Source organism: Devosia sp. LC5, assembly GCF_000735585.1.
In the GTDB taxonomy this organism is placed as follows: domain Bacteria; phylum Pseudomonadota; class Alphaproteobacteria; order Rhizobiales; family Devosiaceae; genus Devosia.
In genome coordinates, this window is record NZ_JNNO01000009.1 from 1 (window position 1) to 101644 (window position 101644).

Below are 101644 nucleotides of genomic sequence, written 5' to 3' on the forward strand. Positions count from 1 at the left end.
TGGTCGGGGTCGACCCCCCCGACACCACTTCCCCCCCGCCCCCCACATATCCCCCCGCCCCCCGCAGCATGGCGCCCCTTCCGCCCCCATGGTAACGGGCAAGCCCGCGATCCTCATAGGCTATGAGCATACCCAAAAACCGCCGATCGACCTGCGCATTGGTGACCGGCAGCCGCCAGCGCCCATCCGCCGTGGTGAAGGGCCGCAGCAATTGCCCATCCCGATCCACCACCGCCACCGATACCGGAAGCGCCGCCAGATCGGGTACAGGCGGCAGCGTCACAGCAATCTCCCCAATCACCGATCGGACATAGATGGCCCCGCCTGCCAAAATCCCGCCGGCGACAAGGCAAGCAACGAGCGCCACCCGCCGCCAGCGCGGAGCTTTGCGTGCAGCAATGGCGCCCGCCTCATTCATGGTCCCGCTTGGGTGACCTCGATGCGGCCCGCAGCCGTATTGGCCCGGAACTCAGGCCGATACATATCCTCGACCGTCGCCCCGGGCAGGGTGAAGCTCCCCGGCGAAACGGCGCGAGCCATATAGGCGGTCCTGAATGTCCCGACATCCGAGAAATAGCGGAAGGCCGCGACGAACTGGTCGGTGCGCGATTCCACATGGGTTGGCGCATCCACCGTAAGCCAGGCAAAATCGGACACGCCCCCGCCCGCCGACAGGTCCGGGTTTTCGATCTCGAACCCCGCCGGCAACGGATCGGCAATCACATATTGCCCCGAGCCCAGCCGCTCCGGCTTGACCGTCAGCAAGACCACCAGCCGCTCATTCTGGGCAATCGGCGCATCCTGCGGATCAATGCTCGTGCCATCGGGCAGGAAATATTCCCGCGTGATGGCAAAGCCATTGCTCGAAACCGGCGGCGGCGTCTGCGGAATGGCCGTTACCGTCACCTTGGCTTCAGTATCGGTCTCACCGTTATTGGTGATCTCGACCGCAGCGGCCTCCAGCTCTTCCTGATCGAAGCGCCGATAGACCGGACCGGTCAGCGCCTCCCCGTCAATGGAGATAGAACCATCGGCACTGTCTCGGCCCACCGCCGCGGCAGCCAGCAGCGTCCAGCTGTCTTCCTGGGTCGAGGTATAGCGCGCCCGGTCACGCAGCTTGGCCAATTGGCTGGTCAAGAGCGCAATATCCACCCCTTCCGGCTTGAACTCGGCGGCCAGCGTCAGCACACCCGCCGTATCACGCAGCAGGCTCCCATAATCGGAGCGGTAGCGATTGGGCTGCTCGGCCTTGCGCAAGTCCTCGACAGCGGCCAGGAACGCGGTTTCCGAGCGAGTGCTATCGCCATAAAGAGCCAAAGCCGCGCCGAGCTGGGCCTTGGCCAGCGGCGAAGCGAAGGCATCGAGCCGGGCTTCCAGATAATAGCGCAGATCGCCAATGGCGGCACGGCCGGCGCGGGCCAGATCATGCAGCGCATAGGCAATGGCTTCCCCGCCATTGTCGAAGTCGGTGGCGTAGGACACCTGGTTGGAGAGGTTATCCAGCGCCATGGTCATGGCATCCTCGGGCACCGCATAGCCTTCCGCCTTGGCCCGGATCAGGAAGTCGGTGACATAGGCATCCAGCCACAGATCGCCGCCATCGAACGGACCCCACAGGCCGAAGCCGCCGGTGGAGGTCTGCTTGGCAAGCGTCGAGGCAATGGCCTTGGTCACCGTCTCGTTGAGCTTGTCGTCGCTGCCCACCCCGATCATGCTTGCCACTTCATTCAGATATAGCAGCGGCAGCGCACGGCTCGACGTCTGCTCGGCGCACCCATAGGGGTAGCGATCGAGCGAGAGCAGCAGGCTTGGCACATCGAGCCGTGCCAGCGGGCCGATGGCGAGCGTCAGCGCGCCGGTATTGGCCATATAGCTATCGAAATAGCTGTCCTCGATGCTCACGGTCTGCCCCGCCGGCAGTGGGATCAACCGGCTGGTGGTCACCGGCCCACTGGTGGCGCGGACGCCCAGAGTCAACTCCTTCTTTTGGGTCGAGCCATCAGGCGCGGTAATGGTCAGCACGACCGGCCAATCGCCAATCCCCGTGCCCGTCAGCCCGAGATCGAGCGAAGTCCGCGCGCCCTGGGCCAGTTCGACATTACTATTTTCGGCATCGGTCGAAATGCCCTGCCCGGTGCTCAGCGCAATACCATAGCTGCCGGCGGCACCGCTGACATTGTTGACCTCGACCAGCAGGCGCGATTCATCCCCCACGCGCAGGAAGCGCGGCGGGCTCAGCGTCACCACGACCGGATCGCGCACGATGACATCGGCCGAGGCATGGCCGACAGAAGTATCGGTCCAGGCCATGGCCATCAGCCGCACCGTGCCGGAAAAGTCCGGCATCTCGAAGGTGACGGTTGCATTGCCCTGCTCATCGACCTCGACAATGCCCGAATGCAGCGCCACCAGCACCGAAGTGGGCGGCGGCGTGCCCAGTCGCGAGGCCCCGCCATCGCCGCCCGAACGCATCGCGCCGGGCAGGCCCTGGGTCGGGTCGATCAGCAGACCATAAAGATCACGGATTTCCATGCCCAGCTGCCGCTGGCCGAAATACCAGTCATCGGGCGCCGGCACCTTGAAATTGGTGAGGTTGAGAATGCCCAGATCGACCGCGGCAACGGCCACATAGGCCTGCTGCCCGGCCGCCACATTGCCCAGCTTGACCGTCGCGGTGAAGCTCTGGCGCGGCAGGCTCTCCTTGGGCGCGTCGATGCTGGTGGCGAGCTTGAGATCGCCCGGCTCGACATCGGCAAAGGCCAGCCCCAGCGCTCGCGATGGCATGCGCTTCTCATTGGCATCGGACGGACGATACAGCACCGCCGTCACATAAGCGCCCGGTCCCCATTGTTCGGTCACCTGCAGCGGCACGGTCGTGCCACCCTCGGGCACTTCGACCGCAACCATATCGATGATGCGGTTATCCACCACCATGACCAAAGCCGTGCCGGCAAATTGCGGATCTAGCTTGAGATTGGCGGTTTCGCCGGGCCGGTAGGCGGGCTTATCCAGCGCGACCTGCAAGGTATCCGGCGTGTCGCTGCCGGCATCGGCGTAATAATAGCCGGCATAGAATTCGTAGCTCGACGAGGTCGGATTGGGTCCGGCGCTTTCGATCTCGAGCCGATAGCGGCCCCAATCGACATTGGCGCCGATCCGGGCCGGGCCACCCGCGACGGTGTCAACAGTCCCATTGGCCGCTTCGCGCGTCCTGGTAATGGCTTCCCATTTCCAGGTGCTGCCATCGCGATACCATTGGTAATTGGTTTCGATGCGCGACAGCGTCCAGCTCAGGCCCGTTTTGGCAATCGCTTCGTCCTCGGGCGACACGGCGACGATATCGAACTCGGCCTTGGATCCTTCATCAAGGCCCGTGGCGTCGGTAAAGGCCGGCTTGATGCCGATCCGATCGACATCGGCCAGCACCGGGCGGGTCAGCGAACGCTCGACCGTGCGGCCATTGGTATCGACCAGCCGCAGGATGATCTGGGCTTCCAGCGGCCGCGTCGTCGATTGCGGCTCCGGCAGCACGACGGCAGCAACAGCCTTGCCGGATTCGTCAGTCGTGCCGACCACGCCAAGCGGTTCGCGGCTGGTTTCAATCGTGTCGTCTTCGCGGCCAAACGTATAGCCCGGGAATTGCTCCAGCGTCGTACGCGGCCGCAGCACGGCATCGGCCTCGACGGCAAGGCCCGGCGCCGTGGCACCATAGAGATATTTCGCGGTGACATCGATTGCCGTCTCGACGCCGGTTTCGACCGGCGCATCTGGCGCAGTGATATCGAAAGCCAGCCGCTCGGGCTCGAAATCCTCGACCAGGAATGCCACGCTGGTCAGCGCTGCCGCCTTGGGGTCGGCATAAAGCCGCACCGTCCAGGAGCCGCGCATCGCGTCCCCCACCATGGGCAGCGCGGTGAAATAACCGCCCGCCCCGCCATCGCGCAACACGTCGCGGCTGGCGACGACGCCATCGGGGCGCTCAACTTCGATCGTCAGCGGCATATCCTTGACCGCCTGCGCCCGCGCATCGCGCAACAGCGCCGTGAGATAAACCGTCTCGCCCGGCCGATAGACGCCGCGTTCGGTGGTGGCAAACAGATCCAGCGGGCCCGGCGAGGGCCGGCCTTCGACACCACGATCGGTCAGATCGAAAGCCGGTTTGGACAGATCAAGGAAGGCATAATCGCCATCCTTGGTTTCAGCGACCAGCAATTGCGGCGCCTTGCCGCCCGTGCCACGCGCCAGGCCCGGCGCAAACACCGCGCGGCCATCCGCATCGGTGACGCCTTCGCCCAATATCTCGTTGTTGACCGCAACCAGCCGCACATCAACGCCCGCCATCGGCTTGGCATCGCCCAGCCCGCGCACGAAGGCATGCACGCCATCATCGCCGGCAATCGTGGTCAGCCCCAGATTGGACACGATGAACCATTGGGTGGCAAGACTATCCCAATAATCGGCTTCGCTGTCGGCCACCTTGGCGGTCACCACATAGGCGCCGGGCGGAATGTCCTTGAGCACATCGGCAACCGGAATGGCGGTAGTGGTCAGCGCATTGGCCGCCCCCTTGGCCAGATCGACCTTTCCGTCCCAGATCTTTTCGCCATATTGATCGGCGACATTTTCGGCCGAATAGCCGGTCAGCGAGCCCTGGAAAATCCCGTCGCGCACCGCGGCGGCGATGGACCGGTCCCCGATGCGATAGATCATCACGTCGGCGGTTTCGGCATTGACCGAAGTGATCGGCAGCCCGCCGCCCAGGCCAGCCGGCATCACATAGGCATTATTGGCAAAGGCCACGAAGGGCGCGCGATCGGGCACATAGACGTCGAGCTTGACATCCTTGCGCAGCGTTTCGCCATCGGCCGACGGCAGGCCCGCACGCAGCTGAATGGCATAGCGGGCGCCATGCTGCACGCCATCGATGCAGATCTGGCTCTGCTCGGTTTCAATGGCCGCCTGCGGCGCATTGGGCACCACGATATAGCCGGAAAGATCGGTGCTGCCCGAGGGCAGCGGATCGGAAAACACCACGCAGATGCGCGGCGAAGCGGATTCGGCATCCACTTCATGGCTGGTCACGCGGAAACCATGCTGGGCGATGACATCGTCGAGATAAGTCTGCAATTGCTTGCTCGGCGCCAGCGCCAGGCTCGCACGATAGGTGGCAATCACCTCGCGCCACATTTGGCGATATTCCATGCCCTGCGCCAGGGCGGCCAGCGAATGGGCGCGGTCGTCGCGCTCGGTCGAGCGGAGGAAGGCATTCATCGAAGCCGATATGCCCACCGTCGCCATGTCATAGCTATTGTCGCCCTCGGCCTGTCCGGCCACCGCTTCCGCCCGGGCCAGCGCCACATCGGCCAATTGCTGCCACACATCGCGGTCATTGGCATTGATCGCCAGCGCCTGGCGGAAAGCCACCATGGCTCCGGCCGGATTCTCGTCGGCAACGCCCTGTTCGGCGATCGCAATCAATTCGGCATAGCTGGTCTTGGGCGGCGGGGCGTCGGTATTGGGCAGGGATTCTGCAAAGCCCTTGGCCTGGTAGATCAGATCCTGCGGCGGAAACGGCAATTCGGCCTGGCGGGCGGCCTCGGTGGCGGCGGGCGTGGGCGCCCGGCTGACACGGCCCGAAGTCGCCCCGGTAAATTCGGCGATCTCGCTGCTGTCGCCCTTGAGGAAACACCAATTGGACTGCGCATTGAAGGTGAAGGCGCGGCAGATATTGTCATCCACGCAGGCGCTGCGGCAAGCCTCGAGGTTGGTATCCCGAAGGATCGAATAATCGAACCCCGGCAGGTCGGTGTTTTCCAGCAGCGTCACCTTGACGTCCGCCGCCTGCGCATGGACGAGGCTGAGCCCCATCAGCACAGCCGCACCCAACCAGCGCAATGCCCTCAGCTTGCCCATACCCCAGCCCTCTCCCAACGCCCACTCGCGGCGCCACCATAGAAGGCGCCGCCATGCCGGTAAAGCTGGTCACGCTGGGGGAACGCAGATAGCGTTACCGCAACAAAGCGATAGGCCCTAACCGGCTCAGGCCGAGGAGGAAATCTCGCAATTGCGGCTCATATACGGCATCGGCCGCCGCCGGGATATCAAACCATTCCCGCTCGCGCTGCCCTGCCTCGGGCCAGTCATCGAGCAGCTTCTTGACCTTGAGGCTGAACACCGTCACCCGGCATGGCAGGGTTTCGCCGGTCTTGAGGATTTTGTTATAGGCAAAGACCCCGATCGGCTTGTTGCGCATCTTGCCCTGCACGCCCGCTTCCTCGAAGGCCTCGATCTCCGCCGATTCCATGGCCGATTTGCCCCGCACCAGCCAGCCCTTGGGCAGCAGCCAGTGGCGGCTGGTGCGTGAGGTGACCAGCAGGATTTCGGGCGCACCGCTGCGGCCGATCCGCCAGGGCAATGTGGCAAACTGCGCCGCAAAATCCAACGCCGTCTCGCCTGCCGTCATCTCTCGCCCCTTGGGCTTTTCCATGAGCTGCGCTTTGACCGCCATCACCCATGCCCCTCATGGCCCGGCGCAACGCTGCCCTGATGCACCAGCCGGCTTTCGCTCAATTCGCCCATCTGTTCGAGGATCGGCACCGCAACCGAGGCCAGATGCGCATTGACGCGCTTGAGATCGCGCAGGATATCGAGATGCAGCGTGCTGGTTTCGAGTGTCTCGCTGCGCAGCGCCCGCACCCGCTGCAGGTGCCGCTCGCTCGACGCTGCCTCGAGCCGCCGGATCTCGACCTTGCCCGCCATCAGCGCCCGGGCCAGTTCAGGATCGCGCCCGAAAAACACTGATTGCGACAGCCGCAGGTTCTCCATGGTCTTGGCGTACATTTCCTGGATTTCCGCCAGTCCTTCAGCCGAAAATTTGACCTTGCGTTGCGCCTTCTTGGTCGCCTGCTCGCACAGGCCCCGATCGATAATGTCCCCGATATGCTCGAGATTGATGGCATAGGAGACGATCTCGGCCGCCCGCCTGTCGTCGTCGGGGTCAAGCTCGCCCCGGCCCAGCTTGGCGAGATAGAGCTTGATCGCCTCCTGCAGCGCATCGACATCGTCGTCGAACCCGCCCAGCTTGTCGCGCAGCGCCGGATCGTTCTGCATCAAGCCATTAAGGCTGATTTCGAGCATCTTGCCCACCAGATCGCCGACGCGCAGCGTTTCCCGCGCCGCGACGGCGAGCGCAATGGCAGGCGTATCGAGCGCCCCGTCATCGAGATAAGTCGGCCCCTGCTTGCCAGCCGCCCGCGCCGGCACGAGCTTGGTGGCGAGACGCGCAATCGGATCGAGCAGCGGCAGGAACACCACCAACAGCACCAGGCTAAACCCGATATGGGTGGCAATCGCCAGCATCTGTGCACTGGGCAAAAGCGGCAGCGCAAACGCCGCCACCGGCCCGGCAAAAGCCGTCAATACCAGCGCACCAAGTCCCCGCACTACGAGATTGCTCAGCGTCAGCCGCCGCGCTTCGGCGCCTTCGCGTGACACGGCCAGCCATGGCGGAATGGCCCCACCCAGATTGGCCCCCGCCACCAGGATCACCGCCAGGGTAGGCGTCACCAGCCCCGATTGCGCCAGCAGAGCCACAAACAGCACCACGGCAAGGCTGGACGAGGCGACAAAGGCCAGCCCCGTGGCCAGCAGCAGCGCAATCACCGGCGCGTCGCCCAGCCCGGACAGGACCGCGATGACCATTTCGGATTCGCGTAGCGGCTCGGTTACCTGCCCCAGCAATTGCAGCGCCAGCAGCATCAACCCCAGCCCCAGCGCCGCCCGGCCGACGCCCTTGCCGCGCGCATAATGGCTGACCGAATAGGTCACGACCCCGACCAGGATCATGGCCGAACCGATCCAGTGCACATCCATGGACAAAATGACCGCGGCGATCGCCGTGCCGACATTGGCGCCCAGCATCACCGCCTGCGCCATGCGCTGCTCGATAATGCCGCGGCTGGCAAAGGATGCCGTAATCACCGCCGTCGCCGTGCTTGATTGCAGTGCCAGCGTGGCCAGCAGGCCCGACAGCGCCGCCTTGAACCGATTACCCGTGCCCTTGCCGATCCACTGGCGCAACGAGGCGCCAAAGGCATTCATGATGCCGGTCTTGATCAGCCGCAGCCCCCAGATCAACAGGGCACCGGCCCCAAGCAGATCGATCAGGTGAATTGTTGACGACATTGCATCCTGTTGAACACCAAGATTTGCACACGGTTGCAACAGACTACGCCCTTTCGATGATGCGTCAACGTTGATCTTGGCGTTAACCCCCGGAGACGCCGAATCCATCGCGTTGGACAAGTTTTGCCGCGCGCGCTAGTAACGCGCTGACAAGCTGTCTATGCACGGGCGTGCACGTCGCGGGAGGACAAATGGATATCAAGACAAAAGGTTTCGTCAGCGCCGAAACGGTGGCACGGCTGGCGGGCGTGTCGCGCTCGGCTGTGTCGCGCACTTTCACCGATGGCGCCAGCGTTTCCGAGGCCACCCGCAAGAAGGTGCTCGAGGCCGCCGCTGTGCTTGGCTACCACGTCAACCACCTCGCCCGCGGTCTGTCCCACGACCGCAGCAACATTATCGGCATTATCGTCTCCGAAATCCCCACGCCCTATCAGGCGCGCATGCTCGACGAAATGACCCGCCAATTGCAGGCCATCGGCAAGGTCGGCATGGTGATCAACACCACCGGCGACGCAGAAAGCGTCGCCAATGCCCTGCGCCAGACCCTCAATTTCCGCGCCGACGGCGTCATCGTGCTCTCCGGCACGCCCGATGCTTCCCTGATCGCCAGCTGCGTCGCCAATGGCCAGCGCGTCATCCTGATCAATCGCAGCGACCACATTGAAGGCCCCGCCAATCTCGCGGTGGAAAATGCTGAAACCGCGCGGGAAGCCTATCACCTGCTGCGCCGGGCGGGCTGCCAGCGGCTCGCCGTGGTCTCCTCCACCGCCGGCACGCCGAGCCTTTCGGCCCGCGACAGCGCCTTCGCCGCCGCCGCCGCAGAGGATGGCCTGAGCGTTCCCATCATCCGCGCCGGCGCCACCGGCTATGCCGCCGGCGCCGAAGCTGCCCGCCAGCTCTATAGCCGCAGCGGCGGACCCGATGGCGTGTTCGGCGTCACCGACCTGCTGGCCCTGGGCTTCATGGATGCGGCGCGCCATTCCTTCGGCCTGCGCGTACCGCAGGATGTCAGCATTGTCGGCTTCGACGATATCGAGCAGGCCGGCTGGGAATCCTACGCCCTCACCACCTTCCGCCAGCCGGTGGAAGAAATGGTGCAACTCATCGTGCAATTGCTCACCCAGGCCGGCCCCGACGAATGGGCGCACGTCGTGCCGCCGATCAAGCCGGTGCCGATCTGGCGTAAATCGGTGCTGCCGCGGCCGAACGCTGGTTAGGTTCTGCAGTAGCCTTTCAAGAGACCTCATGGTGAGCTTGTCGAACCACGAGGTCGCGCGAGTGGAGGCTCGGGTACCACGATCGGCACCCTCCCCTCTGCCGTGAAGACTATCGCAGATGCCGGTTTCACCTCGCCCCTCAGGGGAGAGGTTGGCGGCGAAGCCGGCGGGTGAGGGGTGCGATGCTTCCACATCCACTATGGCCGCAGCATCGCACCCCTCACCCTAACCCTCTCCCCTGAGGGGCGAGGGGACGCCAAAGCCCCTGGGCTGGTGGAGATGCGATACACCTGCGGGTGGGTAGACCCCTACCGCAGCGCCCTGCCCTCGGCGTCAAACAAATGCACCCCGTCCGCCGGCAGCCCGATATGCACCCGCTCATGCAATTGCAGATCCGGCGCACCATCCAGCTTGACCGTCATCAACTCGCCTGAGGCCAGTTCCACATAGGCCAGGGCATATTCCCCGAACTGTTCGATCACCGATAACGTGCCGCTGAAATGCGCCGTTTCCGGGCTCGCCAGTTGCAGATGCTCGGGCCGCACCCCCAGCGTCACCGCCTTGGCCAATTGCGGATGCGCCAGCGGCAGCGCCTTGCCATCCACCAGGCGTAATTGCCCGCCTTCCACCACCACCGGCAAAAAATTCATGCGCTGGCTGGCGATGAACCCGGCCACAAAGGTATTGACCGGATTGCGATAAAGCTCCAGCGGCGAGCCAACCTGCTCGATCTTGCCCGCATTGAGTACCACGATCCGATCGGCCAGCGTCATGGCCTCGACCTGGTCATGCGTCACATAGATCATCGTAGCGTCGAGCGTGTCATGCAGCTTGGCGATCTCGACCCGGGTCTGGGCGCGCAGCGAGGCGTCGAGATTGCTCAGCGGCTCGTCGAACAAGAACACCTTGGGATTGCGCACAATGGCACGGCCAATGGCGACACGCTGGCGTTGCCCGCCTGACAGCGCCTTGGGCATGCGCTCCAGATAATCCTCGATCTGCAATATCCGCGCCGCTTCGCGCACCCGCTGATCCACTTCCGCCTTGGGTGTCTTGGCGAGCTTCAGCCCAAAAGCCATGTTGTCGTAGACGCTCATATGCGGGTAGAGCGCATAGGATTGGAACACCATGGAAATGCCCCGCTGAGGCGATGGCACGTCATTGACCACCCGGCCGCCGATCGAAATCTCGCCGCCCGAAATCGGCTCGAGCCCGGCAATCATCCGCAGCAGCGTGGATTTCCCGCAGCCAGAGGGGCCGACAAACACCACGAACTCACCCGATTTGATGTCAAGATCGACCCCATGCACCACTTCGAGCGAGCCATAGGATTTGCGGATGCCGCGCAGGGTAACATCAGCCATGATTTTCCTCCCTATTCGATAGCGGCCACCCCGGCACGAGGCCGGGATGGCCAATAGAATTCAGGCCGTTTCGATCAGCAGCGTTGCGATCTCGAAGGGCCGCAGCGACAGCGTCACGCCATTATCGGTCAGCTCCAGCGCGTCGCCCGCGCCTTCTTCCATCAGATTGACCACCCGCACCGACTTGACCGGAATGCCGAAACTGATCGTCGCCTCGGCCCGGATATTGGCGTGCTCGAACACACGCAGCACGATGGCATCGGACTTTTCGGCCTTCTTGACCGTTTCCAGCGTCACATTGGACTGATCGACACTGGCAAACGAGAAGCTGCCGGCGTCCTCACTCGCATCGGCCACCGGATGGAGCGAACCGATCACCGCCACCGGATTGTTGAAGCGCTCGGCAGCGCGATGCACATCGGCGAGATCGGCCACGCCATCATGCACGAACAAAGCATAGCGCAGGCGATGCTCGCCCAGATCGGCCTCAGGATGCGGGAAGGTCGAGCCGCGCACCAGGGTCAGCCGCACCGATTGCTCCAGGCAATCATAGGCATATTTGCAATCATTGAGCAGGGCGACACCGAAATCGGCCTCGCTCAGATCCACCCAGCGATGCATCGAAGCCTCGAACCGCGCCTTGTCCCAGCTGGTATTGCGATGGGTGGGGCGCCGCACATGGCCGAACTGGATTTCCGAGCGGATTTCGGACGTATTGAGATCGAACGGGAACTGCGCCTTGAGAACCGTCTGGCGCTCCTGCCAGACGATGAAAGTGTCGAACTCCACCTGCCGCGCGCCAGCGGCCAGCGACACCACCTGCACCACGCTCGAGGCCTGATATTTGCGCTCGATGCGAATGGCAGCGCGATGCGGCCCGGTTTCCACCACCGAAATCTTGGCCTTGGCATCAGCCAGCGGCCAGAACTGCTCCTCGAAATAACGGTCGATATCCCAGGCGTCCCATTCCATCGGCTTGTCTTCATAGGCAATGAGCCGATTGGCCGTCTCGCCCGCCGCAATGGTTTCGCGATTGCGCGTCTTGTCGAACACCGAAGTGATTTCGCCCGAGGCGTCGAAGCTCACCTTGAGCAATTCATTCTCAAGATGACCCGTCGACACCGATAGCGGCGAGCTATTGGCCGTCGCTCCGGTGACGATCTGCGCCCCCGTCCAGCCCAGCGGGGCCAGATCGGAAACCGGCGCCACATAGGCCACTTCACCGCCGGCGCCGGTGACCTTCTGCAGGCTGTGCTGATTGCCGGCAATGCTGAGGGATGCCCCCTCGAGGCCCGCATCCGCGCCGATACTGACCAGCCCCGAACGGGTCTGCCCGGTGAAGTTGAACAGCTTGAGCCCACCGCCGCCCGCCTTGCTCAGCGCCGCCGCAGCACTGTGCCATGGCCCATTGGCCGAACCCAGCGTCGAGAAAATCTTGCCATATTCATTGTCGCTATCGACATAGACCTCGGGGATCGAGGTGCCCGGCAGGATGTCGTGGAACTGGTTGATCAGCACCAATTCCCAGAACTCGGCCAGCGTCTCCTTGGGATAAGGCGCGCCAGTGGTCGCCAGCGCCAGCGCTCCGAGCAGTTCAAGCTCGCGCAGCAAGCGTTCCGCCTTGCGGTTATTGGCCTTGTTCTTGGCCACCGAGGTGAGCGTACCGCGGTGATATTGCAGGTAAAGCTCGCCATTCCAGGTCGGAAACTTGTTGCCCGGAGCGTCCATCTTGGCGCCAAGCCGATCGAGGAAGGGCACGATACCTTCGAGCTTGACGCGCGGCGCGCCGGGAATGCCGCGTTCCAGCCGAATGCCGCGCTCGATCATGCCGCGGGTCGGTCCGCCCCCGCCATCGCCATAGCCATAGGACATCACCACTTCATCATGGACCGCCTTGGGCTCATAGCGCTTCCAGGCGCCCATGGTCTCGGATACCGACAGGTCACCATTATAGGTGGTATAAACCGCCTCGCTCTCATAGCGCTGTGCGGTGATCAGCTGGGCCTTGGTGATCGTGCCATCAATGCCGCGCCAGTGGAAGCTGTCATAGGGATGGCGGTCGGTATCGTTCCAGCTCAGCTTGGAGGTAACGAAATATTTCAGCCCCGACTTGTCCATGATCTGCGGCAGATTGGCCGAATAGCCGAACGTATCGGGCAGCCACACCGTCTTGGGATCGACACCGAATTCAGCCAGATGGAACTGCCGCCCACGCATGATCTGACGGACCAGACTCTCCCCCGAAACGATATTGACGTCCGGCTCGACCCACATCGCCCCTTCGATCTCGAACTGGCCGGTCTTGACCCGCTGCTGCAGGCGATCCCACAGCTCGGGATAGTCCTTCTTCAGGAAATCGAACAGCACCGACTGGTTATACATGAAGACGAATTCGGGATATTCCTCCATCAGGTTGAGCACCGTGGCAAAGGAGCGCCCCGTCTTGTCGCGGGTGTGCATCACGCGCCACAGCCAGCCCACATCGAGATGGGTGGAACCGACAGCGGTGATCTGCGGCTGGACCTCGGTATCGACCAATGCATAGATTTCGGCGGCAATCTTTTCGGCATCACCCAGCGAGGCCTCGAACTCGGCCGTATAGCCGTCCCGGCGATCGAGCGCGCGCAATGAGCGGTCGATAATGTTCAGGATTGCCTGGCGGCGCGGATCGTTCTGATACAGCCGCGTCGCCACATCCAGCGGCGTCTGCAGGTCCCAATAGAGCTTCTCGGCCCGCTCGCTGCGCGTATAGAAATCGACGGTAAAGCCAACCAGCGGCCGCTCGAAAAAGGTGAAGGCATTGACCAGCAGCACATGTTTTTGACCCGGCTTGGCATTTCGCTCGATGACCAGTTCGGTGTGGTTGCCATCCAGCGCCTGGGCGATTCTGCCGTCGAGATAGGCCAGGCATTGCGGATCGGTTGAGCCCGGCCGGTCCTGCCACTGGCTGGTGAATTTGAGCACGAACGTCTTGCCGGCCGCCGCTTCGGGCACAGTCACTTCAGCGGCAAACCAGGTATGGCCCTGCTTCTTGGCCCAGACGGAATGCGAGCCGAATTTCTCCCAAGCACGCCAATCCGCCTTGAGCGCGGCTTCGCTCGTCACATCGTCGCGCAGCACATGCCACTGGAAAGGCGCATCAAGGATCGGCGTCAGAATCTTCTTTTCGAGATCGGCGCAGAGCCGGATGAGCTTGCCTTCCATCTTGAGATCATCGTCCAGCAAACCCAGCTTGGACGAAAGGGGATTGGAATAGGTCATCCTTTAACTCCGACACCGGCGAACCCTGTATTCATGTTCCGCCGCAATAGAAAATAGACGCCGACCGCCGGCGCTGCGTAGATGATGGAATAGGCCGCCAGGAACCCGTATTGTACCGAGCCCTGCTGGCCAAAGGCCGCGTAAAGGCCCACCGACATGGGAAAGCCGGCCTCGACGCGCGAAAAGATCAGCGGCAACAGGAATTCATTCCAAGCGCCCGTGAAGCTGAAGAACCACACCACTGCAATGCCCGCGCGTGACATGGGCAAGACAATCCGCGTCACGATCTGGAACAGCGAGGCGCCTTCCACATAAGCGGCCTCTTCCAGCTCGATCGGCACGGTATCGAAGAAATTCTTGAGCAGCAGCAGCGTGAATGGCAGGTTCAGAATGGTGAGCGCAATGATGACGCCAAACTGGTTGAGCAGCCCGCCGCGCTGCGCCGCGAAATAGAGCGGCACCAGGACACCTGCCGACGGCAGCATCCGCAGCAGCACCAGCGTCCACAGGAAAGCATTGCGCCCCGGGATTTTGAGCCGCGACAGCGGATAGGCGGCCGCAATACCCACCACGACGCTCAGCGTCGCCGTACCCGCCGCGATCAGCATGGAATTGAGGAATTGCCGCCCGGCATTGCCGCTGATCGCCTGGGCGAAATTGTCCAATCCCACCGACTGGGGAATGGCCAGCCGCCCCGTCGCCGCCGGATCGAAGGCATTGAGGAATAGCCAGGAAAACGGGCTGACCCAGATCAGGGCCATGAAGGCGAGGGCAATCGCGGTGAGCCGCGAATGAGCGGGATTGGCTTCCATTTATTTCGGCTCCCGCAGCATGCGCAGATAGACCAGCGACAACAGGCCCACAATGACCAGCATGGCCACCGAAATGGCGCTGCCAAAGCCCAGATTACCGCGCGAAAAACTCTGATTGTAGAGGAACACGGCCAGCGTCTGCGTCTGCGTGCCCGGCCCACCCCCGGTCATGGCGAAAATCAGCGGGAAATAGGTGAAGGTCCAGATGGTGATGAACAGCATATTGGTGGCGATATGCGGCCTTATGATCGGCAGCATGACCAGCCAGATACGCTGGAACGCGGTAGCCCCGTCCACCTTGGCCGCTTCCACCACCTCGCGTGACACCGAATCCAGCGCCGCCGAAAACAGCAGATACGACCAGGCCGTGCCCTTCCAGATATTGGCGATGGTCACCACCGGCAGGGCATAATCATTGATGAAATTGACCGGCGGAAAGCCCAGCGGCACGATGATCAGCGAATTGATCAGCCCGGTCTGCGACGTCGTCGCCGACCACAAAAAGGCCGCCACGATATCGGGCAAAAGCCAGCCCAGCATGATGCAGACCTCGACCACGGTCTTGATCGTGGACTGGGTGCCTCGCAGCAGCGCCGCCAGCAAAAAGCCCAGCACCGATTGGCCCACAATGGCCGAGAAAAACACGAAGATGACTGTGGTCCACAGCGATTCCAAAAAACCGCGCCGCGTGAACAGCCGCTCGAAATTCTGCAGCCCCACCCAGCTCCACTCCACCGATTTGCGGCCCACCAGGGCCAGGTCGGTAAAGCTGAAGGCAAAGGCCCAGGCAGTAAAATACAGCAGCACCCCGATCAGCAGCAGGGCCGGCAACATGCCCAGCCCCAGCACAAGCAGATTGCTGGTGAGCCAGGGATTGGCCTGGTTTTTCATCAAACTCATTCGCCCGCCTAACGTGCTGCGTGCATAAAAAAACTCGATCTGGTTTCACCTCGCCCCTCAGGGGAGAGGTCGACGGCGAAGCCGGCGGGTGAGGGGTGCGATGCTGAAGCACATGTGATGCCCGCAGCATTGCACCCCTCACCCTGGCCCTCTCCCCTGAGGGGCGAGGGGACGATGGAACCTCAACGCCGGTTCATCTGCGATAGTCCCGGGGTGCCGCTCCGTGGATATTGCGACATTGCAGTCGCACCCCGTCACGGCGGCCCCCATTCTGGAGACCGCCGCACCGGGGAGGTTTCGCTTTATTCGTAGGTGATGACCTTGTCCGCGCCGAATTCGTCGACCAGGGCGTCATGATATTCCTGCACCACGTCTTCCACGCTCGCGCCGTCCAGAATGCTCGAAGTTGCCTGCTGCACCAGCGCCGAAACGGTCTGGTAGCCGGGCACGGTATCGCGGCCGGTGGTGTCGGCAGCCAGCGCCGTCGCCTTGGCCAGATAGGTATCGGCCATATATTCCGGCGATTCCGAGATATCGGTGCGCACGGCCATGCGGTGGTTGGCCAGGGTCCAGGCCTTGAAATTGGCCTCGTCGAAGATCGAAGTTACCAGCTTGAAGGCCAGGTCCTTGTCGGCCGCATTGGCATTGACGCCAATGGTCCAGCCACCCGAAATATTGGTGGTCGCCTTGGTGCCCGGTTCACCCGAACCCGGCCAGGGCGTCCAGCCCACCAGCGCGTCGCGCTCTTCGCGGCTGGGCAGGTTGACGCCATTGCAATCCCACAGGCATGCATCCTCCCAGGAGCCGCTGGCCAGAATGCCGACCTTGCCGTCGCGCAGCGCCTGCCGCACCGCCACCCCGATATCGGTGGCATAATTCAGATCAGCCGGGGTCAGCTGCCTTTCGGTATAGACCTCGTGATAGAGTTCGAGCGTGCGGCGGATTGCCGGGCTGTCACCGATCCACTGGCCGGTTTCGCGATTGAGCAGGCGGTTGCGGTCGCCCTCGGGCACGTCGGCGCCCAGCAGCGCCATATAGAAGCCCTGCATGGTTGCTGCTTCGGCCTGCTTGGTGCCGGCCGGCAGCTGGAAGGCATATTCCACACCCGCATCCTTGAGCTTTTGCGCGGCGTCCAGAATATCGGCCCAGCTCTTGGGCTCCCACGGCATGGGGATGCCGGCCTTCTCGAAATTGGGCTTGGAATACCAGAGCATACGCACATCGGTATCGGTGGGCAGGGCATAGACCTTGCCGTCATAGGAGGCGACCTCGAGCAGACCCTTCATATAATATTGGTATTGGTCCCACCCGGCGGCCTGCTCATCGAGCGGCTGCAGATATCCGGCCGAAGCCAGCTCGGACACCATGAAACTGTCCATCTGGATCACGTCGGCGGCCGTGCCGGCGCTCAGGTCGAGCGCGATGCGCTGGTCATAGCCCTGGCCGGGCAGCTTGATGGCATTGACCGTCTCGCCGGTTTCGGCCTCGAAATTCTTGATACCGGGCTCGACCAGGGACGAGAGCCATTCGGCATACATGAATGTCACCTCGGCATGGGCCGGCATCGCGGTCGTCGCGGCAAGCGCGATGGCAGCCACCGTCGTCAGCAGATTCTTTTTGAGCATCAACTCCTCCTCGAGTGCTCGCGCCGCGACATTGCGCGGCTGGCGGCGCCAGACCCTCCCCCAGCGCGGCTCAAGGTAAACATAAGAATTGCAACGTTGCAAACGTAAATTGCTTCATGCTCTTATCCATTTGCGGGAGAAGATTTTTCCTCATGTATGACAGGAATATAGGTGCGCAAATCCGCCTGATAGCCTGTTGAATAGTCGATGCATCGTTGCAACCACATCGGCATTTGGAATATCGGGCGGGCGGTGTAAAAGAAGGCGGGGACAATGAAACCATGAGCCAGAAGCACAAGCCGGGTTCGCGGCCGGGCAATGCCCATCAGCGCGTCACGCTGAAGACGCTCGCCGAGTTGACCGGCCTCAGCCTGTCGACTGTTTCCCTGTCGCTGCGTGGCGGCACCACGCTCAAGGAAGAAACCCGCCAGCGTGTGATGGATGCCGCGCAATCTTTGGGCTATGTGCCCGATCGCGCCGGCGTGCGCCTGCGCACCGGCAAGACCAATGTGGTCGCCCTCGTGCTCGACGGCGCCGAGGATTCCATCGATTTTTCCCGCCAGATGATCCAGGGCATCGGCCACGCCATCAAGAATACGCGCTACCACCTGACGGTGATCCCCGAATTCGAGCGCCAGCAATCCACCGATACGATCCGCTATATTCTGGATAACCGCACCGCCGATGGCGTGCTCATCACCCATACCGGCCCGCGCGACCGCCGGGTACAGATGCTGATGGATGCCGATTTCCCCTTTGTCAGCCACGGCCGCACCGAGTTTTACAGCCCCCACCCCTATCACGATTTCCATTCGGAGACCTTTGCCGCCATGGCCGTGCAGCGCCTGGCCGCCAAGGGCTGCACCAGCGCTTTGCTGGTGATAGGCGATGACAGCACCACCAATTACCACAATATCGTCACCACCTTTCATCGTGCCACCGCACAGGCCGGCATGGTCGGCCGCATCATGGATGGCTCGGTGGCGCGCGGCCGCCCCGCCGAAATGCGCCGCCTCGGCCAGGAGCTCGCCGCCGCCCCCGACCGCCCCCATGGCATTGTCAGCGACAGCGAAATGCGCACCATCGCCCTGATCGGGGGCTTGCAGGACGGCGGCCTGCAATTGGGCCGCGATTTCCAGCTGGTCTACAAACAGACCTCCGACATCCTGCCCACCCTTTTCCCCACGCTCGACAGCATCCAGGAAGACGTCTTCGGCGCCGGCGTCGAACTGACCCGCCTATTGCTCAAGCGCATCGACGGCGACACCGCAGAAAATCTGCAAACCCTGGCCGAACCCATGCCGCAATGGCGCAGCTGAGGAGGCACGACCTCGTGGTTCGACAGGCTCACCATGAGGTCTACTTGGAGAGGAGCCTTTAGTAGACCTCATCCTGAGCTTGTCGAAGGACGAGGTCGTGGCACCGCACACCCCGCCGCGCCGCAAAACAATCACGCCGCGCAAATGGGTCGAACCCAAGCTCTCCTCCCCACCGCTCTCCCTCGGGCCTGACCCGAGGGCCATTCTCCGCTTGCACTGAACGGCTGAGGGAAAGGGCAGTATTTGCTTGAAAATCCGGAACCTAAGCCCCCTTCACGCCGCCGCAAAGCAAACGGCAAACACCCCTTCACGTCGTCACTTTACATATAATAGTACTTTATATATCGTCCCCTCATCGCTGAAGGTGAATACGCCTCGGCGGCCACATTGGGAGGACATCGTGAACATCATTAAAACGCTCGCCGTCGCGGCGGGCCTCGCTACGGCTTTGACGTCTGTCGCTATCGCGCAGGATAGCCTGAACGGCCTGGTCGTCGGCTTCAGCCAGATCGGTTCGGAATCGGGCTGGCGCGCGGCCGAAACCTCGGTCACCAAGCAGCAGGCCGAAGAGCGCGGCATCGATCTCAAATTCGCCGATGCGCAGCAGAAGCAGGAAAACCAGATCAAGGCCATTCGCGGCTTCATCGCCCAGGGCGTAGACGCCATCCTGGTTGCTCCCGTCGTCGCCACCGGCTGGGAAGATGTGCTGACCGAGGCCAAGGAAGCCGAAATCCCGGTTATCCTGCTCGATCGCGGCGTCGATGCCCCCGAAGACCTCTACCTCACCTCGGTCGCCTCCGATCAGGTCAAGGAAGGCCGCGTTGCCGGCGAATGGCTGGTTGCCGAAGTGGGCGATGCAGACTGCAAGATCGTCGAGCTCCAGGGCACTGTCGGCTCCACCCCCGCCATCAACCGCAAGCAGGGCTTTGAAGAAGCCATTGCCGGCCATGCTAACCTGGTCATCGCCCGCAGCCAGACCGGCGATTTCACCCGCGCCAAGGGCAAGGAAGTGATGGAAGGCTTCATCAAGGCCGAAAATGGCGGCGCCGATATCTGCGCGGTCTATGCCCATAACGATGACATGGCCGTCGGCGCCATCCAGGCCATCAAGGATGCCGGCCTCAAGCCCGGCACCGATATCAAGGTGGTCTCCATCGACGCCGTGCCGGACATCTTCGCCGCCATGGTTGCCGGGGAAGCCAATGCCACGGTCGAGCTGACCCCCAATATGGCCGGCCCCGCCTTCGACGCCCTCGCCGCCTACCTCAAGGACGGCACGGCGCCCGAGAAGTTCATCATCACCGAATCCAAGCTCTATACCCCCGCCGACAATCCGCAGGGCGAATATGACACCCGCAAGGGTCTGGGCTACTAATCTAGGCCCCACCCGGTTCATACCGGGTGGACCAATTGCGCGAAGCCCAAGAAGACCTCATGGTGAGCTTGTCGAACCACGAGGTCGGGCGAGTGGAGGCCTCCGTGCCACACCCTCGTCCTTCGACAGGCTCAGGATGAGGTCTACTTTGACCTAGGGCGATCGGGGGAACGACCCATGCAGGACAGCGACTACGTGCTAGAAGCACGCGGCGTGACCAAGATTTTTGGCAATCACACCGCGCTCGACGCCATCGATTTCGGCCTGCGGCCCGGCGAGGTCCATGCCCTGTTGGGTGAAAACGGGGCCGGCAAATCCACCCTGATCAAGGTTCTGACCGGCGCCTACCAGCCCGATGCCGGCGGCGTCTTCGTCGATGGCGCCCTGGTCACCCTCGACAATCCCCTCCATGCCCAAACCCACGGCATCGGCACGGTCTATCAGGAAGTAAACCTGCTGCCCAACCGCTCGGTAGCCGAAAACCTCTATCTGGGCCATCAACCGACCCGCTTCGGCCTCGTTGACCACCGGAAAATGGAAAAGGCCGCCAAGACCCTGCTCGAACGCTATGGCCTGGCGATCGATCCCAGCAGCGATCTGGGCAGCCATTCGGTCGCCGTGCAGCAGATCGTCGCCATTGCCCGCGCCGTCGAGCTCTCCGGCAAGGTATTGATCCTGGACGAGCCCACGGCCAGCCTTGACCGCAACGAAGTCGAGCGCCTGTTCGAGGTCATTGCCGACCTGAAAAAGAGCGGCCTTGCCATCATCTTCATCACCCATTTCCTCGACCAGGTCTTTGCCATTTCCGACCGCGTCACCGTGCTGCGCAATGGCCGCCTGGTCGATACCCGCCAGCTCGACAGCGTCAGCCGCACCGATGTGGTCCGCCTCATGCTGGGCAAGGACATCGCCTTTTCCGGCGCCACCGATCTCGAGCCCGAGCGCCCCACCACCGATGTGCTGCTCGATTTCAAATCCTATGGCCGCAAGCGCAGCGTGCATCCCTTCGATCTGACCATCCACAAGGGCGAGGTCATCGGCGTTGCCGGCCTGCTCGGCTCCGGCCGCACCGAAATGGCGCGCCTGATGTTCGGCGCCGATCCGGCCGATCAGGGCACAATCACCGTCGCCGGCAAGCCCACCGCCATTCGCAACACCACCGACGCCATCAGCCGCGGCTTCGGCTTCTGCCCCGAGGACCGCAAGGCCGAGGGCATTTTCGGCGATCTGTCGGTGCGCGAAAACATCATCATCGCGCTGCAGGGCAAGCTGGGCTGGTTCCGCGCGCTCAACCGCGACGAGCAGCTCGAAATCGCCGGAAAATTCGGCGAGGCCATGGATATCCGCGCCGCTTCGCTCGACATGCCCGTCAAGCTGCTTTCGGGCGGCAATCAGCAAAAGGTCATCCTGTCGCGCTGGCTCGCTACCGACCCCGCCTTCCTCATCCTCGACGAACCCACCCGCGGCATTGATGTGGGCGCCCATGCCGAAATCGTGCGCACCATCAATCGGCTGCGCGACGATGGCATGGCCATGGTCGTCATCTCCTCCGAGCTGGATGAAGTGGTGGCCTATAGTTCGCGCATCGTCGTCATGCGCGACCGCGAAATGGTGGCCGAATTGCGCGGCAAGAACATCAACCCCGGAGTCATCGTGCAGGCCATCGCCAATTCCGCCGACGAGGCCCAGCCATGAAGCGCCTCCATCTCGAACGCCTCGCCAATCCGCAATTGCTGGCGCTGGCCGGCGTATTGCTCATCAATTGGCTGCTGTTTCCCAATTTCTTCCGCATCACCTGGCAGGATGGGCGCCTGTTCGGCAGCCTGATCGACGTGCTCAATCGCGGCGCGCCGGTGGCGATCCTGGCCATCGGCATGACCGGGGTCATCGCCACCAAGGGCGTTGACCTCTCAGTTGGCGCCATCATGGCGGTCTGCGGCGCCGTCGCCGCCACCATGGTGGTCGCCGGCTATCCCACCCCCGTCGCGGTGATCGCCGCCCTTGCCGTCGGCATTGCCTGCGGCCTGTGGAACGGCTTCCTCGTCGCCATCCTCGATATCCAGCCCATCGTGGCAACGCTCGTGCTCATGGTGGCCGGGCGCGGCATTGCCCAATTGATCACCGAAGGCTCCATCGTCACCTTCAACGACCCGGCCCTGATCTTTATCGGCACCGGCTCCTTCCTCGGCTTCCCCATGGCCGCCGTCATCGCGCTGGCGCTGTTGATCCTGGTGACGCTTCTGGTGCGCAAGACGGCCATTGGCCTCTTCATCCAGGCCATCGGCGTCAATCGCGCCGCCGCGTCCCTCGCCGGCATTCGCAGCCGCATGCTGCTGGTCCTGGTCTATGCCTTGAGCGGCTTCTGCGCCGCCATTGCCGGCATTGTCGTGGCTGCCGACATTCGCGGCGCCGATGCCAATAATTCCGGCCTCTGGCTCGAGCTCGACGCCATCCTCGCCGTGGTTATCGGCGGCACCTCCCTGCTGGGCGGGCGCTTCTCGGTACCCATGGCGGTGGTCGGCGCCATCATCATCCAGGCCATGAATACCGGCATCCTGATGTCGGGCTTCCCGCCCGAATTCAACCTCATCGTCAAGGCCGGCATGATCATCCTGATCCTGCTGATCCAGTCGCCCTTTGCTACGCGCCTCTTCGTCCGGCAGCGTCTCGTTCCCGCCAAGGCAGGCCCCAAATGAAACGCAGCCTGCGCCCCCTTGCGGCCACCGCAATCATCTTCATCATCGCCTATGCCGCCAGCGTCGTGCAATTTCCCGGCCTGCTCTCCACCCGCGTGCTGGGCAATTTCCTCACCGACAATGCCTTTCTCGGCATTGCCGCGGTCGGCATGACCTTCGTCATCATCTCGGGCGGCATCGATCTGTCGGTCGGCGCAGTCATCGGTTTCACCGGCGTGCTGGTTGCCGTGCTGATTTCCTGGCTGGGCATCCATCCACTCCTCGCCTTCGTCATCGCGCTGGGGGTCGCGGCCCTGTTCGGCGCCGCCATGGGTCTCACCATCCATTATCTGCAAGTGCCCAGTTTCATCGTGACGCTGGCCGGCATGTTCCTCGCCCGCGGCGGCGCCTCGGTCATCACCCAGGATTCGGTGCCCATCAATCACGAATTCTATTCGACGTTGACCGGTCTCATCATCCGCCTGCCCGGCGGCGGTCGCCTCAGTTTCATTGGCCTGCTGATGGTCGCCGTCTTCCTTGCCGGGGCGTTGCTGGCCCACCGCACCCGTTTCGGCTCCTATGTCTATGCCTTGGGCGGCAATGCAGTGTCGGCCTCGCTGATGGGCGTGCCGGTGGCGCGCACTACTGTACAGATCTATATGCTCTCCAGCGTCCTTGCGGCCTTGGCGGGAATCGTCTTTTCCCTTTACACATCTGCTGGCTATCCGCTGGCGGCCGTGGGCGTCGAACTCGACGCCATCTCGGCCGTGGTGATCGGGGGAACCCTGCTCACCGGCGGCTATGGCTTTGTGCTGGGCACCTTTGTCGGCGTCATGCTGCTGGGCCTGGTGCAGACCTACATCATCTTCGATGGCACGCTGTCGAGCTGGTGGACCAAGATTGTTATTGGCGTGCTGCTATTCTTGTTCATCGTCCTGCAGCGGATCATATTTGCCGCCTCCGCACCCGGAGAAAAGTCACCCGAGAAAGTGTAGCATGATCGAGCCAGGCAGCCTTATTCGCTCGCTTTCGGGGCGATCCGCTGCACGGAATTTCCACACCTTCGTCATCAACGAAATCGGCCACGGCATCGTCACGGGCAAGTTCCCGGTCGGTTCGATCCTGGCCAGCGATGCGGTGATGATGGAAACCTATGGCGTCTCGCGCACCGTGTTGCGCGAGGCGCTCAAGACGCTCGAGGCCAAGGGCCTGGTCGAGGCGCGTCCCAAGGTCGGCACCAGGGTCTCCCCCGCCAGCCGCTGGAGCTTTTTCGATCCCCAGGTACTGTTCTGGCATTTCGAAGCCAGGCCCGAGCAGCGCTTTTACGAAAGCCTTTTCGACGTGCGAGAAGCGCTCGAAAGCCGCGCCGCCGAACTCGCGAGCCACCGCCGCACGGCCGATGAAATCCGCATCCTCAAATATTGGGCCCATCAGATGGATATCGCCGAAGATGGCGTTGAACCCCACCTGCTGGCCGCCCTCGAGATCCACCGCGCCATCGCCGAAAGCTCCGGCAATGCCCTGCTCCGCTCGGTCACCGGCGTGGTCGAACTGACCATGGTCCTGGCAGCCAAATTCGCCCCGTCCGACGGCCTCCGCCAGCGCCACACCGACTCCATCGCCCAGCACGAAGCCCTCGTAAGCGCCATGGAACGCGGCGACAGCAACGCCGCCGTGCAACTGATGCAATCCATCATCACCCGCGACAAGCAGCAGACCATGGCGGTGTTCGGCTGAGCGGGCCCCTGCGTGACCCCGACTCTCCCCCACCCACCGTGTCATTCCGGCGCAGGCCGGAATCCATGCTGAAGGCCATCCCAACGCTGGATGGCGTGGGAGCTGCCCAAATCCATCCCACCCACAATTCTCCCTCGGGCTCGACCCGAGGGCCACTCGCCCCAACCACCAGCCCCTCGGGTCAACCCAAAGGGAAAACGATTGTGGTTATACGACGCATCAATTCTCGCTCACCCGCTCCCCGCTCGCCGCATCGAACACGTAAACATGGTGCGGCGCCGCACGCACCGTCAGCGCGCCATCGAGCGCAATGTCATCCTCCCCGCTGATTACCACGGTCACCGGCCTGCCATGCACATCCAGCGTCACAAAGGTCTGCCCGCCAGTCGGCTCGACGAAGCTGATCTGCCCGGTAATCGCCGTTCCCTCGCCGCCTACCAGCAAATGCTCGGGCCGCACGCCGACCACCACAGCCTGCCCCTCGGCCAGTTTCTGCCCGGCGGCAAACGCGAAATCGGTGCCCTCCGCGCTCCGCGCCAGCCCGTCCTGCATCACCGCATCGACAAAATTCATCGCCGGCGAACCGATGAACCCGGCGACGAACAGATTGGCCGGCCGCCTGTACAGCTCCATCGGTGAACCCGATTGCTGGATCACGCCCCGGTTCAGCACCACGACCCGATCGGCCAGCGTCATTGCCTCCACCTGGTCATGCGTCACATAGATCGAGGTCACCCCCACCTTCTTGTGCAGCGCCTTGATCTCACCGCGCATCTGCACCCGCAATTTGGCGTCGAGGTTCGACAGCGGCTCATCGAACAGGAACACCGACGGGTCCCGCACAACGGCCCGGCCCATGGCCACGCGTTGCCTTTGCCCGCCCGAAAGCTGGCTCGGCTTGCGCTCCAGCAAGGGCTCCAGCTCCAGCATGCGCGCCGCCTGGATCACCCGCCGCTCGATTTCCGCCTTGGGCTTACCCGCCAGTTCCAGGTTAAAGCTCAGATTGCGATAGACGCTCATATGCGGATAAAGCGCATAGCTCTGGAACACCATGGCGATATTGCGCTCGCGCGGCGTCAGGTCATTGACCACCCTGTCCCCGATCAGGATATCGCCCCCCGTAATCTCCTCCAGCCCCGCCACCATGCGCAAAATGGTGGATTTCCCGCAGCCCGAGGGCCCCACCAGCGCGACGAATTCGCCGTCGGCCACCGTGAGATTGATGTCCTCGATCACCGAGACCGCACCATAGCTTTTTTCGAGGTTCCTTAGTTCCAGTCCGGCCATTCATGCCTCCTCTACAGCGCCGATTGCTCGTCGCCCCTTATTTGACTGCGCCAGCGGTGAGGCCGGCAATGATGTGTTTTTGTGCCGCGAAGAACACGATGACGGTGGGCAGAATGGTGAGCGTGATGAACGCCAGGATCAGCTGCCAATCGGTGCTGAATTCCCCGCGATAGACCATGATGCCCAAGGGCCAGGGATATTTGCTCTCCGAATTGAGCATGATCAGCGGCAGGATATAGCTGTTCCAGCTGCCCACGAACGAGATGATCCCCACCGTGGCGATGATCGGCCGGCTCAGCGGCAGCGAGATATGCCAGAAAAACCGCAGATAACCCGCCCCATCCACAAACGCCGCGTCGAACAGCTCGGGCGGCAGGTTCTTGAAGTAATTGCGGAACAGCAGGATGCTCATGCCCAGCCCGAACGCCACCTGCGGCAGCACCACGCCCCAATAGGTGTCGAGCAGGCCCAGGTCGCGAATGCGGATGAACAGCGGCAGGATGGCCGTCGCCGCCGGAAACATCAGCCCGATCAGGAAATAATTGAGCAGGAAGTCCGAGCCGAAGAATTTGACATGGGCGAAGGTGAAGGCCGCCATGGAGGCAAACAACAGCGTCAGGAACACGGTCAGCCCCGCAATCAGCAGGGAATTGCCCATCTGCATCCAATAGCGCTGGCTGGTGAGGATATTACCGTAATTGCTCCACTGCCATTCGGCCGGCAGCCCGAACGGATTGCCGCGCAATTCGCCCAGCGTCTTGAACCCGCCCAAAGCCGTGGTCAGCAGGGGAATGATGACAATGCCGGCAATGATCAGCATGGACACATAGAGATAGGTCTGCGTTCCGGCGCTCAATCGCCGGCCGCTGCTGGCGGTTGTTGCCGCGTCGATAGGTGCTGCTTCAGTCATTTCGCATGAATATCCGCTTGTAGCCGAAGGCGAGGGTGACGCAGATGATGAACAGCACGACGCCGACGGCCGAGCCGAAGCCCACCTGCATGCGCATCACGCCAAAGGAATAAAGGAAGGTCACCAGCGTCTGGGTGGCGTTCGATGGTCCCCCGCCGGTCAGCGGCATGATCATGTCGAACAGCTGCAGCGACCCCACCACGGCAAAGAATACCGAAAGCCGCACCGTCGAACCGAGCAGCGGCAGCGTGACCCGATAGAATTTCTGCCAGCCGGTGGCCCCATCGATATCGGCCGCTTCCAGCACGCTCTTGTCGATAGCCTGCAGCCCCGCAATGAACAGCATCATGTGGAAGCCGAAATATTTCCACACGATGACGCCGAGCACGGCATAAAACGCCACTTGCTTGTCGGCCAGCCAGAACGGCGGCGCGGCCCCGAAGAAGTTCCAGATGCCGGCAACGAGGCCAAATTCCCCGTCATAGACGAAGCGCCAGATCATGCCCGCGGCCACATCGGCCAGCACATAGGGCAGGAAGAACAGCAGCCGGAACGCCAGCGCGCCCTTGATATTGCGCGACACCATGGTCGCCAGCCACAGCGCCAGCGGGATCTGCACGCAGATCGAGATGACGATGATCAGTCCATTATTGATCAGCGCGGTGCGGAACGCCCCATTGCGGAAGATCAGCTCGTAATTCTTGGTGCCGATCCACTGGCTGGGCAGGCCATAGCCGTTCCAATTGTAGAACGAATACCAGGCCGCCTCCCCCATCGGCAGGATGACGAACACGGTGAACAGCAGCAGCGCCGGCGGCAGGAACAGCACCAGCACCGGCCATTTGCCGCGCATCTGGCCACGCCGCCGCCGCGCCACTCTGGGCACCCTGGCCGCCGCCCGGCCATCTGCTGATAGGGAAGTCGCTTGGCTCATCCGAAATCGAGGCTCCTGGTCCGCCGGAAAGAAAACCGCCGCCCGGTCACACGGGGCGGCGGCGGCGCTTACATCTCGAGCGAGAAGGCGTCTTCGATCTGCTGCAGCGCGTCTTCCGGCGACATCTGGCCCGAGACCAGTTCCACCGACATGTCATTGACCACGCGGCCGACATTGGGACCCAGATCCTGATCGAGATAGTTCTGGTGCCAGGTGGCCTTGGCCATCTGCGCCGCACTATCGGCCAGCGAGGGGTCCTTCACCCCCTCATCGCCGCCCAGCGTGGTGGGCAGGATGTTGTTGAACTCCGCCAGCTTGGCGGCATTGTCCTTGCTGGTGAAATATTTGAGGAAGTCCTCGGTTTCAGGCGGCGCATTGGCTGTCACCACCCAGCCATTGAGGCCGCCGAAATCATCGGTGATCACCCCGGCCCCGCCTTCGACCAGCGGAAAGGCAAAGCGCCCGATAGCGTCCTGGGCCAGCCCCTTGCCGTCCGTCGCCGCATTGGCCTGGTTCTGCGGCGTCGCCGTATTCTCAAAGCTCAGGATGATGGCGGCGCGCCCATCGGCGAACACCGCCTGGGTATCGGGCCAGGTTGCCCCCAGATACCCCTCCTGGAAGGGCTCGAGCGCACCCAGATCGACCAGGTGCTGGCTCGCCCTGACGAACGCTTCCCCGGTAAAGCCCTCACCAGCCTTGGCTGCGGCAAAGCCATCCTTGCCCGCCTCGCGCATGGCCAGATAGCTCCAGTAGAAATGGATCGGCCACTTGTCGCCACCGCCCCCGGCAATGGGGGTAATCCCGGCTTCCTTGAGCTTGCTCACCGCCGCCAGGAAATCGTCCCAGGTGGCAATGGCGCTGGCATCGACGCCCGCCTGCTCGAACATCGCCTTGTTGTAGAAGAACGACACCAGGCCCGACTGGATCGGGGCGGCCCACACCTTGCCATCGATGCTCAGCCCATCCACCGCCGCCGGGGAAATCGAATTGCGCCAGGCGCCGCCATCGGCATCCATGGCCGCCGTGACGTCGCGGATCGCGCCGGTTTCCGACTGCGCCTTCAACACGCCCCCGCCCCAGGTATAGAACATGGACGGCGCGTCATTGGATTGCAGCAGCGTCGGCAGCTTGGCCTTGAACGCCTCGTTTTCGAGGAATTGGAATTCGATTTTGACATCGGGATGCTCGGCCTCATAGGCCGCCGCAATGTCCTGCCAGGTCTTGAGCCGGTTCTCATTGGCCTCCAGATGCAGCCATTTGATGGTGCTCTGCGCATAAGCGCCAGTGACACTGCCGAACAGCGTCACAGCGCTGACGGCAAGCAGAAGCGTATCCCGCCAGGGGCGGGCAAAGCCGTGATTCATGATGATCCTCCCACATCCGGACATATTTGTCCTTGATGCGTATTAAATAGCGCCCGCCTGTTTCCATCTGTCAAGAGGGTGTGCAAAATGCGCGGCGAAAGCGCCATATTTCAGCGCTTTACGCTTGCTTTGGCCGCCGAGCCATGCCTAGAAAGACAAAACTTAATTCGCGTCACGTAGAAATGAACGCGTGAGGAGCCTTCCCTTCCGTGAAGACCGCCGACCCCGAATTGATGCGGGCGATCAATCGCTTTCACGTGCTCGATACCATCAGGCGGTTCGGCGCGATTTCGCGCGTCGAGATCGGCGAACGCATCCAGCTTTCGGCCACCACCGTCTCGGCCATCACCGCTTCGCTCCTCGATGACGGGCTGATTTCCACCCGCCACGAGGGCGATCTGCGCAGCGGCAGCAGCCGCGGCCGGCCCCGCGTCATGCTGACCCTCAATCCCGAGGCCGCCCGCGTCGTCGGTGCGAAGATCGCGACCAATCGCCTGGTCTTCACCGTCACCAATTTCCAGGGCGATGTGCTGGCCAATCTGACGCTCCCGGTGCGCGTCGATCGCCTGCCGGTCGATGTCATTGCCGATCTGGTCGAAGATGGCGTGCGCCGCTGCGTGCTCGATGCCGGATTGGCGCTCGACCAGATCAAGACCGTCGCGCTGTCCCTGCCCGGCATTGTCGAACACGGCACCGGCCGCGTCCGCGCCTCCAGCATTTTCCGCGACACCAATGTGCCGCTCAAGGAAGCCATCGTGCGGCGCCTCGGCATCGACACCATTGTCGAAAGCGACGCCAATGCCATCACCATGGCCGAACACTGGTTCGGCCGCTGCCGCGATTGCGACGATTTCGTTGTTGTCGCCATCGAGGAAAGCCTGGGCCTGGGCGTCATGCATGGCGGCCAGCTGTTCCGCGGCGCCCGCGAACTCAGCCTCACTTTGGGCGACATGATCATGGGCTCCGACCCCGATCACGCCCTCAAGCTCTCCGAAGTCGCCAGCGAACGCGCCATCCTCAATGGTGAACATAACGATCCGCAAATCCGCGATGCCATCCGGCTGGGCCAGGGCATGAGCCGCGTGCGCGGGCTGATCGAGGCCGGCGACAATCGCCTCAAACACGCTGCCGGCCGTGCTGGCGCGGCGCTGGGCATCGCCATTGCCAATCTGGTCGCCCTATTCGCCCCGCCCCGGGTGATCCTGGTCGGCTCGACGCTGGCGCTGGGCGATCATCTGCTCGATCCGCTGCGCACCAGCTTTGCCCGCGCCACCCCGGAAAGCCTCGCCAATGTCGCCCAGATCGTCATCGACGAGGTCGGGGACGAACTCTGGGCGCGCGGCGCCGCCGCCGTGGCCCTGGGCGAACTCTATGGCTCGCCCTGGGGCACGACAGGCCCGGCGCGCCGCAGCTACACCGAATTTTCAAGTGCCGGAACGAGGGAGTGACAAATGGATAAGGTCGGTATTGGCATTATCGGGCTGGGCAATATTTCCGCCGCCTATCTCAAGGCGAGCAAGGATTTCCCGGTGCTCGACATCCGCGCCGTAGCGGATATGAACCCTGCCGCCGCCAAGGCACGCGCCGATGAATTCGGCCTCAACGCCGTCGATCTTGACGCGATCTTCACCGATCCGAGCATCGACATCATTCTCAACCTCACTATCCCCAAGGCCCATGTCGAGGTCGGCCTGCGCGCCATCGAAGCGGGCAAGCACGTCTATTCGGAAAAGCCGCTCGGCATCGTCTTTGCCGAAGGCAAGAAGCTGGTCGAGGCCGCCAAGGCCAAGAACCTGCGCGTCGGCTCGGCCCCCGACACCTTCCTCGGCGGCAGCCACCAGACCTCGCGCCGCCTCGTCGACGAAGGCGCCCTGGGCCAGCTCGTCGGCGGCACCGCCTATTTCATGTGCCCCGGCCATGAACGCTGGCACCCCAACCCCGCCTTCTATTACGAAGCCGGCGGCGGCCCCATGCTCGATATGGGCCCCTATTACATCACCGATCTGGTCAACCTGCTCGGCCCGGTCGCCAAAGTCTCCGGCTTCGGCGCCAAGCTGCGTGACACCCGCACCATTACCTCCAAGGAGCGTAACGGGGAGATCATCCCCGTCCATGTCGCGACCCATGTCTCGGGCACGCTGGTCTTCCACAATGGCGCCGTGGTGCAGGTGACGATGAGCTTTGACGTGGCCGGCCACAAGCATGTGCCGCTCGAAATCTACGGCACCGAAGCCACCCTGCTCGTGCCCGATCCCAACCATTTCGGCGGCCAGATCCAGATGCTGCAAAAGGGCGGCGAATGGAGCGATATCGCCACCGACATGCCCTATGCCGAGGGCAATTACCGCTCGATCGGCCTGGCCGACATGGCCCATGCCATCATCGACGGGCGCCCCCATCGCTGCAATGGCGACCTGGCTCTGCATGTGCTCGAAGTCATGGAGGCCTTCGAGACCTCCTCGCAGACCGGCCGTGTCATCGACATCACCACGCCAGCCGAGCGGCCAGCCCAATTGGCCACTTCGCTCGTCAACGGCAAACTGGCCTGATCGAATTCAAGGAGGAATGGAATGCGTGAAGCACTGATCGTTTGGGGTGGCTGGAGCGGGCATGAGCCCGAACAATGCGCCGCCATCATTCGCACCATGCTCGAGGAAGACGGCTTCAAGGTCTATGTCGAGAACACCACCGAAGCCTTCGCCGATCCCTCCATCCGCGATCTCAGCCTGATCGTGCCGATCTTCACCATGAGCAAGATCGAAAAGGAGGAACTCTCCAACCTCACTGCCGCCGTCGAAGGCGGGGTGGGTCTGGCCGGCTATCACGGCGGCATGGGCGACGCCTTCCGCGATGCGGTCGATTACCAATTCATGGTCGGCGGCCAATGGGTGGCCCATCCCGGCAATATCATCGACTACCGCGTCGACATCACCCGCCCCGATGATCCGGTGATGGCGGGGATCGAGAGCTTCCCCTACCATTCCGAGCAATATTACATGCATGTCGACCCCTCCAATGAGGTGCTGGCAACCACCACCTTTACCGGCGAACACGCCGCCTGGATCGATGGGGTCACCATGCCGGTCGTCTGGAAGCGCAAGCACGGCCAGGGCCGCGTCTTCTACTCCTCGCTCGGCCACGTCGCGAGCGAGTTCAGCGTCCCCCAGATGAACACCATCCTCCGCCGCGGCATGAACTGGGCGGCGCGCTAACCGCCGATTGTCATCTCGACATCAATGGCGTCACCAACGGTGACGCCGGTCTGTTTGCGCACGGCGAGCTTGAGCGGCAGCAAATAGGTTCCGTCTTTCGGAAACAGCGAAGTGGTGAACACCACCCCGTCAATCGCGGCCTCGACTGGGATGACGCCCCAGCCATAGCTGGCCTGCTTCTTGATCCGCTCGATCGCCCCCACATGCTGGCTCGGCACCGGCGCATAAAAGAATGGCGCCGGTCCGCGCCATTCGATGATCGTGGTGTGGAATGTCACCTGCAGCACGGGCCCTCACCCAGTTGTCCTACCCCTTGACCCCGGCCGACAGCATAATCGCCTGCGTCACCCGCCGCTGGAAGATCAGATACACAATCGCCACCGGCAGCCCCGCCGCCACGGCCGAAGCCATCTGCTTGCCATAGACGATGCCATAGGCGTCCTTGACCTGGGTAATGCCCACCGGCACCGTCATCGTCGCCTCCCCGGTCGCCGCCAGGAACGGCCACAAAAACGCATTCCACGCCCCGATAAAGGTGATGATGGCCAAAGCCGCCGTCACCCCCCAATTCATCGGCAGATAGATGCGGAACAATATCTTGAAATGGCCGGCGCTGTCCATCTGCGCCGCCTCGCGGAACTCCTTGGGCACCGAGTCGAAGAACTGCTTGTAGACGATGATCACCACCGGCACGATCAGCTGCGGCAGGATGATGCCCGCCCAGCTATTGAGCAGCTTGAACTGCGCCATCAGCACGAAATGGTTCACGATCAGCGCCTGCATCGGCACCATGAAACAGGCCAGGATCAACACATAGATCACCCGCCGCCCCGGGAAATCCAGCTGGCTCAGCGCATAGGCGCAGCCGGCCGAACTGACGATCACCAGGGCCGTGATGATCAGCGAGGTCACCATGGAATTGACGTACCAGATGGCGATATTGGTGTTGTTCCAGATATGGATATAGCTGTCGAAACTGAACCGGCCGGGCCATAGGCTATTGCTGCCCGAAATCACCTCGCCATCCGGCTTTACCGAGGTGATGATGGCCCAGTAGATCGGGAAAAACGCCGCCAGCGCCGCAGCGAAGGTGATGATCGTCAGGATCAGCCCGCCGATATCGATGGCGCGGTCCCGGCCACCGCGCTCACTGGCCTCGGCCACCCGGGGAAGAGCTTCGGCACTCATTTCTGGCCTCGCGCGCGCAGCAATTGATATTGCAGGACGGAGAGGATGATGATCATCCCGAACAGCAGCATGGCCGCACTCGCCGCCTCCCCGCCCTTGTTCTGCTGGAAGGCCAGCTTATAGATATATTGCACCAGCACGATCGTGGCGTCCTGCCGCCCGCCGATCGAAAACAGATAGACCTGGTCGAAAATCTTGAGCTGGGCGATCAATTGGATGGTCAGCACCAAGGCCGTCACCGGCCAGATCAGCGGCCAGGTGATGCGGCTAAATTGCCGCCACCGCCCGGCGCTATCGAGCGAGGCCGCCTCGTAGATCTCCGGCGAAATATTGCGCAGGCCCGCAATGAACAGCAGCACGTTGAAGCCCAGCGTCCACCAGATGGTGACGAAAGCCACGCTCGGCATGAACAGCGGAATGGTGCGGGTCAGCGAGATCGGCTGGCCGCCATTGAACAGCCGCACCACATATTGCACCAGCCCATATTGCACATCGATGATCCAGTTCCAGGTCAGGAACACCACCGAAACGGGCAATATATAGGGCAGGAAGAAACAGGCGAGCACGAAGCCCTGTTGCCACCCCTTGAGCCTATTGACCGCCAATGCGATGGCGAGGCTCACCAGCGTATTGGGGATCACCGTCAGCAGCACGAAATAGGCGGTATTCCAGAACGCGGCATGAAACAGCCTGTGGCCGAGAATCTTGACGTAATTGTCCCACCCCACCCAGTCCCCCGGCCCGATCAGCGGCGCCTTGGTAAAACTGAGCAGCGCCATCTGAATGGTCGGCCACACGAACAACGCGCCATAGATCAGCACGAACGGGCCAATCAGAATAAGCGCGGTGAGATATTCCTGGCGTTTATCCCTGAGCATATGACTTGCCTCCTTGCCCGCCACAATCACCGAGCGGCACCTCCCCTTTGCGGGGGAGGGCTACCGCATATGCCGGGCCTCACCTCGCCCCTCAGGGGAGAGGTCGACGGCGAGGCCGGCGGGTGAGGGGTGCGATGCTTCCACATAAGCGATGTACCCGGCATCGCACCCTTCACCCTGACCCTCTCCCCTAAGGGGCGAGGGGACGATAGAGCCGTAAGTCTGCAGCTCCGCCCTACAACTGCCCGTTCAGATCATCCCGCATCTGCGCGGCGGCATCGGCCGGTTCGAGCTCGCCCGTCGTGGCCGGATTGATATAATTGGTCCAGGCATCGCCCAGCGGCGCTGCAGGCCCGGCCAGGATCGTACGCGGATCGAACACCGCCGTATCGGCAAAGCCGGCATAGTCCGATTGCGGCTTCAGCGCCTTGAATTCGGCGCTCTCTCGCACCGCATTATAGGCCGGGATATGGCCCGCACCGGCCCAGTCGAGCGAATGCTGGTCCATCCAGGCGATGACCTTCATCACGGCTTCCCGCTTGGCCGGATCGGCTTCCTTGCCGGCATTGGCCGGAATGACGAAAGCGTGTGAATCGGACCACGCGGCCTTGTTCTCGAACAGCGTCGGCAGTTCCACCGCACCCCATTCGAACAATTCCCCCTTGGCATGCAGGTCGACAAAGGTGGGCACTTCCCAATTGCCCATGATGAAGAAGGGCGCCTGGCCCGAGGTAAAGAGCGCCAGCGCCGCCGGGCTTTCCACCTGCACCGGCGTATAGCCCTTGTCCACCCAGCCCTTGACCACTTCGATCGCATTGGTCAGCTTGGCCAGGTCCTCGTCGGTCGGAAAGAACCCGCCGGCGGCCTCGTCGAACATGGTGCCGCCCTGCTGGCCGAACAGGCTGTAGATGGTGCGGTAGCGATCGCCCGTTGGCGTCGAAATGCCATACATGCCCTCGCCGGTAAACTTGGCGAGCACGGCATCGAAATTCTCCAGCCCGTCGAGCCCGGTCGGCAGCCCGTTTTCGTCGAGCATGCCGGCTTCCCCCAGCATGTCCTTGTTATAATAGAGAATAAGGCCATGCTGGTCGAATGGCACCGCATAGCGCGTGCCATCGACCTTGCCGGCCTCCGAAGCCGCGGCGGTGAAATCGGCATCGGCAATGCCGGCGCCCGCCAGGTCCTCGTCGGTGATTTCGCTCAGCGTGCCGCTATCGACCGCCAGCGGAATGCGGCTGAGGTGATAGGTGGCGATATCGGGCCCCTCCCCGATCGCCGCCGATGTCTGCAGCTTGGTGTAAAAGGGCGTGCCCCATTCCAGCGTCGTCCCCTGGATCTGGATTTCCCCCTGATGCTCCTCGTTGAAGCCGTCGATCAGCGCCTTCATCCGCACGCCGTCGCCGCCGGCGAGAAAATCCCACCAGACCACGTTCTGCTGCGCCTGCGCCCCGGCCGCCATGGCCATGAAAGCGCTCGAAACCAGCGCCAATCGTCTCAATGATTTCAGCATGATTCACTCCTCCCGAAATGGATGCCCAATGTCTCCTCCTGTCGGCAGCCCGGCGCATTGAGCGCTCGCCCGGCCCCCGTTATGCGAAATCAGCCGGCGTGATAGGCTCTTCCATCCGCGCCAAAAATATGGGTCGCCGCCCCGTCCGGTCGCAGCGACACGTCCATGCCCGGCTCCAGCAGGCTGTTGCCGGCATCCTCGGCCACCACCAGCGAACCATCGCCCAGCCGCACATGCACCAGCGTCCGGTCGCCCAGCCGCTCGACGATATCGATCTTGCCTGTGAGGCTCCCCGACCCATCCGCCGCCACCCGCAAGGCATCCGGCCGCACGCCCAGAGTCAGCCCTTCCGGCCCCGGCAGCGCGCCAAACGCAATGCCCGTGTCGATCACCGAACCACCCGCGGTTACCGCCGCCCTGCCGCCCTTGTCGGCAATGGCGGTCACGGCCAGAAAGTTCATCGACGGCGAGCCGACAAACGCCGCCACAAACCGCGATGCGGGCCGCGAATAGACCTCCATCGGCGTGCCGATCTGCTCGATCCTGCGATTGTTCATCACCACGATCCGGCTCGCCAGCGTCATGGCTTCGGTCTGGTCATGGGTGACGAAAATCATCGTCGCCTTGATGCGATTATGCAGTTGCGCCAGCTCCACCCGCGTCCGCACGCGTAAGCCCGCATCGAGGTTTGACAGCGGCTCATCGAGTAAAAATGCCTCTGGCTCCCGCACAATGGCCCGCCCGATCGCCACGCGCTGCCGCTGCCCACCCGAAAGCTGCGCCGGCCGCCGTTCCAGCAGCGGCACGATTTCGAGCATTCGCGCCGCATCCTCCACCCGGCGGGTGATTTCCGCCTTGTCGGTGCCGATATTCTGCAGCCCGAAGCTCATATTGGCCCGCACCGTCATGTGCGGATAGAGCGCGTAATTCTGGAACACCATGGCCACGCCGCGCTGGTTGGGTGGCAATTGGTCGACCCGGCGGTCCCCGATATGGATCTCGCCTTCATTGACCGCCTCAAGCCCGGCAATCATGCGCAGCAGCGTCGATTTCCCGCAGCCCGATGGCCCCAGAAACACGATGAACTCGCCCGATTTGATGTGCATCGACACCTTCTCGAGCACACTCACCGCGCCATAGGACTTGCTGACCTCGTTCAGCACGATATCGGCCATGTCATTCCTCCTCCTTGTGGCTGGCGCGGCATATTCACCGTCTTCCAACCTGTGCCGGTTTCCCGGCTCGTTCATTCCCCTCCCCCTTGAGGGGAGGGGTTAGGGGTGGGGGTGCTGCGACCTCCAAACGCTCGGCGCTGCCGGAAACCCCAGCACCCCCACCCTCGATCGCTCCCCTCAAGGGAGAGGGAGGCCCGACTGCCGGGCTCTTTCTTCCCCTCGCCCCTTGTGGGAGAGGGACAGGATTTTTGCGTTCAGCAAAAATCCAGGGTGAGGGGTTCTCTCCTCCGCAGCGGCGCTAGTGCCCCCTCATCCGCCCCTAACGGGGCACCTTCTCCCACAAGGGGAGAAGGCAAAGTTCTCACCCAAAAACCCCGCGATCCACCTGCAATTCCCTCGCCGTCTGCACCACGGCGTCGAACAAGGCCGCCGCCACCGGATCGGCCCCCGGCGCTTCCCGCATCAGCCGGAACGTGGTCGCGACCACTCCACCCCGGCCCACGCGCTTTTCGCCAATGATCGCCGCGGGCTTATGCACCCAGCCCACCACCATGCCGGCATGCACATTCGAGCCATATTCCCAGGGCCGGAATCCGGTCAGCAGGTGATGCGGCACCACATCGGAAAAGCTCAGATCAAAAATCGGTCCGCCCGGAATATCGGCAAACGGCCCATCGCGCCGCACCCAGGAGAAACCCGCAATCCAGTCCCCGCGCCAGATCGTGCCATCCCGCTCGACAAGGCTGATCCCCGGCAGATGCTGATCGAGACTCGGCCGGAACTTGCGCCCATCGGCCACGATGCTGCGATGTGGCCGCTCGCCATCGGGCATGTCGGTGCGCAAATTATTGTTGGTCCTGACCGACCCATCGGCCAGGATCACATAGCGCGCGCCCGCCTTGATGGCTTCGACGTCCTCGCCATCCACCGCATGGCACAGCACGATATCGGCCTCGCCAGCCGGCACCACGCGATAGCCCAGCCCCCTGGCATAATCCGCCAGCTTCGCGTCAGCCGCCGCAACGCTGGGCAATTCGCTCGTCCCGCGCGCCGCATAAAGGGCGATATCGCAGGAATTGCGCGCCAGCACCTGCCCGCCCGCTTCCAGCACGAACTCGATCCGCGCCATCTCATTGGCCGACACCGCCGGCATCGTCAGCTGCGTGTCGATAGCAAATGTCGAAACCGTCCCAGTCGCCCCCACGGCAGCCGACCCACTCACCGCCCCGCTCCAGCGCAACACCGCGCCCTCGGGAATGCTCAGCCCGCCGGTCGCCACCTTGATGGCAAAGCTCAGGCTCTCCCCGGCATAGGCCGAATAGCGCGCCGGCCTCGGCACGATGACGATATCGGTATTGATACTGGCAAACACATCGTGGAACACGCGCGGATTGCGCTCGATGTCGAGCAGGCCATTGGCCTCCCAATGCACATCGGTGAATTCGGTGATCACATAGCCCATGATCGAGGCATGCTCGCGCATGGTCTCGATTTCGTAGCGCAGGTTCATGAACTGGTACCATTGTACCGCCTCGATAAACCCGTCGAACGAGCCGAAGGTCCGGTCCAGATCCAGCGCCCCAAACCGCTCTTCGATGCCATGCGGCAGCGCCACGCCATCGCCCCAGAGCGAGCCGGTCTCGAACCAGTCCGGCTCGCTCCCGTCCTTGCGGCGCAGCTTCTTCGGATCAGGCAGCCCCCAGACGCCGAACTCGGAGACGATCAGTGGCTCGTCGCCCCGTCGTTCGGCGTCGCCCAGGGAGGAGAAGGTCCAATCGGCCCCGGCGGCAAATTGGGCGGTAATATCGTCCCATTCCTGCCGCCGCTCGGGCACCGAACGGTAATAATGGTAGTCGTTGATATCGGTCTTGACGTGGAAATTGGGGAAACACGCCGAATTGTCGACCACCAGCCGCGTCGTGTCCTTGGCCTTCAGCCAGTCATAGGTGTCCTTGACCCATTGGCGATGCTCCCCATTTTCGAGCATGCGCGTGCCCCAATCCTCATTGATGATCGTCCAGGCGATGATCGAGGGATGGTTGCGGTCGCGTTGGAGGATGCCCTCCATGGTGGCGCGCATCCGCGCCGCCGCCTTAGCGGTGAAATTGGCCACATTGGGAATTTCGGTCCAGATCAGCAGGCCAAAGCGGTCCGCCACATCATAATAGCGCGGGTCCGGCACCTTGATGTGGCAGCGCAGCAGGTTGAGCCCCAGATGCTTGGCCTTCCTCGCCTGATCCTCGAGGAATTCCAGCGATGGCGGCGTATAGATGCCATCGGGATAATAGTCCTGGTCGAGCGCCCCGCGCATATAAAGCGGCTCGCCATTGAGCCAGAGCTTGCCGTCCCGCGCCTCGATGCTGCGGAAGCCGAAACTATGCGTCACTGCATCGGCATCGGCCAATTCGACCGTCAACGTATAAAGATTGGGACTATCCGGCGACCACAGCTTTGGATCAGCCACCGACAGCTTTGCCGTAATAGCCTCCCCCGCCGCCGCTTCGGTTTCCGCCACCACGGCGCCATCAGCATCCTCGACAACAACCCGAACCGGCAATCCCACAGCAGCCGCCGTAAAACCGAGATCGACACTGACCGTGCCATCGATCCCCGCTGATATCGCCACGCTCTGCACATGCCGCGCATCCCGCGCTTCCAGCGACACCGGCTGCCACAGCCCGCCAATCCGGCCATACCAGCTGATCTTGCCATGCGGCACTTCGCCGAACGGAAAATCGGGATAGGCCCGCTGGTCCGCCGAAGGCATGGTCACCCGCACCTCGACCTCGTTCTGCGCCTTCAGCAACTGGCCCGGCAGCACGATTTCAAACGGCAGGAAGGCCCCTTCATGGCTACCGACCTGGGTGCCATTGAGCAGCACTTCGCAGAAATAGCTCACCGCCCCGAATTTCAGCGCCAGCTCGCCCGCGCCCCAGCCCTCAGGCAGCGTGAAACTGCGTTTGTAGACCGCTCTCCCGCTGGTATCGACCAGGTCGGAAAATTCGGCCTGCCAGGGCGAGGGCACATGCGCCTCCCGCCATGGCCCGTCCTCGTGCCGGAACTGCCAGACCCCGTCCAGCGACAGGCTGCGGCGTGCCGCCGGTCGTGTTTGCTCGGCTCTGGCTTGAGCGCGTTCCATCCTCATCCCTCGAAGTATTAGTTATATTATTATCACCTTATGTTTGATCCGCCGCGCTGGCAAGGGGGACGATTTGCGCTTTCGGCGCTAACGCTCCGCTAGCCTATTCGGCTAAAAGGCTATGAAATATCGGATGTGAAGCGAGGGCGGTCAGTCTTGGAAAAACGCGCAACCATGGTTGATGTGGCCGAACTGGCCGGCGTATCGCAGGCCACAGTGTCCCTGGTGCTCAACGGCGTCACCAATGCCCGCATTTCCAAGGCCACCCGCCGCCGCGTGCTCGACGCCGCCGAAACCCTGAACTATCGCCGCGGCAAGACCCATCCCGTCCCCGAAGGCCGCCAGCGCGTCATTGGCCTCATCATCGATGAAGTCTCCACCACCCCCTTCGCCCCGCCCTTCATCGTGGGCGCCCGCGATGAAGCCGCGCTGCAGGACGTCACCGTCGCCACCTTCTGCACCCGCTCCGATCCGGCCTTGGAACAGGCAGCCATCGACCTGCTGGTCTCGCAGAAAACCATCGGCATTCTCTATGCCTCGCTGATTACCCGCCAGGTCAGCGTGCCCGACAGTTTCGCTGAACTACCCCTGGTCCTGCTCAATTGCTACGAGCGCAAACTGCGCTATCCCTCGGTGGTCCCGGGCGACCTGGTGGGCGGCTTCACAGCGGCCGAAGCCCTGCTCAAGGCCGGCCACCGCCGCATCGCACACCTGGCCGGCGAAGCCATTCTTGAGGCCTCGGTCGATCGCGAAAAAGGCTTCCGCCAGGCCATGGACAAATGGGGCATTCCCCAGCAAGACCAGCTGGTCACCCTGGGCGGCTGGACCATCCGCGCTGGCCGCGAACGCGCCCTGGAACTGCTCTCCCAGCCCAATCCACCCACCGCCATTTTCTGCTTCAACGACCGCATGGCCATCGGCTGCTACGAAGCCGCCCGCACCCTGGGCATGCGCGTGCCGCAGGACATCTCCATCATCGGCTTCGACGACGAAGACCTCTCCGCCTATCTCGATCCGCGCCTCTCCACCATGGTCCTGCCGCACGACGAAATGGCCCGCTGGGCCGTCGGCCAATTGCTCGACGGCTACCAGGCCGCCGACCAGGACGAGCGCCTGCAAAAGATCAAGATCGAATGTGAGTTTATAGAGCGAGAATCCATCGCCCCGCCAAGGGGTTAGGCGCAGGAACCTCACTACCCGCCATGCTATTCCCGCGAAAGCGGCCTCACCTCGCCCCTCAGGGGAGAGGTCGACGGCGAAGCCGGCGGGTGAGGGGTGCGATGCAGCAAAATGGGTGGTGTGGAAGCATGACACCCCTCACCCAGCTCGGCCAGGGTCGCTTCGCTCCCGGCGCCGCTACCCTCTCCCCTGAGGGGCGAGGGGCACCGGCTTCGGTGCATGCCCCCTACCCCTTCGGCCCCGCCACCGAATCCCGCTCCACCAGCGGACATTCGAGCTTGGTCAGCGGATATCGCCCCGCTCCCTGCCCCGCCAGTTCATCGATCTGCTCGACAATCCATTGCCCCATCGCCCGATGCGGCAGGATGGACGTGGTCAGCCGCGGATGCAGATGCCGCGAGATTTCCTCGTCGTCATAGCCGATCACCGACATGTCCCGCGGAATGTCGAGCCCGGCTTCCTTGAGTGCCTCATAGCACCCGATAGCCGTCCGATCATTCTGACAAAAAATCGCCGTCGGCGGCTCGGCCAGAGCCAGCAGCTTCCGCGTCGCCGCATAGCCCGCGCTGGCCGACCAATCGCCCTCCACCACCAGCGCCGCATCGAACGGAATATCGGCCGTCGCCAGCGCCCGGCGATAGCCCTTGAGCCGGTCCTGCGCCGCCTCCATCCAGATTTCTCCGGTTATGGTGGCGATGCGCCTGTGCCCATGCTCGATCAGGTGCCGCGTGCTGCGCTGTCCACCGGCAATCTCGCTGGGCACCACTGCAGGGTGCGACTGCCCCCCGGTATAGCAATTGAGCAGGAACACCGGGATGTCGAGCCCCAGCAGCGCCGGATTGAGCTCCACCTCGCGGGTGAAAATCGTCATATAGACCAGCGCCGACACACCCTGTTCGACAAAGGCCTGCACCAGCCCCGCCTCGGTTTCCGCGTCATTAAAACTCTGCGACACCAGCACCATGTCGCCCCTGGTCCGCGCCGCTATGCTGACGCCCTCAATGGCAATCGCCGCCTCGGGGCTGGTCGCCAGCTGGTCGGCGATGAACCCGATCCTTCGCCCGCCGCCAGCCGCCCGCGCCTGCCGCCCATTGGACCCCGAGGCATAACCCAGCCGCCGCGCCGCCTCGAACACCCGCTCTCGCGTCTCGGCCGATAATTTTATCCCCGGGGCATGATTGAGCACGAATGATACCGTGGCCTGCGAACATCCCGCTTCGCGCGCCACATCGGGCATGGTCACGCGCCGCGATTGCCCCCGCCGCGCCCGCACCACGCCGGCAGCACTCCCATCATCGGTTTGCCTTGTCATACAAGTTGGCCCCAGACCCCTGCTCGTTGCTAATACTATCAATAAATATTATCAAGTATAAGCACTTTTCGCCCGCACCGCCATAGACCGGCCCGCACCCAAAGGCGCGGGCCGGATCGCGCTAGATGCTGGCCTGCACCCTATGCAGCCCCGCATAAAGCCCATCGGCCGCCATCAGCGCCTCATGCGTCCCCTCTTCGCCAATGCCATCCTCGGTCAGCACCAGGATGCGATCCGCATTGCGCACTGTGGACAGGCGATGGGCGATGACGATCGTGGTCCGCCCCCTTGTCAGTTCGAGCAAAGCCTGCTGCACTGCCCGCTCGCTTTCATTGTCGAGCGCACTGGTCGCCTCGTCAAAGATCAGCACGGCCGGATTCTTGAGGAATGCCCGTGCGATAGTCAGCCGCTGCTTCTGTCCGCCCGAGAGTTTCACCCCGCGCTGACCGATATCGGTGTCATAGCCCTGCGGCAGCGCCATGATGAAATCATGCGCATTGGCCGCCTTTGCCGCCGCCACGATCTCCTCGAAGCTGGCATCGGGCCGCCCATAGCGCAGATTGTCGGTCACCGTGCCGCTGAACAGATAGATGTCCTGCTGCACCACTCCCACATTGCGCCGCAGCGAAGCCATGGTGACATCCCGCACATCCTTGCCATCGATCAGGATCGCCCCGCCGCTCACCTCATAAAACCGCGGAATCAGGGCACAGAGCGTACTTTTCCCCACGCCGGACGGGCCGACCAAAGCCACGAATTCCCCCGGCGCAATGTCGAGCGAGAGATCACTGAGCACATGCGGCCCGCTCTCCTCATAGCGGAAACTGACATCGCGAAAGGCAATGGCGCCCACCACATTGTCGAGTTCCACCGCCCCAGGCCGGTCCTCGATATCGGGCGCAACGTCCAATATCTCCATGGCCCGCACGAAGCCGGTATAGCCCTCCTGCCAGAGCCGCACGAAATTGGCCAGCCGCTGCACCGGATCGACCAAAACCGCCACGCAGAGCAGGAAAGTCAGCATATCCGCCACGCCCAGATCGGCCGTCAGCACCCGCACCGCACCCACCACGATAACCAGCACCGTCACCAACTGAGCGAAGGTTTCAGTGCCCGCCGAGAAATAGGCCTCGCTGCGATAGCCCTCCCTTCGGCTGTCCAGAAACCGCTGGTTTTCCGCCTCGAAGCGCCTGGCTTCCATCGCCTCATTGGCGAAGGACTGCACCACCCTGATGCCGCTCAGGGCATCCTCCACCCGCTCATTGACCGACGCGATCCGCTCTTTGCTCTGCCGCAGGGCGATGTTCATGCGGCGATTGAAATAGAGCGCATAGAATACCGCCAGCGGCGTCAGTGCGGCGATCAATCCGGCCAGCACCGGATCGATGAAGAACAGGATGACCATGGCGCCGCCAAATTTGAGCAGCGCAATGGAAATATCCTCCGGCCCATGGTGAAACAGCTCGCCCAGCCACAGTGAGTCATTGCTGATCCGGCTCATCAATTGCCCGACACGTTGCCGGTCGTAGAAGCTGAACGACAGCTTCTGGCAATGCTCGAACAATTGCTTGCGCACCGACGCCTCGATCTTGGCGCCCATCATGTGACCCTGATAGTCCACGAAAAAGATCGCCAATACCTGGATAGCCAGCACCCCCAGCATCAAGCCGCCCATGGCGTAGATCTGCCCGATTGCCTCGGGCACCCGGGGCAATTCGATCAGCTGTTTGGTGACGTAATTGGCGCAGAGCGGCAGGAACAATGCCGTCGCCGCGACCAAGAGGGCACAGACGAGATCAGCCGCCAGCAGCGGCAGATGCGGCCGGTAGTAGGAGAGAAATTTCCGCACATAGGCCCAGCGCTCGCCCCCGCTGCTCTGCGGTTGCGGCAAAAACCCGGCGACGAATTGCTTTAGAGAATGGCTACGGCGTGGCTTTGCATGCGCCCTCGCCCGTGGAAATCGGATCTGCATAACGCTTCATGTCCTGTTGAACTTTTCCTTTCTGATTGGACATGGCGGCTTTCATTTCGTTCTCCTGACACGGGCTTGATAAGCGGCGCGACTATGCCGCGATCCGCCGGCGCAAACAAGTATAGCGCCCTCGATTATGCGACAATTTAACTCAGGCCATCTGCCGCTGAAGTGGAATTTTTCCGAGCGTTCACAGCGCCCTAGATCCGTCTGGCTTGTCAGTAAATTAACCTAAAGGCGGCATGTTTTGCCTGACGACATGACCCATCCAGCCAGAACGGCTGATGCCCTGCCAGGAGGCCACTGCCTTGATCGCATTCGCGCGCGCTGCGCCTTAGCCGGACCCTTGCCGGCTCCCCAAGCCGGTCGCTTCTCACTTCCGTTCCCATCAGAGTTCACATTTCATGCTCAAGATCGTGACTGGCAGCATTGCGCGCCGGATGTCCGCGCTGCTGCTCCTGTTCGTCGTCGGCTTTGCCGGCCTGACTGCCTATCAGCTGACCAATATTCACAACAATCTCATCGACCTCAAAAAGGCCGAGATCAAAAGCGTCATCGAAACCGCGGTGACCATGCTCGGCAATTACGATGCGCGCGTTCAGGCCGGCGAAATGACGCTGGACGCAGCCCAGACCGAAGCCAAGGCCATGCTGCACGCCATCAACTATTCGGGCGATGACTACGTTTTCGCGGTGACCCATGACTATGTCATGATCGTCAACGCCAACCCCGCCGTGGTCGACACCAATATGCGCGACCGCACCGATACCAATGGCAAGCGGTTCATCGAAGAATATACCGATGGCGCCCGCACCCAGGGCTCGATCTTCACCACTTTCATGTTCTCGGGCGCCAATCCCGACGCACCGGCCATCGAAAAGCTGACCTATGTGCAGAATTTCGCGCCCTGGTCCTGGGCCATCGGCACAGGCGTGCTGCAGACCGATATCGATGCCATCTATCAGGAAAATGCGCTGAGCAGCGCGCTGATCGCCCTGGGCGTCATCGCCGTTCTGATGCTGGCCGGCTGGCTCATCGTGCGTAGCCTGACCAAGCCGATCACCGCGCTCAATGGCCAGATGGCCGAACTGGCCGATGGCAAGTTCGACATCACCATCCAGGGCACCGGCCGGGCCGACGAAATCGGCGCCATGGCACGCGCCGTCGACGTGTTCCGCGACAATGGCGAGAAAATCGCCCACATGACGCAGGCTGAAGCCGCCCGCATCCTCCGCGACGAGGAAACCCGCAAGGAAATGATGACCGAGCTGCAAAGCGCCTTCGGCTCGGTGGTCGATGCCGCCGCGGAAGGCGATTTCTCCCAGCGCGTCACCGCCGACTTCCCCGATCCCGAACTCAATGCCCTGGCCAGCAGCGTCAATAGCCTGGTCAAGACCGTCGATACCGGCCTCGCCGAAACCAGTCAGGTACTCTCGGCTCTGGCCAATGCCGATCTGACCAAGCGGGTCGAAGGTCTCTATGAAGGTGCTTTCGGGCGCCTCAAGGACGACACCAACGCCGTGGCGATCAAGTTCTCCGACATTGTCGGGCGGCTGCGCGATACGTCGGGCCAGCTCAAGCTCGCGACCGGGGAAATCCTGTCGGGCGCCAACGATCTGTCCGAGCGGACGACCAAGCAGGCCGCGACGATCGAGGAAACCTCGGCCGCCATGGAGCAACTGGCCGCCACGGTCACGCAGAACTCGACCCGCGCTAAATCCGCCAGCGACAATGCCATTGCTTCGACCCGTTCGGCCGAAGAAGGCGGCGTGGTGATGGCCGAAGCCACCCAGGCCATGGAGCGCATCGCTACCTCCTCGTCCAAGATCTCCAACATTATCGGCATGATCGACGACATCGCCTTCCAGACCAACCTCTTGGCGCTCAACGCCTCGGTTGAAGCGGCCCGGGCCGGTGAAGCCGGCAAGGGCTTCGCCGTGGTCGCCGTGGAAGTACGGCGCCTGGCCCAGTCCTCCGCTCAAGCCTCGACCGAGGTCAAGGCACTGATCGAGCAATCAGCGCTCGAAGTGCGCGGCGGCACCAGGCTGGTGGCGGACGCCGCCGCCAAGCTCGACGAAATGCTGGACGGCGTGCGCGCCAATTCCGAACTGCTTGAGGGCATTGCCCGCGACAGCTCGGAGCAGGCCAGCGCTATCCAGGAAGTGGGCGTTGCCGTCCGCCAGATGGATGAGATGACCCAGCACAACGCCGCTTTGGTCGAGGAAATCAATGCCTCGATCGAGCAGACCGAAGGCCAGGCCATCCAGCTCGACGGCATTGTCGAGATCTTCTCGGTACATCAGGCACCGGCCGAGCCCCTGCGGCATGCTGCGCCGCCCCGCCGGAAGGCTGCGCCAGCCTATCGCGCCCAGGGTAATACCGCGATCAAGATGGACGATTGGGAAAGTTTCTGATCTGTCCCAGACCTGAACCGGAAAGGCCCTTTCTTGCGGAGGGCCTTTTCTTTGCGCAGTACTGATGTCGAGATCGAGGAGCCCGCCGGACTGACCTTGCTGCGCAGAAGCCCTCGGCCCGCTCAAAAAACTGCACCAGCACCCCAAGGACTTCCAAGGCTCAGGCGTCAAAAGGAGCAATGGCAAGACAAAGGGGCCCCGATGCATCGAAGCGACGGCATTTTTTCTCCGCAGACGTGGCGTCCAAGGGCGTGTCAAGATGGCCATGGGCCACCTCTAGGCAGATTCGAGCGTGCTCTGCCGCTTGACAGGGTCTTGGCAGGCATGATCGTCAAAGATAGCTATAAACCATTGTGGCTGCCGGGAACCGTCTCTTCTGGAAACCTGAAATGAATTGCAAATCCTTGGTATTGGCGCTGGGACTATTGGCGCTCGGTTCGGCCACGCAGGTGTGGGCGCAGGATGTACTCGGCCCGCTTGCCGGCGCGGTTGATCAGCAATTGGTGAAGGGCTGGCAGGCCGGGGAAGAAGGCGGCTGGTTCGTCCTGCGCAATGACACGCTGGAAGGCTCCGAGCAGACGCTGGCCATCAATGCGGGCCCGCCACCCACGGATGGGCGGGAAATCACCGTCAACGTCACGCTCAAGTCGCAAATTCCGGAAGCCGCCATCGGCCTGCTCGCCCGCAGCGCCACCAATAATGACATCTGCCTGATGGAGATCACGGCCGAGGCCAAGGGCAATCTGTTCTGCGTTATCGAGGGCGATTTCAAATCCATCGCCTCGGTGCCCAACGCTGCCCGCATGGATGGCAGCGACATCATCACCATGGTCGAAGTGCCCGGTGCCGCGCGCTTCTTCATCAACGACACCCAGATTGGCGATGTCACCTATGCCACAGCGCTCGGCGCCGAGATCGGCGTCATGGCCTATGAACGCGGGACCTTCGGGCTGGCCGATTTCCAGATCAGCGGCCCCCAGCCCGGCGCGGCCAGCAGCGGCGCGGGCCTGCCACCCAAAGGTGGCTCGGGCGGTACGGGCCTGCCACCCAAGGGCGGCACCAGCGCTGGCGGCTCGGGCACCGCGCCCAGCGGCGGCGCCGGCGGCAGCGCGGGCAGCGGCGACAATAAAATGGCCGCCATCATGGGACCGCTTGCCGATGCCATCAATGGCAGCGATGACAAGCAAGGCTGGGAGCTGTTCTTTGAGGATAATTGGCTGGTCCTGGTCAATTCCGCGACGGCCTCAAGCGAGCTGGTCTACAAAATGCCGGTCGGGCCGCTGACCTCGGGCGAACGCGTCACCAGCCTCGATGTCGGCATCCTGCCGCCACAGGGCGAGGACGCGGCGAACTTCAGCAAATCCGCAGCCGGCATCCTGATCGAAAGCAGCGATGGCCGCGCCTCCTGTATTGGCGAAATCACCGCCGCCCGCGACGGGCTGGTACTCTGCTTTGGCGCCGATGGCCAAGGGCGAGAAGTCGGCCGGCTTGCCGGCGCTGCCCAGGGTGGCGGCAAGGACGTGCTGCAATTTGTCGAACGGCCGGGCTTTGGCGAATTCCGGCTCAACGGCCAGGTCATCGCCCAGCTCCAGGACGATCCCGCCCTTGGCGGCGATATCGGGATCCTCGCCTATGAACGCGGCGAATTCTATGTCGGGGGCTTCACCATCTCCTCAGGCGCCGGCACGGCATCGACCGGCACGCCCTCCTCGGGGGGAACGACATCAGTGGGCGCTGGCGTGCCGATGTTCGGCCATGACGAGGCGCGCCTGATCGGGGTCTATCTGGGTCTCACCAACAGTATTTTCATGCATGAATTCGGCCATGCGCTGATCGGGGAATTGCAAATCCCCTCCACTGGCCCGGAAGAAGATTCGGTCGATATCTTCTCGGCGCTCAAGGTGGTCGAGCCAACCATGTATCCCACCGAGGATGAGGGGATCAATGCGATCGGCCGCGAAGTGGCGACCTATTCGGCCCTGCAATGGTATTATAGCGGCATGCTGGCCCAGCAGCAGGGCAGCGGCGAAACCCCCTGGCAGGACGAACACACCCCCGACCTCAAGCGGTTCCGCAACGTGTTCTGCGTGATGTATGGCGGCAATCCGGCGATCTTCACCAGCATGGCCGAACAGATCAAGTTCGACGAGCGTACCCTGGGACGCTGCGAGGAAGAGTTCACCAAGCAGAACCGCGCCTGGCGCACCATCCTGGCGCCGCACACAAGGGTAGATACCTGGTTCCCCGAAGGGCAATTGCCGGCCGATGCGCCCGGCGCCAAGGTCGAAGTAACCTTCGAGCCATCCAACAGCGAGATCGGCACCTTCCTGGCCACGACATTCGGCGACGGGTTGCGCGGCTTTGCCGACAACCTGTCCAAGAACTATGCCCTGCCCCGCCCGATCGCCGTCACCTACAAGGATTGTGGCGAGCTCAATGCCTGGTACGATCCCCGCGAGGGGAGCATCACCATGTGCTACGATCTGATCGAGCACCTGGCCCTCATGATTTCCGATATCGAAATGGGCACCGGCGACACCGGCAGCGCCGCGCAGACCCAGCCCACCAGCACCGCCGGCAATGTCGCCCAAACCAGCACTGCATCGGTCGGCAATGCCACCTCGGCCGACGAATTGGCCGACCTGGGCGTGCCGGTGACCAGCGTACTGTTTCCCGCGCCCTATAAAGGCCCCACCCCTGCCAGCCATAGCAAAGCCCAGATCCTGACCACGCAAGACCTGGCCGCCGCGCTGAACGAGGGCACGCCGATGCTGCTTATCGATACGAGTGGCCTGGCCGAAACCATCCCCGGCGCGCTTTCGGTGACCGATGCCGGCAAGGATGGCAGCCTGACTGATCGGTTCCAGAGCGCCGTCGACGGCTGGCTCAAGGAGGAAACCGCCAGCGACGCCAGGATGCCCGTCATCTTCTTCGGCCGGGACCGGCAGGACCGTTCGTCCTACAATGGCGCCCTGCGCGCCGGCGCCCTGGGCTGGAACGCCTTCTGGTATCGCGGCGGCATCGAGGCCTGGCAATCCAACGGCCTGCCCTTGGCGGCCGTGGAGTAGGCGCCTAGTCCTGCAGCAGGCTGATCAAGGCCGAACGACCCGCGGCGCTACAGATCTCGCCGCCCCTCGCCACCATTCGCCTGCCGGGCGAGGACATGGGCCCATCGGTTCCAAACAAATGGGTCCTGAGCCCGGCGCCCCTGCCGTCTAAGCACTTTTGAACAGCCTGACCGGCTTGCCCGGGCCGCGCTGGATGATGCCTTTGGCTTCCAGATCCAGCTGGACCGCCTTTAGCCACCATCCGGCCTTGGCGCCGCCGGGAAATTCGGTTTCGCACAGATGTGGCAGAACCGCGATATTGGCTTCAGCCACGCTGAGCCCCGGCGCCTGCTCGGGCAGTGCCGCCAATAAAGCATGGCGCATGGCCATGTATTTGGCCTTGTTGACCCGCTCGGTATGATGGGGCGAAGTGATACTTTGAATGAGAATTTTCTCGCTGTCAGGCATCGATCGTTCCTTTGACCGCGATTTGGGGAACCTTGAAGCCCATGGCGATCCACGCCACGAGCAGCTTGCGATAAAAGCCCGCGGTTGCCAGCGCGCCGGATGGCACGTCATCCGGCACGGCGGAGCGATCCGGAGCATCCTGCGTCATGGTGCGTAGCTGCAGTGGTGGCAATTCATCGGGCTGCCACAGATTGCCGTAAAGACTGAGCCAGTGCCCGCCTTTGAATTCCAGAAACAGCGGCGTGTTGCAGCAGGATGCCAGCACCCGCCGCGTCGTCGCGCCGGGCCCGAGGCGGAATTCACGCAGCTTCTCGGCGCCGGTGGAAAAGCTGACCCGATCCTTGCGGTAAACCACATAGCGCGTACCGCCATGCGGGCTCAGAATGGGCTGAGGCAGATCGAGCGCCCCTAGCCTTCTGCCCGCCTCACTGCAACTGGTGCAGTGGCATTCAGTATTGATGATGGGCGTGCCGCGCACCTGGAGGCGCACGGCCCCGCAGGCACACCTCAACTCGGTCGTATTCATGGCAACTAACCCTCCCCCAATCAAACTAGACGGTTTGGTTCTTCAATTAAAACTAGACGGTACAGTTTGATTGTGTCAAGCAGGATTTGACGATTGGAGGGCGGCGATGCCGATAGGCGACAATGAAGACCCTGCCGGCACACGGTCGGAACGCAAGCAGGCGGCCATTATTGGCGCGGCGGCCGAAGTCTTTCTGAGCACGGGCTATGCCGGCGCCAGCATGGACGAAATCGCCAGCCGGTCCGGGGTTTCCAAGCAGACCATCTACAAGCATTTCACCAGCAAGGAGGCGCTGTTCATCGCGGTCATGGGCCAGATGATGGGCGAGGCCGATATCGCGGTGCATCTTGGCCTGCCCAAGGTGGAGGACCGCGCCCAGCTTGAGACCTATCTGCTGGACTACGCCGTCCGCCAGCTCACCATCGTGCTCACGCCCGGCCTGATGCAATTGCGCCGGCTGGTGATTGCCGAGGCCCAGCGCTTCCCCGAGCTGGCCAAGCAGCTCTATGCCCGCGGCCCGGCCAGGGCTCTCGAGGCCATGGGCGCGGCCTTTGAACAATTGGCCGCGAAAAACCTGCTGCAATTCTCCGATGCGCGGATAGCGGCATCCCAATTCAACTGGCTGGTAATGGCCGACCCGGTCAACCGCGTCATGATGCTGGGCGATGCGGCGTTACCGAGCCAGGCAGAAATCCGCCACCACGCCGAAGCGGCAATAGCCACGTTCCTCGCCGCGTTCTTGCACCCGGACCAACGGTGAACCGTCTCAGGCGCGCGTGAGGGAACAGACCGGGCTATTGCTTCACCGTGCAGAAATCGTGTCGCCAATCTCGTGCAGCACCGCTGTCTTTGGCTTTACCTTGGCGAACAAATAGTCCACATCCGCATCGGCGCGGGTCGCAGGACCCACGATCGCCACTTTGGAAGAAAGGCTATTGCCCCCGCCAATGCCGTCGATCTGCAGCGGATGCCCCGAACCCATGATCTCGATGAGGAGGGCATCACGCGGCTGGATCGGCCGGTAGATCGCTGGCGAGAAAGAATGGCCCTTTCGAGGTTCCTCCCCGCATCATCACGCATGGAATTCGTACCAAATCGTCCTGCATGGACGCCCACTCCCTGTTCGCCCCAAGCAAATGCCCGAGCCGATCAGCGATGTGAATTGCGTTGTTTTGGCCGATCGATGCAAAATTCGCATCAATCGTGGATAGGGCCAGCGCTTGGCTCAGCGGCCGGCCAGTCGGAGCGGCGGGCTAAGCGTCAGAAGGCCTTCTTGGCGTCTCGCTCGAAACGGATCTGGCCCCGTGCATCGGCGGCGCCAAACTCGGCCTGACGGCTGCCCTTGAGCCTCCTCGATGTATCGTGGCTAACGGTCTGGTGCTCCGCAAACGACGACCTGTATTCCGCTCTGGCGCAGGCTTTCTTCGTTCTTTTGCTCCCGCGGCATCAGGTCGGTCACGAAGGAGGTGAATTCGGAGAAGGGCGCCACCCGTACGGCGGCGGCACCGGACCACTTGCTGACATCGGCCACGAGATAGCGGGTCCTCGAATTCTGCAGGATCGCGTTGGTGATCTGGGCGTCTTCATAGCTGAAGTCGAGCGCGCCGCTCGTTGGATGCAAACCGCCAGTGCCCACCACTGCATGGGTAGCGTGGAACTTCTCGAAATAGCGAATGGTGTCGGCTCCGACCAAATCCCGGTCATTCGCCCGCCAGACCCCGCCCGCAAGATGCAGCTCGATACCTTCGACGTCGCCAAGGGTCAGAGCGACATCTACATTGTTGGTGACGACGGTAAGACCCGCGTGTCCCCGCAGGGCCTCGGCGGTAAAACGAACCGTCGTGCCGATTCCCATGAATACGGTGGAGCCGTCGGGGATGTCCTGTGCAACGCGGGCGGCAATGAGCCGCTTGGCCGCGCCGTGGAGGCTGGCGCGGGCGTTGATGGAGGTGTTTTGTGGCAAGACGGGCAAGTCAACGCCACCATGCAGCCGCCGGGCCAGACCCAGTTCGCACAGCAGGTTGATATCCCGTCTTATGCTTTGCGTGGTGAGGCCGTACTCCTGCGCCAGCCGGTCGATCTGCTGGGCCCCGCGCGCACCGATGCGCAGCAAGATGTCGTTCTGCCGATCCGAAAGCCGGGGATCGTTCATTTGCCAGGACCTGCAACGGCCTGGCCCGGATGGCGCTGCTCCTCAACGCTGTGCCGATCATGATGCCTCTCCCGCGGCACCGCGGTGCGATTGAACTTCCTCGCGGTCTGAGGCTGGCGGTCGATCATTTGCTAGTTCCCGTGGCACCGGTACTCAGTCGGTGCGGCGCCCCGTTTTCTGGTTGAATGGATGCAGATCCGCTATGCTGACATGGAGGGTGGCCCGGGCGCCTTCGGTGACAGCGGTGCGGGCGGGCACGGCTGCGACAATCAACTGCCCGCTGCCTTCGAGCCGCATATGCAGGTGGCTTTCCCCGCCGATCGGCTCGTAGAGTTCGACAATAGCGCTTAGGACAACATGTGGGCCCTCAGGCGCTGCCAGCTGGATGGTATCGGGACGAATGCCGACAAGGTCGGTGCCCTCGGGCAGCGTGAGCGCACCCTTGTCGCGCAGATAGTCGACATCGATCAGGTTCATCGGCGGCGAACCGATAAAGCCGGCTACGAACAGCGTAGCCGGACGCTCATAGAGCGCAATAGGCGCGCCAACCTGCTCGATGCGGCCTGCATTCATCACCACGAGACGATCCGCCAGGGTCATGGCTTCAAGCTGGTCGTGCGTCACATAGACGCTGGTGGTGGCCAGGTTGCGCTGCAGGCGCTTGATTTCGATCCGCATCTGGCCGCGCAGCTTGGCGTCGAGGTTGGAGAGCGGTTCGTCGAACAGGAAGGCCTTGGGCTGCCGCACGATGGCGCGGCCCATGGCGACGCGCTGGCGCTGCCCGCCCGAAAGCTGGCGGGGACGGCGATCGAGGAACGGCTCGATTTCGAGGATGCGCGCGGCTTCGGTGACGCGGCGGTCGATTTCGTCACGCGGTGTGCCGCGATTCTTGAGCCCGTATTCGAGATTGCCGCGCACCGTCATGTGCGGGTAGAGCGCATAATTCTGGAACACCATGGCGATATCGCGTTCGGCCGGCTCCTTGGCGTTGACCACGATGCCATCAATGGAGATGGTGCCCTCGCTGATCGCCTCGAGGCCGGCGATCATGCGCAGCAGGGTGGACTTCCCGCAGCCGGACGGTCCCACCAGCACGACCAGTTCACCGTCCGGTATCGCCAGGTCGAGGTCGTGGATGGCGGTGACGCCGCCCGCATAGACCTTCTTGACGCCTGAAATGTCGATACTTGCCATTGTGCTTACTTCTCGGTTTCGACCAGGCCCTTGACGAACAGGCGCTGCATCAGGATGACGACGAGGACGGGGGGCAGCATGGCCAGGATCACCGCGGCCATGACGAAGTTCCATTGCGGCTCGGCGTCGGCAGTCGCCGCCAGCCGTTTGATGCCCATGACCACGGTGTAGTAGCGGCTGTCGGTGGTGACGAGCAGCGGCCACAGGTACTGCACCCAGCCATAGATGAAGAGGATGACGAAGAGCGCCGCGATATTGGTCCGGCTGAGCGGCAGCAGGATATCGCGGAAGAACTTCATCGGGCCCGCACCGTCGACGCGCGCCGCCTCCATCAGTTCGTCCGGCACGGTGAGGAAGAACTGGCGGAACAGGAACGTGGCCGTCGCCGAGGCGATCAGCGGAATGATCAGCCCCGGATAGGAATTGAGCATGCCGAGGTCCGCCACCACCTTGAAGGTGGGAACGATGCGAACCTCGACCGGCAGCATCAGCGTGATGAAGATGATCCAGAACGCCAGCATCCGGAACGGGAACTTGAAGAAAACGATGGCATAGGCGGAGAGGATCGAGATGATGATCTTGCCCACCGCGATGGCGATGGCCATCACCAGCGAGTTCAGCAGCATGATCGAGAGCGGCGGCGCGCCGGCAGTCGAGATGCCCTCGTTCAGCATGAAGCTGTAGTTCTCGATCATGTGCGGGCCTGGCAGCAGGGGCACCAGCCCGCGCATGAAGTCGCCGCTGCCATGGGTGGAGGCGACGAAGGCCAGATAGACCGGGAACACGACGATGATGACCCCGATGATCAGCACCAGATGCGTTAGGAAGGCCAGGAATGGTCTGTTTTCAATCATTGCGCCGCTCCCCTAATACTGCACACGCCGCTCGACATAGCGGAACTGGATGGCGGTGAGGGCGATGACGACGATCATCAGCACCACGGACTGGGCGGAGGACGAACCGATATTCTGCCCGAGGAAGCCGTCGGTATAGACCTTGTAGACCAGCGTATTGGTCGCCTGCGCCGGCCCGCCCTGGGTGGTGGCATCGATAATGCCGAACGTGTCGAACATGGCGTAGTTCATGTTGACGATCAGCAGGAAGAACGTGGTCGGCGACAGCAGCGGGAAGACGATGGTCCAGAAGCGCTTGAACGGTCCCGCGCCATCGATAGCCGCCGCTTCGATCAGCGATTGCGGCACCGATTGCAGGCCGGCCACGAAGAACAGGAAATTGTACGAAATCTGCTTCCAGCTGGCGGCGATGATGACGAGGATCATCGCGTCGTTGCCATCCATGCGGTGGTTCCAGTCGACGCCTGCCGCGCGCAGCAGATAGGAGGCGATGCCGATCGTGGGGTTGAACATGAACCACCACAAAATACCCACCACCACCGGCGCCACCGCATAGGGCCACACCAGCAGCGTGGTGTAGAGCCGGTTGGTGCGCAGCACCCGGTTTACCGCGACCGCCAGGATCAGCGACAGCGACATCGATAGCGCGGTGACGCTGAAGGCAAAGATCGCGGTCTTGCCGACCGACGCGAAATAGTTCGGGTCGACGAACAGCCGGCGGTAATTCTCGAACCACACGAACGTCGTCTGAAAGCCCCACGAGTCTGCCAGTTCGAACGATGACTTCACCGCCTGCAAGGCAGGCCAGATGAAGAAGATCAGCGTGACGGCAAGTTGCGGCACGAGCAGCATGTAGGGGAGAATCTTGTTGGGGAAGATGGTTCGCTTGGCCTGCATGCTCCGCCTCCGTCTGCGCCGCGTCGTTGCGCGGCTATGCTGATGCCCCACCCTCGCTGCGAGGGTGGGGCGGGTTTGGCGTCCAGAGGCTTACTGGGCGTTGGCGGCTTCGAAGTCGCGCAAGATCACGTTGCCGCGTTCGACGGCGGCGTCGAGCGCTTCTTGGGCGGTCTTGGTGCCGGCCAGCATGGCTTCGAACTCTTCATCCACCACATTGCGGGCCTGGGTCAGGTTGCCGAAGCGTACGCCCTTGGAATTGGCGGTAGGCGTGCCACGGGTGATCTGCTCGATGGCAATGTCCGAACCGGGGTTCTCGGCGTAGTAGCCCTGTTCCTGGCCCAACTCGTAGGCGGCATTGGTGATCGGCAGGTAGCCGGTGAACTGATGCCAGGCAGCCTGGATTTCGGGCTGGCTGAGATAGGTGTAGAACTGGGCGACGCCCTTGTAGACTTCCGGGTCCTTGCCGTTGAGCGTCCACAGCGTGGCGCCACCGATGATCGAGTTCTTCGGTTCGGCGATCTCGTCGTCGTAATAGGGCAGGGGCGCGAAGCCGACTTCGAATTCCTTGGCATTGGCGATAACGCCGGCGCGGCCTGCCGAAGAATTCATGAAGATGGCGCATTCCTGGGCATAGAACTTGGGGGCAGAGTCTGCGCCGCCACCAGGGCCACCATACTGGAACAGGCCTTCATCGGACCACTTCTTGAGGTTGTCCCAGTGCCTGACCTGCACGGGGCCGTTGAACGTGAATTCGGTGCCGAGGCCGCCGAAGCCGTTTTCAAGCGTGCCGAAAGGCTGGTCATGGATGGCCGAGAGGTTTTCGGTCTGGATCCAGGTGATCCAGGCACTGCTGAGCCCGCACTGGGCAGCGCCCGATTCGACAATCTGCCGGCTCATGGTCTCGAGTTCGGCCCAGGTCTTGGGCGGCGTCTCGCGATCGAGACCGGCTTTTTCGAACACGTCCTTGTTGTAGTACATGATCGGGGTCGATGAATTGAACGGCATCGACAGGATGTTGCCGTCGGTATCGGAATAATAGCCCGTTACCGGCGCGAGGAAGCCCGACGGATCCCACGGCTCGCCATGGTCGGCCATCAGCTGGTACACCGGATAGACGGCGCCCTTGGCGGCCATCATTGTGCCGGTGCCGACTTCGAAAACCTGGACAATGGCTGGTTGCTCGTTGGCGCGGAAGGCGGCGATAGCGGTCGTCAGCGTCTCGGCATAGGTGCCTTTGTAGCTCGGAACGATCTTGAATTCGGACTGGCTCTCGTTGAAGCCGGCCGCGATTTCTTCGAGCTTCTCGCCCAACTGGGCGTCCATGGCATGCCACCAGGCGATCTCGGTCTGAGCCGCAGCCTGGGGCGCATGGGAAAGGGCCGCGATCACGCTCGTCGACAACAGCAGCGCTAGTTTCTTCATGGGGTGGTCCCTCCTGTTATGAGCAAAAAAGCTCCGTCCTCGCATTGCCAGTCGTAGCAATGCAATTTTCATTTGGCAAAGGAGATGTTCAAATGAACACGTAATGGCGCAGTTCATTCGCCGCGCCCACGAGTGGGTCATCCAAGCCATTGATAACGTTGACCCGGCCCTACAAGACCGAGTCCGATTTTATCCTCAAGACTAAGTCGATACGCGCCAGACTTCCGGCGAGACTGAGTCGAATTTCATAAGTCATTGATTTTTCTTGTGACTGTCTGATGACAAAAAACGGGTTTTGTTCGTCATCGGCCGCTCCAGTGCATGTTCTGCCCGAGGGGCCTAAAGAGGCTGGATTGCCTCTCGTCACGCGATCGTATCGTTCGGCGGGCAGGACTCAGTCTTGACCGGAAATCAGCTCGCTCTTGAGCGCGCGGAATAAGTTGCCCCCGCGCCACAAAAGCTGCTCACAACTTTGCGAGCAATTGCTCCCGTTAAGGTTTGCAAGTTATTGCTCGTAATACCCCGCAGCCTGCCGAATCGGGTCCAGGCGCGGCCCGCGTCGCCGTGCATGGAGCTCGCATGAACAGGATTTTGGTTGGTTTGCTCGCCGCTCTTGCCGGTGCGGGTGTTACTTTGCCTGCGATCGCCCAGGACATGGCCAGCCTGGCGGCTACGCCAGTGGTGATCGCGCCGGCTCAATCGGACCTGGCCAGAACCATAAAATCCGGACTCGCCACCACTTATTATGGCGCGCCCAAGAATTCGCTGGCCTATCGCGAGGCGCAAAGGCTCTACTTTTTCTATGGCGCACGCCATTTCGAGCCCATCTGGCTGGCCGAGAAAGCCGACGGCGCCGTTGGCTATTCGGCTGCCGCACAGAAGATCATGAAGCTCTTTGGCGCGGCGGCTAGTGAAGGCTTGCGCCCCTCCGACTATCTGACGCCCGCGCTCGACGTCACCGCGGTCGGGAGTGACCCGGCCAAGCTGGCGGCGCTCGAAACCGCCTTTTCGGCGGCCACCATGCGCTATGCCACGCACATCTATACCGGCCGCATCGAGCCGCTGTCGATCGATGCCAATCTCGATATCCAGCCCAAGCAGCTCGACCAATCGGCGCTGATGCTGGAATTGGCGACGAGCGATGATCCCGCAGCAGTTCTCGCCAAGCTCGAGCCCACCCACCCTGAATTTCTTGCCCTCAAGGCACGGCTGGCGACATTCGACGCGAGCCGGGCCGAGCGGCCGATCACTATCGAAGCGGGCGCAACGCTCAAGCCCGGCATGAGCGATCCGCGCGTGCCGGCACTGCGCCAGCGCCTGGGACTGCCGGCGGTCGATGGCCTGGTCTATGACGAGGCGCTGATTGCCGCGATCAAGACTTTCCAGGCAGGCGCCGGCCTCGAAGACGATGGCGTGATGGGTCCGGCTACGCTCACCGCGCTCAATGGCGGCGTGCCCGTGACGCGTGAGGACATTCTGGCCAATATGGAACGCTGGCGGTGGATGCCCCGGGATCTGGGTCAGTTCAACGTTTTCGTCAACATTCCCGAATATCGCCTCGCCATCAATCGCGATGGTCAGGAGACCTATACCACCCGCGTGGTGGTGGGCAGCACCAAGAACCAGACCCCGGTTTTCTCGGACAATATCCGCCACATCGTGGTCAATCCCTATTGGAACGTGCCCTCCTCGATCATCCGCAACGAGATCGCTCCCAAGACGCGCGGCAATCCAGGCTATATCGCCAGCCAGAACATGGAATTGATCTATCAGGGCAATGTGGTCAGCGCCTATCAGGTCAATTGGGCCGCTGTGGGCGACACTTTCCCCTTCCGCGTGCGGCAGAAGCCGGGCCCGGGCAATTCGCTGGGCCAGATCAAGTTCCTGTTTCCCAACAAGCACGATGTCTATCTGCACGACACCCCCTCCAAGAGCCTGTTCAGCCGCGCCTTCCGCGCCGCCAGCCATGGCTGTGTGCGCGTGCAGAACCCGATGGAATTTGCCGCCGCATTGACCGCCAACGAGCCCAATATCGATCGCGCCTCGCTGGAGGCCATGTTCGGCCCATCCGAGCGTTGGGTAAATCCGGAACAGCAGGTGCCGGTGCACCTGGCCTATTTCACCCTGCGCGTCGGCGCCGATGGCGAACTGCGCTCCTATGCCGACGTCTATGGGCACAATGCCAAGCTGATCAAGGCGTTGGGCCTTGGAGACGCGGCCGCCACGGTGATTGCCGATGCGGCGCCGGCCGACACTACACTCTCCCCCTGAGTGGTGCGGCGGGGTGGCTACAGCCGCCCTCTTAACTCCTGCTTTACAAATTCGCCTTGGTTCAGCCGGTTTTTCCCCGTAATAACACTGCCGTGAAGGGGTCCGGTTGCGGGGCCGTTTGACATCTCGTTAGCGTTAATAAAATCGAGCGATTTTGGCGCTAATGTCGGACGACAACTGGCAATCAACCGGGCAGAGTTTGGCGTGACGGGGACTTACCTTTTGATACGGCACCATATCGCGCGCGCCTTCGTGGCCGCCCTTATGAGCATCACCGTGATCCTGCCGCAGGCTGTCGTTCCGGCGCATGCGGCCACTGAACGCGCGATCTATTTGTACTATACCCATACCAAGGAGACGGCTCGCATCGTCTTCAAGCGCAATGGGCAATATGTGCAGTCTGGCCTCAACGAGCTGAATTATTTCCTGCGCGACTGGCGCCGCAACGAGCCCGCGCGCATGGATCCGCGCCTGTTCGATCTGGTCTGGGAAGTCTATCAGGAAGTGGGCGCCACCCAGCCGATCAATGTGGTCTCGGCCTATCGCTCCCCCAAGACCAATGAAATGCTGCGGGCCACCTCGTCCGGTGTTGCCGAGAATTCCCAGCATACCAAAGGCCATGCCATGGATTTCTTTATTCCGGGCATTCCGCTCTCCAAACTGCGGGCCGTGGCAATGCGCAAGCAGGTCGGCGGCGTTGGCTTCTACCCCACCTCCGGCAGCCCGTTTGTGCACCTTGATACGGGCTCGGTCCGCGCCTGGCCGCGCATGACCCGCGCCCAGCTCAAGGACATCTTCCCCGACGGGCGCACCATGCATGTGCCCACCGATGGCAAGCCGCTGTCGCAGGAAGGCTATCAGATAGCCCTGGCCGAGTGGAACCGATGCCATGCCTATCCGTGCAATGGCAGCAGCAATTCGGGCACGCGCGTCGCCAGCAATAGCGGCAGCGGCCGTACGCTGATGGACATGATCTTTGGCGGCAATGACAGCAAGCCAACCCCCGTCCAGGCCTCGGCGCCCTTGCAGGTGGCCGCTATTGCGCCCCAGCAGGCCGCGACCCCCAGCGCCGCGCCCATGCCCATGATGCGCCCGGCCGATCTGGGCGGTGCACCAGCCGCCGTGGCCGTCGCCGATATCGCGCCGCAACAGGCAGCCCCTGGTGCCATTCCCATTCCGTTCTCGACCCGGGGCAGCGCGCCGCTCGACGCCGCCGAGTTGCTGCCCGATACCACGGCGCCCTTGCCGGTCATGAAGTCGGAAACCCTGCGGGTCGCGACTGCCGCCGCCCTGCCATCTGGCGATGCTGTCACCGCGCTCGCCGCATTTACCGCGCCCGTGCCCCAACCGCGCCTCATCATGTCCGAGCCACCGGAATCGGTCACCGCCTATATGCCGCCCATGCCACAAACGCCCGATTCACAACGGGCGCTCGAAATGATCATCGAACGTGACACGACCGTCACCGCGGCAGTACCGCCCCAGCCGGCCGATCGCCTGCCCATCCTGCCGCCGCTGACCGCCGCAACCGGCGTGCGCACCGCTTCGCTCGGGGATGATCCTGCCACTGCTGCGCTCGCCGGCTTCTTCTCGGGCACCTTTGGCGCTGCCCAGCAGAGCAATAGCGCTCCCGTCGCCGCCGCTCTGGCAGACCATCTGGCCAATCGCACCCCTGTTGGCGGCATGCGCAAGCCCGATCTGGTCGCCCCCGACCTCGAACATGTCGCCGAAATCTTCACCGCGCCCTCCACCATGAGTTCGGACCATTTTGCGGTGATCTTCGATCACGATGAAGCCGATTTCAGCCCTGCCACCGAGATGGGCGAATATATCACCACGCTGCGCGCTGGCGACTTCCCAGCCGTCCCCAGCCACACCAGCTTTGTGGTCACCGCCACCAATTAAAAAGCTCCGGCCAAAGCCTCATTTCGGGCACGATAAGACCCTATCGCTCGCCGCGCTCCCATAAAGCGTGGCGAGCGGGCCATGTTGCAAAGCCTCTGCGGCGGGCCTAAAGAGTTCATATATTGCCGTTTCTGGCGAAGGATTGCCGCTTGGCCGACCGCCCCTCGACACCATTGCTCGACACTGTCCACACCCCCGCCGATCTGCGCGCCTTGCCGCGGACCGAATTGCGCCAGGTGGCCGACGAATTGCGCGCCGAAGTGATCGACGCCGTCTCGGTCACCGGTGGCCATCTGGGCTCGGCGCTGGGCGTGATCGAACTGACCGTGGCGTTGCATGCCGTGTTCGATACCCCGCACGATCGCATCATCTGGGATGTCGGGCATCAGGCCTATCCGCATAAAATCCTGACCGGCCGGCGCGAGCGCATCCGCACGCTCCGCCAGAAGAATGGCCTCTCCGGTTTCACCCGCCGCGCCGAAAGCGAATATGACCCGTTCGGGGCCGGCCATTCCTCGACCTCGATCTCGGCGGGCCTGGGCATGGCCGTCGCCAGCGATCTGCAGGGCGTTCCGCGCAATGTCGTGGCGGTTATCGGCGATGGCGCCATGTCGGCTGGCATGGCCTATGAGGCAATGAACAATGCCGGCGCCATGGACGCGCGGCTGATCGTCGTCCTCAACGACAATGACATGTCGATCGCTCCGCCTACCGGGGCGCTCAGCGCCTATCTGGCGCGACTGGTCTCGGGCCCGGTCTATCGCGGCACCCGCGAAGCCGCCAAGAACCTTGTCAGCAAGCTGCCGCCATTCCTGCACGAACCGGCCCGCCGCACCGAGGAATTCGCGCGTTCCTTCTTCACCGGCGGCACGCTGTTCGAGGAATTGGGCTTCTATTATGTCGGCCCCATTGACGGGCACAATCTGGATCACCTGCTGCCCATCCTCGACAATGTGCGCGAGGCGGCCGAAGGCCCCATCCTGATCCACATCGTCACCAAAAAGGGCAAGGGCTATGCCCCGGCCGAAGATGCCGACGACAAATATCATGGCGTCTCCAAGTTCAACGTGGTCACCGGCGCCCAGGCCAAGGCAGTCTCTAACGCGCCCTCCTACACCAATGTCTTTGCCGAAAGCCTGATCCTGGAAGCTAACGATGATCCGCGCATCGTGGCCATCAATGCCGCCATGCCCTCGGGCACCGGGCTCGATAAATTCGGCGAGGTCCACCCCACCCGCGTGTTTGACGTCGGCATTGCCGAGCAGCACGCCGTTACCTTCGCGGCGGGGCTGGCCAGCGAAGGCATGAAGCCCTTCTGCGCCATCTACTCCACCTTCCTGCAACGTGCCTATGACCAGGTCGTGCATGATGTGGCCATACAGCACCTGCCGGTGCGTTTCGCCATCGACCGCGCCGGTTTTGTCGGCGCCGATGGCCCCACCCATGCCGGCAATTACGACAGCGCCTATCTCGGGGCCATTCCGGGCCTGGTGCATATGGCCGCTGCCGACGAAGCCGAATTACGCCACATGGTGGCTACGGCCGCCGCTTATGAGAATGGGCCCATCGCCTTCCGCTACCCGCGCGGCGAAGGGCTGGGGGTGGACCTGCCCGCACGCGGCCAGGTCCTGCCCATCGGCAAGGGCCGTATCGTGCGGCAAGGCGCCACCATCGCTATTCTGAGCTACGGCACGCGGCTGGGTGAAGTCCTGGCCGCCGCCGACAAGCTGGCAGCCCTAGGGCTCAACCCCACTATTGCCGATGCGCGCTTCCTCAAGCCCCTCGACGAGGAATTGATCGCCCGCCTTGCCGGCACCCACGATGTGCTGCTCACCACCGAAGAAGGCGCCATTGGCGGCTTCGGCAGCCACGTTGCAACCTTCCTGGCCAGCAACGGCCTGCTGGATGGCAAGCTGCGCTTCCGCCCGTTGATGATCCCCGACCGGTTTGATGAACATTCGACGCAGGCTGACATGTATGCGGCCGCAGGGCTCGACCGTGGCGGTATCGTCGCTACTGCGCTCACGACCCTGGGCTATGACAAAGCCGCCATGGCGGCAGCTTTGGGCCAGATCAGCTAGAACTATCCCGGACGGATATTTCCATTCCCGGTGTTACAGTGTTGTGGGACAGACGCCCCAAGCACCTACTTCCAGGTAAACGCCCGCGTCACGGCATAGTTGAACACCGAACTCATGATCGCGCCTGAGAGCCCGGCAATGAAGGTCTGGTGATTGGCCTGATAGATCGCATTGGCGACCGAGATATTGGCAATGCCGCCCAGCGCGCAAATGCCACAAAAGCCGATCAGCCCGGTGACCAGCTTGATCCCATGCAGTTTGCGATCAGCATAGGTCAGGTTGTTGTTGAGGAAGAAATTCCACGTCATGGCGGTCAGCGTGGCCGCAATCTGCGACACCACGAAATTGGCCCCGATGGCCGAGGTGAACAGCCACAGGCTCGCCAGATGCACCACCACGCCCGTGCCGCCGACCAGGCCGAACAGCAAAAAGCTCGGCGGCAGCACGCCCCCGGTGAGCTTGGAGAACCACAGGCCCAGATATTGGATGACGATTAGCGGGTTCATCTTGCTCTCGCCCGCATGGCGCGGCCGGAACACATAGGGCACCTCAGCGATCTTGAGCGGGCTGCCCATGCGCGCCGACGTCACAATCAGATCGATCAAAATCTTGAAGCCATCGCTGGCGAGCTTAGGCGCGGCCTTCAGTGCTGCATCACGCCGCATCAGGAAGAACCCACTCATTGGGTCACTCACATCCTGCCCGGCAATCATCACGGCCAGCTTGGTCGCCAATTGGCTGCCCGAGAGCCGCGTCTTGCTCAGCCCATCCCCGGCAGAACCGCCACCGATAAAGCGCGAGCCGATGACGAGATCCGCGCCATTCAGCGCCTCTTCCAGCATTTTGGGGAGGATGGCTTCGTCATGCTGCAGATCGGCATCGATGACAGCCACATAGGGCGCCGATGTCACCGCCATGCCTTCGATACAGGCCGAGGCCAGGCCCCGGCGGCCAAACCGGCGCAGGCAGCGCACATTGGCATAGACCCGCGACAGCTCATTGACCACGTCGGCCGTGCCATCGGGGCTATTGTCGTCAACGACAATCATTTCCCAGGCCGTATCGCCCAAGGCCATGGCGAGCTTTTCATAGAGCAACTCAATATTGCCCCGCTCATTGTAGCTGGGAACAATAACCGCCAATTGGGCAGGGCTGAAAGTGGTGGTCTGTACGGTAGGAGTATCGATAGCGGGGCCAACCGACATGGGTGTTACCTGTTGCTTAATTTTATACCACCACCCGCGAAGCGCTACAAAGCACGAGATTGCCAATTGGTTGCACGCAAATAACGGATGGCTGCCTTGCAATTGACGCAGATGTCCCCACGCATGGATTTATGTCAACCAATCTTGCTTGGCGTTTCAGAGTGAGCCCATGGCGATTTTCGAGAACCGCGGCACCGATATTTACCGACAGGCCGCCGCGACGCCCGCGCCGGTAGAGGCTGGCCTGACGCTGCCGGCGGCAGGCGTCTTCGACATTCCCCGCTCCCCGGCCCTTTCCTACATCCTGCTGCTGCCGCTACTCTTCTTCTTTACCGGCCTGCTCCTGCGCTTCCTCGCCTTCCGCACCGCCATGCCCGCAGCCGACATAACCGGCTATTTCGACGAACTCTGCCGCTGGGACTGCGGTTGGTACGTCAAGATGGCCGAGACCGGCTATGACCGTTTTCCGGTGCCCGGCCGCATCAGTGCGGGCAATTGGGCATTCTTTCCATCCTTTCCCATGCTGGTAGGCGGCGCGCGCGCGCTGCTGCCCTTCCCCACCATCGTTACGGCCAGCCTGGTTTCCCTTATCACCACCTACATGGCGGTGCTGGCCGCCTGGCCGCTGCTGAACCGCGACCGCGCCGCCTACGCGCTCTACGCTGCCTTCATGCTGAGCGGGCCGGTCTCGTTCTATTTCACCAGCTTCTTCACCGAACCGCTTTATGTGCTGATGACCACGCTGGTGTTTGCCCAATTGGCCCGCTCGCGTTATTTGAGCGCGAGCGTGGCTGCGGCGATCCTGTCGGCTACCCGCATTGTGGGCGTCTTCGCTTCGCTCGCCATTGGCCTGCAGGCTTTTCTCGACTATCGCCGCAACGCCGGCACCTGGCGCGGCGCCATCCCGGCGCTATTGGGTAATCCGCAATTGGTGCTTGCCCTGTTCATCGCGCCGCTTGGCCTTTTTGCCTATATGGCGTTCCTCCATTTCTGGGTCGGCGACGCCCTGGCCTTCAGCCATGTGCAGCGCGCCTGGGCCCGCACCGTGGCCAACCCTCTAACCTATCTCTGGCAGGGCTTCGGCAATCATCCGGACGAAGGCTGGGCCCCCACCAGCTCGCAAATCCTCGCCACGGTCGCGCTTGCCGGGCTCATTCTAACCGGCGTTCTCGCCTGGCGGCGGCAATGGCCGGCAGCGCTGTTTTGCCTGCTCGCCATTATCATCCCGCTGGCGGCGGGTCTTGCCTCCATGCTGCGCTTCATGTCGGCACTGACCCCGCTCACCATCACGCTGATGACAATACTGGCCCGCCGCCGCTGGCTGTTCTGGCTCAGCCTTGCCGCCATCCTGCTGGGCGCCTACACCACGACCCTGGCCTGGTTCGGAGGCAATGTTGCGCTGGTCTGACCGCCCCTGGGCCATGCCGCTTTATGCCTTGGCGGCCGCACTCGCCTTGGGCGAGCTGGCCGTCGTCTGGCTGATGCTGCACCCCAATGTGCCCTCCGACTACCGCGCCTATTACATCGATAGGACCACGACCTGCCTGCCTCAGCCTGTCACCGCCGCCTATACGCTGGGCACAATAGTGGATTTCCGCTCCGGCGGCCCTGACACGCGCGAACTGCGCCCCTGCGGCTGGGAAGGCCCGGCGGGCGATGGCATGCATGCTCTGGGTGAAAGCGCGCGGCTGGCCTTCGCCGTGCCGGCTCAAGACCTGACGCTGACCTTGGAAATGACTGGCGTCACCCTGCCCGGTCCGCGCCAGCAAACGGTCATAGTCTCCGCCAATGGCCAGCCCTTGGGTAGGGCCGTGGTGACCCCGGGTAAAACCGGCCGCTTCACCTTTCCCCTGCCCGCCAGCGCCATCGCCAATGGCCGCGCGGACATTATTCTCGACCTGCCCGATGCGGTGACCACCAGCCCCGGCCAGTCCAATGTGCGCAAACGCTCGATCAAGCTGGTCAAGGCGAGCCTGACCCCAGCCACGGCATCCAGCACGCCGTAGTTTCGTGATCGAACCGCCGCAGGCTCTGCGCGTTGCACGGGTTGAACCTCTTTTCGGAGATTTACCATGCCTGCCAAATCAGCTGCTCAGCAAAAAGCCGCCGGCGCGGCCCTGTCGGCCAAACGCGGCGATACGCCCAAGAGCGAACTCAAGGGCGCATCCAAATCCATGCTCTCGATGAGCAAGACCGAACTGGAGAAAATGGCCTCGACCAAGCGCAAGGGCAAACCCGAGCACAAATCCAAGCCGCACTAGGGTGCGTTGCCGCCCGTCCAACTTCACCTCCTTCGACGGCGATTTGCTCTCCTGAACGCTACTGGACCGGCCTCGGAAAGCCGCGTTAGTCTGTCCTTCGGGAGGCCAGAAAATGCGGAACGAGAATGTCGTGCGGGACCTGGAAGTCTCGGATGGGCATACCAACCTGCGGGCGACCTATTTCGTCGAACGCGGCATACTGCACGCCAATATCGGCGGCAAAACCATCCTGCTGCCGGTCGGCGACGGTGCCCATGATGAAAGCGTGCGTCAGCTGCTGCTCGGGCAATTGCGTACGCGCTCATGGCGAGAGCGAATCGCGAATTATTGGCGCCAGCGGCAGAACTGAACGCCGCAACCTTTCCCCATTGGCTCCGTTATTTAGCCATTGGGAGGTTGAACATGTCCAATGATCAGGAAAAGCCCCTCTCCCCGGCCTATGAGCCGATGACCGTGCGGGGCAATGATGGCCGGGCCTACAAGACTGAGCGGATGGAACGCCGCGATAAAGAGGCTGGCCAGCATGAAACCGGTATCCGCAGCGGCAGGTTGCTCGCGACGCTTCTACGGGCTCCCGACTAACCTGCGATAGCCGTTGATGAGCTGGCGCGAACCGCGAGGGTTCGCGCCATTCTGATTATGCCGCCTGCCTGTTGACCGAACCCAATGCTACCTGGCTCAGCTTTTTGTCCGTGGCAATTTCTTCCTTGAGCGTGGCATCGAACAGGGCCATGGCTTGCTGCATGCCAAGCAATTCGGCCCAGCTCTTGAGCGTGCCATAACGGGCGATTTCGTAATGCTCCACCGCTTGTGCCGCCGAGACCAGCCCGGCATCCAGCGCCGGCGTGCCCTTGAACTCATCCATGATGGTCTTGCCTTCCTCGATGATTCCAAGGATGGCGTCACAGGTCTTGCCGCGCGGCGTCTTGCCCAACAGCTCGAACACCTGTTCCAGGCGCTCGACATGACCTTCGGTTTCGCTGAGATGCTGTTCAAAACCGGTCTTGAGTTCCGGCGCACTCGCCGCCTTTGCCATTTTCGGCAGCGTCTTCACGATCTGCCGTTCGGCATAATAGATGTCCTTGAGCGTATCGAGAAACAGATCGTCGAGGGTTTTCTGCTCAGCCATTTGTCTACTCTCCTTAATGCGGTTGGACGCTGCTCGGAAAACGAGCCGCCTCGGCTGAGGTTCCGTTTCCAACCCGGCCGCACCCGATATTTGATGGGTGGCAAAATGCGACCGCCCGTTGAGCGCGAAGATAAGCAGGGCCGCCGGGTCCGGCGCACTCCTGGATCGCCTGACCATGGCTGATGGCGAAGCCGGCCTGGCGCAGCTATCGGACCGATGCCCTAAGGCCCCGGTTATTTCTCGTCCGCAATAGCGCTCAGCATGGCTTTGGTGATCGACTGTTTCGTCGAAAAATAGCCCTTCCAGGGGTCGGGCAGGCCGGCCCGTGCGGCGGCGTCGGCCAGGGTGAACTGATTGGCGGCCTTGATGGTCTCCAACTTGTCCCAACTGACCGGCACCGCCGCCGGTGCCCCCTGCCGGGAGCGACTCGACCAGGGGGCAATGGCAGTGGAGCCGCGCTCGTTACGCAGATAATCGATGAACAGCTTACCCTTGCGCTGGGCCTTGCTCATCGTGGCGACGAAGCGATCGGGCTCATTATCGGCCAGGCGCTGCGCAAGGGCCTTGCAGAACGCCTTGACCTCAGCCCATTCCATATTCGGGCGGAGCGGGGCGATGACATGCACGCCCTTGCCGCCGGTGACCAATGGATAGCTTTGCAAATCGAGCGCTTCCAATGCCTTGCTGATATCCAGCGCCGCCGAGCGCACCTCGGCAAAGCCCAGCCCTTCATCCGGATCGATATCGAAAATGATCCGTTCGGGCTTTTCGACCTGATCGATACCGGCTCCCCACAAATGCCATTCGAGTACATTCATCTGCGTGCCGGCGATCAGTCCGGGCAGGTCCTCGATGTAGAAATAGTCCTCCCGGCTGCCGTCCTTTTCGGTGATGAGCAACGATTTCATCGCATCGGGAAAACCGCCCGTATCGTGCTTCTGGAAGAAGCAATATTTGGCCCGGCCTTGCGGGCAGCGCAGCAGGCTGAGCGGCCGTTTGGCGATATAGGGCAGCATCCGCTCGGCCACCGCGGCGTAATAAGCCACCAGATCCGCCTTGGTGACGCCCTGGCCCGGATAGACCACGCGATCGGGGCTGGTGAGCTTGACCCCCGCAGCTTCCGCGGCCGCGATCCCGGCCCGGGCATCGAGCTTGTCCTTCTGCGGTGCTGCCGCCGCGCTCCGCTTCCTGGGCTTGAGCCCCTTGGCGATGCCCGCAAGGTCGCGGCCGGTGGAGACCGAATTGGTGAAGCGATCGACCAGCGTTTCCTTGGGCATGGCGGGCTCGGTGCTGACTGCGTGCACAGGTGCAAAGGCCAGCCAAAAACTTTGTTCCGCCGCTAGCTGTGGTCCTGGTCTTCACGCTGGTATTCGCGCCGGGTCTCAATTTCGGTGTGGGCTTTTTCAAGGCGCGTCCGCCCCCGGTTGCGCATCATGCCATAGCCGATCGCCACGGCCAGCAGCACAACACCCAGGGTCAACAGCACGAGCCAGAACGCTGGTCCAGATTGCATGTCGGAACTCCTTTTGAGGGCAACGAGTTGGAGATGACATGGTTGCCGTGCCGTAACGGCGGGTCGCGTGGGCTTGGCAAGCGGGTCAAGACCACCACCCGCATGGAACACAAAAATTGGATCTGAGCGCGCTTGCCATCTACATCGCCCTGGGCTTCTTCGCCCAATTGATCGATGGCGCCCTGGGCATGGCTTATGGGCTGATTTCAACCTCGGTCTTGCTCGCGACGGGCACCTCTCCGGCCATCGCCAGCGCCAGTATTCACGCTGCCGAAATGGTCACCACCGGGCTGGCCGCCGGCTCCCATGTCTGGAACAAGAATGTCGATTGGCGCATCTTCCGGCGCCTGGTGCCCGCTGGCATCGCCGGCGGCGTGGTCGGCGCTTATCTCCTGACCAACCTGCCCGAGCAACCCGTCAAATATTTCGTCGTCCTCTATCTCAGCGCCATGGCCATACTGATCCTGCGCCGGCTGTTTCGCGGCTCAAACACACGCAGAGCGCGCTTCAGCGTCATCCCGATCGGGCTGGGTGGCGGCTTCCTCGATGCTCTGGGTGGCGGCGGCTGGGGACCAATGGTGACCTCCACCCTGATCGCCCGCGGCGATGAAGCGCGCCAGTCCATCGGCTCGGTCAGCGCTTCGGAATTCTTCGTCACACTGGCCATCTCCGTCACCTTCATCGCCACGCTCGATTTCAGCCGCTATGGCGAGATCGTGCTGGGCCTGATCATCGGTGGCGGAATAGCGGCGCCCTTTGCCGGCTTTCTGGCCCGCATTCTGCCCCAGCGCCTGTTGATCGGCATCGTCGCCATCATTGTCATCATGCTGGCCATCTATAATTTCATGGGCCTACTGAGCCCCGCCTGACCGTGTCACGGCAGCCGCGCCGCGATGGCCTCCATTTGCTCGATCTCGCGGCGTTGCGCGGCCTGGATGTCATCACACAATGCTCGTAGTTCAGGATGGTCCATCGATTATCTCCTTGATGCCGTGCCTCAGTCCTCGTCGCGGCCAAATGCCTTGCGCAACTCCTGCTTGGCCTGTTCGAGCACCTTCCGTTCCTTCTGGCTCAGATTGTCGCCGGCCCGGTTGATGTAGAATGTCAGCATGGACATTGCCGATTGGTACGGCTCGGCCTTGCGGCGGTGCGAATGCTCTGCAGAGCGCTTGAGCGAGGCAGCGATCTCCCTCGGGTCATCGGATTTGAAGATATGATCTTCCAGATCCATTGCGTCGCTATGTTCGGTCACATCGGCCGACCATTTCTGTTTGGCCTTGGTCATCGTGGCTCTCCTTTCCACGAGGGAAAACACCTGAACTGCCCTGCAGTTGCGCCCCAGCCAGGCAACCCGCCCGCGTCCACAGCGTTGCTCACGAACAAGCAAGACATCCAGGCAGATCATGGCCGAACCTCCCCCAGCAGAAACCGAGATCACTTCGCTCTCCCAGGCCCGCGAAGCGGCGCGCTCCTGCACGCGGTGCCCGCTCTATGAGCATGCGACCCAGACGGTGTTCGGCGAAGGTCCGCGCGATGCCCTCGTGATGTTTGTCGGGGAGCAACCGGGCGACAAGGAGGATTTAGCGGGCAAGCCCTTTGTCGGGCCGGCCGGCAAGGTGCTGGATGAGGCGGTGGAAAAGACCGGGATCGACCGCCACCGCGTCTATGTCACCAATGCGGTCAAGCATTTCAAGTTCGTGCCGCGCGGCAAGCGGCGCCTGCACCAGCGGCCCGATGGCGGGGAAATCCAGGCCTGCAAATTCTGGCTGGAGCTGGAAATCGCCTTCATCAAGCCAAAGATCATCGTGGCGCTGGGCGCCACTGCCGCTCGCAGCCTGCTCGGCAAAACCGTCACCATCGGCAAGCTGCGCGGCGCGCCCATCAAGCGCGGCGACGGCGCCACACTGTTCGTTGCCAATCACCCTTCCTACCTGTTGCGTATCCGCGACAAGACCGACCAGGCGCGCGAACGGGCCAGATTCGAAGAAGATTTGAGCATGGTGCGGAGCGCTATCCCCGCTCCGTGAAAGAGGGGATGGATCGGAGCGAAAAGGCGGGGATTTCCCCGCCTTGCCTCAATCGTCCGAAGGCGCCGCCACCATGCCCAAGGCGCTCATATAGAGCTCGAGCAGGGCTTCCTGCTCCATGCGCTCATTGGCGTCCTGCTTGCGGATGGCCACGATCTTGCGCAAGATCTTGGTGTCGAAACCATTGCCCTTGGCTTCGGCATAGATTTCCTTGATATCGGCCGCGATGGCGGACTTTTCTTCTTCCATGCGCTCGATGCGTTCGATGAACGCGCGGAGCTGGTCCTGGGCAACGCTGTCTTCGGCCATTCTTTTATCCTTCTGATTGGGGGCGCGCAGCTTCCGCGCCTGCCCCGCCCGCGCATGCCGCACGGGCAAAAAATATCCGCGCGGCTGCGCGCGCGGCGTCGGGCTTGGTTCAAACCCAGACCACTCTCCGGTTCAAGCCTTTTGTGGGTCAATCCACACCCGGAACGGGCTTGAAAACGGCCGGCGGACGCAATGCGGTCACATCCTTGCGAGTCTGGCCATATCTGCGCCCGCAATTCCGTCAAATCGCGGCTTTAGCCATTGACCTTGGCACCACCTTGTTATCAAACAGGCTCGTTTTTCCCGATGATTTCCGGCACGCTCTTGCGAACTCTCCGTCTCGGTCTAACCCTGGTCGGCGCGACGCTTTCAAGCCTCGCCTTCTTTGCCATTCCGGCAAAGGCCGATTTGCGCATCTGCAACGAAACCGCCAACCTGGTTTCGGTGGCCATCGGCTATCGCGCCGATCGCGGCTGGATGAGTGAAGGCTGGTGGCAAGCCCCGCCCGGCGATTGCCGCGTGCTTTACCAAGGCGATCTGCAGCGTCGCTTTTATTACATGTTCGCAGTCGATGATATCGGCGGTGGGGCTTGGGATGGTTCGGTATTCATGTGCACGCGTGACGAGACCTTTACCATCTTTGGGGTTGAGGATTGCCTGGCGCGGGGCTATGAGCGCACGGGGTTCTTTGAAATCGATACACAGAACCGTTCGGACTGGACGTTGCAGCTCACCGAGAGCGGCGTCGAGCCTTCGGTTGCCGCTCCCGGCGGACAAGATCTGGAAGATCCCTCATTTCTGGTCGATCCGAACGATGTGAACGCCGCTCCACCGCAAGACGACATTCCAGCTCCGGACGACGCTCCCCCGCCGGACGAACCCAATAGCGAAGGCATGGACACGCAATGAGACGCATGAGACGGGCAAAGATCCTCGCCACCCTCGGGCCCGCCAGCCACGACGAGAAGATGATCGAGGAACTGGCCAAGGCCGGTGCCGACGTCTTCCGCATCAATATGAGCCATGCCAGCCACGAACTGCTGCACCAGACCGTTGCGCGCATCCGCAGCGTCGAAGCGCGCCTCAAGCACCCCTTGGGCATCCTGGTCGATTTGCAGGGTCCCAAGCTGCGGGTGTGGAAATTTTCCGAAGGCGCCATCCAGCTCGTCGCGGGACAGAAGTTCACCCTCGATAGCATCCAGAACGACCAGGGCGACCCAGAGCGTGTTTACCTGCCGCATCCCGAAATCATCGAAAGCGTCTCGGTCGGTGACCGCCTGCTGCTTGATGATGGCAAGATCGCGCTCAAGGCCACCAAGGTGGGCAATGGCGCCATCGAGACCGAAGTCATCTATGGCGGCAAGCTATCCGACAAAAAGGGCGTCTCCCTGCCCGATACGCTCCTGCCCACCGGCGCCTTGACCGAAAAAGACCATGCCGATCTGCTCGAAGGCCTCAAGGCCGAAGCCGATTGGATCGCGCTGAGCTTCGTGCAGCGTCCCGAGGACATTATCGATGTCCGCAAGATCGTCCAGGGCCGCGCCGGTGTCATGGCCAAGATCGAAAAGCCCCAGGCCATCGATCGCCTCGAGGAAATCGTCAAGCTCTCCGACGCCATCATGGTCGCCCGTGGCGATCTGGGCGTCGAGCTGCCGCTCGAAACCGTGCCGGGCCTGCAGAAGCGCATGATCCGCATGGCCCGCCGCTATGGCAAGCCGGTGGTCGTGGCCACCCAGATGCTCGAATCCATGATCACGGCGCCCGTTCCGACCCGCGCCGAAGTCTCGGACGTGTCGATTGCCGTGTTCGAGGGTGCCGACGCCATCATGCTCTCGGCCGAGTCTGCTTCGGGCCAATATCCGGTGGAAGCCGTCGCCACCATGAACAAGGTGGCCGTGGCTGTTGAAAGCGACGCCAATTATCGCGGCATCATCCGCGCGGCCCAGACCGAGCCGGAGGCCACCGCCGCCGACGCTATCTCGGCCGCCACCCGCCAGGTTGCCGAAACCCTCGATCTGGCCGCCATCGTCACCTATACCGCCTCGGGCTCCACCGGCATCCGTGCCGCCCGCGAGCGGCCGGCCAAGCCCATCATCGTGCTCTCGCCCAATATGCGCACCATCCGCCGCATGTCGGTGGTCTGGGGCGTCCATTGCGTGCAGACCGAAGATGCGGTGAGCCTTGAAGACATGGTCGATCGCGCCTGCGTCATCGCCTATCAGGAGGGCTTTGCCCGCCCCGGCGACCGCGTCGCCATCACTGCCGGCATTCCACTGGGCACACCCGGCGCCACCAATATGCTGCGCATCGCCTTCGTCCGCCAGGACGGTGCCGGCTCAAGCTGATCCGCAGCGCCGGATTAAATGATCAAGGCCCGCGCAAGCGGGCCTTTTTTTGGTTAGGCGGGGCGGCTCATGGTCACCCCGGTAAGTTGTTCGGAAAGCTGCCACAGTCTTTCCGCCACCGCTTGGTCCAGGGCCTGCGGCGGTACTTTGGCCATCGCCGGAAATCCACGAGTTTCATTGAGCCTGTCCGGCCCATAATAGCCGCCTGGCTGAGCCTGTAGGGCCGTAGCGGCATAGAGCGTCGGCAGGGCTCCCTGCGCCGCGGGTTGGAATAGGAACCAGAGCAGGGAACGGGCAAGTCCCACCGCGCTCAGTCGCCCCGGAGCATTGTGCAGTAGATCGGTCCGCGACACGCCAGGATGCGATCCAATGCTTGCAATGCCCCACCTGCCCAGATCGCTGCGTCGCTGCAATTCACGAGCGAATATCAGGCAGGCAATCTTGGACTGGGCATAGGCTTTGTTGGGGTTGTAGGTCTTGGCCGATTGCAGGTCTGCGAAGTCGATATGCCCATTGCGTGCCGCCACGCTAGATAGCGTCACCACCCGCGCGTCCCTGCCCTTCTGCAATAGCGGCAGCAAATGCGCCGTCAATGCGAAGTGCCCAAGATAGTTCGTACCAAACTGCAGCTCAAAACCGTCTTCGGTTTCCTGCCGGGCGGGCGGCACCATGACGCCGGCATTGTTGATGAGAATGTCGAGACGCTCGTGCCGCTGCATCATCCTACCGGCGAAATCCTCGACCGATCTCAAGCTCGCCAGGTCAAGTCGCTCGAAGCGCAGCTTGGCCGATGGTATATCGCTGCGAATGCGGTCCACCGCTTCGGCGCCCTTTTGAGGATTGCGGCCGGCAATGATAACCTCTCCACCCGCCCGGGCCAGCGCCAGGGCATCCTCGAAGCCGAGACCGCCGGTCCCGGTAACAACCGCCAGGCGATCCTTTTGCGATGGGATTTCAGATGCTGTCCATTTAACCATCGGGAGTTTTCCATATTTTGCACTCAGTGCAAAATAATATTGCACTTGGTGCAATTTTTTCAAGGGGGCTTATTTGACCAATCGCAAAAATAGCGAAAGAGAACCTGACGGCCTGCGCGAGCGCAAGCGAAGGGACACGCATCGGCGCATAACCGAGGCGGGGCTGAAGCTGTTCAGCGCACGGGGCTTTGACGCGACCACGCTGGACGCGATTGCGGCCGAAGCAGGCATTTCCCGGCGCACGTTCTTTCACTATTTCAGGTCCAAGGACGACATCCTCCTGTCCTTGCAGACCGGCCTCGGCGAAAGCCTGGCCGCCGCCCTGGCCGAACGGGCGCCGGGGCAACGCCCGATCGCCGCCTTGCGGCAAGCGATGCATGCGCTTCTGGCGGCCTATGCGCCGGATGAACTTCTCGCGCTCGATCGGCTAATGTTGTCTAGCGAAGCTGTGCAGTCACGGAAACAGGCCACCTACCTGCAGGACGAGGCGCTGGTCTTCGCCGCTCTCTGCGCGTACTGGCCGGAAGAAAATCCCGCCGCCCTGCGGCTCGCCGCCATTCTGAGCATCGGCATAACACGTGTCTCGATGGAAGCCTGGCGCAGCGGTGACGGCCAGCGTCCGCTGGCTCAATATGTCGATGATTATTTCGACGCGCTTGCCGGCATCTAGCCCGGCCACGCCAGGGCCGCTCAACGCCTCCGTGCCTCCAGCAGGCTCTTCAGCGTCAGAAAATCCGTAGTGATCCACTCCACCGCCGAGGTGAACTCCGCCTCGCTCATGCCCGGCCGCTGATAGAAGGTGAAGGTCAGCTCGGTGCCGTCCTGATTGGGCATGACCCGCATCGGCGTATAAAGCAGCGGCTCGCCCGGCACGAAGACGGCATGGTCCAGCACGCCGAATGTATTGGGCGGCGTGAAGCGGAAATGGCGTTTGCCAAAGGGCGTATCGGCCTGCCAATCGCCATTGCCGGCGGGCTTGTAGCTCGCCTTGTCCACCGCGGCCCATTCGCCATAATTGCGCGGCTGCGAGAGAAACCGGTAGGTCGCCTCGTAAGGATACTCGATCTGGATGCTGATCGTATGCGAGCGGCGCATCGGCTTTCTGTGCAACACAAATGGGGTAGAAAAACAAAAGCCCGCTTTCGCGGGCTTGAGTCAACTCAACATTGGCAGAAACGCTTAGCCCTGACGAGCCTTATAGCGCTTGTCCACCTTGTTGATAATGTAAACCCGGCCGCGACGGCGGACGAGCTTGTTCGCGCGGTGGCGAGTCATCAGCGCCTTCAGCGAGTTGCGGATCTTCATCTTGGTATCCTCGGTCAAACAAAAAGGGCGCCCAAGAGTTTTCTCTAAGCGCCGCCCGGAAACTTGGGGGCATACATAGGGAAAATGCCCCGCCCTGTCAACGCGCCAAAGCCATGGTTTTCACCGCAAATCGGCGCATCGCCCCCACCACGTGACGAAATTGACATAAGCGCCGCCAGCGGGAAATTAAGCCATTGTGCTCGTTCATCAAAATGGCCGCCTGGCAGGCGCGCCACTCACGACATTTGGAGCAACCACCGAGAATACCGCTTCCTTCCTCCCCCAATCTGGGCGAGGAAGGAAATCCCCTTAAACCCCCAGCACCGCTTCTTCCGGCACCTCGATCTCGCGCCAGCGATGGCACGCCACCAGCCGCCCGCCCTCGATCGTTTCGAGCGGCGGACGCTGTTCGGCGCAGAAGGGCTTGGCGAACCGGCAGCGGGTGCGGAACGTGCAGCCTGAAGGCGGATTGATCGGGGAGGGGATTTCCCCCTTGAGCGCATCGATATTGCGTTGTCGCGCCAATTTGGGATCGGGAATCGGCACCGCCGTCAGCAGCGCTCGCGTATAAGGGTGCTTGGGGTCCTCGTAAATCTCGTCGCCCGTCGCCAGTTCCACAATGCGCCCGAGATAGAGCACCAGAATACGATCCGACACATGCCGCACCACCGAGAGGTTGTGCGAGATGAAAATCAGCGTCAGCCCGAACTCATCCTTGAGCTCGCTGAGCAGATTGAGAATCTGCGCCTGGATCGACACGTCGAGCGCGGAAACCGGCTCGTCGCACACGATCAGCTTGGGCTCGGTGATCAACGCGCGCGCAATGCCGATGCGCTGCGCCTGCCCGCCCGAAAACTCATGCGGATAGCGGTTGATCATTTCGGGCAAGAGCCCTACCGCCTCCATGGTCTTGAGCACGCGAGCGCGCCGCTCGTCTTTTTTCAGCTCCGGCCGCAGCGTGCGCAGCGGATCGGCGATGATCTCGCCCACCGTCATGCGTGGATTGAGCGAAGCCAGCGGGTCCTGGAAGATGATCTGCAGATCCTGCCGCCGCTTGCGCATCTCCTCGGCCGGCAGCTTGGTCAAGTCCTGCCCAAGCCACAGCACCTGTCCCTCATCGGGGCTGAGCAATTGCAGGATGCAGCGGCCAAGCGTGGATTTGCCACACCCGCTCTCGCCCACGATGCCCAGCGTTTCGCCCTGACGGATGGTGAAGTTGATATTTTCCAGCGCCGTCAGCGTCAGCGGCCGCGCGAACAGGCCCGAGGAAATCGCGAAAGTCTTCTTGAGGTTCTTGATTTCGAGCAGGTTGATCGGGGTCTGGTCCATCATGCGACCTTTCCGTAAGTCATCGGGCCTTCATAGAAACAGGCCTTTTCCCGCCCATTGCCGGTCTCGGTCAAAGGCGGGCGTTCATTGAGGCACCGATCGAATGCAAAGGCGCAGCGCGGATTGAACGAGCAGCCCTTGGGCAGATGTTCAAGGCTGGGCGGCAGGCCCTGGATCGGGTCGAGCCGCTCGGCGCGCTTGGCGATATGGGGTGTCGAATGCAGCAGGCCCAGCGTATAGGGATGGCGCGGATCGTAGAACAGATCGTCCGTCACGCCTTTTTCGACGGCCCGCCCGCCATACATCACCATCATCCGGTCGGCCACGCCCGCCACCACGCCCAGATCATGCGTGATCAGCACCAGCGAAGTGCCGAAATCATCGGTCAGCGTCTTGAACAGGTCCAGCATCTGCGCCTGTACCGTCACGTCCAGCGCCGTGGTCGGCTCGTCCGCAATCAGGATCTTGGGCTGGCACAGCAGCGCCATGGCGATCATCACCCGCTGCCGCATGCCGCCACTCAGTTCGTGCGGATAGGCATTGGCGCGCTTGGCGGGCTCGGGAATGCCGACCCGCTCGAGCATTTCCACGGCCGATTTGACCGCCTTGCCCTTGTCGAAACCGCGATGCTTGACCAGCACTTCGGCCAGTTGCGTCTTGACGCGCAGCGTGGGATTGAGCGAGGTCATCGGGTCCTGGAAGATCATCGCGATATCCTTGCCGCGATAGACATCCAGTTGCTTGGGCGCCAGCCCGATCAGGTTGACATCGCCCATCATGGCGCGCCCGCCGGTGCGGCCGTTCTTGGCCAACAGGCCCATGATGGCGAGAAAGGCCTGGCTCTTGCCCGATCCGCTCTCGCCCACCACGGCCAGGGTTTCCCCTTCCGACAGCGCGAAATTCATCTCGCGCACCGCATGCACTTCGCTCTCGTGCAGAGCGAAGGTCACCGACATGTCTTCCACTTTAAGGACTTGTTTCATGTTAGCGATCCTTGGGGTCGAGCGCATCGCGCAGGCCGTCCCCGATATAGGTAAAGCAGAGCAGGAGCGTCACCAGCACGCCGGCCGGGGCCAGCAGCATCCAGGGCAGCACTTCCGCCACCGGCGCGCCGAACGAAATCAGCGTGCCCAGCGAGGTCTGCGGCTCCTGCACACCCAGGCCGAGATAGGACAGGAAGCTCTCGGCGATGATGACTTCGGGAATGGTCAGCGTGGCATAGATCACCACCGGGCCGGTGAGGTTCGGCACGATATGGCGCAGGATGATGGTCCAGGGCTTGGCCCCGCCGGCGCGTGCTGCCTCGACGAATTCCTTCTCCTTGAGCGATAGCGTCTGGCCGCGCACGATGCGCGCCATGGTCAGCCATTCGATCGCCCCGATGCCCACGAACAGCAATACCGGATTGCGCCCGAACATCACCACGAGGATTATGACGAACAGGATATAGGGCAGCGCATACATGATATCCACAATGCGCATCATCACCGCATCGACCCGGCCGCCGAAATAGCCGGCCACCGCGCCATAGACCACCCCGATCGAGACCGACACGATGGTGGCAACCGCCGCCACGATCAGGCTCATCTGCGTACCTTGCAGCACGCGGGCCAGCATGTCGCGGCCGTTCTGGTCGGTGCCGAAATAATGGCCCTTGGCGAAATCGGGTGGCTTGCGGATGGCGGTCCAGTCGACCTCGGCATAGCCCCAGGTCAGGAAGTACGGCCCGATAAACGCCGCCGCCACGATGAAGACGACGAGGAAGATCGCCACCACCGCCGCCTTGTTGCGCCGCAGCCGCCGAATAGCGTCCTGCGTCAGCGAGCGGCCCTTGGGCGCGTCCAGCGTTTCGAGCTTGCGCGCATAGGCGGTGAGGACTTCGTCTTTTCCAGTGATCCCGGCCATCAGCGATACCTCACCTTGGGGTCAAGCCAGGCATAGAGGAGATCGACCAGAAGATTGAGCGCCAGGATAATGAACATGTAAAGGATAGTCGTTCCCAGAACGATGCCGTAGTCGCGGTTAAGCGCTGCGGTGACGAAATATTTGCCGATCCCCGGCAGGCCGAAAATTTGCTCGACGGCCAGCGAGCCGGTGAGCAGATAGCTCAGCCCGGGCCCCAGATAGGACACAACCGGCAACAGCGCGGGCTTGATGGCGTGACGCGCCAGTACCAGCCGTTGCCCCAGGCCCTTGGATTTGGCGGTACGCACGTAATTGGTGCCCAGCACCTCGATCATCGAGCCGCGCATCAGCCGCGAAATGCGCGCCGCATGCGGCCAGGCCAACACGGTCACCGGCAGCACCAGATGCAGGATCGAGCCATTGACCCAGCCTCCCGCCGGCAGCCAGCCTAGATAGACGCCGAACCACAGCTGCAAGATTGCCGCCATCAGGAAATTCGGCACCACCACGCCCAGCATCACCACCAGCACCAGCACGTAATCGGGCCACTTGTTCTGATTCACCGCCGCGATCATGCCGGCGACGACGCCGATGGCAGTGGCGATCACGAACGCGGTCAGCGCCACGGTGAGGGTAAAGGGAAAGCCGATGCGGATCAGCTGGCTCACATTGAAGCCATCGATCACCATGGAAGGACCCAGATCCCCATGCAGCAGCCGCCACAGATAGATGAAGTACTGGTTGATCAGGGGCTGATCGAGATTGTAGTGCGCCCGCAAATTGGCCAGCACCGTCGGGGGCAGCGCGCGCTCACCATCGAACGGACCGCCCGGTGCCAGGCGCAGAATGAAAAAGCAGACGGTTACGGCAATCAGTGCGATCGGAATGGCCGATAGCACGCGCCGCAGGGCATAACCCAACATGATTGTAAACCTTTGCTATCCAGGGCGCTGCGTCCACGCGCGCTCGCCGGAATAAAAGAGATCGTGGGAGCCGGTCGGGCCCCCACGATCATCAAGCCCTTGGGCTTACTCGGCCTTGGTCAGCCAGCGCGTACGGTGGATGTCCTTGGCATTGTCTTCAAAGCCGGTGATCTTGGGCGACACCACGTTCTTGGACACATACCAGTAGATCGGGATCGCCGCGAACTGGTCCATGGCCAGCGTCTCGGCCTGGTGCAGCAATTCGGCGCGCTTGGCCAGATCCAGCTCCACGGCCGCATCGGTCATCAGCTTGTCGAAATCAGGGTTCGAATAGCGGCCGTAATTATTGCCCCAGTTCATCGTGTCACCCTGCTGGGTGCCGGTCTTGAGCAGGTCAAGCGTATTGGCGGCATCCGAATAGTCGAGCAGCCAGCCGGCGCGGCCGACCTGGAAATCGCCGGCGCGCAGCGCATCGTAATGCACGGCAGTTTCGGCATTGAACAGCTCGACCTTCACACCGATCGGCTCCCACATGGCTGCGATCGCCACGGCGATACGCTGGTGGTTGTCATTGGTGTTGTAGCGCAGTTGCAGGGTCAGCGGGTTTTCCGGCGTATAGCCGGCAGCGGCCAGCAGTTCCTTGGCCTTGGCCACGCGTTCTTCATAGGGTTGGGTTGCCCATTCGGGCATGTAGACGTCGCCCTCGTAATTGGCCGTGCCTTCGGGAACCCAGCCATAGGCCGGCAATTCGCCCGTGCCCAGGATATCGGGGCCGATCACGTCGCGCAGTACCGAGATCGACAACGCCTCACGGATGGACGGATCGTTCAGCGGCGGCTTTTCCTGGTTCAGCACATAGTAATAGATGCCCAGGAACGGTTCGACATGGGCCTGGCCGGGCAGGTTGTCCTGGATCCACTGATACTGGTCCGAAGGCAGGTCGGTCAGGATGTCGAATTCGCCGGCGCGGTAGCGGTTGAGCGCCGCCGCCTGATCTTCGAGGACGTGGTAATAGACCTCGTCGATCTTCACATTGGCTGCGTCGTAATAGTCTTCGTTCTTGACCGAGTGGACATAGGAGCCCGGCAGCCATTCGGTGATCTTGAACGGGCCGTTGGCGACAATGTGCTCGATATCGGTCCAGGCGTCGCCGAACTCGTCCACCAAGTGCTTTGGCACCGGATAGGCGGTGTAATGGGTCAGCGCCTGCAGGAAGTATGGAGTTGCCGCTTCAAGCGTGATTTCGACGGTTTTGTCATCGAGCGCCTTGACGCCGAGCTGGCTGAAATCGGTGATTTCGCCCGAATTGATGGCCTCGGCATTCTTGATCGGATATTGCAGATAGGCATATTCCGAAGCGGTCGCCGGGTTCATCAGGCGCTGGAACGCGAACACGAAATCTTCGGCCGTGACAGGCTCGCCATCGGTCCACTTGATGCCTTCGCGCAGATGGAAGGTATAGACCGTGCCATCTTCCGAAATGTCCCAGCTCTCGGCCTGGCCCGGAATGGCGTCCGCCTTGGTGTCTTCGGTGACCAGACCCTCGATATAGTCGCCGACGACGCGGTTTTCCCAGTCGCCCGACACCTTATGCGGATCAAGCGAGCCCGGATCGCCACCATTATGCATCTGCAGCGTGACGGCCGAAGCGGCCGTGCTCATCATCAGCGCCACGGCGCCGGCGGCCGCTACCGCCGTCAGGGTTTTGTGAAGTTTCATGCTCGTTCCCATCTCCTTTTGGAGTTTCCTGAGTTTTTTCTTGTCCCGCGCGTTTGTTGCAGCGGGTGGGGTAGTCTTGTGGCCGTCAGTTTTGACCCGACGGTCAAGATTGCTGGACGGTATTACGCAATTCCGTCCACTGACAAGTAAAACATTGACCTAAGCGTCAAGGCCGCCGGAATTATTAACATGCTGTGAAGCCTGAGAGACACAGCCTCCTCAGGCGCCGCCCAACAACCCTGCCTGGCGCGCGAAATAGACAGCAACTGCCAGAGCCACCAGCGCCACAAACGGCACCCAGCCCGGCAGCGGGCCGCGTGGCTTTTTTACCGGTGGCTCGGGCTGTTTCTCGATGCGGCGGAACTTGACCACATTGTCGCTCATGACGGACTCTCTACCAGGGCCGCGACACCCATGCCGCCGGCCGTACACACCGAAATCAAAGCCCGTTTTCCCGGCGCCGTCGACAGCATTTTCGCCGTAAGCCCCAAAATCCGCGCGCCGGTCGCGGCAAAGGGATGCCCATAGGCCAGGCTCGATCCCTTGACATTGATCTTGGCCGGGTCGATCACGCCCATCACAGCATCGCGCCCCAACACGTCCCTGCAATAGGCTGGGTCGTTCCAGGCCTTGAGCGTGCATAGCACTTGCGCGGCGAACGCCTCATGCAGCTCGAAATAGTCGATATCGTCAAACCCGATCCCGGCCCGCGCCAGCAGTTCCGACACCGCAATGGTGGGCGCCATCAGCAATCCTTCGCCATGGGCAAAGTCATTGCCGGCTACCCGGCCCATGGTCAAATAGGCCAACACCGGCAGGCCCCGCGCCCGCGCCCAATCCTCGCTCGCCAGCAGCACGGCACTGGCCCCGTCGGTCAGCGGCGTCGAATTGGCCGCCGTCAGCGTGCCGAGGCCCGAATTCTTGTCGAAAGCCGGCTTGAGGCTGGCCATCTTCTCGAGATTGGCATCCGCCCGCACATTATTGTCGCGCACCAATCCGGCACACGACACCAGCAGATCGTCGTGAAACCCCTCGTCATAGGCCTTGGCCGCATTGCGATGGCTGGCCACTGCCAGCTCGTCCTGCGCCTGGCGCGAAATCCCCCAATTGCGCGCCATCAGCTCACAATGCTCACCCATCGACAGGCCCGTCCGCGGCTCCTGCGTCGAGGGCGCCACCGGCGCCAATTCGCCAAACGAAAATCCCTTGAAGGCACCGAACTTTTCCCCGGTCGAACGAGCCTTGGACAATTCGATCATCCGGTGCTGGAATTTATTGCCAAACACTACCGGACTATCGCTGACCGTATCCGAACCCGCCGCAATCCCGCTCTCGATCTCGCCAGTGGCTATCTTGGCCCCCAGCACCAGCGCCGCCTGCAGGCTCGTGCCGCAGGCGATCTGTATATTCGTCCCCGGCGTACGCGACGAAAACCCGGCATCGAGAGAGGCTTCCCGCGCCAGGTTGAAATCCCGGCTATGCCCGATGACGGCCCCCGCCATCACCTCATCGATCTTCTCGCCCTTGAGCCCGAATTTGTCGGCCAACCCACCAAGCGCCGTCGCCAGCAGCGACAGATTGGTCTCGTCGGCATAGGCCGTGTGCCCCCGCGCAAACGGCGTCCGGACCGAGCCGACAATGGCGACTTTACGCAATTCGGCCATGTCTCAAGCCCTCCCATCTGCACGTGCTTTGAGAGGACCACCCAGGAATGGCGCAAAGCCCGTCCCAAGGATCACTCCGATATCGGCCAGCCCCGCATTGGCGACCACGCCCTCTGCCACCACCACTTCGGTTGTATCGACCAGGGGCTGCACCAATTCACGCCCCAGTCCGGCCAGGTCGGCATGGGCCGGCGTCTCACCCTTTTGCGCCTTGCCATCGACCCACTTGTAAAAGCCTTCGCCACTCTTGCGGCCCAGCTTGCCCGCACTCACCAGCCCCGCGAATTTGGACTCCGCGGGCACCGCCTGCCCCAATTCCCGCGCCACCGACTGGCCCACATCGAGCCCAACCGTATCCATCAACTCGATCGGCCCCATCGGCATGCCGAAAGCCACGGCCGCAGCATCAAGCAATTCCTTGCTTTCGCCCGCTTCCACCCGCTTCACTGCACCCAGCATGTAGGGCATCAGCACACGGTTGACGAGGAACCCCGGTGCCGACTTGACCACAACCGGTGACTTGCCAATCGCCAGCGCAAACGCCGCGCCCTTGCCAATCTCCGCATCGGAATTGAACGTGGACCGGATCACCTCCACCAGCGGCAATTGCGCCACCGGATTGAAGAAATGCAGCCCGATCAGCCGCGCCGGGTCTTTGAGCCCCTCGGCAATCCGCTCCAGTTCGATGGAGGATGTATTGGTAGCCAGGATCGCGCCGGGTTTCAGCTGATCCTCGATCCCGCTGAAAATCGCCTGCTTGACCTCGAGCTTTTCCACCACCGCCTCGATGATCACATCGGCCCGCGCCACGCCCTTGCCAGTCGGGTCCGCTTCAAGCCGCAGCATGGCCGTGTCCACCTCGCGCTTGCTCTTGAGACGCTTCTTGAACAGCGCCTTGCCCCGTTCCAGCGCCGGTTTGATGCGCGCCATGTCGATATCCTGCAGCGTCACCGCCATACCGCGCAAAGCGCACCAGGCTGCGATATCGCCGCCCATCACCCCTGCCCCGATCACATGCACCCGCGCAAACTTTGTGCCCTTGGCACCCTGTTTCTTCAAACCTTCGGAGGCAAAAAACACCCGCCGCAGATTGGTCGCCGTCTCTGTCCCCATCAGCGGCACGAAAGCGTCGATCTCCCCCCGGCTCATCGCCTGCCAGTCATTGCCATGCGCCTCGAACAGATCGATCAGCGCGAACGGGGCCGGATAGTGTTCCTTGCGCGCCTTCTTTCCCGCCTCTTCGCGCATCTTGCTCGCCACATAGCCGCGGATCGGCCCCATCGCCATCACTCGCTTGACCGGCGGCGCGGATTTGCTCTTGCGCTTCTGCAACACCGCCTTGCGCGCCTCCCAGGCCAGCATGTCGCGATGCCGCACCAGCTTATCGACCAGGTTCAGCCCCCGCGCCGCACCGGCCTTCAGCATCTTGCCCGTCAGCATGATCCCCATGGCATCAACCGGCCCCGCCTGCCGGATCGAGCGCCCCGTACCGCCAAAGCCGGGAAAGATCCCCAGATTGACCTCCGGAAATCCGATCCGCGTCTTCTCGTCATTGACCGCAATCCGGTAGTGGCAGGCCAGCGCCAGCTCCAGCCCGCCGCCCAGGCAGAACCCGTGTATCCCCGCCACCACCGGCACTTTGAGCTTTTCGATCCGCGTAAACAGCGCATGCGTGCGCTTCAGCGCCTCCGGCAGCACCGAAAAATCGCTCATCGCATCGAATTCGCTGACATCGGCCCCGGCAATGAACCCGCTATCCTTGCCGCTCAGCAGGATCACCCCGATCACCTCGCCCGAGCTCGCCAGGTCTTCGATCCGCGCCACCAGCGTTTCCAGCTCCATGATCGCCTCGCGGCTGAGCGTATTGACCCCGGCCCCCTGGCTATTGATCGTCAGCCAGCCGAGCTTTTCCACATCGGTGTGAAAGCTCCAATGCTTGGTCACCGTCTCCTGCAGCGCAATCATTTTGCCTCCTCAAATCGTTTGGCTTGTCGCCATATTTCCGCCGGCCCTATTCCGCCGCCAGTTCATCCGGTGCGAAATCATCTACCTTCACCACACGATCGGTCGCCTCGTCCGCCGCCCGCATGATCCCGGCCTCGTTCTCATTGAGCACCCCGGCCGCCACCGCATCGGCAATCGCATCGCGATCCAGCCGCCGCTCGATCACACCCTTGCGCGCCGCCTTGACGAACCGTGCCTCGATCTCCTCGGCCTCGGTCACCTTGAGCAGCCCGTCTTCGAGAACGCCCGTCACGTCATTGGGGTCCATCGATACGAACACGCCCGTGGTCAGCCGGTCGCGAAACGCCCCCGGCCGCAGCACCGCCCGCACGAAGCGATAATTCACCCGGTCACTGGCGGGCCTCGCATGCCGCCCCAGCGGGAAGCACAGGAACCGCATCGCATTGGCCAGCAGCCCATTGGGGAAATTGGCAAACACCTCGCCAAAGGTCCGCTCCATCGCCGCGATCCGGTCCGCCATGATGGCATCGACCAGCTCCCGGTCCTCGACCAGGCGCCCCTCTTCCTCAAACCGCTTGAGCACAGCCGACATCAGGTAAAGCTCGCCCAGAATATCGGCCATCCGCCCGGAAATCTTCTGCTTGCGCTTGAGCGCCCCACCCAGCACCACCGTGGTCCAATCGGCCACGAGAGCAAAATCCTGGCTATAGCGATGCAGCTTTTTATACCAATGCGCCATTTCCGACTGCGCCGGCGCAGAGGCAAAAGCGCCATTGCTCACCCCATGCACGAAACTGGCGGCAATATTGCGCAACATGAATTTGGTATGTCCGCCAAAGGCCAGGTCAAACTGCTCCAGCCCTGCCGCCTTGTCGGGATTCTGCGCCGCCGCGATTTCCTTGTAGAGGAAAGGATGCGCCCGCAGCACGCCCTGCGCAAAGGTCATCAGGGTGCGCGTCAGAATATTGGCGCCTTCCACCGTGATGGCCACCGGCGTCGCCATATAGCCGCCGAACAGATAATTGCCCGGCCCATCCTGGATCGCCCGCCCGCCGTGAATATCGAAGGCATCATCCACGCTGTCGCGCATCGCTTCGGTGGTGCGATATTTGAGCAGCGCCGAAATCACCGCCGGCCGCTGCCCCTCATCCACCATCGAGGCCGTCAGCCGCCGGCTCGCTTCAAAGGTATAGGCGCGCTTGACCATCTCCCCGAGCGGTTCGGCCACGCCCTCCATGATCCCCACGGGAATGCCGAATTGCCGCCGGATCCGCGCATAGGCCGAACTCACGCGCAAAGCCTGCTTGATCGAGGTCGTGCCGATGGCCGGCAGCGAAATCGCGCGGCCCGTCGACAGGCACTCCATCAGCATGCGCCAGCCCTGCCCGGCCCGGTCCACCCCACCGATCAAAAAGTCCATGGGAATGAACACATCCGTGCCGCGCGTCGGCCCATTCATGAAAGCCTGCCGCGCCGGAAAATGCCGCCGCCCGATTTCGACGCCAGGATGATCGCGCGGCACCAGCGCCAGCGTAATCCCGATCTCTTCACCCTTGCCCAGTAGATTATCCGGGTCCTTGAGGATGAAAGCCAGGCCCACCAGCGTGGCAATCGGGGCCAGCGTAATATAGCGCTTGTCCCAGCTCAGCCTGATGCCCAGCACCTCCTGGCCCTGATAGGTCCCCTTGGTGACAATGCCGATATCGCGCATGCCGCCGGCATCCGACCCCGAATGCACGCCGGTCAGCGCAAAGCACGGCACTTCAATTCCCTTGGCCAGCCGTCCGAGATATTGGTCTTTCTGGCTCTGTGTGCCGTATTTTTCCAGCAATTCGCCCGGCCCGAGCGAATTGGGCACCATGACGGTGATCCCCGCCGCCACCGACCGGCTCGAAATTTTGGAAACGATCATCGACTGCGCCTGCGCGCCAAAACCCAGCCCGCCATATTCCTTGGCAATCAGCATGCCCAGGAACCCCTTGTCCTTGAGAAACTGCCAGACCTCGGGCGACAGATCAGCGCGATTATTGCGCGTGTCCCAATCGTCGATCATGGCACAGACCTCATTGGTCGGCCCGTCAAGAAACGCCTGCTCCTCAGCCGTTAGCGTCAGCGGCCGGATATCGGTCAGCTTGTTCCAGTCAGGCTTGCCGGAAAACAATTCGGCATCCCAGCCGATGGTACCGGCATCCAGCGCATCCTGCTCGGTCTTGCTGACCTTCGGCAAAATGGATTTGACCAGCCCATAGACCGGCCGTGTCAGCACCGGCTTGCGAATGGCCTCAACGCTGAGCAGCAACAACACCGCCCCCGGCACCAGCGCCAGCAGCAGGCCAGCAAAGCCGCCATCAAGCGCAAGGCCGCTCCCGCTCACATCAAGCCGGCTCAGCAGCCCGATCACCAGCGCCGCCACGCCCCACTGCCAGAGCGGGCTTTCCCGCCAGGCCAGCACGCCAAAAACGATGAGGCTGATCACGAAAAGCGCAAGTGTCACGGCGGCCTCCTCCCAAAACGTCAGACCGTTCCCCGGTCCTCCGGTTCTTACTGGGCCTGCCGCGCTCAACCATAGCGCGTCATATCCCCAGTGTTGAGGCCGCAGTTTACCGTGCTTTACGTAAACGTCAACTAACGACACATTACGTTCACGCAAGCGTAGGAGGAGCACCCATCCAAGCGAACCCGCCGCTTGCATGGCTCCCTCCATTCATCGTCATCACCCGGCTTGTCCGGGTGATTCATCTCTCAGCGTACGCGGCGCCAATGGATTGCCCGGACAGGCCGGGCAATAACGATGGACCTGAAAGCCGTTCTTGAGCCTCCTTCCCCTGCTCAAAATCCCCCGTCACCCATTTGACGCTAACGTAAAGCCATGGAATACTGCGTCTATAAGGGCAAAGCCCAGGCCTAACGGCACGAGGAGGGACATTGATGGACCAGCGCAACGAGCGGGCAACGCGCCCCTGGATCGCCAGCTACCCTGACGGCATCGCCTGGGACGTCAAGATCGATACCCGCCCGGTGCATGAGCAGGTGCTGGCCGCCTGTGCCAAAAATCCCCTCGCCACCGCGCTCGACTTCATGGGCGGCACCACCAGTTTCGGCGAACTGGCCCGCAAGATCACCGCCTTTGCCGGCGCATTGCAGAGCCAGTTCGGCGTCGGCAAGGGCAGCCGGGTGGCCATCATGCTGCCCAATACCCCCTTTTACCCCGTCGCCTATTACGGCGTGCTGCGCGCCGGCGGCACCGTGGTCAATTGTAACCCGCTCTATACTGTCAAGGAGCTCAGCCACATCGCCGCCAATGCCGGCGCCGATCTGCTGATCACGCTCGACCTGCAGCAGATTTTCGAAAAGGCCGAACAGCTGGTCCAACTCGGCCATGTCAAATCGCTGGTCGTCTGCCACTTCCCCGACGCGCTGCCGCTACCCAAAAAGATTCTCTATTCCATCGCCAGGCGCAAAGACCTCGCCAAGCTGCGCAAGTCCCCCGTCCGCGACCGCATTGCCGCATTCAACGAACTGATCGACCGCAAGGAAACGCCATCGGCCGTGGTCATCGATCCCTATAAGGACATCGCCGTCCAGCAATATACCGGCGGCACGACCGGCGTGCCCAAGGGAGCCTTGCTCTCCCACACCAATATCGCGGCCAATATGAGCCAGATCGATCAATGGGGCTGCGGGCTGTTCTATCCACCCACCAAGGTGGTAGCCGTGCTGCCCTTCTTCCACATCTTCGCCATGACGGTTTGCATGAACGTGCCGCTCTGCAATGGCACGCAAGTGGTCATGCTGCCCCGCTTTGAGCTCAAGGCGCTGCTCGACCTGTTTGCCCGCACCAAAGCCAATGTGCTGCCTGCCGTGCCCACCCTGCTCTCCGCCATAGCCCGTGCCGAAGACCCCAATATTTCCGCCAAGCTGGCAAGCCTGGAAGTCGCCATTTCCGGCGGCGCCGCCCTGCCCAATGAAATCCGCGCTAATTTTGCCAAAAAATCCAAGGCGCTGCTGGCTGAAGGTTATGGCCTCACCGAGGCTTCCCCCGTTGTCTGCTGCGCCGCCCTGCGCGTGCCATCCAAACCCATGTCCATCGGCCTGCCCCTGCCCGGCACCGATATCCGCTTCGTCGGCATCGACACCAATGAAGTGGTCGCCATTGGCGAAAACGGCGAACTTCAGGTCCGCGGCCCCCAGGTCATGACCGGCTATTTCAACAATGACGAGGCCAATGAAGAAGCCTTCCATGATGGCTGGCTGCGCACCGGCGATGTCGGCCATATGGACGAAGACGGTTATGTCTTCTTGGTCGATCGTACCAAGGATCTCATCATCTGCTCAGGCTTCAACGTCTATCCTCGTATCATAGAGGAAGCGCTGATGACCCACGAGGCGGTCGAGGAAACCAATGTCATCGGCGTGCCCGACGAATATCGTGGCGAGGCGCCGGTCGCCTATATCAAGCTGAAATCCGGCAAGGCGGCCACCGACACCGAGCTCAAGCTGTTCCTCGCCGACAAACTCAACAAGATCGAGATGCCACGCGAAATCATCTTCAAGGATGCCCTGCCCAAGACCCTGATCGGCAAGCTCAGCAAAAAGGAATTGCGCGAGGAATACGCCGCCACAAAGGCCCAAAAGCCGTGAACCGCCCTGAAACCGAGAGCCGCGATCTCTTTGCCATCGCCGATCTGGCAAAGGAATTCGGCATTTCCACCCGCGCCATTCGCTTCTACGAAGCCAAGGGCCTGCTGGCCCCCGAACGCGTCGGCGCCACCCGCATCTTCCGCCGCCGCGACCGCGCCCGGCTGATCCTGATCCTGCGCGGCAAACGCCTCGGCTTCTCGCTGCGCGACATTTCCGACTATCTCAGCCTCTACGACGCCGACCGCAGCCAGCAGGTGAGCCTCCTCATCGGCAAGGTCGACGAACGCCTCGCTTCGCTCCAGGCCCAGCTCTCGGACCTGCAAACGACGATCGCCGAGCTCAAGGAAATCAAAAAGTTAGCCGACGAGCGCATCAAGCAGGCAGGATAGCCTCTTCCCTTCTCCCCTCGTGGGAGAAGGTGCCCGAAGGGCGGATGAGGGGGGCCTTGCCCCGCTACAAGCTGGGTAGCTACCGCCCACCGCGCCCCTTCCCACCCTTGGCAAAAAAATCCGGCTTCTTGGGCTTCACCCAGCCCTTGGGTGGCTGCCGCACCGGCACTTGCGTGCCCAGCCCCATCGCGCCGGGCGGCGGCTGGCTGACGGTGACGCTCACCGCCCCATCCTCGCTCACCACCGGCACCTCCCCCTTGAGCCGTGCAATCTCATTGCGGAGCGCCGTCGCCTGCTCGAAATCCATCGCTTCGGCCGCCGCCGCCATCTGTTTCTCCAGCGCCAGCAGCCGCAAATGATTGGATCGCGATGACATTGTTTTGCTCTCCTGCTCTTTCGAATGCGTCACGCCCACCGGGTTCACCCTCCCCCTTGTGGGGAGGGAAGCGAGATAGGACTTAGCGCTTGCTAAGTCCGTAATCGAGCAGGGTGGGGGTATGCTTCCGCAGGTGCAGTGCTCGTGGCTCACCCCCACCCTTGATCCCTCCCCACAAGGGGGAGCGTGTCGACTGAATCCTCAACTGCTCAATATAAAAACCGCCATATCCTCCAGCGTCCCCGCCTCCGCCGCCGGCTTGTCCCACCGGATCCGGCTGATGCGCGGAAACCGCAGCGCCACCCCCGACTTGTGCCGGCTCGAAACTTGGGCGGAGTCAAACGCCACCTCGAATACCAGTTCCTTGCGCACCTCCCGCACCGGCCCGAACGAAGCCAATGTATTGGCTCTGATCCATTTATCCAGCAGCTTCAACTCCTCATCGGTGAAGCCGAAATAGGCCTTTCCGATCGGCACGATCTCATTCCCCTTCCACACGCCAAACGTATAGTCCGAATAAAACGAACTCCGCTTGCCATGCCCGCGCTGCGCATACATCAGCACGGCATCCACCACATTGGGGTCGCGCTTCCACTTGAACCAATACCCCTTTGGCCGCCCCGGCACATAGGGCGAGGTTTTGAGCTTGATCATCACCCCCTCGTGCCCATGCTCGTCCGCCCCCTGCCGCCGCAGCCGCGCCAGGTCATCCCAATCGGTGAACGGCAGCACCTCGGACAGGTCCAGCCGCGTCTGCGGATTGGCCGCGAACCATGCCTCCAGCCGCTTGCGCCGCTCCGTCCATCCCAGCACCCGCACATCCTCGTGCCCATCGAACAGCATGTCATAGACGCGAATAAACGCCGGGCTCTCCTTGAGATGCCTGGCCGACGCCACCTTCTTGTTCAGCCGCTGCTGCAGGTCGTTGAACGAACCCGGCTCGAAATCCCGGCCCACCAGCAGCTCCCCATCGAGCACCGCCAGCCCATGCACATTCTCGACAATGTCGGGAAATGCCGTCGCGATATCATCGCCCGTGCGCGAAAACAGCGACACCGTCCCCCCGCCCAACACCAGTTGCACCCGAATGCCGTCCCATTTCCATTCTGCCGAGAAATCCCTGGGATCGAGCTTGGCGAGGTCTTTCTCCTCGTCGATCGGATTGCTCAGCATCAGCGGGTGAAACCGCGCCGACTGATCGATATCGGGCCGCCCCGCCTTGCCATCGAGCCAGGCAAAAAGATCGAGATAGGGTACCTTGAGCCCGTGCCAGACTTCCTCGATCTCCTGCACCTCGACGCCACTCATCTCAGCTAACGCCGTCTTGGCCAGCCGCGCCGAAATCCCGATGCGCAGCGCCCCCGTCGCCAGCTTCACCAGCGCCCAGCGCTCATTGATCCCCGCCCGCGTCAGCAGCGAGGCAATCAGCTTGGGCAATTCGCTCTTGGAGGTCGTATTGAACAGCTCGATCAGATCGGTCAGCGACGGCAGATCTTCCTGCGCCCCGTGATGTGGCCAGATCAGCGCAATCGTCTCGCCCAAATCACCGACATAATCGTAGCTCATGGCGAACAGCGTAGCGTCCACCTCGGCCAGCACCGTTTCCTTGAGCAAAGCCGGCTTCACATTGCGAAAGCTCAATGCCCCGGTCAGCACTGCGAGCGCAAAGCCCCGGTCTGGGTCCGGCACCTCGCGAAAATATTGCGTCAGCGCGGCCAGCTTGCGCGTCCGCGACGGCGTCAGCGCCAACAGTTCCAGCAATTGGGCAAACCGCTTCACGCCTCGCCCTCCCCGCCATCATCCTCAAAGCCCTGGATATTGAGCGGCTCGGCCTGCAAGCCCTGCGTCCGGCACCAATAGACCAGCGCATCCTCCCGCCCATGCGTCACCCATACGGTTTGCGCCTGGGTCTCGCGAATGGTCTGCTGTAGTTCCCCCCAGTCGCAATGGTCCGAAATTACCAGCGGCAATTCCACCAGCGCCTGCCGTGCCCGCTGCTTGACGCTCATCCAGCCCGAGGCCTGGCACGTCACCGGATCGGGAAACCGCCGGCTCCAGCGGTCGCGAATAGCCGAGGGCGGCGCGATCACGATCTGCCCGGCAAAAGCTGCCTTGGACAGATCCAGCGCCGGCCGCAAATCCCCCAGGCTCACACCCAGTTCCTCATACAGCGCGCAGAGCCGGAGCATCGCCCCATGCAGATAAATCGGCGCGTCATACCCGGCATCCCGCAACAGCCCGATTACCCGCTGCGCCTTGCCCAGCGCATAACACCCGATCAGATGTGCCCGCTCAGGATTGTCCGCCACCGATTTCAGCAATCGCCCGATTTCAACACTCGGTTGCGGATGCTGAAACACCGGCAGCCCAAACGTCGCCTCGGTGACCAGGAGGTCACATTCCACCAGCTCATAAGCCTGCGCCGTACGGTCCGCGAGCCGCTTGTAATCCCCCGTCACCACCACGCGCTGCCCGGCCTGCTCCACCAGCACCTGCGCCGACCCCAGAATATGCCCCGCCGGATGCAGCGTGATCGTCACATCGTCGATCCTGAGCGGTACGCCAAAATCCAGCGGCTCGAACCGCCCGGCACAATCATCGCCATACCGGGTCTTCATGATGGCAATCGTATCGGGCGTCGCCAGCACCGCCCCATGTCCCGCCCGCGCATGATCCGCATGCCCATGGGTAACAATCGCCCGCTCCCGCGGCACGCTCGGATCGATATAGGCATCGATCGCCTTGATATGCAGATTTCGATCGAGGATCGGACTGGCCATGGCGCGATGATAACGCAAGGTGGGCAAAGTGGTTCATCCAAGACGATGGATCATGGTAGACCTCACACCCCTCCCCACCGTCATTACCCGGCTCGTCCGGGTAATCCATCTTGCTGAACTACGAGCCCGCTACCGCACTCCGAGCAACCATGCGCTCACATCCTCCCATTCGGGATTGACCGCCTCGATCAAATTGATCTTCCACTGCCGGGGATATTTCTTGATCGCCTTTTCGCGCCGGATCGCATCGACAACCAGGTCATGCTCTTCCAGCCATACCAGCGTCTTGACGCCGTAGCGCGAGGTAAATCCCGGCGTCAGCTCATGCTGATGTTCCAGCAACCGCCGCGACGGATATGACGTCACCCCGGTATAGAGCGTGCCATTTTTCTTGGACGCCAGAATATAGACATAGCCCTTCATGACACCGAACATGCCGGAAGATGGATCACCGGGACAAGCCCGGTGATGACGATTGCTGAGAGTATGGAATTCAAACCCATACCCTCCCCACCGTCATTGCCCGGCCCGTCCGGGCAATCCACCTTCCTTCATCACAAAACCCTGCTCACCGCCATCAGCCCCGGCCGCGTCTCATTGGCTGCGGTAATCGCCGCCTCCCCGCCCAGCACCACGACATGGCCATGCCGCGCCACCGCATCCACCGCCTCGGCCAGCCGCTTGAAGTCCCCGGCCGCCGTGCCAAGCACCTCATCGCGCCGCTGCTGCCGGATCGCGTCCGTCGTCCCCGTCAGCACCCGCCACATCGATGAATACCCCTTGGCATCGGGGAATTCGTACCCATCGATATCCCCGATCACCCCGATGATCGAGCGTGTCAGATCATTCTCGCCAATCCCGGCATTGAGCGCCTTGGCAGCCCCGTCATAGGCATCCAGCGTCTTGAGCAGATTGGGATCACGATAAGACAGGAACGAGAAATTGCCCGAGGTCAGGTCAAACCGGCTGGAGCCACCATAGGCCCCGCCCTGCACGCGCACCTTGTCCCACAAATAGGTGGTGTTCAAAAACTTCAGCACCACGCTGGAAGCGCCCGTCAATTCGAACCCGAGGACCCGCAGATTGGCCCCCTTGCCGACGTAATTGACCTGCGCCGGAATGATCAGCCCTTCCGACTTGGGCGCGAGGTCTACCGACCAATCGGCAAAGGCCGGCGTGCCATTGGGCAGCCGCCCGAGGAAGCTCTCGATCTCCCCCTTGGCTCGATCCCAAAGCGAACCGTCGGCTGTGACATTGACCACCATATGCCCGCGCTGGAACAGCGTATCGCGTATCCGCACCAGCGCCGCTTCCACACTGGCCCAATCGCTGTCGATCCGCTGCACCAATTCGCGCAGGAAACCCAGATAGCTCACGCCACCCGATTGCTCGGCAATCCAGCCCGCCTCGGACAGGCCGGACTTGAGCCGCGTGTCGACAATGGCATTGCCCCCCGGCACCAGCCGCGTTTCAAACCCGGCTTTTTCCTCCAGCGCCATCTGGCGGAACCGCTCGCGATTATCCAGCCGCGCATCGAGCAGCACATCGCCCATAATGGCGAGCATTTCCTCATGCTTGTCCGGCACCGCCTTGCCCGAAAGGAAGAACCACGCCGCGCTGCCATCGCTCCCCTGCCGCGCCGACAGGCCCCGATGCTGGGCAATCCCGCCCGTCGAGCGCCCGATGCGCTGCGTCAGCGATACGAAATCCTGTTTGCTCGTCCCGGTCTGCAACAACGCCCGCCCGAATAGCGGCAGATAGGGCAAAAGCTCCTTGTCCAGCACATGCAGATCAAAGCCCAGATCGAGATAGACGATCCCCAGGGTCGGCAGGTCATGATAGAATAGCCTGGTATCAGCCAGTGTGCCGATCTCGATCGGCACCGTGCGGCTTTGACGCGGCAGGTCGGCCAGTGTCAGCGTTGGAATCTTGGCCAGTTCCGCCGGATCGTCCACGCTTTCCTGCAAGGCCTTGAGCTTTTCAGTCTCGGCCACCACCGCTTCCAGCGCCGCCCCATCCAGCCCTTGCCGCACCGCCGCCAGCTTCGCCACTTCTTCGGCTGCTTCGCGCGCGCCCTGATCAGGGTCTGCACTCAGCGTCACCGTGGTACGATGAGCATTATCAAGGAACAGCCGGGAAATTTCCCTGGCGAAATGCCCCTCTGCCGCCTTGGCCTTTAGGCTCGCCAATGGCCCCTCGAACGCCAATGGCTCCAGCGGATCCCCGCCATGCAGCCAGCCATTCATCGCGGTGAACATATAGGTCATGCCGCGCGGGTAAGACCCGGTATTGTTCTCGCGCAGCGAGAACTCGAAGGTATTGATCGCCGCTTCCAGCTGGTCTTCGGCAAAGCCCTTGTCAGCGGCATCCTTGAGCGTCGACAGGATCAGCGCCTCGACCTTTTCGGCATCCGCCGCATCGATCCCCTTCATGCCAAAACTCGCTATCGGCTGGCGCAGGCCCGAGCCGATCCCGCCCCCGGTCATGCCCTCGCCCAGCCCCGATTCGGTCAGCGCCTTGCGCAAAGGCGCCGCGGGATTGCCCGCCAGCAGATAGCTCAGCATGGAATGGCTCAGTGCTTCCATACGGTCCACTGGCGGATCGATCATCCAATTGACCGACACCATGCCGTCGCGCGCCTTGCCCTCGCTTTTAGGCCCGGCATAGGTCGCCACAATCTGCCGCGGCGCATTGAACCGCGGCTGCAGCTGCACCTCGGCATCCACGTCCAGTCGCTCGAACTGGCTGAAATATTCGTCCAGGATCGCGAGCCTTTTGCCCGCCTCATCATCACCCGAGAAAAACGCCCGGGTATTGGACGGGTGATAGAATGTATCGTGAAACTCTTTGAACTGCTTATAGGTCAGCTCGGGAATAGCCTTGGGATCGCCGCCCGAGGACTTTCCATAAGTAATATCGGGATAAAGCGAACGTTGGCTCAAATCCCGCATCACCGCGTCGGGCGAAGAAAACACGCCCTTCATCTCATTGAACACCACGCCCTTGTAAACCAGCGGAGCCCGCACATCCTCCAGCTCATAATGCCAGCCTTCCTGGCGGAACGTGTCTTCGCTGATCAGCGGAAAAAACACCGCATCGAGATACACATCGACGAGGTTGTAAAAGTCCTTGAGATTCTGACTGGCCACCGGATAGGCGGTTTTGTCGGGAAATGTCATGGCATTGAGGAACGTGTGCATACTGCCTTTGAGCAGCTCCACAAACGGCTTCTTGACCGGATATTTGCGGCTTCCGCACAGCACCGAATGCTCAAGAATATGCGCAATGCCCGTCGAATCCTGCGGCGGCGTCTTGAAGGTTACGCCAAACACCTTGTTCTCATCGTCATTGACGAGGCTAAGCACCTCCGCCCCGGTCTTTTTGTGCCGGAACAATTGCACTTGCGAATTGACCTCCGCGATGTGTTCGTCACGGATCAGCTCGAATGCGGGATGGGACATGCAGGATACTCGGCGTGTTCTTATCGGTTGCCCGTCAACGTAGGCACCCCCACCCCGATCCGCCAGCCCCTGCGGCCACACCATTACGCATTTGTAACGCGGTCCCGCAAAACGAGTGAGAGATCCCTCCTATAGTGGGAGTGTTTGCTTTGGGCGCATTCAAGAATGCGGTGTCATTCCGGCGCAGGCCGGAATCCATGTCCGTGGCGATCCGCATACATCCAGCGTTGGGATGGCCTTCAGCATGGATTCCGGCCTGCCGGAATGACATCGTGGGTGGGTAAGTCCAACGATGAACACGCCCCTATCAGGGCGGCTCCGATGCCCGGCATGCCTCTCAGCCGCTAGAGGGGTGCGATGCCTCCGCCAGCACCACGCCCAATCAAACCCACCAGCCCCAAACGGCAAAAATCACTCAAAATAATCCGGGAAATCCTCGATGGTCTGGGCCAGCAGCACTTCGGCGCGTTCCAGATGTTCGCGCATGGCCTGCTCGGCCGCCGCCACATCGGCCCGGCCAACCGCCGCCGCGATTTCCTTGTGCTCGGCAATGGCGCGCTGGCTCGAGGAGACGCCCAGCGTCAGGTAGCGCACCCGATCCAGCTGGATCTTGTGATCGTCGATCAGCTGCCATGCATATTCCACCCCCGCCAGCCGGGCGAGCGTACGATGAAACAATTCATCCAGCGTATGAAACGCTGCCCTGTCATTGGCCGCAGAGGCCTTTTCCTGGTCCGCGATCAACCCGTTGAGCACCGCCAGGGCATCCTTACCCGGCTTGGCCGCCACCCGCCGGATGATCTCGACTTCAATGGATTCGCGGATGAACCGCGATTGCCGCACCCCATCGGGCGAGATTTTCTTGACCACAGTGGCCCGCTTGGGCCGGATCAGCAGCAGTCCTTGCTGCGCCAGGCGGATAAAGGCCTCACGTACCGGCTGGCGCGATACCCCATAACGGCCCGCAATATCGCTTTCGGAAATCACATCGCCCGGCCGCAACGCCATGGTGACAATCTCGTCGCGCAACGCCCGCACGACGCGCAGCGCAATGGTTTCCTCGTTCGTTTCCAGCACCTGGGCCATCGTCTCGTTGTTTCCTCCCCAACCATGCCCGGTTTAAGCGCGCCCAATTCCGCCAATCGGCCGCGATCCACAGGTTTTTGGTCTTTTGCCTTCCCGCAGCGATGTCATCCCCGCGAAAGCGGAAACCTCTGTTTGCCGCTGCCCACGTTCAAAATGATCAAAACAACTAGTGCCCTCCGCAATCTTGTATGGTAGATGCTCCACAACCGCCTGTCCATGGGCGCAATAATCGCATCGAGACTGGAGAAAATCGAATGGCCAAGACCTACGCACTGGTGGGAACCGGGGGTCGGGCGCGGATGTTTTATGAAGCCATCCTGGGTCCTCATCGCGAGCATTCCCGTCTCGTCGCGCTTTGCGACACCAACCAGGTCCGCATGGATTACACCAACCGCGCGATCGAAAAAGAGCTGTCTGGCAAGGCTGTCCCCACCTACAAGGCCGCCGGCTTCGCCAGGATGATCGCCGAGACCAAGCCTGACACGGTCATCGTCACCTCCATCGATCGCACCCACCACCAATATATCATTGCCGCGCTCGAAGCCGGCTGCGACGTGATCACCGAAAAGCCCATGACCACCGATCCCGAAAAGTGCCAGGCGATCCTGGACGCCGTCGAGCGGACCGGCCGGTCGGTAAGGGTGACCTTCAACTACCGCTATGCCCCGCACAATTCGGCATTGCGCGAACTGATCGCCGAAGGCGCCATCGGCACCCCCACTTCGGTGCATTTCGAATGGCTGCTCGACACTCGCCACGGCGCCGATTATTTCCGCCGCTGGCACCGCGACAAGCGCAATAGCGGGGGCCTGATGGTCCACAAATCGACCCACCATTTCGACCTGGTCAATTTCTGGCTCAGCAGCCAGCCCGACACGGTCTTTGCCATGGGCGACCTCAAATTCTACGGCCGCGCCAATGCCGAGGAGCGTGGGGTATTCACCCCCTATACCCGCACCACGGGCGTGCAAGCGGCCAAGGATGATCCCTTCGCCATCGATCTCACCGCTAACCCGGTCCAGAAGGGCCTCTATTGGGATGGCGAAAAGGAAGACGGCTACCAGCGCGACCAGAACGTGTTTGGCGACGGCATCTCAATCGAAGATACGATGAACGTCATGGTCCGCTACCGCAACAAGGCGGTCATGACCTATTCGCTCTATGCCTATGCCCCCTGGGAAGGCTTCAACGTCGCCATCAACGGCACCGGCGGGCGGCTCGAGCTGATGGTGCGCGAAACCTCCTACATCAATGCCGGTTCCACCTCGACCGCCGAAGGGGCCGCCAAGGGCGTCGATCTCTACCACTTCCCCCTGCATGGGCAAGCCCGCGTCATCCCGATCAAGCATGCCGAGGGCGGCCATGGCGGCGGCGACAACATCATGCTCAACGAAATCTTCGGCGACGCCACACCCAGGCCCGGCTACGGCGCCAACCATCGCGACGGCGCGCTGTCAATCTTGACCGGCATCGCCGCCAACCAGTCCTTCGCCACCGGCCTGCCGGTGGACGTGCGCAAACTGGTTCGGTTCTGAAGCCAAAAGGGCCCGGCACGCTTTCGCGCCGGGCCCTGTGAATTGCCGGTTACCCCTACCCCCAAATGCGCAAAATCATGCTAACCATACGTCAACCCATCTGCCTGAAGTGAGTCTCCGGTTGAACTGAGACGTGACTGGCCGGCCTGGAGATTTGATGAAGGTAGCAATCGACATGGGCGCGACGACGGGGTCTGCGCCCGCCACGCTCGATCTCGAGGAATTGCTGGCTACGCGTTTGTTAGTGCAGGGAAATTCCGGCTCCGGCAAATCCCATTTGCTGCGCCGCCTGCTCGAACAAAGCGCCCCCTGGGTACAGCAATGCATCATCGATCCCGAAGGCGATTTCGTCACCCTCGCCGATAAATTCGGCCACGTCGTAGTCGACGCCACCCGCACCGAAACCGAGCTTACCCGCATTGCCGGCCGCATCCGCCAGCACCGCGTTTCCGTCGTGCTCAATCTTGAAGGCCTCGACGTCGAGCAGCAAATGCGCGCCGCCGCCGCATTCCTAGGCGGCATGTTCGATGCCGATCGCGATTTCTGGTACCCCGTCCTCGTCGTCGTCGACGAGGCCCAGCTCTTCGCCCCCTCCGTGGCCGGCGAAGTCTCCGACGAAGCCCGCAAGCTCTCGCTTGGCGCCATGACCAATCTCATGTGCCGCGGCCGCAAGCGCGGGCTTGCCGGTGTCATCGCCACCCAGCGTCTCGCCAAGCTCGCCAAGAACGTCGCCGCCGAAGCCAGTAACTTCCTGATGGGCCGGACCTTTCTCGATATCGACATGGCCCGTGCCGCCGATCTGCTGGGTATGGAAAAGCGCCAGGCCGAGCAGTTTCGCGCCCTGGCCCGCGGCCATTTCGGGGCTCTCGGCCCCGCCATTTCCCGCCGCCCCATGCCGGTCACCATCGGCGCGGTCGAAACCTCGGCCCGCTCCACCAGCCCCAAGCTGACCCCCTTCGAGGCTCCTGTCGACGCCGCCGAGCTGATCTTCACCGCCAGCCCCGAAGAGATCGTCCGGCCCGTAGTCCGCCGCCCAGCCC

Annotated in this window: 83 protein-coding genes and 2 pseudogenes; 31 read left to right on the plus strand and 54 right to left on the minus strand. The window is 62.3% G+C overall.

Going from position 1 to position 101644, the window contains the following annotated elements:
• The 4 genes and pseudogenes from FF80_RS05980 to FF80_RS05995 form a co-directional block, all read right to left on the minus strand.
• Positions 1-418: pseudogene (locus FF80_RS05980) on the minus strand (penicillin-binding protein 1C); the annotation flags it as partial.
• Positions 415-5913 (minus strand): alpha-2-macroglobulin family protein, encoded by a 5499-nt coding sequence (locus tag FF80_RS05985; RefSeq protein WP_035098584.1) that lies wholly within the window; start codon positions 5911-5913, stop codon positions 415-417. The gene FF80_RS05985 and the pseudogene FF80_RS05980, both read right to left, overlap by 4 nt.
• Before the next feature lie 94 nt (positions 5914-6007).
• Positions 6008-6508, minus strand: coding sequence for an NUDIX hydrolase (locus FF80_RS05990; protein ID WP_244445721.1), 501 nt, complete (start codon positions 6506-6508; stop codon positions 6008-6010).
• The gene (locus FF80_RS05995) at positions 6508-8184 is read right to left on the minus strand and encodes a Na/Pi cotransporter family protein (protein WP_035098587.1); all 1677 of its coding nucleotides are present in this window, start codon (positions 8182-8184) and stop codon (positions 6508-6510) included. Before FF80_RS05995 ends, FF80_RS05990 begins: the two co-directional genes overlap by 1 nt.
• Before the next feature lie 191 nt (positions 8185-8375).
• Between FF80_RS05995 and FF80_RS06000 the strand changes: the two genes are divergently transcribed.
• The gene (locus FF80_RS06000) at positions 8376-9401 is read left to right on the plus strand and encodes a LacI family DNA-binding transcriptional regulator (RefSeq protein WP_035098589.1); all 1026 of its coding nucleotides are present in this window, start codon (positions 8376-8378) and stop codon (positions 9399-9401) included.
• Between the two features lie 308 nt (positions 9402-9709).
• Here FF80_RS06000 and ugpC (FF80_RS06005) read toward each other — a convergent pair whose 3' ends face one another.
• From ugpC (FF80_RS06005) to FF80_RS06025, 5 genes are all read right to left on the minus strand, one after another.
• Positions 9710-10765 (minus strand): sn-glycerol-3-phosphate ABC transporter ATP-binding protein UgpC, encoded by a 1056-nt coding sequence (gene ugpC / locus FF80_RS06005; protein WP_035098590.1) that lies wholly within the window; start codon positions 10763-10765, stop codon positions 9710-9712.
• A 60-nt stretch (positions 10766-10825) separates the two neighbouring features.
• On the minus strand, positions 10826-14026 hold the full coding sequence (locus tag FF80_RS06010) for a glycoside hydrolase family 38 C-terminal domain-containing protein (protein ID WP_052153242.1): 3201 nt from the start codon (positions 14024-14026) through the stop codon (positions 10826-10828).
• Positions 14023-14838, minus strand: a complete 816-nt coding sequence (locus FF80_RS06015; RefSeq protein ID WP_052153243.1) for a carbohydrate ABC transporter permease — start codon at positions 14836-14838, stop codon at positions 14023-14025. Before FF80_RS06015 ends, FF80_RS06010 begins: the two co-directional genes overlap by 4 nt.
• Positions 14839-15738, minus strand: a complete 900-nt coding sequence (locus tag FF80_RS06020) for a sugar ABC transporter permease (RefSeq protein ID WP_035098592.1) — start codon at positions 15736-15738, stop codon at positions 14839-14841.
• Between the two features lie 302 nt (positions 15739-16040).
• Positions 16041-17363: an extracellular solute-binding protein gene (locus tag FF80_RS06025; RefSeq protein ID WP_035098594.1), complete on the minus strand. Its 1323-nt coding sequence runs from the start codon at positions 17361-17363 to the stop codon at positions 16041-16043.
• Between the two features lie 281 nt (positions 17364-17644).
• On the opposite strand from FF80_RS06025, the gene FF80_RS06030 reads away from it, so the two are divergent.
• The 6 genes from FF80_RS06030 to FF80_RS06055 all read left to right on the plus strand — a co-directional run bounded on the left by FF80_RS06030 (position 17645) and on the right by FF80_RS06055 (position 24469).
• On the plus strand, positions 17645-18682 hold the full coding sequence (locus tag FF80_RS06030) for a LacI family transcriptional regulator (protein WP_035098709.1): 1038 nt from the start codon (positions 17645-17647) through the stop codon (positions 18680-18682).
• Positions 18683-19130: 448 nt separating this feature from the next.
• A complete protein-coding gene (ytfQ, locus tag FF80_RS06035; protein ID WP_052153256.1) occupies positions 19131-20057 on the plus strand; it encodes a galactofuranose ABC transporter, galactofuranose-binding protein YtfQ in 927 nt (308 codons plus the stop codon).
• Between the two features lie 177 nt (positions 20058-20234).
• A complete protein-coding gene (locus FF80_RS06040) occupies positions 20235-21752 on the plus strand; it encodes a sugar ABC transporter ATP-binding protein (RefSeq protein WP_035098598.1) in 1518 nt (505 codons plus the stop codon).
• Positions 21749-22753: an ABC transporter permease gene (locus FF80_RS06045; protein ID WP_035098600.1), complete on the plus strand. Its 1005-nt coding sequence runs from the start codon at positions 21749-21751 to the stop codon at positions 22751-22753. The genes FF80_RS06040 and FF80_RS06045 overlap by 4 nt, the downstream gene beginning before the upstream one ends.
• The gene (gene yjfF, locus FF80_RS06050; protein WP_035098602.1) at positions 22750-23727 is read left to right on the plus strand and encodes a galactofuranose ABC transporter, permease protein YjfF; all 978 of its coding nucleotides are present in this window, start codon (positions 22750-22752) and stop codon (positions 23725-23727) included. Before FF80_RS06045 ends, yjfF begins: the two co-directional genes overlap by 4 nt.
• 1 nt (position 23728) lies before the next feature.
• Positions 23729-24469: a FadR/GntR family transcriptional regulator gene (locus FF80_RS06055; protein WP_081917287.1), complete on the plus strand. Its 741-nt coding sequence runs from the start codon at positions 23729-23731 to the stop codon at positions 24467-24469.
• Positions 24470-24688: 219 nt separating this feature from the next.
• Here FF80_RS06055 and ugpC (FF80_RS06060) read toward each other — a convergent pair whose 3' ends face one another.
• From ugpC (FF80_RS06060) to FF80_RS06075, 4 genes are all read right to left on the minus strand, one after another.
• Positions 24689-25756: a sn-glycerol-3-phosphate ABC transporter ATP-binding protein UgpC gene (gene ugpC, locus FF80_RS06060; RefSeq protein ID WP_035098604.1), complete on the minus strand. Its 1068-nt coding sequence runs from the start codon at positions 25754-25756 to the stop codon at positions 24689-24691.
• Between the two features lie 37 nt (positions 25757-25793).
• The gene (locus tag FF80_RS06065) at positions 25794-26666 is read right to left on the minus strand and encodes a carbohydrate ABC transporter permease (RefSeq protein WP_052153246.1); all 873 of its coding nucleotides are present in this window, start codon (positions 26664-26666) and stop codon (positions 25794-25796) included.
• Positions 26659-27519: a sugar ABC transporter permease gene (locus FF80_RS06070; protein ID WP_113121205.1), complete on the minus strand. Its 861-nt coding sequence runs from the start codon at positions 27517-27519 to the stop codon at positions 26659-26661. The genes FF80_RS06065 and FF80_RS06070 overlap by 8 nt, the downstream gene beginning before the upstream one ends.
• A gap of 149 nt (positions 27520-27668) precedes the next feature.
• A complete protein-coding gene (locus tag FF80_RS06075) occupies positions 27669-28964 on the minus strand; it encodes an extracellular solute-binding protein (protein ID WP_081917288.1) in 1296 nt (431 codons plus the stop codon).
• Positions 28965-29173: 209 nt separating this feature from the next.
• On the opposite strand from FF80_RS06075, the gene FF80_RS06080 reads away from it, so the two are divergent.
• The 3 genes from FF80_RS06080 to FF80_RS06090 are packed head-to-tail and all read left to right on the plus strand — an operon-like array spanning position 29174 to position 32176.
• Entirely contained in the window at positions 29174-30412 is a 1239-nt protein-coding gene (locus tag FF80_RS06080; protein WP_052153247.1) for an ROK family transcriptional regulator, read from the plus strand.
• Positions 30413-30415: 3 nt separating this feature from the next.
• On the plus strand, positions 30416-31513 hold the full coding sequence (locus FF80_RS06085; protein ID WP_035098609.1) for a Gfo/Idh/MocA family oxidoreductase: 1098 nt from the start codon (positions 30416-30418) through the stop codon (positions 31511-31513).
• Between the two features lie 21 nt (positions 31514-31534).
• Entirely contained in the window at positions 31535-32176 is a 642-nt protein-coding gene (locus tag FF80_RS06090; protein ID WP_035098611.1) for a ThuA domain-containing protein, read from the plus strand.
• On the opposite strand, the gene FF80_RS06095 is transcribed toward FF80_RS06090, so the two are convergent.
• The 6 genes from FF80_RS06095 to FF80_RS06120 form a co-directional block, all read right to left on the minus strand.
• Complete coding sequence (locus FF80_RS06095; RefSeq protein WP_200877169.1) at positions 32173-32463, minus strand: DUF1905 domain-containing protein; 291 nt, start codon at positions 32461-32463, stop codon at positions 32173-32175. The genes FF80_RS06090 and FF80_RS06095 overlap by 4 nt on opposite strands.
• A 19-nt stretch (positions 32464-32482) precedes the next feature.
• A complete protein-coding gene (locus tag FF80_RS06100; RefSeq protein WP_081917289.1) occupies positions 32483-33364 on the minus strand; it encodes a carbohydrate ABC transporter permease in 882 nt (293 codons plus the stop codon).
• Positions 33361-34242 carry a sugar ABC transporter permease gene (locus FF80_RS06105; protein ID WP_035098613.1) on the minus strand — a complete coding sequence of 294 codons (882 nt, stop codon included), beginning with the start codon at positions 34240-34242 and terminating at the stop codon, positions 33361-33363. Before FF80_RS06105 ends, FF80_RS06100 begins: the two co-directional genes overlap by 4 nt.
• A 235-nt stretch (positions 34243-34477) precedes the next feature.
• A complete protein-coding gene (locus tag FF80_RS06110; protein WP_035098616.1) occupies positions 34478-35752 on the minus strand; it encodes an extracellular solute-binding protein in 1275 nt (424 codons plus the stop codon).
• A gap of 89 nt (positions 35753-35841) precedes the next feature.
• Entirely contained in the window at positions 35842-36927 is a 1086-nt protein-coding gene (ugpC, locus tag FF80_RS06115; protein ID WP_035098618.1) for a sn-glycerol-3-phosphate ABC transporter ATP-binding protein UgpC, read from the minus strand.
• Between the two features lie 361 nt (positions 36928-37288).
• Positions 37289-40066 (minus strand): glycoside hydrolase family 2, encoded by a 2778-nt coding sequence (locus tag FF80_RS06120; RefSeq protein ID WP_052153248.1) that lies wholly within the window; start codon positions 40064-40066, stop codon positions 37289-37291.
• A 156-nt stretch (positions 40067-40222) separates the two neighbouring features.
• Here FF80_RS06120 and FF80_RS06125 point away from each other — a divergent pair, with 156 nt between their 5' ends.
• Entirely contained in the window at positions 40223-41245 is a 1023-nt protein-coding gene (locus FF80_RS06125; protein WP_152558286.1) for a LacI family DNA-binding transcriptional regulator, read from the plus strand.
• Between the two features lie 226 nt (positions 41246-41471).
• On the opposite strand, the gene FF80_RS06130 is transcribed toward FF80_RS06125, so the two are convergent.
• Both FF80_RS06130 and FF80_RS06135 read right to left on the minus strand, forming a co-directional pair.
• Entirely contained in the window at positions 41472-42557 is a 1086-nt protein-coding gene (locus FF80_RS06130; RefSeq protein WP_035098622.1) for a LacI family DNA-binding transcriptional regulator, read from the minus strand.
• 121 nt (positions 42558-42678) lie between these two features.
• Positions 42679-44406, minus strand: coding sequence for an ABC transporter ATP-binding protein (locus tag FF80_RS06135; RefSeq protein ID WP_244445722.1), 1728 nt, complete (start codon positions 44404-44406; stop codon positions 42679-42681).
• 527 nt (positions 44407-44933) lie between these two features.
• Between FF80_RS06135 and FF80_RS06140 the strand changes: the two genes are divergently transcribed.
• Positions 44934-46943 carry a methyl-accepting chemotaxis protein gene (locus tag FF80_RS06140; RefSeq protein WP_052153249.1) on the plus strand — a complete coding sequence of 670 codons (2010 nt, stop codon included), beginning with the start codon at positions 44934-44936 and terminating at the stop codon, positions 46941-46943.
• 389 nt (positions 46944-47332) lie between these two features.
• Entirely contained in the window at positions 47333-50011 is a 2679-nt protein-coding gene (locus FF80_RS06145) for a DUF4344 domain-containing metallopeptidase (RefSeq protein ID WP_200877170.1), read from the plus strand.
• Between the two features lie 147 nt (positions 50012-50158).
• Here the strand turns inward: FF80_RS06145 and FF80_RS06150 are convergent, their stop codons facing one another.
• Positions 50159-50458, minus strand: coding sequence for a hypothetical protein (locus tag FF80_RS06150; protein WP_035098625.1), 300 nt, complete (start codon positions 50456-50458; stop codon positions 50159-50161).
• A complete protein-coding gene (locus tag FF80_RS06155; RefSeq protein WP_035098627.1) occupies positions 50451-50984 on the minus strand; it encodes a DUF6151 family protein in 534 nt (177 codons plus the stop codon). Before FF80_RS06155 ends, FF80_RS06150 begins: the two co-directional genes overlap by 8 nt.
• A gap of 106 nt (positions 50985-51090) precedes the next feature.
• On the opposite strand from FF80_RS06155, the gene FF80_RS06160 reads away from it, so the two are divergent.
• Positions 51091-51744 carry a TetR/AcrR family transcriptional regulator gene (locus FF80_RS06160; RefSeq protein WP_035098631.1) on the plus strand — a complete coding sequence of 218 codons (654 nt, stop codon included), beginning with the start codon at positions 51091-51093 and terminating at the stop codon, positions 51742-51744.
• Between the two features lie 93 nt (positions 51745-51837).
• Here the strand turns inward: FF80_RS06160 and FF80_RS21305 are convergent.
• The 6 genes and pseudogenes from FF80_RS21305 to ugpB form a co-directional block, all read right to left on the minus strand.
• Positions 51838-52090 (minus strand): annotated as a pseudogene (locus FF80_RS21305) (PrpF domain-containing protein); the annotation flags it as partial.
• Positions 52091-52350: 260 nt separating this feature from the next.
• Entirely contained in the window at positions 52351-53136 is a 786-nt protein-coding gene (locus tag FF80_RS06170; protein WP_035098635.1) for a DeoR/GlpR family DNA-binding transcription regulator, read from the minus strand.
• A 153-nt stretch (positions 53137-53289) separates the two neighbouring features.
• A complete protein-coding gene (locus FF80_RS06175) occupies positions 53290-54330 on the minus strand; it encodes a sn-glycerol-3-phosphate import ATP-binding protein UgpC (RefSeq protein WP_035098636.1) in 1041 nt (346 codons plus the stop codon).
• Between the two features lie 5 nt (positions 54331-54335).
• Positions 54336-55184 (minus strand): sn-glycerol-3-phosphate ABC transporter permease UgpE, encoded by an 849-nt coding sequence (ugpE, locus tag FF80_RS06180; protein ID WP_035098639.1) that lies wholly within the window; start codon positions 55182-55184, stop codon positions 54336-54338.
• Positions 55185-55196: 12 nt separating this feature from the next.
• Positions 55197-56081 (minus strand): sn-glycerol-3-phosphate ABC transporter permease UgpA, encoded by an 885-nt coding sequence (ugpA, locus tag FF80_RS06185; protein ID WP_035098641.1) that lies wholly within the window; start codon positions 56079-56081, stop codon positions 55197-55199.
• A 90-nt stretch (positions 56082-56171) separates the two neighbouring features.
• Positions 56172-57503, minus strand: a complete 1332-nt coding sequence (gene ugpB / locus FF80_RS06190) for a sn-glycerol-3-phosphate ABC transporter substrate-binding protein UgpB (RefSeq protein WP_035098643.1) — start codon at positions 57501-57503, stop codon at positions 56172-56174.
• A 579-nt stretch (positions 57504-58082) separates the two neighbouring features.
• On the opposite strand from ugpB, the gene FF80_RS06195 reads away from it, so the two are divergent.
• The 3 genes from FF80_RS06195 to dxs all read left to right on the plus strand — a co-directional run bounded on the left by FF80_RS06195 (position 58083) and on the right by dxs (position 63760).
• Positions 58083-59774, plus strand: a complete 1692-nt coding sequence (locus FF80_RS06195) for a L,D-transpeptidase family protein (RefSeq protein WP_052153250.1) — start codon at positions 58083-58085, stop codon at positions 59772-59774.
• Between the two features lie 204 nt (positions 59775-59978).
• Positions 59979-61679 carry a DUF882 domain-containing protein gene (locus FF80_RS20855; RefSeq protein ID WP_244445723.1) on the plus strand — a complete coding sequence of 567 codons (1701 nt, stop codon included), beginning with the start codon at positions 59979-59981 and terminating at the stop codon, positions 61677-61679.
• Between the two features lie 149 nt (positions 61680-61828).
• Positions 61829-63760, plus strand: a complete 1932-nt coding sequence (gene dxs, locus FF80_RS06205; protein WP_035098645.1) for a 1-deoxy-D-xylulose-5-phosphate synthase — start codon at positions 61829-61831, stop codon at positions 63758-63760.
• A gap of 65 nt (positions 63761-63825) precedes the next feature.
• Here dxs and FF80_RS06210 read toward each other — a convergent pair whose 3' ends face one another.
• On the minus strand, positions 63826-64965 hold the full coding sequence (locus FF80_RS06210; RefSeq protein WP_035098647.1) for a glycosyltransferase family 2 protein: 1140 nt from the start codon (positions 64963-64965) through the stop codon (positions 63826-63828).
• 169 nt (positions 64966-65134) lie between these two features.
• Between FF80_RS06210 and FF80_RS06215 the strand changes: the two genes are divergently transcribed.
• The 5 genes from FF80_RS06215 to FF80_RS06235 all read left to right on the plus strand — a co-directional run bounded on the left by FF80_RS06215 (position 65135) and on the right by FF80_RS06235 (position 67808).
• On the plus strand, positions 65135-66373 hold the full coding sequence (locus FF80_RS06215; protein ID WP_052153252.1) for a hypothetical protein: 1239 nt from the start codon (positions 65135-65137) through the stop codon (positions 66371-66373).
• Positions 66360-66971 carry a hypothetical protein gene (locus tag FF80_RS06220; protein ID WP_160172803.1) on the plus strand — a complete coding sequence of 204 codons (612 nt, stop codon included), beginning with the start codon at positions 66360-66362 and terminating at the stop codon, positions 66969-66971. The genes FF80_RS06215 and FF80_RS06220 overlap by 14 nt, the downstream gene beginning before the upstream one ends.
• A 66-nt stretch (positions 66972-67037) precedes the next feature.
• Positions 67038-67226: a DUF3008 family protein gene (locus FF80_RS06225; RefSeq protein WP_035098649.1), complete on the plus strand. Its 189-nt coding sequence runs from the start codon at positions 67038-67040 to the stop codon at positions 67224-67226.
• A gap of 112 nt (positions 67227-67338) precedes the next feature.
• Entirely contained in the window at positions 67339-67575 is a 237-nt protein-coding gene (locus tag FF80_RS06230; protein ID WP_035098651.1) for a hypothetical protein, read from the plus strand.
• A gap of 53 nt (positions 67576-67628) precedes the next feature.
• Positions 67629-67808: a hypothetical protein gene (locus FF80_RS06235; protein ID WP_035098652.1), complete on the plus strand. Its 180-nt coding sequence runs from the start codon at positions 67629-67631 to the stop codon at positions 67806-67808.
• 55 nt (positions 67809-67863) lie between these two features.
• Here the strand turns inward: FF80_RS06235 and FF80_RS06240 are convergent, their stop codons facing one another.
• The 3 genes from FF80_RS06240 to FF80_RS21840 form a co-directional block, all read right to left on the minus strand.
• On the minus strand, positions 67864-68355 hold the full coding sequence (locus FF80_RS06240) for a ferritin-like domain-containing protein (RefSeq protein WP_035098653.1): 492 nt from the start codon (positions 68353-68355) through the stop codon (positions 67864-67866).
• A 233-nt stretch (positions 68356-68588) separates the two neighbouring features.
• Positions 68589-69632 (minus strand): non-homologous end-joining DNA ligase, encoded by a 1044-nt coding sequence (gene ligD / locus FF80_RS06245; RefSeq protein WP_081917290.1) that lies wholly within the window; start codon positions 69630-69632, stop codon positions 68589-68591.
• Between the two features lie 62 nt (positions 69633-69694).
• Entirely contained in the window at positions 69695-69868 is a 174-nt protein-coding gene (locus FF80_RS21840; protein ID WP_160172804.1) for a hypothetical protein, read from the minus strand.
• A 116-nt stretch (positions 69869-69984) separates the two neighbouring features.
• Between FF80_RS21840 and FF80_RS06250 the strand changes: the two genes are divergently transcribed.
• Complete coding sequence (locus FF80_RS06250) at positions 69985-70737, plus strand: sulfite exporter TauE/SafE family protein (RefSeq protein WP_244445724.1); 753 nt, start codon at positions 69985-69987, stop codon at positions 70735-70737.
• A gap of 5 nt (positions 70738-70742) precedes the next feature.
• Here FF80_RS06250 and FF80_RS21625 read toward each other — a convergent pair whose 3' ends face one another.
• Together FF80_RS21625 and FF80_RS06255 are read right to left on the minus strand one after the other, a co-directional pair.
• Complete coding sequence (locus tag FF80_RS21625; RefSeq protein WP_152558287.1) at positions 70743-70841, minus strand: DUF305 domain-containing protein; 99 nt, start codon at positions 70839-70841, stop codon at positions 70743-70745.
• Between the two features lie 24 nt (positions 70842-70865).
• Positions 70866-71153: a DUF3175 domain-containing protein gene (locus FF80_RS06255; protein WP_035098654.1), complete on the minus strand. Its 288-nt coding sequence runs from the start codon at positions 71151-71153 to the stop codon at positions 70866-70868.
• A 46-nt stretch (positions 71154-71199) separates the two neighbouring features.
• On the opposite strand from FF80_RS06255, the gene FF80_RS06260 reads away from it, so the two are divergent.
• The gene (locus FF80_RS06260) at positions 71200-71895 is read left to right on the plus strand and encodes a UdgX family uracil-DNA binding protein (RefSeq protein ID WP_280113892.1); all 696 of its coding nucleotides are present in this window, start codon (positions 71200-71202) and stop codon (positions 71893-71895) included.
• A 48-nt stretch (positions 71896-71943) separates the two neighbouring features.
• Here the strand turns inward: FF80_RS06260 and FF80_RS06265 are convergent, their stop codons facing one another.
• Positions 71944-72204, minus strand: coding sequence for a DUF2312 domain-containing protein (locus FF80_RS06265; protein WP_035098656.1), 261 nt, complete (start codon positions 72202-72204; stop codon positions 71944-71946).
• A 324-nt stretch (positions 72205-72528) separates the two neighbouring features.
• Here FF80_RS06265 and FF80_RS06270 point away from each other — a divergent pair, with 324 nt between their 5' ends.
• Both FF80_RS06270 and pyk read left to right on the plus strand, forming a co-directional pair.
• Positions 72529-73113: a DUF1036 domain-containing protein gene (locus FF80_RS06270; protein WP_244445725.1), complete on the plus strand. Its 585-nt coding sequence runs from the start codon at positions 72529-72531 to the stop codon at positions 73111-73113.
• Positions 73110-74549, plus strand: coding sequence for a pyruvate kinase (gene pyk, locus FF80_RS06275; protein WP_035098658.1), 1440 nt, complete (start codon positions 73110-73112; stop codon positions 74547-74549). Before FF80_RS06270 ends, pyk begins: the two co-directional genes overlap by 4 nt.
• A gap of 53 nt (positions 74550-74602) precedes the next feature.
• Here pyk and FF80_RS06280 read toward each other — a convergent pair whose 3' ends face one another.
• Positions 74603-75526, minus strand: coding sequence for an SDR family oxidoreductase (locus tag FF80_RS06280; RefSeq protein WP_035098662.1), 924 nt, complete (start codon positions 75524-75526; stop codon positions 74603-74605).
• 73 nt (positions 75527-75599) lie between these two features.
• Between FF80_RS06280 and FF80_RS06285 the strand changes: the two genes are divergently transcribed.
• The gene (locus tag FF80_RS06285) at positions 75600-76196 is read left to right on the plus strand and encodes a TetR family transcriptional regulator (protein ID WP_035098663.1); all 597 of its coding nucleotides are present in this window, start codon (positions 75600-75602) and stop codon (positions 76194-76196) included.
• A 20-nt stretch (positions 76197-76216) separates the two neighbouring features.
• Here FF80_RS06285 and FF80_RS06290 read toward each other — a convergent pair whose 3' ends face one another.
• From FF80_RS06290 to FF80_RS06335, 11 genes are all read right to left on the minus strand, one after another.
• Positions 76217-76621, minus strand: a complete 405-nt coding sequence (locus tag FF80_RS06290; RefSeq protein WP_035098664.1) for a hypothetical protein — start codon at positions 76619-76621, stop codon at positions 76217-76219.
• Positions 76622-76705: 84 nt separating this feature from the next.
• Positions 76706-76831: a type B 50S ribosomal protein L36 gene (gene ykgO / locus FF80_RS06295; RefSeq protein WP_035098668.1), complete on the minus strand. Its 126-nt coding sequence runs from the start codon at positions 76829-76831 to the stop codon at positions 76706-76708.
• A gap of 309 nt (positions 76832-77140) precedes the next feature.
• On the minus strand, positions 77141-78163 hold the full coding sequence (locus tag FF80_RS06300; protein WP_081917292.1) for a dipeptide ABC transporter ATP-binding protein: 1023 nt from the start codon (positions 78161-78163) through the stop codon (positions 77141-77143).
• Positions 78160-79143: an ABC transporter ATP-binding protein gene (locus FF80_RS06305; RefSeq protein WP_035098670.1), complete on the minus strand. Its 984-nt coding sequence runs from the start codon at positions 79141-79143 to the stop codon at positions 78160-78162. Before FF80_RS06305 ends, FF80_RS06300 begins: the two co-directional genes overlap by 4 nt.
• Position 79144: 1 nt before the next feature.
• The gene (locus tag FF80_RS06310) at positions 79145-80065 is read right to left on the minus strand and encodes an ABC transporter permease subunit (protein WP_035098673.1); all 921 of its coding nucleotides are present in this window, start codon (positions 80063-80065) and stop codon (positions 79145-79147) included.
• A complete protein-coding gene (locus FF80_RS06315; protein ID WP_035098676.1) occupies positions 80065-80988 on the minus strand; it encodes an ABC transporter permease subunit in 924 nt (307 codons plus the stop codon). Before FF80_RS06315 ends, FF80_RS06310 begins: the two co-directional genes overlap by 1 nt.
• Before the next feature lie 105 nt (positions 80989-81093).
• Positions 81094-82707, minus strand: coding sequence for a peptide ABC transporter substrate-binding protein (locus FF80_RS06320; protein ID WP_035098678.1), 1614 nt, complete (start codon positions 82705-82707; stop codon positions 81094-81096).
• A gap of 219 nt (positions 82708-82926) precedes the next feature.
• Positions 82927-83091: a hypothetical protein gene (locus tag FF80_RS21845; protein ID WP_160172805.1), complete on the minus strand. Its 165-nt coding sequence runs from the start codon at positions 83089-83091 to the stop codon at positions 82927-82929.
• Complete coding sequence (locus FF80_RS06325; protein ID WP_035098681.1) at positions 83088-84371, minus strand: acetyl-CoA C-acetyltransferase; 1284 nt, start codon at positions 84369-84371, stop codon at positions 83088-83090. The genes FF80_RS21845 and FF80_RS06325 overlap by 4 nt, the downstream gene beginning before the upstream one ends.
• A 3-nt stretch (positions 84372-84374) precedes the next feature.
• A complete protein-coding gene (locus FF80_RS06330; RefSeq protein WP_035098684.1) occupies positions 84375-86336 on the minus strand; it encodes a 3-hydroxyacyl-CoA dehydrogenase NAD-binding domain-containing protein in 1962 nt (653 codons plus the stop codon).
• A gap of 46 nt (positions 86337-86382) precedes the next feature.
• Positions 86383-88830 (minus strand): acyl-CoA dehydrogenase, encoded by a 2448-nt coding sequence (locus tag FF80_RS06335; protein ID WP_035098686.1) that lies wholly within the window; start codon positions 88828-88830, stop codon positions 86383-86385.
• A gap of 434 nt (positions 88831-89264) precedes the next feature.
• Here FF80_RS06335 and FF80_RS06340 point away from each other — a divergent pair, with 434 nt between their 5' ends.
• Both FF80_RS06340 and FF80_RS06345 read left to right on the plus strand, forming a co-directional pair.
• A complete protein-coding gene (locus FF80_RS06340) occupies positions 89265-90977 on the plus strand; it encodes a long-chain fatty acid--CoA ligase (protein ID WP_035098688.1) in 1713 nt (570 codons plus the stop codon).
• Positions 90974-91366 carry a MerR family DNA-binding protein gene (locus FF80_RS06345; RefSeq protein WP_035098690.1) on the plus strand — a complete coding sequence of 131 codons (393 nt, stop codon included), beginning with the start codon at positions 90974-90976 and terminating at the stop codon, positions 91364-91366. The genes FF80_RS06340 and FF80_RS06345 overlap by 4 nt, the downstream gene beginning before the upstream one ends.
• Positions 91367-91445: 79 nt before the next feature.
• Here FF80_RS06345 and FF80_RS06350 read toward each other — a convergent pair whose 3' ends face one another.
• From FF80_RS06350 to FF80_RS06375, 6 genes are all read right to left on the minus strand, one after another.
• Complete coding sequence (locus FF80_RS06350; protein WP_052153255.1) at positions 91446-91742, minus strand: UvrB/UvrC motif-containing protein; 297 nt, start codon at positions 91740-91742, stop codon at positions 91446-91448.
• Positions 91743-91943: 201 nt separating this feature from the next.
• Positions 91944-93521, minus strand: a complete 1578-nt coding sequence (locus FF80_RS06355; protein ID WP_035098692.1) for a cisplatin damage response ATP-dependent DNA ligase — start codon at positions 93519-93521, stop codon at positions 91944-91946.
• Positions 93518-94522 carry a ligase-associated DNA damage response exonuclease gene (locus FF80_RS06360; protein ID WP_052153260.1) on the minus strand — a complete coding sequence of 335 codons (1005 nt, stop codon included), beginning with the start codon at positions 94520-94522 and terminating at the stop codon, positions 93518-93520. Before FF80_RS06360 ends, FF80_RS06355 begins: the two co-directional genes overlap by 4 nt.
• A 129-nt stretch (positions 94523-94651) precedes the next feature.
• On the minus strand, positions 94652-94945 hold the full coding sequence (locus FF80_RS06365; protein WP_035098755.1) for a GIY-YIG nuclease family protein: 294 nt from the start codon (positions 94943-94945) through the stop codon (positions 94652-94654).
• Positions 94946-95076: 131 nt separating this feature from the next.
• Complete coding sequence (locus FF80_RS06370; protein ID WP_035098694.1) at positions 95077-97983, minus strand: insulinase family protein; 2907 nt, start codon at positions 97981-97983, stop codon at positions 95077-95079.
• A gap of 411 nt (positions 97984-98394) precedes the next feature.
• Positions 98395-99069 (minus strand): GntR family transcriptional regulator, encoded by a 675-nt coding sequence (locus FF80_RS06375; protein ID WP_035098696.1) that lies wholly within the window; start codon positions 99067-99069, stop codon positions 98395-98397.
• A gap of 254 nt (positions 99070-99323) precedes the next feature.
• Here FF80_RS06375 and FF80_RS06380 point away from each other — a divergent pair, with 254 nt between their 5' ends.
• Both FF80_RS06380 and FF80_RS06385 read left to right on the plus strand, forming a co-directional pair.
• Positions 99324-100604: a Gfo/Idh/MocA family oxidoreductase gene (locus FF80_RS06380; RefSeq protein ID WP_035098698.1), complete on the plus strand. Its 1281-nt coding sequence runs from the start codon at positions 99324-99326 to the stop codon at positions 100602-100604.
• A 157-nt stretch (positions 100605-100761) separates the two neighbouring features.
• The coding region (locus FF80_RS06385; protein WP_035098700.1) for an ATP-binding protein at positions 100762-101644 on the plus strand (883 nt) is incomplete at its 3' end.

Bases quoted from the DNA above. Each gene is read 5' to 3' on its own strand.
- FF80_RS06225 (WP_035098649.1), top strand. From the start codon at position 67,038: ATGCCTGCCAAATCAGCTGCTCAGCAAAAAGCCGCCGGCGCGGCCCTG.
- FF80_RS06320 (WP_035098678.1), bottom strand. From the start codon at position 82,707: ATGAAACTTCACAAAACCCTGACGGCGGTAGCGGCCGCCGGCGCCGTG.
- FF80_RS06015 (WP_052153243.1), bottom strand. From the start codon at position 14,838: ATGGAAGCCAATCCCGCTCATTCGCGGCTCACCGCGATTGCCCTCGCC.
- FF80_RS06325 (WP_035098681.1), bottom strand. From the start codon at position 84,371: ATGGCCGAATTGCGTAAAGTCGCCATTGTCGGCTCGGTCCGGACGCCG.
- FF80_RS06305 (WP_035098670.1), bottom strand. From the start codon at position 79,143: ATGAAACAAGTCCTTAAAGTGGAAGACATGTCGGTGACCTTCGCTCTG.
- FF80_RS06195 (WP_052153250.1), top strand. From the start codon at position 58,083: ATGAACAGGATTTTGGTTGGTTTGCTCGCCGCTCTTGCCGGTGCGGGT.
- pyk (WP_035098658.1), top strand. From the start codon at position 73,110: ATGAGACGCATGAGACGGGCAAAGATCCTCGCCACCCTCGGGCCCGCC.
- FF80_RS21625 (WP_152558287.1), bottom strand. From the start codon at position 70,841: ATGGACCATCCTGAACTACGAGCATTGTGTGATGACATCCAGGCCGCG.
- FF80_RS06375 (WP_035098696.1), bottom strand. From the start codon at position 99,069: ATGGCCCAGGTGCTGGAAACGAACGAGGAAACCATTGCGCTGCGCGTC.
- FF80_RS06130 (WP_035098622.1), bottom strand. From the start codon at position 42,557: ATGACAAGGCAAACCGATGATGGGAGTGCTGCCGGCGTGGTGCGGGCG.
- FF80_RS06155 (WP_035098627.1), bottom strand. From the start codon at position 50,984: ATGAATACGACCGAGTTGAGGTGTGCCTGCGGGGCCGTGCGCCTCCAG.
- ugpE (WP_035098639.1), bottom strand. From the start codon at position 55,184: ATGATTGAAAACAGACCATTCCTGGCCTTCCTAACGCATCTGGTGCTG.
- FF80_RS06330 (WP_035098684.1), bottom strand. From the start codon at position 86,336: ATGATTGCGCTGCAGGAGACGGTGACCAAGCATTGGAGCTTTCACACC.
- FF80_RS06350 (WP_052153255.1), bottom strand. From the start codon at position 91,742: ATGTCATCGCGATCCAATCATTTGCGGCTGCTGGCGCTGGAGAAACAG.
- FF80_RS06105 (WP_035098613.1), bottom strand. From the start codon at position 34,242: ATGCTCAGGGATAAACGCCAGGAATATCTCACCGCGCTTATTCTGATT.
- FF80_RS06380 (WP_035098698.1), top strand. From the start codon at position 99,324: ATGGCCAAGACCTACGCACTGGTGGGAACCGGGGGTCGGGCGCGGATG.
- ugpA (WP_035098641.1), bottom strand. From the start codon at position 56,081: ATGCAGGCCAAGCGAACCATCTTCCCCAACAAGATTCTCCCCTACATG.
- ugpC (WP_035098590.1), bottom strand. From the start codon at position 10,765: ATGGCTGATGTTACCCTGCGCGGCATCCGCAAATCCTATGGCTCGCTC.
- FF80_RS06215 (WP_052153252.1), top strand. From the start codon at position 65,135: ATGGCGATTTTCGAGAACCGCGGCACCGATATTTACCGACAGGCCGCC.
- FF80_RS05985 (WP_035098584.1), bottom strand. From the start codon at position 5,913: ATGGGCAAGCTGAGGGCATTGCGCTGGTTGGGTGCGGCTGTGCTGATG.
- FF80_RS05990 (WP_244445721.1), bottom strand. From the start codon at position 6,508: ATGGCGGTCAAAGCGCAGCTCATGGAAAAGCCCAAGGGGCGAGAGATG.
- FF80_RS06265 (WP_035098656.1), bottom strand. From the start codon at position 72,204: ATGGCCGAAGACAGCGTTGCCCAGGACCAGCTCCGCGCGTTCATCGAA.
- ugpB (WP_035098643.1), bottom strand. From the start codon at position 57,503: ATGAAGAAACTAGCGCTGCTGTTGTCGACGAGCGTGATCGCGGCCCTT.
- FF80_RS06040 (WP_035098598.1), top strand. From the start codon at position 20,235: ATGCAGGACAGCGACTACGTGCTAGAAGCACGCGGCGTGACCAAGATT.
- FF80_RS06090 (WP_035098611.1), top strand. From the start codon at position 31,535: ATGCGTGAAGCACTGATCGTTTGGGGTGGCTGGAGCGGGCATGAGCCC.
- FF80_RS06020 (WP_035098592.1), bottom strand. From the start codon at position 15,738: ATGAGTTTGATGAAAAACCAGGCCAATCCCTGGCTCACCAGCAATCTG.
- FF80_RS06360 (WP_052153260.1), bottom strand. From the start codon at position 94,522: ATGGCCAGTCCGATCCTCGATCGAAATCTGCATATCAAGGCGATCGAT.
- FF80_RS06065 (WP_052153246.1), bottom strand. From the start codon at position 26,666: ATGACTGAAGCAGCACCTATCGACGCGGCAACAACCGCCAGCAGCGGC.
- FF80_RS06160 (WP_035098631.1), top strand. From the start codon at position 51,091: ATGCCGATAGGCGACAATGAAGACCCTGCCGGCACACGGTCGGAACGC.
- FF80_RS06140 (WP_052153249.1), top strand. From the start codon at position 44,934: ATGCTCAAGATCGTGACTGGCAGCATTGCGCGCCGGATGTCCGCGCTG.
- FF80_RS06010 (WP_052153242.1), bottom strand. From the start codon at position 14,026: ATGACCTATTCCAATCCCCTTTCGTCCAAGCTGGGTTTGCTGGACGAT.
- FF80_RS21840 (WP_160172804.1), bottom strand. From the start codon at position 69,868: ATGCAATCTGGACCAGCGTTCTGGCTCGTGCTGTTGACCCTGGGTGTT.
- FF80_RS06085 (WP_035098609.1), top strand. From the start codon at position 30,416: ATGGATAAGGTCGGTATTGGCATTATCGGGCTGGGCAATATTTCCGCC.
- FF80_RS06210 (WP_035098647.1), bottom strand. From the start codon at position 64,965: ATGTCGGTTGGCCCCGCTATCGATACTCCTACCGTACAGACCACCACT.
- FF80_RS06315 (WP_035098676.1), bottom strand. From the start codon at position 80,988: ATGTTGGGTTATGCCCTGCGGCGCGTGCTATCGGCCATTCCGATCGCA.
- FF80_RS21845 (WP_160172805.1), bottom strand. From the start codon at position 83,091: ATGAGCGACAATGTGGTCAAGTTCCGCCGCATCGAGAAACAGCCCGAG.
- FF80_RS06230 (WP_035098651.1), top strand. From the start codon at position 67,339: ATGCGGAACGAGAATGTCGTGCGGGACCTGGAAGTCTCGGATGGGCAT.
- FF80_RS06310 (WP_035098673.1), bottom strand. From the start codon at position 80,065: ATGGCCGGGATCACTGGAAAAGACGAAGTCCTCACCGCCTATGCGCGC.
- FF80_RS06150 (WP_035098625.1), bottom strand. From the start codon at position 50,458: ATGCCTGACAGCGAGAAAATTCTCATTCAAAGTATCACTTCGCCCCAT.
- FF80_RS06290 (WP_035098664.1), bottom strand. From the start codon at position 76,621: ATGCGCCGCTCGCATACGATCAGCATCCAGATCGAGTATCCTTACGAG.
- FF80_RS06070 (WP_113121205.1), bottom strand. From the start codon at position 27,519: ATGCGCGGCAAATGGCCGGTGCTGGTGCTGTTCCTGCCGCCGGCGCTG.
- FF80_RS05995 (WP_035098587.1), bottom strand. From the start codon at position 8,184: ATGTCGTCAACAATTCACCTGATCGATCTGCTTGGGGCCGGTGCCCTG.
- FF80_RS06145 (WP_200877170.1), top strand. From the start codon at position 47,333: ATGAATTGCAAATCCTTGGTATTGGCGCTGGGACTATTGGCGCTCGGT.
- FF80_RS06255 (WP_035098654.1), bottom strand. From the start codon at position 71,153: ATGACCAAGGCCAAACAGAAATGGTCGGCCGATGTGACCGAACATAGC.
- FF80_RS06235 (WP_035098652.1), top strand. From the start codon at position 67,629: ATGTCCAATGATCAGGAAAAGCCCCTCTCCCCGGCCTATGAGCCGATG.
- ugpC (WP_035098618.1), bottom strand. From the start codon at position 36,927: ATGGCCGATATCGTGCTGAACGAGGTCAGCAAGTCCTATGGCGCGGTG.
- FF80_RS06170 (WP_035098635.1), bottom strand. From the start codon at position 53,136: ATGAACGATCCCCGGCTTTCGGATCGGCAGAACGACATCTTGCTGCGC.
- FF80_RS06075 (WP_081917288.1), bottom strand. From the start codon at position 28,964: ATGAATCACGGCTTTGCCCGCCCCTGGCGGGATACGCTTCTGCTTGCC.
- FF80_RS06120 (WP_052153248.1), bottom strand. From the start codon at position 40,066: ATGGAACGCGCTCAAGCCAGAGCCGAGCAAACACGACCGGCGGCACGC.
- FF80_RS06340 (WP_035098688.1), top strand. From the start codon at position 89,265: ATGGACCAGCGCAACGAGCGGGCAACGCGCCCCTGGATCGCCAGCTAC.
- FF80_RS06370 (WP_035098694.1), bottom strand. From the start codon at position 97,983: ATGTCCCATCCCGCATTCGAGCTGATCCGTGACGAACACATCGCGGAG.
- FF80_RS06025 (WP_035098594.1), bottom strand. From the start codon at position 17,363: ATGCTCAAAAAGAATCTGCTGACGACGGTGGCTGCCATCGCGCTTGCC.
- FF80_RS06365 (WP_035098755.1), bottom strand. From the start codon at position 94,945: ATGAAGGGCTATGTCTATATTCTGGCGTCCAAGAAAAATGGCACGCTC.
- FF80_RS06175 (WP_035098636.1), bottom strand. From the start codon at position 54,330: ATGGCAAGTATCGACATTTCAGGCGTCAAGAAGGTCTATGCGGGCGGC.
- FF80_RS06045 (WP_035098600.1), top strand. From the start codon at position 21,749: ATGAAGCGCCTCCATCTCGAACGCCTCGCCAATCCGCAATTGCTGGCG.
- FF80_RS06055 (WP_081917287.1), top strand. From the start codon at position 23,729: ATGATCGAGCCAGGCAGCCTTATTCGCTCGCTTTCGGGGCGATCCGCT.
- FF80_RS06280 (WP_035098662.1), bottom strand. From the start codon at position 75,526: ATGGTTAAATGGACAGCATCTGAAATCCCATCGCAAAAGGATCGCCTG.
- FF80_RS06240 (WP_035098653.1), bottom strand. From the start codon at position 68,355: ATGGCTGAGCAGAAAACCCTCGACGATCTGTTTCTCGATACGCTCAAG.
- FF80_RS06100 (WP_081917289.1), bottom strand. From the start codon at position 33,364: ATGAGTGCCGAAGCTCTTCCCCGGGTGGCCGAGGCCAGTGAGCGCGGT.
- yjfF (WP_035098602.1), top strand. From the start codon at position 22,750: ATGAAACGCAGCCTGCGCCCCCTTGCGGCCACCGCAATCATCTTCATC.
- FF80_RS06300 (WP_081917292.1), bottom strand. From the start codon at position 78,163: ATGATGGACCAGACCCCGATCAACCTGCTCGAAATCAAGAACCTCAAG.
- ugpC (WP_035098604.1), bottom strand. From the start codon at position 25,756: ATGGCCGGACTGGAACTAAGGAACCTCGAAAAAAGCTATGGTGCGGTC.
- ligD (WP_081917290.1), bottom strand. From the start codon at position 69,632: ATGCCCAAGGAAACGCTGGTCGATCGCTTCACCAATTCGGTCTCCACC.
- FF80_RS06030 (WP_035098709.1), top strand. From the start codon at position 17,645: ATGAGCCAGAAGCACAAGCCGGGTTCGCGGCCGGGCAATGCCCATCAG.
- FF80_RS06000 (WP_035098589.1), top strand. From the start codon at position 8,376: ATGGATATCAAGACAAAAGGTTTCGTCAGCGCCGAAACGGTGGCACGG.
- FF80_RS06110 (WP_035098616.1), bottom strand. From the start codon at position 35,752: ATGCTGAAATCATTGAGACGATTGGCGCTGGTTTCGAGCGCTTTCATG.
- ykgO (WP_035098668.1), bottom strand. From the start codon at position 76,831: ATGAAGATCCGCAACTCGCTGAAGGCGCTGATGACTCGCCACCGCGCG.